At 69.0% G+C, this 89,361-nt stretch carries 90 protein-coding genes, 2 tRNA genes, 1 other RNA gene and 1 riboswitch; of the genes, 33 read left to right on the top strand and 60 right to left on the bottom strand.

Translation table 11 applies throughout. From position 1 onward, the window contains the following. Window positions 1-460 precede the first annotated feature (460 nt). The 4 genes from recR to pta all read right to left on the bottom strand — a co-directional run bounded on the left by recR (window position 461) and on the right by pta (window position 8,063). Complete coding sequence (gene recR / locus ITJ67_RS15920; RefSeq protein ID WP_068476612.1) at window positions 461-1,057, bottom strand: recombination mediator RecR; 597 nt, start codon at window positions 1,055-1,057, stop codon at window positions 461-463. A gap of 42 nt (window positions 1,058-1,099) precedes the next feature. Beyond that, on the bottom strand, window positions 1,100-4,048 hold the full coding sequence (locus ITJ67_RS15915) for a DNA polymerase III subunit gamma and tau (RefSeq protein ID WP_194678283.1): 2,949 nt from the start codon (window positions 4,046-4,048) through the stop codon (window positions 1,100-1,102). Between the two features lie 658 nt (window positions 4,049-4,706). Next, window positions 4,707-5,894 (bottom strand): acetate/propionate family kinase, encoded by a 1,188-nt coding sequence (locus tag ITJ67_RS15910; protein ID WP_194678282.1) that lies wholly within the window; start codon window positions 5,892-5,894, stop codon window positions 4,707-4,709. Window positions 5,895-5,948: 54 nt separating this feature from the next. Continuing rightward, window positions 5,949-8,063, bottom strand: coding sequence for a phosphate acetyltransferase (gene pta / locus ITJ67_RS15905; RefSeq protein WP_104330458.1), 2,115 nt, complete (start codon window positions 8,061-8,063; stop codon window positions 5,949-5,951). Between the two features lie 102 nt (window positions 8,064-8,165). On the opposite strand from pta, the gene ffs reads away from it, so the two are divergent. The 3 genes from ffs (at window position 8,166) to ITJ67_RS15890 (ending at window position 9,237) form a co-directional block, all read left to right on the top strand. After that, window positions 8,166-8,262: signal recognition particle sRNA small type (ffs, locus tag ITJ67_RS15900), an RNA gene on the top strand. A 127-nt stretch (window positions 8,263-8,389) separates the two neighbouring features. After that, a complete protein-coding gene (locus ITJ67_RS15895) occupies window positions 8,390-9,043 on the top strand; it encodes an SDR family oxidoreductase (protein WP_160072957.1) in 654 nt (217 codons plus the stop codon). Between the two features lie 106 nt (window positions 9,044-9,149). Beyond that, window positions 9,150-9,237, top strand: a tRNA-Ser gene (locus ITJ67_RS15890). A 373-nt stretch (window positions 9,238-9,610) separates the two neighbouring features. Here the strand turns inward: ITJ67_RS15890 and ITJ67_RS15885 are convergent. The 5 genes from ITJ67_RS15885 to ITJ67_RS15865 form a co-directional block, all read right to left on the bottom strand. After that, a complete protein-coding gene (locus tag ITJ67_RS15885) occupies window positions 9,611-10,750 on the bottom strand; it encodes a hypothetical protein (protein WP_160072959.1) in 1,140 nt (379 codons plus the stop codon). Between the two features lie 257 nt (window positions 10,751-11,007). Then, on the bottom strand, window positions 11,008-12,372 hold the full coding sequence (locus tag ITJ67_RS15880; RefSeq protein ID WP_194678281.1) for a hypothetical protein: 1,365 nt from the start codon (window positions 12,370-12,372) through the stop codon (window positions 11,008-11,010). 249 nt (window positions 12,373-12,621) lie between these two features. Next, complete coding sequence (gene rplL, locus ITJ67_RS15875) at window positions 12,622-13,005, bottom strand: 50S ribosomal protein L7/L12 (protein ID WP_104243228.1); 384 nt, start codon at window positions 13,003-13,005, stop codon at window positions 12,622-12,624. Between the two features lie 45 nt (window positions 13,006-13,050). Then, window positions 13,051-13,566 (bottom strand): 50S ribosomal protein L10, encoded by a 516-nt coding sequence (rplJ, locus tag ITJ67_RS15870; RefSeq protein WP_104243230.1) that lies wholly within the window; start codon window positions 13,564-13,566, stop codon window positions 13,051-13,053. Between the two features lie 255 nt (window positions 13,567-13,821). Next, a complete protein-coding gene (locus ITJ67_RS15865) occupies window positions 13,822-14,694 on the bottom strand; it encodes a LysR substrate-binding domain-containing protein (protein WP_201297680.1) in 873 nt (290 codons plus the stop codon). Window positions 14,695-14,818: 124 nt separating this feature from the next. On the opposite strand from ITJ67_RS15865, the gene ITJ67_RS15860 reads away from it, so the two are divergent. From ITJ67_RS15860 to ITJ67_RS15845, 4 genes are all read left to right on the top strand, one after another. Beyond that, on the top strand, window positions 14,819-15,970 hold the full coding sequence (locus ITJ67_RS15860; RefSeq protein WP_194678280.1) for an FAD-dependent oxidoreductase: 1,152 nt from the start codon (window positions 14,819-14,821) through the stop codon (window positions 15,968-15,970). Next, a complete protein-coding gene (locus ITJ67_RS15855) occupies window positions 15,967-17,223 on the top strand; it encodes an allantoate amidohydrolase (protein ID WP_194678279.1) in 1,257 nt (418 codons plus the stop codon). Before ITJ67_RS15860 ends, ITJ67_RS15855 begins: the two co-directional genes overlap by 4 nt. Before the next feature lie 185 nt (window positions 17,224-17,408). After that, window positions 17,409-18,452 carry a YqaJ viral recombinase family protein gene (locus ITJ67_RS15850; protein WP_228503099.1) on the top strand — a complete coding sequence of 348 codons (1,044 nt, stop codon included), beginning with the start codon at window positions 17,409-17,411 and terminating at the stop codon, window positions 18,450-18,452. A gap of 84 nt (window positions 18,453-18,536) precedes the next feature. Next, entirely contained in the window at window positions 18,537-19,538 is a 1,002-nt protein-coding gene (locus ITJ67_RS15845; RefSeq protein WP_228503097.1) for an NADP-dependent oxidoreductase, read from the top strand. Window positions 19,539-19,559: 21 nt separating this feature from the next. Here the strand turns inward: ITJ67_RS15845 and ITJ67_RS15840 are convergent, their stop codons facing one another. Beyond that, complete coding sequence (locus ITJ67_RS15840; protein ID WP_160072969.1) at window positions 19,560-20,228, bottom strand: FadR/GntR family transcriptional regulator; 669 nt, start codon at window positions 20,226-20,228, stop codon at window positions 19,560-19,562. Between the two features lie 201 nt (window positions 20,229-20,429). Here ITJ67_RS15840 and ITJ67_RS15835 point away from each other — a divergent pair, with 201 nt between their 5' ends. After that, the gene (locus ITJ67_RS15835) at window positions 20,430-22,211 is read left to right on the top strand and encodes a 2-isopropylmalate synthase (protein ID WP_194678278.1); all 1,782 of its coding nucleotides are present in this window, start codon (window positions 20,430-20,432) and stop codon (window positions 22,209-22,211) included. Window positions 22,212-22,311: 100 nt separating this feature from the next. On the opposite strand, the gene rplA is transcribed toward ITJ67_RS15835, so the two are convergent. The 5 genes from rplA to ITJ67_RS15810 all read right to left on the bottom strand — a co-directional run bounded on the left by rplA (window position 22,312) and on the right by ITJ67_RS15810 (window position 25,119). Beyond that, complete coding sequence (gene rplA / locus ITJ67_RS15830; protein WP_068482355.1) at window positions 22,312-22,998, bottom strand: 50S ribosomal protein L1; 687 nt, start codon at window positions 22,996-22,998, stop codon at window positions 22,312-22,314. A gap of 103 nt (window positions 22,999-23,101) precedes the next feature. Beyond that, window positions 23,102-23,533: a 50S ribosomal protein L11 gene (rplK, locus tag ITJ67_RS15825; RefSeq protein WP_104243242.1), complete on the bottom strand. Its 432-nt coding sequence runs from the start codon at window positions 23,531-23,533 to the stop codon at window positions 23,102-23,104. Between the two features lie 113 nt (window positions 23,534-23,646). After that, complete coding sequence (gene nusG, locus ITJ67_RS15820; RefSeq protein WP_104243244.1) at window positions 23,647-24,576, bottom strand: transcription termination/antitermination protein NusG; 930 nt, start codon at window positions 24,574-24,576, stop codon at window positions 23,647-23,649. Window positions 24,577-24,664: 88 nt separating this feature from the next. Beyond that, window positions 24,665-24,976: a preprotein translocase subunit SecE gene (gene secE / locus ITJ67_RS15815; protein WP_104243246.1), complete on the bottom strand. Its 312-nt coding sequence runs from the start codon at window positions 24,974-24,976 to the stop codon at window positions 24,665-24,667. 70 nt (window positions 24,977-25,046) lie between these two features. Then, window positions 25,047-25,119: transfer RNA gene (locus ITJ67_RS15810), tRNA-Trp, on the bottom strand. 192 nt (window positions 25,120-25,311) lie between these two features. Here ITJ67_RS15810 and ITJ67_RS15805 point away from each other — a divergent pair. Beyond that, the gene (locus ITJ67_RS15805) at window positions 25,312-26,523 is read left to right on the top strand and encodes a pyridoxal phosphate-dependent aminotransferase (RefSeq protein WP_160072973.1); all 1,212 of its coding nucleotides are present in this window, start codon (window positions 25,312-25,314) and stop codon (window positions 26,521-26,523) included. A 272-nt stretch (window positions 26,524-26,795) separates the two neighbouring features. Here the strand turns inward: ITJ67_RS15805 and ITJ67_RS15800 are convergent, their stop codons facing one another. The 4 genes from ITJ67_RS15800 to ITJ67_RS15785 all read right to left on the bottom strand — a co-directional run bounded on the left by ITJ67_RS15800 (window position 26,796) and on the right by ITJ67_RS15785 (window position 30,831). Continuing rightward, on the bottom strand, window positions 26,796-28,028 hold the full coding sequence (locus ITJ67_RS15800; RefSeq protein WP_194678277.1) for a hypothetical protein: 1,233 nt from the start codon (window positions 28,026-28,028) through the stop codon (window positions 26,796-26,798). A gap of 80 nt (window positions 28,029-28,108) precedes the next feature. Continuing rightward, the gene (poxB, locus tag ITJ67_RS15795; RefSeq protein ID WP_194678276.1) at window positions 28,109-29,842 is read right to left on the bottom strand and encodes a ubiquinone-dependent pyruvate dehydrogenase; all 1,734 of its coding nucleotides are present in this window, start codon (window positions 29,840-29,842) and stop codon (window positions 28,109-28,111) included. Window positions 29,843-29,922: 80 nt separating this feature from the next. Continuing rightward, window positions 29,923-30,327 (bottom strand): VOC family protein, encoded by a 405-nt coding sequence (locus ITJ67_RS15790; RefSeq protein WP_160070655.1) that lies wholly within the window; start codon window positions 30,325-30,327, stop codon window positions 29,923-29,925. A gap of 48 nt (window positions 30,328-30,375) precedes the next feature. Beyond that, a complete protein-coding gene (locus ITJ67_RS15785) occupies window positions 30,376-30,831 on the bottom strand; it encodes a helix-turn-helix domain-containing protein (protein ID WP_194678275.1) in 456 nt (151 codons plus the stop codon). Between the two features lie 206 nt (window positions 30,832-31,037). On the opposite strand from ITJ67_RS15785, the gene ITJ67_RS15780 reads away from it, so the two are divergent. The 6 genes from ITJ67_RS15780 to ITJ67_RS15755 all read left to right on the top strand — a co-directional run bounded on the left by ITJ67_RS15780 (window position 31,038) and on the right by ITJ67_RS15755 (window position 36,043). After that, window positions 31,038-31,988, top strand: coding sequence for an ABC transporter ATP-binding protein (locus ITJ67_RS15780; protein ID WP_194678274.1), 951 nt, complete (start codon window positions 31,038-31,040; stop codon window positions 31,986-31,988). Next, window positions 31,985-32,869, top strand: a complete 885-nt coding sequence (locus ITJ67_RS15775) for an ABC transporter permease (RefSeq protein WP_194678273.1) — start codon at window positions 31,985-31,987, stop codon at window positions 32,867-32,869. The genes ITJ67_RS15780 and ITJ67_RS15775 overlap by 4 nt, the downstream gene beginning before the upstream one ends. A gap of 53 nt (window positions 32,870-32,922) precedes the next feature. Further along, the gene (locus ITJ67_RS15770) at window positions 32,923-34,161 is read left to right on the top strand and encodes a sensor histidine kinase (protein ID WP_194678272.1); all 1,239 of its coding nucleotides are present in this window, start codon (window positions 32,923-32,925) and stop codon (window positions 34,159-34,161) included. Continuing rightward, on the top strand, window positions 34,158-34,841 hold the full coding sequence (locus ITJ67_RS15765; RefSeq protein ID WP_194678271.1) for a response regulator transcription factor: 684 nt from the start codon (window positions 34,158-34,160) through the stop codon (window positions 34,839-34,841). The genes ITJ67_RS15770 and ITJ67_RS15765 overlap by 4 nt, the downstream gene beginning before the upstream one ends. Window positions 34,842-34,959: 118 nt before the next feature. After that, entirely contained in the window at window positions 34,960-35,406 is a 447-nt protein-coding gene (locus tag ITJ67_RS15760) for a hypothetical protein (RefSeq protein WP_194678270.1), read from the top strand. Between the two features lie 355 nt (window positions 35,407-35,761). Continuing rightward, complete coding sequence (locus ITJ67_RS15755) at window positions 35,762-36,043, top strand: hypothetical protein (protein WP_194678269.1); 282 nt, start codon at window positions 35,762-35,764, stop codon at window positions 36,041-36,043. Window positions 36,044-36,146: 103 nt separating this feature from the next. On the opposite strand, the gene ITJ67_RS15750 is transcribed toward ITJ67_RS15755, so the two are convergent. The 4 genes from ITJ67_RS15750 to ITJ67_RS15735 all read right to left on the bottom strand — a co-directional run bounded on the left by ITJ67_RS15750 (window position 36,147) and on the right by ITJ67_RS15735 (window position 39,115). Further along, entirely contained in the window at window positions 36,147-37,202 is a 1,056-nt protein-coding gene (locus ITJ67_RS15750) for a UDP-N-acetylmuramate dehydrogenase (protein ID WP_194678268.1), read from the bottom strand. Next, window positions 37,199-37,690, bottom strand: a complete 492-nt coding sequence (locus tag ITJ67_RS15745; protein WP_160070664.1) for a MaoC/PaaZ C-terminal domain-containing protein — start codon at window positions 37,688-37,690, stop codon at window positions 37,199-37,201. Before ITJ67_RS15745 ends, ITJ67_RS15750 begins: the two co-directional genes overlap by 4 nt. Window positions 37,691-37,694: 4 nt before the next feature. Then, on the bottom strand, window positions 37,695-38,153 hold the full coding sequence (locus ITJ67_RS15740; RefSeq protein WP_160070665.1) for an FAS1-like dehydratase domain-containing protein: 459 nt from the start codon (window positions 38,151-38,153) through the stop codon (window positions 37,695-37,697). A gap of 71 nt (window positions 38,154-38,224) precedes the next feature. Then, on the bottom strand, window positions 38,225-39,115 hold the full coding sequence (locus ITJ67_RS15735; RefSeq protein ID WP_160070666.1) for a class II glutamine amidotransferase: 891 nt from the start codon (window positions 39,113-39,115) through the stop codon (window positions 38,225-38,227). Between the two features lie 299 nt (window positions 39,116-39,414). On the opposite strand from ITJ67_RS15735, the gene ITJ67_RS15730 reads away from it, so the two are divergent. Further along, the gene (locus ITJ67_RS15730; RefSeq protein ID WP_194678267.1) at window positions 39,415-40,338 is read left to right on the top strand and encodes an ABC transporter ATP-binding protein; all 924 of its coding nucleotides are present in this window, start codon (window positions 39,415-39,417) and stop codon (window positions 40,336-40,338) included. Then, the gene (locus tag ITJ67_RS15725) at window positions 40,335-41,402 is read left to right on the top strand and encodes an ABC transporter permease (protein ID WP_194678266.1); all 1,068 of its coding nucleotides are present in this window, start codon (window positions 40,335-40,337) and stop codon (window positions 41,400-41,402) included. Before ITJ67_RS15730 ends, ITJ67_RS15725 begins: the two co-directional genes overlap by 4 nt. 24 nt (window positions 41,403-41,426) lie before the next feature. Here ITJ67_RS15725 and ITJ67_RS20310 read toward each other — a convergent pair whose 3' ends face one another. Continuing rightward, a complete protein-coding gene (locus ITJ67_RS20310; RefSeq protein WP_194678265.1) occupies window positions 41,427-43,709 on the bottom strand; it encodes a chorismate-binding protein in 2,283 nt (760 codons plus the stop codon). Continuing rightward, window positions 43,649-44,497, bottom strand: coding sequence for an aminotransferase class IV (locus ITJ67_RS15715; protein WP_194678264.1), 849 nt, complete (start codon window positions 44,495-44,497; stop codon window positions 43,649-43,651). Before ITJ67_RS15715 ends, ITJ67_RS20310 begins: the two co-directional genes overlap by 61 nt. Window positions 44,498-44,605: 108 nt before the next feature. Here ITJ67_RS15715 and ITJ67_RS15710 point away from each other — a divergent pair, with 108 nt between their 5' ends. Continuing rightward, complete coding sequence (locus ITJ67_RS15710; protein WP_160070671.1) at window positions 44,606-45,022, top strand: low molecular weight phosphatase family protein; 417 nt, start codon at window positions 44,606-44,608, stop codon at window positions 45,020-45,022. A gap of 13 nt (window positions 45,023-45,035) precedes the next feature. Here the strand turns inward: ITJ67_RS15710 and ITJ67_RS15705 are convergent, their stop codons facing one another. The 16 genes from ITJ67_RS15705 to ITJ67_RS15630 form a co-directional block, all read right to left on the bottom strand. Then, on the bottom strand, window positions 45,036-45,692 hold the full coding sequence (locus ITJ67_RS15705) for a riboflavin synthase (RefSeq protein ID WP_194678263.1): 657 nt from the start codon (window positions 45,690-45,692) through the stop codon (window positions 45,036-45,038). A 2-nt stretch (window positions 45,693-45,694) separates the two neighbouring features. Beyond that, window positions 45,695-46,204, bottom strand: a complete 510-nt coding sequence (gene ribH / locus ITJ67_RS15700; protein WP_194678262.1) for a 6,7-dimethyl-8-ribityllumazine synthase — start codon at window positions 46,202-46,204, stop codon at window positions 45,695-45,697. Further along, complete coding sequence (gene ribB, locus ITJ67_RS15695; protein WP_194678261.1) at window positions 46,201-46,896, bottom strand: 3,4-dihydroxy-2-butanone-4-phosphate synthase; 696 nt, start codon at window positions 46,894-46,896, stop codon at window positions 46,201-46,203. The genes ribH and ribB overlap by 4 nt, the downstream gene beginning before the upstream one ends. Then, a complete protein-coding gene (ribD, locus tag ITJ67_RS15690) occupies window positions 46,893-47,999 on the bottom strand; it encodes a bifunctional diaminohydroxyphosphoribosylaminopyrimidine deaminase/5-amino-6-(5-phosphoribosylamino)uracil reductase RibD (protein WP_194678260.1) in 1,107 nt (368 codons plus the stop codon). Before ribD ends, ribB begins: the two co-directional genes overlap by 4 nt. 106 nt (window positions 48,000-48,105) lie before the next feature. After that, window positions 48,106-48,230, bottom strand: a riboswitch (FMN riboswitch). Between the two features lie 84 nt (window positions 48,231-48,314). Next, window positions 48,315-49,094 (bottom strand): PIG-L deacetylase family protein, encoded by a 780-nt coding sequence (locus tag ITJ67_RS15685; protein ID WP_194678259.1) that lies wholly within the window; start codon window positions 49,092-49,094, stop codon window positions 48,315-48,317. Beyond that, a complete protein-coding gene (locus ITJ67_RS15680) occupies window positions 49,087-50,349 on the bottom strand; it encodes a glycosyltransferase (protein ID WP_194678258.1) in 1,263 nt (420 codons plus the stop codon). Before ITJ67_RS15680 ends, ITJ67_RS15685 begins: the two co-directional genes overlap by 8 nt. Window positions 50,350-50,444: 95 nt before the next feature. Continuing rightward, window positions 50,445-51,656: an MFS transporter gene (locus tag ITJ67_RS15675; protein ID WP_228503095.1), complete on the bottom strand. Its 1,212-nt coding sequence runs from the start codon at window positions 51,654-51,656 to the stop codon at window positions 50,445-50,447. Window positions 51,657-51,973: 317 nt separating this feature from the next. After that, on the bottom strand, window positions 51,974-53,047 hold the full coding sequence (locus ITJ67_RS15670; protein ID WP_194678257.1) for a hypothetical protein: 1,074 nt from the start codon (window positions 53,045-53,047) through the stop codon (window positions 51,974-51,976). Next, entirely contained in the window at window positions 53,010-53,651 is a 642-nt protein-coding gene (locus tag ITJ67_RS15665; protein ID WP_323741483.1) for a sigma-70 family RNA polymerase sigma factor, read from the bottom strand. The genes ITJ67_RS15670 and ITJ67_RS15665 overlap by 38 nt, the downstream gene beginning before the upstream one ends. A gap of 64 nt (window positions 53,652-53,715) precedes the next feature. Then, complete coding sequence (locus ITJ67_RS15660; protein WP_194678256.1) at window positions 53,716-54,276, bottom strand: recombinase family protein; 561 nt, start codon at window positions 54,274-54,276, stop codon at window positions 53,716-53,718. Window positions 54,277-54,488: 212 nt separating this feature from the next. Beyond that, on the bottom strand, window positions 54,489-54,662 hold the full coding sequence (locus ITJ67_RS15655) for a CsbD family protein (protein WP_194678255.1): 174 nt from the start codon (window positions 54,660-54,662) through the stop codon (window positions 54,489-54,491). A 64-nt stretch (window positions 54,663-54,726) separates the two neighbouring features. Then, the gene (locus tag ITJ67_RS15650) at window positions 54,727-55,332 is read right to left on the bottom strand and encodes a hypothetical protein (RefSeq protein WP_194678254.1); all 606 of its coding nucleotides are present in this window, start codon (window positions 55,330-55,332) and stop codon (window positions 54,727-54,729) included. Next, window positions 55,329-55,910: a DUF6286 domain-containing protein gene (locus ITJ67_RS15645; protein WP_194678253.1), complete on the bottom strand. Its 582-nt coding sequence runs from the start codon at window positions 55,908-55,910 to the stop codon at window positions 55,329-55,331. Before ITJ67_RS15645 ends, ITJ67_RS15650 begins: the two co-directional genes overlap by 4 nt. Then, window positions 55,907-56,287 (bottom strand): hypothetical protein, encoded by a 381-nt coding sequence (locus ITJ67_RS15640; RefSeq protein ID WP_160070682.1) that lies wholly within the window; start codon window positions 56,285-56,287, stop codon window positions 55,907-55,909. The genes ITJ67_RS15645 and ITJ67_RS15640 overlap by 4 nt, the downstream gene beginning before the upstream one ends. Beyond that, the gene (locus ITJ67_RS15635; RefSeq protein WP_194678252.1) at window positions 56,284-56,484 is read right to left on the bottom strand and encodes a DUF2273 domain-containing protein; all 201 of its coding nucleotides are present in this window, start codon (window positions 56,482-56,484) and stop codon (window positions 56,284-56,286) included. Before ITJ67_RS15635 ends, ITJ67_RS15640 begins: the two co-directional genes overlap by 4 nt. Further along, on the bottom strand, window positions 56,481-56,942 hold the full coding sequence (locus tag ITJ67_RS15630; RefSeq protein ID WP_194678251.1) for an Asp23/Gls24 family envelope stress response protein: 462 nt from the start codon (window positions 56,940-56,942) through the stop codon (window positions 56,481-56,483). The genes ITJ67_RS15635 and ITJ67_RS15630 overlap by 4 nt, the downstream gene beginning before the upstream one ends. Window positions 56,943-57,450: 508 nt before the next feature. Here ITJ67_RS15630 and ppk2 point away from each other — a divergent pair. Further along, window positions 57,451-58,356, top strand: a complete 906-nt coding sequence (gene ppk2, locus ITJ67_RS15625; protein ID WP_104243321.1) for a polyphosphate kinase 2 — start codon at window positions 57,451-57,453, stop codon at window positions 58,354-58,356. Between the two features lie 48 nt (window positions 58,357-58,404). Here the strand turns inward: ppk2 and ITJ67_RS15620 are convergent, their stop codons facing one another. The 3 genes from ITJ67_RS15620 to ITJ67_RS15610 form a co-directional block, all read right to left on the bottom strand. Next, window positions 58,405-59,298, bottom strand: coding sequence for a LysR family transcriptional regulator (locus tag ITJ67_RS15620; protein WP_160070684.1), 894 nt, complete (start codon window positions 59,296-59,298; stop codon window positions 58,405-58,407). Between the two features lie 67 nt (window positions 59,299-59,365). Beyond that, window positions 59,366-60,211: an alpha/beta hydrolase gene (locus ITJ67_RS15615; protein ID WP_228503093.1), complete on the bottom strand. Its 846-nt coding sequence runs from the start codon at window positions 60,209-60,211 to the stop codon at window positions 59,366-59,368. After that, window positions 60,208-60,741 (bottom strand): quercetin 2,3-dioxygenase, encoded by a 534-nt coding sequence (locus tag ITJ67_RS15610; protein WP_194678250.1) that lies wholly within the window; start codon window positions 60,739-60,741, stop codon window positions 60,208-60,210. Before ITJ67_RS15610 ends, ITJ67_RS15615 begins: the two co-directional genes overlap by 4 nt. A 183-nt stretch (window positions 60,742-60,924) precedes the next feature. Here ITJ67_RS15610 and ITJ67_RS15605 point away from each other — a divergent pair, with 183 nt between their 5' ends. Next, the gene (locus ITJ67_RS15605; protein WP_194678249.1) at window positions 60,925-61,209 is read left to right on the top strand and encodes a hypothetical protein; all 285 of its coding nucleotides are present in this window, start codon (window positions 60,925-60,927) and stop codon (window positions 61,207-61,209) included. Window positions 61,210-61,255: 46 nt separating this feature from the next. Further along, window positions 61,256-62,020, top strand: coding sequence for a maleylpyruvate isomerase family mycothiol-dependent enzyme (locus ITJ67_RS15600; RefSeq protein ID WP_194678248.1), 765 nt, complete (start codon window positions 61,256-61,258; stop codon window positions 62,018-62,020). Between the two features lie 34 nt (window positions 62,021-62,054). Here ITJ67_RS15600 and ITJ67_RS15595 read toward each other — a convergent pair whose 3' ends face one another. From ITJ67_RS15595 to ITJ67_RS15580, 4 genes are all read right to left on the bottom strand, one after another. Then, window positions 62,055-63,215 (bottom strand): Gfo/Idh/MocA family protein, encoded by a 1,161-nt coding sequence (locus tag ITJ67_RS15595; RefSeq protein WP_160070688.1) that lies wholly within the window; start codon window positions 63,213-63,215, stop codon window positions 62,055-62,057. After that, the gene (locus ITJ67_RS15590; RefSeq protein WP_194678247.1) at window positions 63,212-64,057 is read right to left on the bottom strand and encodes a sugar phosphate isomerase/epimerase family protein; all 846 of its coding nucleotides are present in this window, start codon (window positions 64,055-64,057) and stop codon (window positions 63,212-63,214) included. The genes ITJ67_RS15595 and ITJ67_RS15590 overlap by 4 nt, the downstream gene beginning before the upstream one ends. Before the next feature lie 103 nt (window positions 64,058-64,160). Next, entirely contained in the window at window positions 64,161-64,745 is a 585-nt protein-coding gene (locus ITJ67_RS15585; RefSeq protein ID WP_194678246.1) for a TetR/AcrR family transcriptional regulator, read from the bottom strand. A 54-nt stretch (window positions 64,746-64,799) separates the two neighbouring features. Next, window positions 64,800-65,279: a hypothetical protein gene (locus tag ITJ67_RS15580; protein ID WP_194678245.1), complete on the bottom strand. Its 480-nt coding sequence runs from the start codon at window positions 65,277-65,279 to the stop codon at window positions 64,800-64,802. A 261-nt stretch (window positions 65,280-65,540) separates the two neighbouring features. Between ITJ67_RS15580 and ITJ67_RS15575 the strand changes: the two genes are divergently transcribed. Beyond that, complete coding sequence (locus tag ITJ67_RS15575; RefSeq protein WP_194678244.1) at window positions 65,541-66,386, top strand: PhzF family phenazine biosynthesis protein; 846 nt, start codon at window positions 65,541-65,543, stop codon at window positions 66,384-66,386. A gap of 79 nt (window positions 66,387-66,465) precedes the next feature. On the opposite strand, the gene ITJ67_RS15570 is transcribed toward ITJ67_RS15575, so the two are convergent. Next, window positions 66,466-67,380, bottom strand: a complete 915-nt coding sequence (locus ITJ67_RS15570) for a pentapeptide repeat-containing protein (protein WP_228503089.1) — start codon at window positions 67,378-67,380, stop codon at window positions 66,466-66,468. A 165-nt stretch (window positions 67,381-67,545) separates the two neighbouring features. Between ITJ67_RS15570 and ITJ67_RS15565 the strand changes: the two genes are divergently transcribed. Genes ITJ67_RS15565 through ITJ67_RS15555 form a run of 3 tightly spaced genes read left to right on the top strand, consistent with a single transcriptional unit; the run spans window position 67,546 to window position 70,210 of the window. Further along, window positions 67,546-68,499, top strand: a complete 954-nt coding sequence (locus tag ITJ67_RS15565) for a metal ABC transporter substrate-binding protein (RefSeq protein WP_194678243.1) — start codon at window positions 67,546-67,548, stop codon at window positions 68,497-68,499. Window positions 68,500-68,543: 44 nt separating this feature from the next. Continuing rightward, on the top strand, window positions 68,544-69,284 hold the full coding sequence (locus ITJ67_RS15560; protein WP_194678284.1) for a metal ABC transporter ATP-binding protein: 741 nt from the start codon (window positions 68,544-68,546) through the stop codon (window positions 69,282-69,284). Next, window positions 69,281-70,210 (top strand): metal ABC transporter permease, encoded by a 930-nt coding sequence (locus tag ITJ67_RS15555; RefSeq protein WP_194678242.1) that lies wholly within the window; start codon window positions 69,281-69,283, stop codon window positions 70,208-70,210. The genes ITJ67_RS15560 and ITJ67_RS15555 overlap by 4 nt, the downstream gene beginning before the upstream one ends. Here ITJ67_RS15555 and ITJ67_RS15550 read toward each other — a convergent pair. Then, window positions 70,207-70,995, bottom strand: a complete 789-nt coding sequence (locus tag ITJ67_RS15550; protein ID WP_194678241.1) for a metal-dependent transcriptional regulator — start codon at window positions 70,993-70,995, stop codon at window positions 70,207-70,209. The two genes, ITJ67_RS15555 and ITJ67_RS15550, sit on opposite strands and share 4 nt — an antisense overlap. Window positions 70,996-71,091: 96 nt before the next feature. Further along, window positions 71,092-71,433, bottom strand: coding sequence for a tryptophan synthase subunit alpha (locus tag ITJ67_RS15545; RefSeq protein ID WP_194678240.1), 342 nt, complete (start codon window positions 71,431-71,433; stop codon window positions 71,092-71,094). 150 nt (window positions 71,434-71,583) lie between these two features. On the opposite strand from ITJ67_RS15545, the gene ITJ67_RS15540 reads away from it, so the two are divergent. Together ITJ67_RS15540 and ITJ67_RS15535 are read left to right on the top strand one after the other, a co-directional pair. After that, window positions 71,584-73,173 (top strand): sensor histidine kinase, encoded by a 1,590-nt coding sequence (locus tag ITJ67_RS15540; RefSeq protein ID WP_194678239.1) that lies wholly within the window; start codon window positions 71,584-71,586, stop codon window positions 73,171-73,173. Further along, window positions 73,170-73,826 (top strand): response regulator transcription factor, encoded by a 657-nt coding sequence (locus tag ITJ67_RS15535; RefSeq protein WP_160075009.1) that lies wholly within the window; start codon window positions 73,170-73,172, stop codon window positions 73,824-73,826. Before ITJ67_RS15540 ends, ITJ67_RS15535 begins: the two co-directional genes overlap by 4 nt. 94 nt (window positions 73,827-73,920) lie before the next feature. Here the strand turns inward: ITJ67_RS15535 and ITJ67_RS15530 are convergent, their stop codons facing one another. The 5 genes from ITJ67_RS15530 to ITJ67_RS15510 form a co-directional block, all read right to left on the bottom strand. Then, entirely contained in the window at window positions 73,921-74,304 is a 384-nt protein-coding gene (locus ITJ67_RS15530; RefSeq protein ID WP_160075007.1) for a hypothetical protein, read from the bottom strand. Then, window positions 74,301-75,578, bottom strand: coding sequence for an aminoglycoside phosphotransferase family protein (locus ITJ67_RS15525; RefSeq protein WP_160075005.1), 1,278 nt, complete (start codon window positions 75,576-75,578; stop codon window positions 74,301-74,303). The genes ITJ67_RS15530 and ITJ67_RS15525 overlap by 4 nt, the downstream gene beginning before the upstream one ends. Before the next feature lie 109 nt (window positions 75,579-75,687). Further along, window positions 75,688-76,014, bottom strand: coding sequence for a hypothetical protein (locus tag ITJ67_RS15520; protein ID WP_160075003.1), 327 nt, complete (start codon window positions 76,012-76,014; stop codon window positions 75,688-75,690). 230 nt (window positions 76,015-76,244) lie between these two features. Next, window positions 76,245-76,793 carry a type 1 glutamine amidotransferase domain-containing protein gene (locus ITJ67_RS15515; protein ID WP_160075001.1) on the bottom strand — a complete coding sequence of 183 codons (549 nt, stop codon included), beginning with the start codon at window positions 76,791-76,793 and terminating at the stop codon, window positions 76,245-76,247. Window positions 76,794-76,926: 133 nt separating this feature from the next. Next, window positions 76,927-77,904, bottom strand: coding sequence for a DNA topoisomerase IB (locus ITJ67_RS15510; RefSeq protein ID WP_160074998.1), 978 nt, complete (start codon window positions 77,902-77,904; stop codon window positions 76,927-76,929). Window positions 77,905-78,107: 203 nt separating this feature from the next. On the opposite strand from ITJ67_RS15510, the gene ITJ67_RS15505 reads away from it, so the two are divergent. The 3 genes from ITJ67_RS15505 (at window position 78,108) to ITJ67_RS15495 (ending at window position 80,190) form a co-directional block, all read left to right on the top strand. Then, window positions 78,108-78,338 carry a hypothetical protein gene (locus tag ITJ67_RS15505; RefSeq protein WP_104243362.1) on the top strand — a complete coding sequence of 77 codons (231 nt, stop codon included), beginning with the start codon at window positions 78,108-78,110 and terminating at the stop codon, window positions 78,336-78,338. 3 nt (window positions 78,339-78,341) lie between these two features. After that, window positions 78,342-78,848 (top strand): hypothetical protein, encoded by a 507-nt coding sequence (locus ITJ67_RS15500; protein WP_160074996.1) that lies wholly within the window; start codon window positions 78,342-78,344, stop codon window positions 78,846-78,848. Window positions 78,849-79,635: 787 nt separating this feature from the next. Then, window positions 79,636-80,190 carry a hypothetical protein gene (locus tag ITJ67_RS15495; protein WP_194678238.1) on the top strand — a complete coding sequence of 185 codons (555 nt, stop codon included), beginning with the start codon at window positions 79,636-79,638 and terminating at the stop codon, window positions 80,188-80,190. Between the two features lie 574 nt (window positions 80,191-80,764). Here ITJ67_RS15495 and ITJ67_RS15490 read toward each other — a convergent pair. The 4 genes from ITJ67_RS15490 to ITJ67_RS15475 form a co-directional block, all read right to left on the bottom strand. Beyond that, window positions 80,765-82,480, bottom strand: a complete 1,716-nt coding sequence (locus ITJ67_RS15490; RefSeq protein ID WP_194678237.1) for an SDR family oxidoreductase — start codon at window positions 82,478-82,480, stop codon at window positions 80,765-80,767. A gap of 130 nt (window positions 82,481-82,610) precedes the next feature. After that, a complete protein-coding gene (locus ITJ67_RS15485; protein WP_194678236.1) occupies window positions 82,611-83,603 on the bottom strand; it encodes an anti-sigma factor in 993 nt (330 codons plus the stop codon). Further along, on the bottom strand, window positions 83,600-84,157 hold the full coding sequence (sigK, locus tag ITJ67_RS15480; protein WP_236558643.1) for an ECF RNA polymerase sigma factor SigK: 558 nt from the start codon (window positions 84,155-84,157) through the stop codon (window positions 83,600-83,602). The genes ITJ67_RS15485 and sigK overlap by 4 nt, the downstream gene beginning before the upstream one ends. A gap of 94 nt (window positions 84,158-84,251) precedes the next feature. Continuing rightward, window positions 84,252-86,048, bottom strand: coding sequence for a cytochrome c biogenesis protein DipZ (locus ITJ67_RS15475; RefSeq protein ID WP_160075374.1), 1,797 nt, complete (start codon window positions 86,046-86,048; stop codon window positions 84,252-84,254). A gap of 519 nt (window positions 86,049-86,567) precedes the next feature. Here ITJ67_RS15475 and ITJ67_RS15470 point away from each other — a divergent pair. The 3 genes from ITJ67_RS15470 to ITJ67_RS15460 all read left to right on the top strand — a co-directional run bounded on the left by ITJ67_RS15470 (window position 86,568) and on the right by ITJ67_RS15460 (window position 89,095). After that, window positions 86,568-87,251 carry a fasciclin domain-containing protein gene (locus ITJ67_RS15470; RefSeq protein ID WP_104244973.1) on the top strand — a complete coding sequence of 228 codons (684 nt, stop codon included), beginning with the start codon at window positions 86,568-86,570 and terminating at the stop codon, window positions 87,249-87,251. A gap of 283 nt (window positions 87,252-87,534) precedes the next feature. Beyond that, the gene (locus ITJ67_RS15465) at window positions 87,535-87,807 is read left to right on the top strand and encodes a GlsB/YeaQ/YmgE family stress response membrane protein (protein ID WP_104332906.1); all 273 of its coding nucleotides are present in this window, start codon (window positions 87,535-87,537) and stop codon (window positions 87,805-87,807) included. Window positions 87,808-88,306: 499 nt separating this feature from the next. Continuing rightward, window positions 88,307-89,095: a potassium channel family protein gene (locus ITJ67_RS15460; protein WP_194678235.1), complete on the top strand. Its 789-nt coding sequence runs from the start codon at window positions 88,307-88,309 to the stop codon at window positions 89,093-89,095. Window positions 89,096-89,361 lie beyond the last annotated feature (266 nt).

The following is an 89,361-nucleotide window of genomic DNA, read 5'->3' as shown; positions in this document are numbered from 1 at the left end:
TGTGGGCAGTTGCGCTCGACAACGCCCGCAAGCGCATCTGCCCACAACTCTGCGCCGCGCGGGCGGCGTCGCACCGACCCGCTCAGGGACCCGCAGCCCCACTCACCCACTCACCTGCCCATCCCCTCGACAGAGTTGTGGGTGGATGCACTCGACAACGCCCGCAAGCGCATCTGCCCACAACTCTGCGCCGCGCGGGTTGGGAGGGCGAGGGGCCAGCGGCGGGAGGGGTGAGCGCGGCGCAGCGGAGCCGCGGCTGGACTGTGGGAGGGGGCGAGCGCGGCTCGCCGCGGCGGGGCGGAGCTGGCCGCGGCGAGGCCGAGCTGGCTGGGCGCGGCGAAGCAGGCCGAGCTGGCTGGGCGCGGCGAAGCAGGCCGAGCTGGCTGGGCGCGGCGGAGCTGGCGGAGCTGGCGGAGCTGGCTGGACTGGCGGCGGGCGTTGCCGGTCCGCCGCGTGACGGTCAGTCGATGGCGCGGCGGCCGGAGAAGGCGCGACCGAGGGTGATCTCGTCGGCGTACTCGAGGTCTCCGCCGACGGGGAGGCCGGAGGCGAGCCGGGAGACGGGCACGCCGATGCTCGTGAGGAGCCGGCTCAGGTACGAAGCCGTGGCGTCTCCCTCGAGGTTCGGGTCAGTCGCGACGATGACCTCCTTGACCTCCCCCGACTCGAGCCTGGCCAGGAGCGTGCGGATGTTCAGGTCGTCCGGACCGATGCCTTCCATCGGATTGATGGCGCCGCCCAGCACGTGGAAGAGGCCGCTGAACTCGCGGGTGCGCTCGATGGCGGCCACGTCCTTCGGCTCCTCGACGACGCAGATGACGGTGCGGTCGCGACGCGGGTCGCGGCACACGTTGCACTCGGGCCCCTCGCTGACGTTGCCGCAGACGGTGCAGAACTGCACTCGCTCGCGGACGGTGGCGAGGATCTGCGCGAGCCGCGACACGTCGAAGGACTGCGTCTGCACGATATGGAACGCAATGCGCTGCGCGGACTTGGGACCGACGCCGGGCAGGCGCCCGAGCTCGTCAATGAGGTCCTGGATGATGCCTTCATACATGGCTCAGTTGCTCCGACCTTCGGATGATGATGCACGCACGGCTCAATAGCCCCCGTCTTCAGGTGGTGGTGGTGCGGAGAAGTCGTCCTCAGGCGGCAGCTCGGCGGCCTCCGGCTCGGGCACGATGATGTCCTCGCCGATGAAGCGTGCGCCGAGGCGCTCGCGCACGATGGCCTCACCGTAGCGCTCGACGCCGGGAATCACGGGTGCACTCGCGACGCGCTGCGTGCGCTTCGGGGCTGGCGGTGCCGCGGGAGCTGGCGCCCCGTCGACCGGTGCCGCCTGCACCGCGGGTGCTGCGCTCGAGGTGGCCACCGCACTCGGGGCGGATGCTGCGGGCACGCGAGGCGTCGAGCTCGCGTCCGAGGCAGTGCCGGACCCGGGGATGGCCGCGGTCGCCCATCCAGAACCGGGGCCGTCGTCGGGAGCAGACTCCTGCCCGGGGATCCTCGCGACGGTCCAGTTGAGGCCGCTCGACGAGGACGAAGCCTTCGACGGAGAGGGCGTGGATACGGGCTCGGAGGACGCCGCGGTCGCGGTCGGTGCAGCCGTGGGCTGTTCTCGCGGGGCGCGGGTGGCGCGGGTCTCCGCCGCTCGTGCTTGGGCTGGAGCTGGTGCCGGGTCGGGCTCCGCTGGTGCTGGCGCCGGCTCGTCGGCGCGGCTGGGAGCCTGGCCTCCTCCTGGAGCCCCGGCACCGCCCGCTCCGCCCGGTCGCTGCGGCTGGAATTTGACGGTGATGCCGAACATCTCCTGGATGGCGGTTCGCAGCACGGCGCTCGGCGCGTCAGCGGCACCCCGCTCGCCGCGGAACTGATCGAGCACGGCGCGCGACGGCACCTCGAAGACCAGCAGGTCGCCGATGAGGTCGCGCGGGTGCACCGACTGAGCGACGCTCCAGGCGTGTGTGCCGCCGAGGTCGCGCATACGCTCAAGCAGCGTCGGCCAGGCGTCGCGCAGCTGCGCGAACACGGGGGGCTCAGCGGATGCTCGCGCCGCCGTGGCGTGCGGAACAGGACCAGGCCCGGAAACCTCGCCAGATGCGGGTCCCTGCCCGGCGGTGAGGTCCGGTGTCGAGACGGCAGCCGGCGCGGACTCGGCTTCGAGCTCGGACTCGGCTTCGGGTTCGGGTTCGGGCGCTGACTCCGCGACGGGCGGAGCGGCTGGCTCGTCCTCGGCAGGGGCATCTGCGTCTGCAGGCGCTTGGCCGTCGAGGGGCGCTTCTGCCTCGGCACTCCGACCGGGAGCAGCGTCGGGCTCGGAACCCTGGCTCGCTTCGCTGACGGGAGAAGGCGTGGACTGCTCCTCGACTGGCGCGGAGGGCGACCCCGTTTCCACGGCCGAACGTGGCGTGGGCTCGGCCGGCGGCAGCACCACCGGGGCCGGAGCAGGTGCAGGTGCAGGTGCGGGTGCTTCTGGCGCCGGCGAGGCCGAAGCCGCCGCTGGAGTCGATTCCGAGCCGGAGGCCACCCCAGAGCTCGAGGTGCCCCCAGAGCTCGAGGTGCCCCCAGAACCAGGAGTCGCGGCGGCCCAGGATGCGGCGGCGAGACGCGCCGCGGATGCCGTGTCGGGTTCCCCGGCGGCAGGCTCAGCAGCAGCAGCAGAAACGGCAGAAACGGCAGCGGGTGGCGTCGCGGCCTCGCCCGGCGCATGGTCGGCAGGCTTCGGCTGCTGTGCGTGGGCTGCGGCTGGCTCGGGGCCTGAAGCGGAGCCGGACTTTGAGGCAGGCGAGGCCGCCTGCGGAGCTGCGGCAGGAGCATCCGCGGACGCCGACATGGCGGAACCAGTCGTCGGCGCAGCGGCACCCGAGGCAGCAGGGGCGGCGACACGCATCGGCGACGTGCCCGGCGCGTCCGCCACCGCGAGCAGCGTGCCGCTGTCAATGAAGTCGGCTCGCGATGCGACGAGGATACGTGCGACGAGCAGCTCGAGGTGCAGCTTCGGCGAGGTCACCCCGCTCATGTCGGTGAGGGTCTCGTTGACGAGGTCGGCGATGCCCGTGAGCGCGGCTGGCGAGAATCGACCGGCCTGGACGCGGAGCGCCTCGACCTCATCCGCTCCGAGCCCGCGAAGCACTGCCCCGGCACCTGGACCCGTCGCCTTGGCGACGATGAGGTCACGCAAGCGCTCGAGCAGGTCCTCGACGTAGCGGCGAGGGTCTTGCCCGGATTGGATGACGCGGTCGACCGCCGTGTAGGCGGCGGCAGGGTCGGCGTCGGCGAACGCGTCGATCGACTCGTCGAGCAGCTCCTGGCCGGTGAAGCCGAGGAGGGCAGCGGCGCGCTGGTAGCCGAGGAGACCCGTCTCGGAGCCCGCGATGATCTGGTCGAGCAGCGAGAGCGTGTCGCGGGCAGAACCGCCGCCGGCGCGCACGACGAGGGGCAGCACGCCGGGCTCGGCGGTGACGCCCTCGCTGGTGCAGAGCTCTTCGACGTACTCGAGCATGAGGGCAGGCGGGATGAGCCGGAACGGGTAGTGGTGCGTGCGCGAACGGATCGTGCCGATGACCTTCTCGGGCTCGGTCGTCGCGAACACGAAGCGCACGTGCTCCGGCGGCTCCTCGACGACCTTGAGCAGGGCATTGAAGCCGGCCGAGGTCACCATGTGCGCCTCGTCGATGATGAAGATCTTGTAGCGGTCGCGGCTCGGCGCGAGGATGGCGCGCTCTCGCAGCTCGCGAGCGTCTTCCACGCCACCGTGGCTGGCGGCGTCGATCTCGAACACGTCGAGCGAGCCTCCGCCATCGCGGGCGAGCTCGACGCACGACTGGCAGACACCGCACGGGGTGTCGGTCGGCCCCTCCGCGCAGTTCAGGCAGCGGGCGAGGATGCGCGCGGAGCTCGTCTTCCCGCACCCTCGCGGGCCGGAGAACAGGTAGGCGTGATTGACACGACCGGTGCGCAGCGCGGTCATGAGGGGTTCGGTGACCTGCGACTGCCCGATCATCTCGGCGAAGTTCTCAGGCCGATAGCGGCGGTACAGGGCTGTGGCCATGCGCACCATCGTAGACGGCACCACCGACATCGGGCGCGCCGCGGCCGTTCCCTGTCCGCACAGTCCGACTCCCAGCGCGAGCTGACCCCATCCCTGCCAGCCAGGTGGCCCCGAAGCAGCGCCGCTTCCGAAATCGCTGCCAGCCAAGTACCCCTCCAGCGCCACCCCTAAGGGGTAAATCGGCTGGCAGCGATTACTCCACGACGACGCGGCGGCGCGGGGCGCGGGGCGCGGGATGCGGAAAGCCGTGATCGGAAGGGCAAGGGCAAGCTGGTCCGAGTCAGGCCCCGCCAGGCCGAACCGCGCCGCGCCGGGTCAGGCCGCGTCGCGTAGGGGCCGGCCGAGCCGGGTCGGGTCGGATCGGGTCGGGTCGGGTCGGGTCGGGTCGAGTCGAGTCGAGTCGAGTCGAGTCAGGCCCCGCCAGGTCGGGCCGCGCCAGGCCAGGCCCCGCCAGGCCGAACCGCGCCGCGCCGCGTAGGCCCCGCCAGGTCGGGCCGCGCCGGGTCAGGACGCGCCGCGCCAGACCAGGCCGCGTCGAGTCAGGCCGAGTCGAGCCGCGTCGGGTTGGGCCGCGCCGAGCCGAGTCGGGTCGAGTCGAGTCGAGCCGAGCCGAGCCGAGCCAGGCCAGGCCAGCTCAGCGCCCGGTTCAGGCTCAGGCTCAGGCGATCGCAGCCAGGCTCTGCCGCGCGATCTCGAGCTCCTCGTTGGTCGGCACGACCAGCACCTCGATGCGCGAGTCGTCCGCCGAGATGCGGCGAGCATCCCGCGACGACGACTCGTTGCGCTCGGGCGACAGCTTCACGCCGAGCCATTCGAGGCCCTCGAGCACGTCGGCGCGAAGCTGGGCGTCGTTCTCGCCGATGCCGGCGGTGAAGACGATCGCGTCGGCTCCCCCGAGCAGCAGCATGTAGGCGCCCAGGTAGTGGCGGATGCGGTGCGCGTAGACGGCGAGACCGAGCTGAGCGCGCTCGTCGCCCGAGTTCGCCTTCTGCCGGACATCGCGCATGTCGCCGGAGCCCGTGAGCCCGAGCAGCCCGGACTTGCGGTTCAGGAGGTCGTCGAGCTGGTCGATCGTGTAGCCGCCGCGACGCGACAGGTGCACGAGGACGGCCGGGTCGAGGTCGCCGGTGCGGGTGCCCATGACCAGGCCCTCGAGTGGCGTCATGCCCATGCTCGTCTCGGCGGAACGGCCCCCATCGACGGCGCACATGCTGGCGCCGTTGCCGATGTGCAGCACGATCGTCTTGAGGCCCGCCAGGTCACGCCCGAGGAAGCCTGCGGTCTCCTCCGAGACGAACTTGTGGCTCGTGCCGTGCGCGCCGTACTTGCGCACCCGGTGCTCCTTGGCGACGGCCGCATCCAGTGCGTACAGCGACGAGGCTTCGCTCATCGTCGTATGGAAGGCCGTGTCGAAGACTGCGACGTGCGGCGTCTCCGCGAAGACGTCACGAGCTCCGACGATGCCCTCGAGGTTGGCCGGGTTGTGCAGCGGGGCGAGCGGGATGAGGTCCTCGATGTCCTGCAGCACCTTGCCGTCGATGACGGCCGCGTCGAAGAATCGGCGCCCGCCGTGCACGACGCGGTGCCCCACGACGACCGGCGGGAACTCGGCGAGGCTCGGGCCGTGCTCCTCGAAGCCCTCGAGCATGGCCTCGAACCCGCGCGTGTGGTTCGGGATGTCCGCCTCGCGTGCGAAGGTCTCTCCCCCGGTCTTGTGCGTGACGCTCGCGACGCGCTCGCCGATGCGCTCCACGAGGCCGGACGCGAGCGTCTCCTCGCGGTCCATGTCGATCAGCTGGTACTTGAAGGAGGACGAGCCGGAGTTGACGACCAGGACGATGCTCATGAGCACCCTTTCTCGAGACCCGCGAGGGGCGGGCGGGACGTGAGGCGGATGCTCCTAGGAGCGCTGCGCCTGGATCGCCGTGATGGCGACGGTGTTGATGATGTCGGAGACGAGCGCGCCTCTGGAGAGGTCATTGATGGGCTTGTTCAGACCCTGCAGGATCGGCCCGATCGCGACAGCTCCGGCGGAGCGCTGCACCGCCTTGTACGTGTTGTTGCCCGTGTTGAGGTCGGGGAAGATGAACACCGTCGCTCGGCCGGCGACCTGGCTGCCTGGCATCTTCTTGCTCGCGACCGCCGCATCCGTCGCCGCGTCGTACTGGATCGGCCCCTCGACGGGCAGCTCCGGCATGCGCTCGCGCACGATGCCGGTCGCGGTGCGGACCTTGTCGACGTCGGCGCCGGACCCCGACTCGCCAGTCGAGTAGGAGAGCATCGCGACTCGCACGGCGATGTCGAACTGGGTGGCCGTCTCAGCGGAGGAGATGGCGATGTCGGCGAGCTGCTCTGCCGTCGGGTCGGGGTTGACGGCGCAGTCGCCGTAGACGAGCACGCGGTCGGCGAGGGCCATGAGGAAGACGCTCGAGACGACGGAGACGCCCGGTTTGGTCTTGACGATCTCGAAGCCGGGGCGGATGGTGTGGGCCGTCGTGTGGGCGGCCCCTGAGACCATTCCGTCGGCGAGGCCGAGGTGCACCATGAGCGTGCCGAAGTAGCTGACGTCGCGCACGCGCTCGGTCGCGGCCTCGATCGTGACGCCCTTGTGCGCCCGAAGCCGCGCGTATTCCTCCGCGAAGCGGGCGACATAGTCGGGGTTGCTCGTGCTCAGCACGTGAGCGGCCGAGATGTCGACGCCGAGGGCGGATGCGCGGCCACGCACCTCGGACTCCTCGCCGAGGATCGTGATCTCGGCGACCTCGCGCGCCAGCAGCGAGCCTGCTGCCACGAGGATGCGGTCGTCGCTCCCCTCCGGCAGGACGATGTGCTTGCGGTCGGAGCGGGCCCGGTCGAGGAGCGTGTTCTCGAACATGAGGGGCGTCACGACGAGCGACGGCTTGACGTTGAGGAGCGCGACGACCTCGATGGCCGGGATGTGCTGCTCGAACTTGGCGAGTGCGAGGTCGATCTTGCGGCGCGAGATGCCCGCGGCGGCGAGGCGTCCGCGCGTCTGCATGATGCGCTGAGCCGTGTCGTAGGTGCCGAAGTTGGTGCGGATGATCGGCACCTCGACGTTGAGGCCGTTGATGAGGCGCTCGATCGCCGGTGGGAACTCGAAGGGGCCGTTGACGACGATGCCCGTCAGCGACGGGAAGGTCTCGGCTCGCTGCGCGAGGAGCACGGCGAGGAGCACCTCGGTGCGGTCGGCCGCGATGACGACGACAGCACCCTCCTTGAGGCGCTCGAGGACGTTCTGCATGGACATGCCCGCGAGCACGATGCCGAGGACCTCGCGACCGAGGAGCTCGCGGTCGCCGTAGACGAGCTCGCCGCCGACCGCATCCAGGAGCTGCGACAGCGACGGAGCCATGAGGAGGGGCGTCTCGGGGATCGCCCACACGGGCACCTTGTGACCGAGCTCACGCAGCGCGCGCTCTGCGACGGCGGCACGCACCTCTTCCGTGGCGTGCTCGTCGGCGCGGTTGATGGCGATAGCGAGCAGCGTCGCGTGCGCCGCGTCGAGCTCGGGGAGGGTGACCTCCAGCGCCTGCGCCAGCTGCTCCGGCGTGCGCGGCTGCCCCTTGTCGGCGTCGAGGCCGGTCAGGACGAGCAGGACCGGCGCGCCGAGGTTCGCGGCGACGCGAGCGTTGAAGCCCAACTCGGCCGGGTTGCCGATGTCGGTGAAGTCGCTGCCGACGATGACCACGGTGTCGCAGCGCCGCTCGAGGGCCCGGTAGCGGGTGACGATGCGGGACAGCGCCTCATCAGGGTCGGCGTGCACGTCGTCGTAGGTGACGCCGAAGCCCGACTCGTACTCGAAACCGCGGTTCTGCGGGTCGAGCTGTGAGAGCAGGAGCTCGAGGATGTCGTCTCGCGCCTCAGCGCTCTGCACGATGGGTCGGAACACGCCGACCCGGCCGATCGACCGGCTCAGGGCACTCACCACGCCGAGCGCGATAGCTGACTTGCCAGAGTGACCCTCTGATGACGTGATGTAGATGCTTGTCCCCACGTCAGGCAATGGTAGTCGGGTGCCGAGTCAGCGGGCTGTCGTGATCCTGCCAATTCGAACCGCCCCGGATTCGCGTCTCGCTCCCGTCGCGCTATGATGGTCGACGGCTCCTCGCGTGGCGCCATCCAGGCCAACTCCCCCAGGGCGGAAACGCAGCAAGGGTAACCGGGCTCTGGCGGGTGCGCGGGGGGTCTTTTCTTTTCCCGGGTCTCTCCCCTGCGGCTCCGGCTTCCTCGGCCCCTCGATCACCGGTCGACGCGGTCGCTCGCAGATCGCCCGCCGCGAACGCTGGCCGTGAACTCAGGCTGACCAGCTTGACTGCAGGCATGAGAATTGCAGTCATCGGTGGAAATGGTCAGATCGCACGCCTCCTGACAACCCAGCTCATCGAGCGCGGTCACCGCGTCACGAGCGTCATCCGCAACCCGGACTACGTGGACTCCCTCAAGGAGCTCGGCGCGGACCCGGTGGTCGCCGACCTCGAGCAGAGCACGGCGACCGACCTCGCCAAGCAGCTCGGCCATGTGGATGCAGTCGTCTTCGCCGCAGGCGCTGGCCCTGGCAGCTCCGCGGAGCGCAAGCTCACGCTCGACCGCGACGGCGCGATCCTCTCGGCGGATGCCGCCGAGATCGCGAACGTGCGCAGGTTCGTCGTCGTCTCCGCCATCGGCACGGATACGTTCGACCGCGACTCCGACGACGTCTACCAGGTGTACCTGCGGGCGAAGAGCGAGGCCGACGCCGACATCCGCGCCCGCAGCGCGAAGCTCGACTGGACGATCGTGCGACCCGGCGGCCTCACCGACGACGAGCCGACTGGCCACGTCAAGGTGGGCGAGCAGGTCGAGCGCGGCAGCATTCCTCGTGCGGACGTGGCGGCGGTGATCGCGGCCCTGCTGGTTCGCCGCGTGGGCATCCACAAGCAGTTCGAGGTCGTGTCGGGTGACGACGAGGTGGGCGAGGCAGTCAAGAACCTGTAGCCCGGGTGCGCCTCGCGGGCTCGCCGCGGGTCGATTTGGCGCTCGCGTTCACGAACGGTCGCCAGACCCGCTATGCTCTTTCGAGGTGAGCGCCTGGCGCTCCCGTGGAGGATTCGCCTAGTGGCCTATGGCGCACGCTTGGAAAGCGTGTTGGGTGAAAGCCCTCAGGGGTTCGAATCCCCTATCCTCCGCCATGTGCACGAAAGCCCCGACCAGGGATTCCAGGTCGGGGCTTTCGTCTTTGCCGCTGTCGTGATGCCGCAGTCTCCCCGGGCTTTCCTCGCCGTCTGCCTTCTCACCGACCGCTTTCGCGCCGCCGACGCACATCCCCCTCACCCGCCTCCCGAAGCTGCGAGCCGGGCACATCCGGTCGACAGAAGCACCTTCCAGACGGAGCGATGCTGCATCTTCCCCACTTCTGCGAAGGATGTGGGCGCGTCTGGCGCGATCCGCGACGGATGCGGTGGGGCGGCCGGGCAGAGCAGGACGAGCAGGCGAGCCGTTCGGGGACGCGAAGAGGGCGCCACCCGAAGGTGGCGCCCTCTTCACGAAGAGCTCAGTGAGCTACTAGGCCTTCTTGGTCGCCAGGCGGCGGGCGACGAGCACGCCAGCGCCCGTGGCGAGCGCGAGGAGACCGATGCCAGCTGCGCCGAATGCGTCTTCCGCACCCGTCGTGGCGAGCTCAGGCGACTTGTGGCCCGTGCTGGTGCCTCCGCCATTGCCGACGGGGACCGTGGTGACCGTGGGTGCCGTGGTCGGCGCGGTCGTGGTGCCCGGCGTCGCCTCGGCGATGAGGAACGTGAACGTCGCGGAGAGACCGCTCGACTGCGAGAGCGTCACGGTGTACTCACCGAGGGGCAGCGGGGTGCCCGACTGGTTGATGAGGACGCCCGGGTAGCTGCCGTCTTCACCGACGACGGAGTCATCGGTGGGGTCGACCTGGACCGAGGAACCGTCCGGGGAGGTGACCGTGAGGTCGAGCGCGAGACCCGGCGTGAAGTTCTGCGCCGTGTACGTGATGTCGTCCGTGGGGAGGAAGCTGTCTGCGTTCGCGTAGGCGAGCGGAGCCTCGACCGTGGGGGTCGGCGTGGCGGTCGGCGTGCTGGTCGCCGTCGGGGTCGCCGTGGGCGTTGCCGTCTCAGTGGGCGTTGCCGTCTCGGTCGGCGTTGCCGTCTCGGTCGGCGTCGCGGTCTCGGTCGGCGTCGCGGTCTCGGTCGGCTCTGGGCTCGACTCTTCAGCCACGGTGAAGCCGAACGTCACGACGTTCTGCGCGGGCCCGGACGCGTCGGTGTAGTCCTGCGTGATCTCAACGCTGTAGTCGCCCACAGGGAAGTCCTGGGTCGAGATGAGCTCGCCGCTGTAGTTGCCGTCGCCATCGACGTCCCATGCGGAGTCGCCGCTCGGCGGGACGGAGACCGTCGAGCCGTCGGGCAGCGTGAGCGTGATGCTCGCGAGGGCGACATCAGGAGCGAGCCCCGTGAGGACGTACGTGATGTTCTCGTCGGGCGTGAAGCTCGACTTCGTTGCCTGCCCCGTCGCCTCGGACGCGGCGGACGTCTCCGCGGGAGTCGTGGTCTCGACGGGAGGGGTGGTCGTTGCTGCGAACGCAGGGGCGGCGGTCAGCACGGCACCGCCGGCGAACACGCCGAAGGCGATCGCGAACGCGGACGCGCGCTTGCGCGACGGAGAGAAGAATGAGGAAGCCATAACCAAATCTTGGCCTGACTCACAGGTCATGTCCAGAAGGTTGCGAAGGAACCTGGCGAAATCGAGCTTGATTCGGTTCAGCCTTCGACACCAAAAGTGCTGATCAGAGACCCCTTAGTCGTCCAAGTTTGGACCGGTTTCCTGATCGGGGACTTCTCCCCAACTACGTGAGAAAACATAGATATCAGCGGCGATACACAGAAAGCGGGGCTGGAGCCCATCGGCCCCAGCCCCGCTCATCGCAGGTTTCGCTGCTGTCAGCTCTCGCGTCGGCGACTCAGGAAGCGCGCGCCAGTGACCGCCGCAGCACCGAGGCCGAGGACAAGCAGGCCGATGCCAGCCGCACCGAAGGCGTCTTCCGCACCGGTGGTCGCGAGCGACTTGCTCTGCGCCTTGCCCTTGGTGTCGGCGCTTCCACCGCCACCGTTGCCAGTACCGTTACCACCATTCCCAGCCGGGGCCGAGGTCGAGCTCGGCGACGTGCCGCCCGTGGCGGGAGTCTCGCCGGTGACAGCGAAGGACGCCGCAGCAGTCTGCTCTTCGGCAGCCGCGACCGCATCCTGCTCGAGCTCGACAGCTGCTGGAGACTCCGTGGACGCCGTCAGCTCGGACTCGTCCTGGACGATGAGCGGCACCGCGCGGGCGGAGTCGGCGGCGGGAGCGCCGGTCTCCTCCCCAGCCGCGGGACTGATGGTCGTGAGCGTGATGCCGTAGTCGCCAACAGCCCAGGCCGCGTCGTACGTGATGATGCCTGCGTAGTTCCCGTCTGCATCCGGCGTGATCGGCTCGGCCGATTCGAACTCAGCGGAAGTGCCATCTGGGAGCAGGAGCGTGAGGCCAAGCTCGACGCCTGGCGTGAAGCCGGTTGCGACGTAGGTGATGCCTTCTGCGGCCTCTTCCTGCGTGTAGCTGGCCTGCTCGGTCGCCACAGCGGGAGCCGCGACCGGGGCTTCAGTCTCGGTCGGGGAGGGCGTCGCCGTCTCGGTCGCAGTCGGGGCGACGCTGGCGGTCTCCGTCGGCTCGAGCGTGGGCTCCTCGGTGAGCGTCGGCTCAGGCGCCTCCGTGGCCGTCTCGGTCGGCTCAGGAGTTGCCGTCTCGGTCTCCGTGGGCTCGGGAGTTGCCGTCTCGGTCTCGGTCGGCTCAGGCGTAGCCGTCTCGGTCGGAGCAGGCGTCTCCGTAGCTGCAGGCGCGACCGCAGCGAAGGCCGTCGACGCCTGGACACCCTCGGACTCGTAGAGCACGACGGAGTAGTCACCCTCGGCCCAGGCCTCGTCGCTCGTCAGCTCTGCACTGACGGCGCCGGAGGCGTCGACCTCGTGCGACGCGGTGCCCCATGACCAGTTGGTCTGGCCCTCAGGTCCGACGACGCGCACGTAGACGAGGTTGCCCGGCGTGAAGCCCGAGCCGGTGACCGTGACGCCGGACGCGTCTGCGGCGATGGATTCCTCGGAGACAGAGGCGGAAGCCGTGCTCGTGTCGCCGTCGACACTCGCATCGACCTGGTCGCCGTTCGCAGCGAACGAAGGCGCGGCCGTGACTGCGACTCCACCGGCGACGACGCCGAAGGCGATGACGAGGGCCGTGGTGCGAGCGCGAGCGCTCTTGAAGGTGTCGGAAAGCATGAGGGGACGCTAACACGGCGGATTATTGTGCGTCGAGGCCGAAATCGGGTCAAGCGACACGCGGAAAGTTCCTGATTCTCGTCAACACACCAGTCACATTGGTCACACTGACCTCAGGAATCGCACCTTCAACAGGGGTTTTCTCACAAACAGGAACGAGGCACCGCATCCAGGAACTGGATGCGATGCCTCGTGAAAAAAGTTCCTTCGGCGTGTCGGAACACACCGCGCAGAACCGCTGCGGGATGACTACTTGACGGTCACCGAAGCGCCGGCAGCCTCGAGGGCGTCCTTTGCCTTGTCAGCAGCTTCCTTGTTGACGCCCTCAAGAACGGCCTTCGGAGCACCGTCGACGAGTGCCTTCGCCTCACCGAGGCCGAGGCTCGTGAGTGCGCGCACCTCCTTGATGACCTGGATCTTCTTGTCGCCAGCGCCCTCGAGGATGACGTCGAACTCCGTCTTCTCCTCCTCTTCGGGTGCGTCTGCTGCTGCAGCAGCAACGCCTGCAACTGCAACGGGAGCAGCAGCGGTGACCTCGAAGGTCTCCTCGAACGCCTTGACGAACTCGCTGAGCTCGATGAGCGTGAGCTCCTTGAATGCTGCGATGAGCTCTTCAGTCGTGAGCTTTGCCATGTTTTTTCTCCTTGTGTGTTGTTCTAGCCGCGAGATCCCGTAGGACTAGTTCGCGGACTCCTGCTTTTCGCGCAATGCCTCGACCGTGCGAACAGCCTTGGCTGCAGGCGCGGTGAACAGGTATGCGGCACCGAACAGCGAGGCCTTGAAGGCGCCGGCAAGCTTGCCGAGCAGAACTTCGCGGGACTCGAGGTCGGCGAGCTTGTTGACCTCTTCTGCACTGAGGGGGTTTCCGTCGAAGAAACCGCCCTTCAGGACAAGCTGAGGGTTGTCCTTGGCGAAGGTACGAAGACTCTTCGCGACTGCGACGGGGTCGCCATGCACAAACGCGATTGCGCTCGGGCCGGCCAGCTCGTCGTCGAACGCGGTGATTCCGGCGTTGTTCGCCGCAATCTTCGTCAGCGTGTTCTTCACCACGGCGTAGCTTGCGTGCTCACTGATCGAGCGACGCAGCGTCTTGAGCTGCGCAACAGTGAGACCGCGGTACTCAGTCAGCAGGACGGCGGTCGAGTTCTGGAACAAGTCCTGAAGCTCGGCAACAGTTGCTTCCTTGGTCGCCATGGCACTCCTCTCTCTCTTGCACGTGCATGACGTTTGTCATTCACGCACCGCAGGCGCATCTTCGATGCACAACACACAAAAAAGCTCCGGTCGCAGGTGGACCGGAGCTGAGAGGATGCGCTTGCGCGCAGAGCAGATCTGCTTCGTTCACCTGCGCGGGACGTTCTTGCGAACCTTCGTTCGTGTGCGTTCTCACGCACAACGAAGACCTGCGGTCTTGGGCTTCCGAAAGAGTACATGCTCGCGCGGCGATCGTCAACGCGAGTCGCGGAGACTCTTGATGAGGAGGCTGGCGCTGGGGTGAGAACGCTGACCCTCGACGGCATACAGCTCGGTGCGGGGCGAGCCGAGCAGCGGGCGCACGACCACCCCCGGCATGTGAAATCGGGCCACCGACGCTGGCAGGATCGAGGCTCCGACGCCCGCCGCGACCAGGCCGAGAACCGTCTCCTGGTGCACGACGCTCTGCACGATGCGCGGCACAGCCTGGGCTCCCCCGAGCCAGGACATGACGGCCGAGACGAAGCCGGGCATGAGCTCGAACGGGAAGAGCACCACCGCCTTCTCGTGAAAGCTCCCGGGTGCAACGACCGCCTCGTCGGCAAGTGGGTCACCCGCCGGGAGCACCGCCACCAGGTCCTCCCCCTCGAGCAGGATGGCGCGGAGGCCGGGAACGGCGAGTGGGTCGCGGAGGATTCCGACGTCCAGCTCGCCTTCCAGCAGGAGCGTCACCTGCTCGGCGCTCGTGAGGGACCGCGGCTCGAGCTGGATGCGCGGCCTGAGCAGCTGGAACGCCCGCAGCCCCCTGGGCAGCACGCTGTAACTAGCCGAGCTCACGAAGCCGATGCGGAGCCTTCCGGCCGCCCCCGCTGCGACGTCCCCGAGGTCAGAGACGGCCCCGTCCAGATCGTCGAGAACTGCTCCGACTCGCTGTCGGAACATCCGGCCGGCCGCAGTGAGCGAGACGCTCCGCGTCGTCCGCTCGAACAATGCCACGCCGAGCTCCTCCTCGAGCTTGCGGACGGCGACGGTCAACGGGGGCTGCGTCATGTGGAGACGTGCCGCAGCACGACCGAAGTGCAGCTCGTCGGCGACGGCGACGAAGTACCTGAGCTGGCGCAGTTCCATGACTTCCATTCGTGACGCATATCAAATGCTCTGCAAATGATATTGGACACAGACGAACCGCGGTGGCCTACTGGAGGTCGAGCACCATTCGAGCACCACTCGATCAACCTCGCAGGGAGCGGATATGACCGACACGATCGTCATCGGCGCGGGACTCGCCGGCGCAGCAGCCGCCTGGCATCTCGCCCAACGCGGACACCATGTGACCGTTCTCGAGCGGACGACCCCGGCGAACGAGCACGGCAGCTCCCACGGCTCCGCTCGGATCTTCCGGTATGCGTACCCCGAGCAGACCTACACAGACCTCGTCGTGCGGTCGAAGGCGGGCTGGGACGAGCTGCAGCGTGTCAGCGGCACGCAGCTCATCCGCCCGACCGGCGCACTCGACCACGGGAACATCCGCGACCCCGCGGGCCTCGCGGCCGTGCTGGAAGCCGCAGGCGTCGAGCACGAGCTCCTCAGCGCCGAAGCGGCCAAGCAGCGCTGGCCGCAGTTCCGGTTCGAGACCGACGTGCTCTGGCATCCGGGGGCCGGAGTTCTCGACGCTGGCGGGACCGTCGACGCACTCCTGGCCGCCGCATCCGCAACCGGGATGCTCGAGCTGCGCACCTCGTGGCCCGTCGCCCGCGTCGAACGCACCGGCAGCGGCTACCGCGTGCATTCGGCCGACGGATCGACGCTCGACGCGGACAGCATCGTCGTCGCCGCCGGCGGCTGGCTCCCGTCGCTCCTCGGAGAGCTGTCGCTGCCGACCGCGTTCCTCGACCAGTTCCCGAAACTCGAGGTGCGCCAGGAGCAGGCGTACCACTTCCCCTACCTGGATGATGCGGACTCTGGCCGCGATGCCGCCCCCTGGCCGACCTTCATCAGCAAGTCGCGTCAGCTGCAGACCTACGGGCTACCCGGCGGACGCGACGCCGACTGGCGAGGGCAGAAGGTCGCGCAGTTCAACGGCGGCAAGATAATCGACTCCGCACTCGCACAAGACGGCATCGTGGATGCGGCCAACCGCCGCGCGCTCATCGCGTATGCCGAGAAGTTCCTCCCAGGCGTGCGGCCGGAGCCGTTCGCCGAGACGACCTGCCTGTTCACGACGACACCGAGCGAGGACTTCGTGATCGACCGGGTCGACAACCTCGTGGTACTTTCGGCCTGCTCTGGCCACGGCGGGAAGTTCGCTCCGCTGCTCGGGGAGCTCGCCGCCGACCTGCTCACCGGAGCGGGCACCGTTCCCGATGAATTCCGCATCGCCGCGACGACAGGAGCCGCAGCATGACCACGACCACGACCACGTCGAACGCCGCTCACCCGAGCTCCGTGTCCGCGCTCATGCGCGAGATCGAGCACCTCGGGCGCGACCGGACGCGGGGCGGCTACAGCAGGCCCGTGTACTCGCATCCCGAGTTCGAGCTCCGCGAATGGTTCCTCGCCGCAGCCTCGGCCCGCGGGCTCGACGTCGAGATCGATGCCAACGGCATCATCTGGGCCTGGTGGGACCGCCCAGACGGCAACCGCTCCGGCGCCCTCATCACGGGCAGCCACCTCGATTCTGTTCCAGGGGGCGGCGCCTTCGACGGACCCCTCGGGGTGACGGCGGCCCTCGCCGCCGTCGACCTCCTCCGCAGCGAGGGCCGCCAGCCCACCGTCGCCATCGCCATCGCTGTATTCCCGGAGGAGGAGGGCTCTCGCTTCGGCGTGGCCTGCCTCGGCTCCAGGCTCCTCACGGGCGCCATCGACCCGGACCGGGCCCGGTCACTGCGGGATGCGGACGGCACGACCTTCGCGGAAGCGTCGGCCTCGGCCGGCTTCGACCCCAGGTATCTCGGCCCAGACCCCGCGAGAGTCGCGCAGTTCAGCGCCTTCATCGAGCTGCACGTCGAGCAGGGCCGCGGCCTCATCGACCTCGCCGGCCCCGTAGCGATCGGCTCATCGATCCTCGGCCACGGCCGCTGGCGAGTGAGCTTCACTGGCCAGGGCAACCACGCCGGAACAACGCTCATGGCCGACCGGCGCGACCCCATGGTCGCCGCAGCACGGCTGATCGTCGGCATCGAGGAGATCGCCCGCACCGTGCCGGGCGCCCGCGCAACCGTGGGTCGACTCGAGCCTGTCCCGGGCGGGACCAACGTCATCGCGTCCCGGGTCGACGCGTGGCTCGACGTGCGCCACCCGGACGACGACCTGACCGCTGCACTCGTCGAGCGCATCCGCACTCGAGCAAGCGAGGTGGCAGCCGAGCAGGGCTGCGAAGCAGTGCTCGTCGAGGAGTCGCTCTCGCCGACCGTGTCGTTCGACGCGAACCTCCGCGACACGCTCCAGCGCGCACTCCCCGAGGCGCCGGTGCTCGACACTGGAGCCGGCCACGATGCCGGAGTGCTCGCGGCGCACCTACCCACCGCCATGCTCTTCATCCGCAACCCGAGCGGCATCTCGCACTCCCCGGAGGAATACGTCGAAGACGCGGACGCCGACCACGGCGCGCGGGCGCTCGCGACGGCGATCATGGCAACCTCGGCAGTCTCGCACTGACGTGCCGTGGCTGCACGACCTCGACTGACGTGCGTGGCCGACGGGGGCGACGCGCCGGGAACTTCCGCGGCAACGGCGCCTGGTACCAAATTTGTCGGTGGTGTGGGGAGAAGTAGCAGCCCCTTTTCTTCCGACAGACGGCACTCCCTGCCGAATCTGTCGGTGGTGTGCGAAAGAATAGCCAGATGGTCATGTTCCGCCCGAGCCACGACGTCGACGAGACGTCCTGGTTCGGCGAACCCAGGATCGAAACCAAGACAGCGCCGAAGTCGCGGCGGCGAGACCGCGAGCTCTACGGCCCCGCCGCGCTCGTCGACTACGTGGCGCCGCCCGCGCCGATCCTGCAGGAGCAGCCGCGCACGAGTGGTGGACTCACGGAGGTCACCGCTGAGCCGCTGCCGCGCTTCTACACCTCAGAGACCCGGCCCGCATCAGAAGCATCACCCCTCTCGGCAAGCGAGGTAGGCGTCTGGCGCGCCCACGTACCGGCCTCCGCCGAGACCGCCGCCATCGAGCTCCCGGCAACCCGCGAGGTCGAGGCGATGAGCGCCCACCTCCTTCGAGTGCTCGCCGACTCCAACGACCGCGCGGCCTGGCTCAAAGCCCGCTCCGACGGCGTCACCGCAACCGACGCGGCGCGACTCGCGACCCCCTCCTCGGTCAAACAGGTCGTCAAGGACAAGGTCATGGGCACCTCCTTCAACGGCAACGCGTACACCGACTTCGGCCGGCAGCGCGAGCCGGAGATCGCCAGGTGGGTCATGGAGCGCCACGGCATTCCCGCGAGCGGCCTCCTCTTCCACGCCGAGGCGTCGAAGAGCCACCTCGCGACCCCCGACGGACTGCACTGCGACGAGGAAGGACGCATCCTCCTCGCCGAGATCAAGACCACCAACAAGGTCTGGAAGCGCATCCCCCGCTCGTACATGCGGCAGATCTGGTGGCAGCAGTACGTGCTCGGCGCCGAACGGACCCTCATGGTCTGGGAGCGGCACCAGGACTTCATCGTCGTCGACCGCGAGCCGAAGTTCGTGTGGATCGACCGCGACGAGGCCGAGATCGCGAAACTCGTGACGCTCGCCAACGAAGTCCTCAAGGACGTCGAGAAGTACCGGGGCGAGTTCGCGCAGTACTCCTCGGGCAACGCTCCGCCGTTCCAGGGATATGGCAACACGCACAGCAGCAGCGACTACACGCAGTCGTTCTACGACGCCGAGACCTACGCGTAGCCAGCAGCCGCATAAGTGGGGCTCACATCCCCCGAGAGTCTCGCCTTCTGGGAGAGTCTCCCCTTCCGCGAGAGAATGGCGCGTATGACTGACGCCTCCGACCTCCAGCCCACCTCCGACACGATGCGCGCCGCCCTCCTCACAGGGATCGGCGGGCCCGAGATGATGCAGCTCGGCGAGACGCCCGTCCCGCTCACGCTCAACTCGGACACGCTCGTGCGCGTCAAGGCGGCGGGCGTCAACCCCATCGACGGCAAGACCCGTTCAGGCGCCGGCGCGTCCAAGGCGATCTCGAGCTTCCCCTCGACCCTCGGCGGCGAGTTCTCCGGGGTCGTCGTCCGCGCCCCCTACGAGCTCGCGCCTTTCCAGCCCGGCGATGAGGTCTACGGGATGCTCCTCTTCCCGCGCTACTCCGGCGCGTACGCCGAGTACGTCTCCATCCCGTTCATGAGCCTCGCGAAGAAGCCCGAGAACCTGTCGTTCATCGAGGCCGGCGGCGTTCCGCTCGCGGTACTCACCGCCTGGGCCGCAGTGGTGGAGGCCGGGGGCGTCTACACCGGACAGCGGGTCCTCATCCACGCCGGCGCGGGCGGCGTCGGCCACTTCGCCGTGCAGCTGGCGAAGTACTACGGAGCCCACGTCATCACCACGGCGTCCGAGCGCAACCACGACTGGCTGCGGGAGCTCGGCGCAGACCAGGTCATCGACTACCGCTCAGAGCGCTTCGAGGACGCCATCGCCGAGCCAGTCGACGTCGTCATCGACCTCATCGGCAACGTGAGGGATCAGACGGGGACCCGCTCGCTGCGGGTGCTGCGCGACGGCGGAACACTCATCAACGTGCCAACGGGCAGCTACCCGGAGCTCTTCGAAGAGGCCGCGGCCGAGAACCGCGGCATCGTCGCGTCGACCCTCAAGCTCTCGCCAGAAGGGCGCATCCTGCAGACCATCACGCAGCTCTTCGAGCAGGGCGCCCTGCAGACGCACGTCGACCGCGTCTTCCCCCTCGCCGAGGCCGGAGCTGCACAGGAGCTCATCGCAGAGGGCCACGTGCGCGGCAAGGTCGTCCTCGACATCGACGCCTAGTCCGGCAGGCACCGGCCGCCGTCAGGCCACGCTCTCCGCGAGTTCCAGCAGGTGGGCGCGCGTGAGCGCGGCCGCCGCTGGTGCGTCCTGCGCAGCGATCGCGTCGACGATACGGGTGTGGACGAGGTGGTCGGCGTCGCTGCCGAACTCGCTGCGAAGGCGCAGCATGCCGATCATCGCCTGCCTGCTGCGAGGCGCGAAGCCCTCGAAGAGCTCCGAGAGGATCTCATTGTGCGCCGCGGCGACGATGCTGCGGTGCAGAGCGGTATCCGCATCCACATGCGCCTCGATGCTCGATCGCTGCGCGTCGCGAGCATCGGCGGCCCGCCTCATCGCGAGCAACTCCTCGCTCGTGCGGCGCTCCGCGGCGAGCGAGGAGGCCTCGACCTCGACCGCGATGCGCGCTTCGATCACCGTCTGGATATCTGCACGCAGCAGCACAGCGTCCAGTGCCTCCGGGGCATCCAACGCAGTCACGAAGACGCCAGCGCCCTGCCTGGTGGTGAGCACGCCGCTCCCCGCGAGTTGGCGGATAGCCTCGCGAATGGTCGACCGTCCGACTCCGAGTTGGGGTGCAAGCGTCGTCTCCCCGGGGAGCTTCTGGCCGAGTTCCCACTCGCCTGCCCGAATGCGCTCGAGCAGCAGCTTGGCCGCCTGCGCGGCGAGTGGTTCACGGTGGAGGGTGCTCATGCTCCCATCATCTCGCACTCCCGCAACTCGCCTACTTGCCTGCTTATCTACTTGTCTGAGGAGTTGTGGTAGCTTCTCTCGCATGCCGCGCACTCCACTCACGCTTCTCTGCCACGGCGGGACCTCGCCTGACCGGTCCCCCGCCGTGGAGCTGAGACGCGCGCCGGTCGTCACGCTCGCACGACAACCAAGGACACGACCATGCACAGCAGCGCATCCCGGATCTCTGCCCCAACCGGCCCGATCCCGAACAACGCACCGCACTGGAACCGCCAGCGCCACTCGCAGATGCCATCGCACCGATACCGCGACGTGTACTCGCGAGTGGAGGTGCCCCTGACGGAACGCGACTGGCCCTCACGCCGACTCACGGCAGCGCCCCTCTGGGTGCCAGTCGATCTCCGCGACGGCAATCAGGCCCTGTCGGAACCGATGGACCCAGACCGCAAGCGGGTCTTCTTCGAGCTCATGATCCGCATGGGCTACAAGGAGATCGAAGTCGGCTACCCCTCCGCCTCGCAGACGGACTACGACTTCGTGCGTCGAATCGCGACAACCGAAATCGCACCGGAAGACGTCACGATCGTCGTGTTCACGCCAGCGCGTCGCGACCTCATCCAGCGCACAGTGGACTCGATCCAGGGAATCAGGAACCCCGTCGTCATCCACCTCTACACCGCCACGGCGCCGGCCTGGCGCGATGTTGTCCTCGGGAAGAGCAAGCAGCAGCTGAAAGAACTGATCCTGGCCGGGGGAAGAGATGTCCTCGAGCTCGCCGGCCACCTGCCCAACGTCCGATTCGAATTCTCGCCAGAGGTGTTCAACCTCACAGAACCCGACTACGTGATCGACATCTGCGACGCCATGACAGAGCTCTGGACGGCAACCCCGGAGCGGCCGGTCATCCTGAACCTCCCCGCCACGGTGGAGGTCGCGACCCCGAACGTCTACGCGGATCAGATCGAGTACATGCACAAGCGCCTCGCGAGGCGCGACTCCGTGATCCTCTCCGTGCACCCCCACAACGACCGTGGGACGGGAATCGCCTGTGCCGAGCTCGCGATGCTCGCCGGTGCGCAGCGAGTGGAAGGCTGCATCTTCGGCAACGGTGAGCGCACCGGCAACGTCGACATCGCAGTCCTCGCATTGAACCTGCACGCGCAAGGCATCGACCCGATGATCGACTTCTCGGACATCGACGAGGTTCGGCGAACCGTGGAGTACAGCAACCGCCTCGAGATCCACCCGAGGCACCCCTACGCAGGAGACCTCGTCCACACCGCCTTCAGTGGGACGCACCAGGACGCCATCAAGAAGGGACTCGCCGAGCATCGCTCCCGCGCCGCCCTCGACCTGCGGCCAGAACGCGAAACCGAGTGGCGCGTGCCCTACCTGCCGATCGACCCCGCCGACATCGGGCGCAGCTACGACGCCGTCATCAGAGTCAACTCGCAGTCAGGCAAGGGCGGCATCGCCTACCTGCTGGAGGCCGACTACGGCATCGAACTCCCCCGACGCCTGCAGATCGACTTCGCCAGACGCGTCCAGGAGCACACCGATACCAATGGCCTGGAAGTCGGGGCGGCACAGCTGCTCGAGCTCTTCGATCGCAGCTACCTGCGCGTCGAGACGTCGGGCCTGGAATTGCTCGACTTCAGCGTCGAAACCCGTGACGATGTCGCGCGCACGCGCATTCGCGTGAGTGTCGACGACATCGAGCACACCGGCATGTACGACGAGCTCGGGCCCGCAGAGGCCGTCACCCAGCTCCTCGCCGGCGCGGGAATCTCCGTCGACATTCGCTCGCTCCACCAGACAGCGCTCGGTGCGGGCAACAGCAGCGATGCCCTGACGCTCCTGGAGTACAACGACTCGTCAGGCGCACACTGGGTCGCCGGCCGAGACCGGTCGGTGCTGTCGGCAACCGTGCAGGCGATCCTGAGCGCGGCACGACGCCAGCTCGCAGCGCTCGAACGCGCGTAGCCTCCGCCGCGGGAAGCCAAGAACGGCCCAGTCCGAAGACTGGGCCGTTCTCGCGTGGCGGATGCGGGGCATCCACCTGAGCTGTGCAGCTCGCGGCAGACTAGATCGCGTTGACGTCCAGCGGGATGCCGGGGCCGAAGGTGGTCGAGACGACAGCCTTCTGGATGTAGCGGCCCTTCGAGCTCGACGGCTTGAGGCGAACGACCTCGTCGAGAGCTGCGCGGAGGTTCTCGCCGAGCTGCTCCGACGTGAACGCCGACTTGCCGACGATGAAGTGCACGTTGGAGTGCTTGTCGACGCGGAACTCGATCTTTCCGCCCTTGATCTCGGTGACTGCCTTGGCCGGGTCGGTCGTGACCGTTCCGGTCTTCGGGTTCGGCATGAGGCCACGGGGTCCGAGGACCTTTCCGAGGCGTCCGACCTTGCCCATGAGGTCAGGGGTGGCGACCGCGGAGTCGAAGTCGGTCCAGCCGTCTGCAACGCGAGCGATGAGCTCGTCGCCGCCGACCTCGTCAGCACCAGCAGCGATAGCCGCCTCTGCCTTGTCACCCGTCGCGAAGACGATGACCTTGGCCGTCTTGCCGGTGCCGTTCGGCAGGCTGACGGTTCCACGAACCATCTGGTCAGCCTTGCGAGGGTCTACACCCAGGCGAAGAGCGACCTCGACGGTGCTGTTGAACTTGGACGAGCCGGTCTCGCGTGCGAGCTCGACGGCCTCGGCGAGACCGTAGAACTTGTCCTCGCCGATCTTCTCTGCCGCGGCACGGTATGCCTTGGACTTAGCCATGTTGTTCTCCTTCAAGAGTTGCGGTTGCGAGCCTGGCCGGCTCTCCCGCGATGTTCAGTACCGCGCCCGAAGCGCGACGTGTGGTGTTGGGAGCGGGAAGGCCTTAGCCCTCGACCGTGATTCCCATGGAGCGAGCCGTACCGGCGATGATGCGCGACGCCATGTCGATGTCGTTCGCGTTCAGGTCGGACTGCTTCTGCTCGGCGATCTCGCGGACCTGGGCGGCGGTGAGCTTGCCGACCTTGGCCGTGTGAGGCGTCGGGGAGCCCTTCTTGACGCCGGCAGCCTTCTTGATGAGCTCGGCAGCAGGAGGGGTCTTCAGGATGAAGGTGAACGAACGGTCTTCGTACACGGTGATCTCGACGGGGATCACGTTGCCACGCTGCGACTCGGTAGCCGCGTTGTAGGCCTTGCAGAACTCCATGATGTTGACGCCGTGCTGACCGAGCGCGGGGCCGATAGGAGGAGCCGGGTTAGCGGCGCCAGCCTGGATCTGCAGCTTGATCAGACCCGAGACCTTCTTCTTGGGTGCCATGTCTTTTCCTTCTTTCGATTCGAACTCCGCGCTGATGCGCGGCGCTCTCCCGGTGGCCCGGCGGTTCCGGACTCCGGTGGTTTCTGAGGGCAGCAGCCCTATTGGAGCGAGATCTAGAGCTTCGTGACCTGGTCGAAGCTGAGCTCGACCGGCGTCTCGCGCTCGAAGAGCGACACGAGCACGGTGAGCTTGCCGCTCTCGGGCTTGATCTCGCTGATCGAACCGGTGAGCCCCTCGAAGGAGCCCTCCTTGATCGTGATGGTCTCGCCGATCTCGAAGTCGATCTCTGCGATGGGCTGGCGCTTCTGGAGGCCAGCCTGACCGGAAGCGTTCGCCTTCGCGGGTGCTTCAGCGACTTCGACCAGACTCTTCAGCATCTCAAATGCTTCGTTGAAGCGCAACGGGGTCGGGTTGTGGGCGTTGCCCACGAAGCCGGTCACACCCGGGGTGTGACGGACAACCGACCAGCTGTCCTCGTTGAGCATGAGGCGAACGAGCACGTATCCGGGGATGCGGACGCGCGTGACCATCTTGCGCTGGCCGTTCTTGATCTCGACCACGTCTTCCATGGGGACTTCCACCTGGTAGATGAAGTCGCTCATGTTCATGGACTCAGTGCGCTGGTGAAGGTTCTGCTTCACGCGACGCTCGAAGCCGGCGTAGGTGTGGATGACGTACCACTTGCCCGGCTTGAGGCGCAGTTCGCGCTTGAAGGTCTCGTACGGGTCGACGTCCGGGTCTTCCTCGAGAGCCTCGACCTCTTCGTCCTCGGTCGCGGCAGCCGCGGCGGCCTCTTCCTCGCTCGTGTCGATCTCGAGGACATCGTTGACGATCGCGTCGACCTCGGGGTCGACGACGTCAGCGCCTTCTCCGTCGTCGAGGTCTTCCTCGGTCACGACTTCGTCGGACTCTTCGATCTCGTGGGCCGCGTCGAACTCTGCGTCGATGTCGCGGTCACCCTCCTGGGCCTCTACGACTTCGGAGTCCTGCTCCAGGGCGGTCTCGTAAAGACCGTTCGGGTCGGCGACGTTCGGGTCTGACACGATTCCTCATCTCGATTCTGTGATGCTGGGCTGCTCGCCCGTTGTCGGTGGAGGCCTGTGAGCCGGTGGAGAGCTTGGCGCGCTCCGGCTACTCCGTCGGGACCGGCGTCGCGGCCGGCTCGCTCGGGAAGAACGAGCTTCCCTGACCGAAGACCCACGAAGCGCCCCACCCGAAGAGCAGGTCGAGCACCGTGACGAGCGCCATCATGAAGATGACGAAGACGAGCACGACGCCCGTGAACTTGAAGAGCTCGGCCCGGGTCGGCGTGACGACCTTCTTGAGCTCGCCCATGACCTGACGGAAGAAGAGAGCGATACGGCCGATGATGCCGCGCTTCGGCTCGGAGCCTCGCTTTGACTCGGCGACGTCTGTCGCCTCATCTGACTTGCTTGGACTCACGCGCTCTCCCTTTCGATGGTTGAGACCTTCGATGGTGGGCCCCGTAGTGGGTGCGTTCAGCACCGAAATGCAGGGCGGACAGGACTCGAACCTGCAACCTGCGGTTTTGGAGACCGCTGCTCTACCAATTGAGCCACCGCCCTTTGCGTGAACACCGGATGCGTGCATCCGTTCACCCTGATACCGTCTGCAGCCGTTCCATAGGGAACAGTTTCAGGCGCGGTTCAGTATGTCGCTTTCGGCAACCAGGAAAGCATACGACAGGTGCCACACGGAAGTCCAACGCGGGCGCAACTCGCTGACGAGGCGTGGCCGCCGGACCTAGACTCAGGGCCATGGTTTCCGACTCACGTCTCTCCCCTCGCATCGCCGCGATCGCCGAATCCGCAACCCTCAAGGTCGACGCGAAGGCCAAGGCCCTCAAGGCCGCTGGCCGGCCCGTCATCAGCTACGCAGCGGGCGAGCCCGACTTCCCAACTCCGCAGCACGTGGTCGACGCCGCCCTCGTCGCCGTGAGCGACCCCAAGAACCACCGGTACACGCCGGCACCTGGCCTGCCGGAACTCCGCGAGGCCATCGCCGAGAAGACGAAGCGCGACTCGGGGTGGGATGTCCCCGCCTCGCAGGTCATCGTCACGAACGGCGGCAAGCAGGCCGTCTACCAGGCCATCAACACCGTGGTCGGCGCGGGCGACGAGGTCATCCTCCCCGCCCCGTACTGGACCACGTACCCCGAGGTCATCCAGCTCGCGGGAGGCACCACCGTTCCCGTGTTCGCCGGTGCCGACCAGGAGTACAAGGTCACCGTCGACCAGCTCGAAGCCGCACGCACCCCCGCCACGAAGGCGATGCTCTTCGTCTCGCCGTCGAACCCGACCGGTGCCGTCTACTCCGAGGCCGAGACGCGCGCCATCGGCGAGTGGGCCGCTGAGCACAGCATCTGGGTCATCGCCGACGAGATCTACCAGAACCTCACGTACGACGGCGTCCGCGCAGTGTCCATCGTCGAAGCGGCCCCAGCGGTCGCCGACCGCACGATCCTGGTCAACGGCGTCGCGAAGTCGTTCGCGATGACCGGGTGGCGCGTCGGATGGATGGTCGGCCCCATCGACGCCATCAAGGGGGCAGGCAACCTGCAGTCGCACCTCACGAGCAACGTCAACAACATCGCGCAGCGAGCCGCACTCGCCGCGCTCACCGGGCCGACCGAGCCCGTCGAGCAGATGCGCCTCGCCTTCGACCGCCGCCGCACGACGATGGTCGAGGAGCTGAGCAAGGTCAACGGCTTCCGCGTGCCGACGCCAGAAGGTGCCTTCTACGTATACGCCGACGTGCAGCAGCTCATCGGGAAGGAGATCGAGGGGCGCCAGATCAATTCCTCGCTCGACCTCGCCGACCTCATCCTCGACGTGGCCGAGGTCGCGGTCGTGCCAGGTGAGGCGTTCGGCCCATCCGGCTACCTGCGCCTCAGCTACGCGCTCGGCGACGACGCGCTCCTCGAGGGCGTGCAGCGCCTGCAGAAGCTCTTCGCGGGCGTCGAGCTCTAGCGAGCCCGCGCCCGAAGCCGGCGCCAGCAGCCGCGCGTCCCCGAACCCGCGCATCCGCTTCGCCGAATAGGCCAGTTTCACCCCATCCTGACGCTCAGGATGGGGCGAAACTGGCCTATTCGGGCTTCGCGGGCCGGCCTGCGAGCGGGCGAGCGAGCGAGCGCGGGCGGGCGGGCGGGCGAGCGGGCGAGCGCGCGCGGGCGAGCGAGGGGCGAGGGGCGAGCGCGAGCGGGCGAGCGGGCGGGCATGAGCAGGCTCGCGAGTGGGCGTGGCTACGGCGTCGTAAAGGAGATCTCCGCGACCTTCTGCGAGATGCGGGAGGTCGGGTCGTCCAGCTCCCCACTCCACGCGTTCGCCAGGATCGTGATCTTGGTACCGGTCGAAGGCATGTAGCGGGACGCCATCATGCCCTCGGAGCCGTCCGACCAGCGCAAGCGCTGCGCGAGGAGCTCAAGTTCGTAGCCGCCTGCACCCTTCAGGACAAGCGGAACGGGGTCGCCGACCGCCTCCGGCTTGGCGGTGAACTGCAGCGACGCCGAGTTCAACTCCGACCTCGTCATGTCCTCGTCCCGATATTCGCTCTTGTGCAGGTTCTCCTGCGCGATCGAGAAGTAGGCACCGGATGCTGGGTCGCTCAGGATGTAGAGGTTCGGCTGCCGTTCGGAGATGTCCTGCTCCCATCCGCCGAGGGGCGGGTTCACGACGGTGATGCCGTTCGGGAACACGACGTCGGTCGTGATCGGGATGAACCCGGGAACAGCATCCTGAGGCGCGGCAGGCATGAGCGTGCTCGTTGGCACGGGGGTCGACGTCGCCGCGTTCGGGTCGGCGCCGCCGACGGGGATGGTGGGGTCGTTCGGCGAACTGAACGCCATGAAGAGGCCCACGACCAGGGCGACGATCGCGACGCCGCTGATGCCGACGCCGAGGAGCAAGCCGACAGGGCGCCTGCGCTGCTTCTGCACCTCAGGGTCTTCGCCGAGCTCCCGACGCCGTGGTTGGGGTGTCGCCTGCTGCTGCGGGGCGTAGCGAGGCGGCGGGGCGCCAGCCGGCAGATGCGACGGTGGCGCCTGAACGAACGGCGCCTGCCCAGGGATGCCGGTCTGCGGCTGGCCCGGGAACTGCCCGGGATGCTGTGGCTGGCCGTGCGCGGGAGGTCGCCCGGGAGCGGGAAACTGGCCCGGCGCGCCGAAGCCGCCAGGAGCCTGGCCAGGTCCGGCGCCGGGGTGCGGGGACTGCCCGGGAACCGGCGGCTGCCCGTTCGGCGGCGCGCCCCATGGGAGCTGCTGACCAGAGCCCTGCCGACCGGGACCTTGCTGACCGGGCTGCTGCCGCGGCCGCTGCTGATCAGAGCCCTGCTGACCGGGCCCCTGCTGACCAGAGCCCTGGGCTGGCGGTCCGCCCCACTCGCCCTGACCACCCTGAGGAGCGGCACCCGGCTGCTGCCGGCGGGGGTCGAACCCGCCGTTCTGACCCGGCGGTGGCGTGAGGGGCGGTTGCGTCATGCCTGCGAGAGTACCGCCCGCGCCAGGCAGCTGTCTTGAGAGCAGCCTTGGTGCGGGCGGTACCTGTGTCGGCGCGGCGGTCAGTCGAAGATGCGTCGCAGCAGGTTCGTATCGGCGAGGTCGACGAGTTCGTCTCCGCGCCCGGAGAGCACTGTTCGCAGCGCGTAGAGGGTGAAGCCCTTGACCTGCTCGGCAGTGATGGTCGGCGGGATGGACAGCTCCTGCCGTGCGGTCACGACGTCGATGAGCGCGGGCCCGTCGTGGGCGAAGGCTTCGCGGAGGGCGGCCTCGAGGTCGTTCGGGTTCTCGACGCGCTGCCCGTGGATGCCGACCGCCTTGGCTACCTCGGAGAAGTCGGGGTTGTCGAGGTCGGTGCCGTAGTTCACGAATCCGGCGGCCTTCATCTCGACCTCGACGAAGTTCAGCGACGAGTTGTTGAAGACAATGATCTTCACGGGCAGCTTGCTCTGCTTGAGCGTGAGCAGCTCCCCCAGAAGCATCGCAAGTCCGCCGTCTCCCGCGAGCGCCACCACCTGGCGCCCCGGGAAGGCTGTCTGGGCGCCGACCGCCTGCGAGAGGGCGTTGGCCATGGAGCCGTGGCTGAACGAGCCGATGAGCCTCCTCTGGCCGTTCATCTCGAGGTAGCGGGCCGCCCAGACCACCGGGGAACCGACATCCGGGATGAAGACGGCGTCGTGGCTCGCGAGCTCGCTCACGAGCCGCGCAACGTACTGCGGGTGGATGGGGGCTCGACCCCGGTCGTTGTCGGCGAGCGCGTCGAGCTCTTTCCGAGCCTTCCGGTAGTGCTTCACGGAGGCTTCGAGGTGCTTGCCGCTCTTGTTGGCCTCGAGGAGCGGGATGAGGGCTTCGAGGGTGTCGCCGACGTCGCCGACGAGTCCGAGATCGAGGGGCGTTCGCTTGCCGAGCTGCTCGCCGCGGATGTCGACCTGGATGATCTTCGCCTTCGACGGGTAGAACTGCTGGTACGGGAAGTCGGTGCCGAGCATGAGGAGTGCATCGCAGTCTTCGATGGCACGGTAGCCGGAGGAGAAGCCGAGCAGCCCCGTCATGCCGACGTCGTAGGGGTTGTCGTACTCGATGAACTCCTTCCCGCGGAGCGCGTGCACGATGGGTGCCTGCAGGGCCTCTGCGGCGGCCAGCAGCTGCGCGTGTGCGCCCTGTGTGCCAGCGCCACCGAGAATGGTGACCTTCTTCGCCGAGTTGAGGATGTCGGCGGCCCGCGACAGCTCGGCGTCGGCCGGTCGCACGACCGGCTTTGCGGGGAGGATGGGTGCCGACTTGCGGCGTCCTGCGCTCTCCTGCAGGAAGATCTCCCCGGGAATCACGACGACGGCCACGCCTCGCTTCTCGACCGCGGCGCGCATGGCGATCTCCAGGATCCGAGGCAGCTGCTCGGGCACCCCCACCATCTCGCAGTACACGCTGCTCTCACGGAAGAGCTCCTGCGGGTGCGTCTCCTGGAAGTAGCCGCTGCCGATCTCCGCGGACGGGATGTGGGCGGCGATCGCAAGCACGGGAACGCGGCTTCGGTTGGCGTCGTGCAGCCCGTTGATGAGGTGCAGGTTGCCCGGGCCGCAGCTGCCGGCGCACACAGCGAGCTCGCCCGTGAGCGCAGCGTCTGCGGAGGCGGCGAAGGCGGCGGCCTCCTCGTGTCGCACGTGAGACCAGGCGACCGTGTCGTTTCGTCGGATGGCGTCAGTGAACCCGTTGAGCGAGTCTCCGGGTAGCCCGTAGACGCGCTCGACTCCGGCATCGTGGAGGATATCGACGATCGTGTCAGCGACTGTAGTCATGGCGTGATCCTCTGCCTTGAAACGGGGAGCCAGCCGAGCGCTGGACTGGCGACGAACCGATGTGGGTGATATGTCGTCGGCTACGCCTGACTGACACGCACCATGTTGCCGGAGGGGTCACGGAATGCGGCATCTCTGACGCCCCAGAACTGGTCGGTGGGCTCCTGCAGCACCTCGACTCCGCCCGTCGCCAGTACCCTCTCGAACAGCGAGTCGAGGTCGCTCGTTCGGAAGAGGAGGCCGGGCAGCTCCCCCTTCGCCAGCAGCGCTGCGAGCGTGTCGCCGTCTTCCTCCGAACGCCCCGCCTTCGGGTGCGAGAGCACGATCTCGAGCTCCGGCTGCCCCGGGGCGGAGAGCGTGACCCAGCGGAACCCCTCATTCGGAACCTCGCTGCGCACCTCCAGGCCGAGGGCGTCTCGGTAGAACACGAGCGCCGCATCAGGGTCGTCGGTGAACACGTGCACATGGCTGAGTGAGAGCGTCATGTGTCCGATGCTAGGACCGGCCACCGACATTCACTTCTTCGAAACTGCTCAGAGACGCGCCTGCCCGTCGCCGGCCCCGCGTTCCGACATTCCTGGTCGGTCGCGCACTCGGCGCGGCCGCCCCCAGATCTGCGAGGTGCAGCTCGGGATGACGACGCTGCCGCTGTGATCGCGCGCCCGGTAGGCGCTCGGCGACTCTCCGACGATCTCCGCGAAGCGGCTGCTGAACGAGCCGAGACTCGTGGCCCCGACCGCCGTGCACGCGTCCGTCACGCTCACCTCGCCGCTGCGCAGCAGCGCCTTCGCGCGCTCGATGCGCCGTGTCATGAGATGGGCATACGGAGTCTCGCCGTACGCCTCTCGGAAGCGTCGACTGAAGTGAGCCGTCGACATGTGGGCCGCCTTCGCCATGGCCGGCACGTCGAGCGGGCTCGCGAACTCCCGGTCGATGAAGTCTCGCGCACGACGAAGACGGCGCAGCTCATCGAGATCGGTTGAGGCCATGGCACCAGTATGTGCGAGTGTGTCCGCCCAGGCCCGAGCAGCTTGAGTGCAAGAACTCGCGAACAGGCCCCACCGCGGCCCGGTGCAGCGGACAGTGCATGCAAGTTGGTCAGCGGCGGCGCGCGGCCGCGCCTCCCCCGATCGGTGGATGCGCATCCGCCGGTCGGACCCTGTCGCGCACGCCCAGCAACGCGTTTGATTGCACCATGAGCACACAAGCAGCCATCGAGGTCGCCGACCTCGTCAAACGCTACGGCGACCGCGATGTCGTCGACCGTCTCTCCTTCGAGGTCCGACACGGCGAGGCCTTTGCCTTCCTCGGCCCCAACGGCGCTGGCAAGAGCACCACGATCGAGATCCTCGAGGGCTTCCGCACGGCGACCTCGGGTACCGCGCGCGTCCTCGAGCAGGACCCGGCCCGCGGCAACGCCGAGTGGCGAGACCGAATCGGCGTCGTCAGCCAGTCGAGCGCCGACATCGAGCGCTACTCGGCCCGGGAGGTGCTGCGCCACTTCGCAAGCCTCTACCGAAACCCTCGCGCCGTGGACGACACCATCGAGCGGTGCGGCATCGCCCCATTCGCGTCGCAGCGAGTCGGTCGCCTCTCCGGTGGCCAGAAACGGCGAGTGGATGTCGCGCTCGGCATCATCGGCAACCCGGAGGTGCTGTTCCTCGACGAGCCGACAACCGGGTTCGATCCCAACGCGCGCCGCGAGTTCTGGGGCCTCATCCAGCAGCTCAAAGGCGAGGGCATGACCATGGTGCTCACGACGCACTATCTCGACGAGGCGGAGCAGCTCAGCGACCGTGCCGGGATCATCGCCGCCGGGAAGCTCGTCGAGATCGGCGACATCGCGACGATCGGCGGGCCGAAATCGCGCACGCCGCGGGTTCGCTGGCAGGAGCAGGACGGCAGGTGGCGCGAGGAGACGACGGACGCGCCCGCACAGCTCGTCGGCGCGCTCGTCGAGCGCCTCGGCCCGGAACCCGCCGGGCTCACCGTGACCCGCCCGTCCCTGGAAGACGTCTACCTGGAGATCATCGGCGAGCAGCCAGCTGCCTCCCCCGGAACGCCCGCGACCGCCTCACCCGCCGCGGGACTCGCGACGACCGACGATGCAGCCCGCGCTGCAGCACCTGCAGGAGGAACGCGATGACCCGGACCGCAGTCTCGGGCGACGCGAAGTCGCCGCCGAGCATCCAGTCGCCCTCACGCACGCCGTCGAAGCCCAGGTCGACGATCGGCAACGGTCTTCGGCGCATCGCCTTCGAGCTGCGCGGCTACTTCAGGCAGACCGACCAGGTGTTCTTCGTCTTCCTGTTCCCGCTCGTCATGTTCGCGCTCTTCGCCTCGATCTTCAGCGGCGAGACGGTCGTCGACGACCCACGCTTCGCCGACGTGACGATGTCGCAGTACTACCTGACCGGAATGCTCGCGATGGCGATCCTCCTCTCCGGCATGCAGTTCCTCGGCATCGACATCGCCACCGAGAAGCACGAGGGCGGCCTCGCCCGACTCGGCGCGACACCGCTCAGCCCGGTGTCGTTCTTCATCGGGAAGATCGGGCTGGTCCTCATCACGTGCACGCTGCAGCTGGCGATGCTGATGGGGCTCGCGGTCCTCGCCTTCGACATCTCGCTGCCGGAAGATGGCGAGCTGTGGGCTCGCTTCGCCTGGCTCGCTGCCCTCGGCATCCTCTGCTTCGCCTCCCTCGGAATCGCGATCTCAGCGCTCCCTCGCTCAGCACGGTCCGCCTCCGCCATCGTGCTGCCGCTTGTGCTCGTGCCGCAGTTCCTCTCGGGCATCTACGTGCAGTTCTCGGTCCTGCCCGAGTGGATGCAGCAGGTGTCGAACCTCTTCCCCCTCGCCGGTCTCGTGCGCGGGATGCGCAGCGTGTTCCTACCAGATGCCTTCGCGGCCGCCGAGGTCGGAGGCACGTGGGGGCTGGGGGCCGCGGCGATCACGCTCGGCGTCTGGACCGTCATCGGGCTCGTCGCGAGCCTGCTCACCTTCCGCTGGAGTCGAGGGCGCAGTTGACGCTCCTGACCCGATCGTGCAGCACTGTCGGTGGGGTGCGGGAGGATGAGCGCATGGTCGACTTCTGGTTTCGGGATGGGCGCTGGTGGCACCTGCTGATCGTGGGCACGGCGCTCGCGAACACCTTCGTCGCGGGCTCGGTGGCGGCCTTCGCGGCCACCCAGTCCGAACGCTCCGAGGCGCTCGTGGCGACGGGGGCGCTCCTGCTCATCCCCATCGTGTGGCTCGCCTTTGGCGTCAGGTCGCTCACCGACCCGCGCCGCGGCGCGGTGCTGATCCTGCTGGTCACCCTGCTCGTGACGGTCTCGATGGTGCTCGTGCCCTGGACAGGCTTCGTGCAGACCCTCATCTATCCGCTCGTCTGGCTGGTGTGCGTGAGCGCGAGGCGGAGCATCCTCGTCTCGATCGGCATCGCGTTCGGCATCGGCGCGGTCTCCGCGCTGTACAACGGGGTCGAGGAGATCCCGGACATCCTTCCCGGCCAGCTCTTCAGCGTCGCGGCGACCTGCGGCATCGGGCTGTCGATCAGCTACGCCTGGCGTGTGGCTGACGAGCGACGCGAGCTGCTCGAGCGGCTCACTGCCTCCCAGGAGCACGTGCAGGAGCTCTCGCGGCTGAGCGGCGCCTCCGTCGAGCGGGAGCGCATCTCCAGGGACCTGCACGACACGCTGGCTCAGACGTTGGCCGGCCTCGCAATGCTGGCTGACCGCAGCGCGAAGGAGATCGGGCGGATGCGCGACGACGAGACCTCCGCGGGGGCTCACCTGCGGGAGGCGCTCTCGGCTCAGGAGGAACGGGCCGACCTCATCGCGTCGCTCGCCCGCGACGCCCTCGCCGAGGCGCGGGGCCTCATCGCCGAGAACGCGCCGGTGCGGTCGACCGACCCCGCGGAAGCGACCTTCGCAGATGCCTTGAGACGCCTCGTCGATCGGTTCCGGCGCGAGACGGGCGTGCTCGCCGAGGCCCGAATCGATTTGGAAGCCGGGGTGCTGGAGCGGGAGAGCGAAGTGGTCCTGCTGCGATGCGCGCAGGAGGCCCTGTCGAATGCGAGGAGGCACGCACATGCCACGAACGTGCAGCTCTCAGTGGAGCTCGGGGCCGCGAACGTGGTGCTGAACGTCGCCGACGACGGCCAAGGATTCGAGCCAGAGGCGGAGCCCACCGGATTCGGGTTGGACAGCCTCCGCGACCGCGCCAACGCGATCGGGGGCGGCGTTGACATCTCCAGCGCGCCAGGGCGTGGCACGATCGTGACCGTGACGATTCCTGCGAGAGCGAGCGCCGAGCGATGATCCGCATCCTGGTCGCCGACGACCACCCCATCGTGCGCGCCGGACTCGTGGGCATCTTCGAGGACGAGCCAGACATCGAGGTCGTCGCTGAAGCCGCCAACGGGGCCGACGCGGTTGCTCGCGCGACCGCGACGACGCCCGCCGTCGTCGTCATGGACCTGCGCATGCCAGGCACCGACGGTGTGAGCGCGACGAGGCAGATCCTGGCGGCGCTCCCCGAGACGCGCATCCTCGTCGTCACGACCTACGACAGCGACGACGCGATCATCGGTGCCATCGAGGCCGGCGCAAGCGGCTACCTGCTCAAGACAGCCAGCGGGGCAGTGCTCGTGGAGGCCGTTCGCCGTGTGGCCGCGGGAGAGCTGGCCCTCGCACCGTCGGTGACCGCGAAGCTCGTGGCTCAGACCCGAGCTGCCGGAGCAGCGGCAACCGACGGGCCGGGCACCGCGCTTCCGCCTGCCGGTTCGCTCGGTTCAGCCCCCGCGCTCAGCGAACGCGAGCTGCAGGTGCTGCAGCTCGTCGCCGACGGCCTGTCCAACCCTGAGATCGCGGTGCGACTCCGTATCGGTGAGGCGACCGTGAAGACGCACCTAGGCAAGGTCTTCGCGAAGCTGGAGGTCAACTCCAGGGTGCGCGCCGTGACGACGGGCCTCGACCTCGGCCTGCTCCGCCGGAGCTAGGCCGTCGGCGGCCACAGAAGGGCCCCTCATAGATTCAGGGCGCACGCGCGCGAAAGCGCGCCTCCCTGCTGCAGGGTCAGGCCTGAATGCTCTCCGCCCGAAGTCGTAGGCTTGCCGCATGAAGTCTGCCCGCGTCGCCCTGCTTGCACTCCCGACGATCGCACTCGCCGCGCTCGGGTTGAGCGGATGCGCCCCCGCGTCCACGCCGACCAGCGTCGCGAGCGACAACTACGGCGGCCTGCCGACAGGATTCGGCGAAGATGTCGGAGCCGGTGACATAGAGGGGCCGCTTGTCATGTGGCTCGACGAGGGCTCCTCGATCTCCGTCACGACGTGGGGCAGCTCAGGATGCCCGGCGATCCTCACCGAAGTCAACGCAGTGGACGCGCAGACCCTCGACCTGCAGTACCTCGAGGCCACCGCATACCCCGACCAGGCGTGCACGGCGGACTACGCCCCGCACACGAGCGAGATCGACCTCCCCGACGACGCCTCGGGCACGCCGTTGACGGTCACGGTCAGCTTCGACGGCGAGGAGCCCCGCGCCTCCGTCGTCCTCGACTGACCCGAGCATCCGGGTGCTCCGTGCATCCACCACCCTGCCCTGCCCTGCCAAGAGGTTGACGGGTATTCGCAGAGTCGATAGGGTCTCAGCACGCGCCTAGACAGAGAGGAGTCCCGATAATGCGTACGTTCACATTCAGCATTCAGCAGTCGGCGACTCGTTCCCTGGGCGCCCACATCTCCTAAGCTCCGTGTCGTGGGTGAAGTCTGCCCCCACACCCGACGGATACGCCGCGGCACAGCAGCCGCCGCCTTCGTCGACTGCACGGCAGTCACGTCTCTCGCGCTGCGTTAACGCGGCCCCGCTCGAGTGAGCGCCTTCTTCTTGCATGCCTTCTGTCGGAGAGACCACTCTCATGAATCACGTCCTGACCACCGTCCACACCTCCAACCCGAGCACCGTGCACGTCACGATCACGCCCACGTCCGCGTCCACGCCCATCTCCGCGGTGCACCCTTCGCTGCTCCACCGCATCGAGTTGCGCGTCGCGCTGTGGCTGCTCATGCGCAGCGCGCGGCGTCAAGAACCCGAACTGGACCACGCCGAGCAGCATCGTCGGCGCCGCAACATCTCGGAGCGCGCCCGCCGCGAGCAGGATGCACTCCGCGCCTGGTGCGCACAGTGCATGCACCACTGACACGCGTCCCGACAGGACGCTGGGTGCACCGAGAGGGAAGCCCCGAAGCGCGCACAGCGCTTCGGGGCTTCCGGCTCACCCTGCTGGTTTCGCCGGACTGTCCCTAGATCGTCAGGTCGACGAGGACCGGCTCGTTGACGAGCCGCACGCCATATTCCGCTTCGACGCGCGCGCGAACGAAGCGAGCGAGTTCAACGATCTGCTCGGCAGTCGCACCGCCGCGGTTCGTGATCGCGAGCGTGTGCTTCGACGAGATGGCGGCGTTCGATCCCGGCAGCGAGAAGCCCTTCCTCACACCGGCGTGGTCGATAAGCCACGCAGCGCTGAGCTTCACGAGCGGGGAGCCGTCTTCGTCCTTGCCCGCGTCGAACTTTGGCATCTCCGGCAGCTCGCTCGCGAACGAGGAGCGCACGATCGGGTTCATGAAGAAGGAACCGGACGAGACCGAGTCGCGGTCGTGCGCATCCAGCACCATGCCCTTCGAGGCGCGCAGGCGGATGACGGCGTCGCGCACGACGTGCACGGGCATCCGCTCGCCGAGCGGCACGCCGAGGGCGCGCGCGAGCTGGTCGTACCGGACGGGTTCGCTCTGGCCTTCCGGCATCTCCACGAGGTCGAGTTCAACGCGAGTCACGACGCCTCGCAGCTCGCCGCGCTTGATCGCGGAGGTGCGGTAGCCGAGACCGAGGTCGGCGGCGTTGATCCAGCGCACCGTATCGGCGTCGGCGTCGTAGAACTCGATGCGGGCGAGCACATCGGAGAGCTCCTGCCCGTACGCCCCGATGTTCTGCACTGGGGTCGCGCCGACGGAGCCGGGAATGCCGGCGAGCGCCTCGATGCCACTCCAGTTGCGAGCGACGGCGTAGTCGACGAGGGCGCTCCACGACTCACCGGCATCGATGCGCACGCGAGCCTGGCCCACCTTGTCGACGGGTCCGTCGAGCTGGTGGATGCCCTTCGTCACGACGTGCAGCACGGGCTCGTCGATGCGGTCATCGGTGGCGATGGTGTTGGAACCACCGCCGAGGATCAGCGGCTGCTCGTGGTTCGCGAACAGCTCCTCGGCCGCGGCGATCAGCTCAGGGCGCGTCGCCGGGGCGACGAGCTGCGTCGCCTCTCCACCGACCTGCGTGGTCGTGAGCTCGGAGAGCCTCGTCACGCGGTGGCCTCCGCGGGCAGCACGGCGGGAACCTCGCCGCGGAAGTCGGCGCGCACCTGCGACTTCGCGAGCACCGTCTGCCCGCCGAAGGACACGACGAGGTCGATGCGACCCACGCCATCCTCGCCGGCGAGCTGACCGATCTTCGCGACGATCGACACCTCCGCGCCGGCTTGCGGGTCGACGACGACGGGCCTCGTGAAGCGCACCTGGTAGTCGACGACGCGGCCAGGGTCGCCGAGGGCGTCGACGACGGGCTGCACTGCGACACCCATCGTGAGCATCCCGTGCGCGAGAACGCCGGGCAGGCCGACCGCTTCGGCGACGTCGTCGCGGTAGTGGATGGGGTTGAAGTCGCCAGATGCGCCGGCGTAGCGCACGAGAGTGTCGCGGGTGAGGGTGACGGTGCGCTCAGCGATGACGGTTCCGGCTTCGAGGCTCGTGAAGTCGGGGCGCGGAAGCTGCGCGACGGAGATCGTGTCAGTCATGCGGTCACTCGCTCTCGGTGGGCGTTGCGCGGACGACGAGGGTTGCCGATGCGGTGACGACCTGCTCGCCCGCCGCATCCGTCAGCACCGTCTGAGCGGTGATCATGGAGTTTCCGCCGAGCGACTTGACGCTCTTCACCTCGAGAGCGGCGCGCAGCTCGTCACCCGCGACGATCGGGCGCTCGTAGGTGAAGCGCTCGTCGCCGTGCACGATGTGCGACAGCTCGATCTGCGCTTCGGGGTCGGAGAGCAGGAGCTGCAGCCCCGCGTCCTGCAGCACGGCAGGGAACGTGGCGGGTGCGACGAGGTCGGCGTACCCGGCAGCGCGGGCTGCGTCGACGTCGAAGTGCGTCGGGTGCGAGGCCAGCACGGCCTTCGCGAACGAGCGGATGTGCTCTCGGCCCACGAGGTACGGCTCGGGGAGCTCGTACCGGCGACCGGCAAGTTCAGGGTTCACAGACACGCCAGCCAGTCTACGCGCGGGGAGACCCACGCCCCAGAGAGGCGGTCGGCGCCGGGCGATGCGTCGCGGGTCTAGACGGCGACGAGACGCGGGGGTGTTGGAACGGCGACGCCCTTTGCACGGCCAGCGGCTCCGCGCGCTTCCGCGGCGCTCGAGAAGAGCGCGCGCTGCGTGAAGTCGAGCGACGCGAGGTCGATGCGGGAGATCGTGTCCTCGGGCACCGACGTCCAGCCGGCCGTGTCGATGCCGGTCGACGAGAAGACGGTGGTTCCGTCGGCGGCGCGGAGCATGCTCAACCGGTAGTACTCGTCGGTGTGCCCGTTGGGGAGGGTAGATGCGTCGATGCCGTACCGCGCGAACGTCGCTTCCGTGACGTGTGCCGTGCTCGAGGCGTGGACGACCACGAGCTCGTCGGCGGAGAGGATGGTCGCGTTGAGGCTCGACTCGGGGAACTCGTCGCGCAGCACGCGGACGGCGGCGGTGGCCGCCTCCTCGAGGGAGAGGCCGTCGCGCACGTTCTGCCGGACGAGGCCGAAGTACAGCTCGCTGTCGGTGTCGCCGGCCACCGTGGCGCGGATCTCGGGGCGGAGCAGGTCGTCGAAGCGCCAGGTGGGGACGATCGAGCCGTTGTGCGCGAAGGCGAGGCCCTCGGCGACGAACGGGTGCGTGTTCACCTTGGTCCGCTTGAAGTCGTCGGTCGCGAGGCGCAGGTGCACAATGCGGGCGTTGGAGGGGGCATCCGAGAGCAGCGTCGACAGCAGCGGGTCGTTCTGGCCGGGCGTGGAGATGCGCAGCGATTCGATCTCGCGCTGCGTCTCGCCGAAGCCGGCGGCGAGCCAGGCGGTGCCCCAGCCGTCGTTGTGCACGCTGGTCATGCGCTGGAAGGCGTCGCTGTTCATGTCTCCGATCACCTTCGTGACGGTGGTGTCACGTGGGGCTGCGTAAGCGAGCAGACGGCACATGTGCGAACTCCTTCCAGGTTGTCGAGCTTGCTGTCGGGTGTTGTTCGGAGCCGAGCGGCTCACGAGCATCTGACTATCCTGTGACAGCCCTCTCGTGCGGTCCACCTTCGCGACGCTGTGTGACGGACGGTTGCGCTGCCCGACGCGGGTCTGCCGGCGGCGTCTGTCCGAAATGAGTGCGATCTGGGGCCAGATCGGGCTCGCGAGGCCGAAGCAGGCTGATCCTGCACTGATGCTGGTCAGACCGACGCGCGCCGCCTCTCAGCGTGGCGTCGCATCCGCTCGCTACGTTGGGGCGCATGTCAGAACGCGGAATCCTCGTCGAGAACGTCAGGCGCTCCTTCGGCGCAGCGCACGCGGTCCGCGATGTGAGCTTCACGGCCCGCGCTGGGGCGGTCACGGGGCTCGTCGGCCCGAATGGCTCCGGCAAGACGACGCTGCTGCTGATGCTGGCTTCCCTGCTGCGCCCGGATGCGGGGACGATCCGCATCAACGGCCTCGACCCATCGACAGCGACCGCCGAGGTACGGGCGCAGCTGGGCTGGATGCCGGACGCGCTCGGCGCCTGGCCGTCGCTGTCGGTGCACGACACGCTCGTGACGACGGCCCGCCTCTACGACCTGCCGCGCGCCGCGGCGGACGCCCGCGCCACCGAGCTCCTCACCCGGGTCGGCCTCAGCGACCTCGCGAAGGTGCAGGCTCGCGTGCTGTCCCGCGGGCAGAAGCAGCTCCTCGGGCTTGCGCGCTCGCTGGTGCACGCCCCGAGCGTGCTGCTCCTCGACGAGCCGGCTTCCGGCCTTGATGCGCGAGCCAGGGTCGGCCTGCGTGAGCACCTGCGGGAGCTTGCTGCGGCCGGTTCCACGATCCTCATCTCGAGCCATGTGCTGTCCGAACTCGACGAGATCGTCGACGATGCCGTCTTCATCGAGGCGGGCGTGACGGTGCGGGCCGACCGGCTCGCGCAGGCGTCGGCGCGGGAGCGACAGTGGCGGGTGAGAGTGCTGACGGAGGGGGTCGGGCCTGACCAATTGGCGTCGGCGTTCGGGGCCGAGGCCCCGAGCATCCGTGCGGAACGGACCGGTTTTCTCATCCCGTTCCCCTCTGACTCCGCGGCCGCGGCTGGCCTGCGCGCGATCCTCAACGCCGGCATGGACGTCGCAGAATTCGCCCCGGCATTGGGCGACATCGAGCACACCTACCTCGACCTCGGAGACCAGTCATGAGCCCCGCCCGCGTCACGACGCTTGTCACCCTCGAACTGCGCCAGCGCCTCCGCAACGTCGCCTGGTACGTGCTGCTGGGCATCTTCGCCGTGCTGCTCCTCGGCATGACCGCGCTCTCGGTGGTGGTCTTCGGCGACCTGCAGGAGTCGGGGTCGTGGATGTACTCGATCGTCGTCTACTTCGTGCTGCTGCTCGCTCTGCTGGTCTCGCCGACCCTCAGCGGCAACGCCATCAACGGCGATCGGGACGCGGCGACGCTCGCGCCCATCCAGGTGACGCTCGCGACGACGACCGAGATCGTGGCGGCGAAGTTCCTGGCCGCCTGGGTGACCGGGCTCGCGTTCCTGGTGGTCGCGGCGCCGTTCCTGATCTTCGCCGGGATCGTGGGGGCCGTCGCTCCGGTGCAGGTGGTCGTCTCGCTGCTGGTGCTGCTCGTCGAGGTGGGCGTCGTGGCCGCTATCGGCGTCGGCTTCAGCGGCATCCTGGCCAGGCCGCTGTTCTCCGTGGCGGCGAGCTATCTGACGATCGCCGCGCTCACGGTGGGCACGGGCATCGCGTTCGGCCTGGGCGGTGCTGCGGTGACGGCCGAGGTGACGAACACCTCCCGGTACCCCGTCTATGCGGAGTTCGGCGAGGAGCAACCCTACGACGAGAACAGCTTCACGTGCGGCGACTGGGAGACGTACACCTACGAGGTTCCGCGCTACGACCTCGTCTGGGGCGTGCTGGCCGCGAATCCGTTCGCGGTGCTGACGGACGCGACGCCCGCCTCCTTCGGCGCGAGCGATCAGCCAGACGATTTCTTCTCCGGTGCGAAGCTGCTGCTGCGTCAGTCGCAGATTCCCCCGGAAATGGGCGAACAGCGGTACGACGGCTGCGCTGACCCGACTGGCATGAACTTCGAGCCCGGCCCGACGTCGCAGGAGGTGCTCGATTCGACCGTCCCCACCTGGTTCGTCGGTCTGGCGCTCCAGCTGGTGCTCGCCGGCGGCCTGCTCTTCGGCGCCTGGGCGCGCACACGGACGCCCGCGAAGCGACTGCCGCCGGGCACCCGCGTCGCCTGATCGCGCCCGATCCGCCCGTGCGCGTCAGCGCGAGACGGCGCGCGTGAACGCGCGACGCAGGGCGCTCGCCTTGAGCTCGACCTCGAGGGTCTCGGATTCCGGGTCGCTCGCGAGCACGATCGCGCCTCCCGCGCCGATCGACCAGCCGCGCGCATCCCGGACGGCGGTGCGGATGACGATGCTCAGCTCGGTCGAGCCGTCGGCGCCCAGCACGCCGAGCGCACCGGAGTAGACGCCGCGGTCTCGATCTTCGATGTCGCGCAGCAGCTCGACGCTGCGCAGCTTCGGCGCCCCGGTCATGGACCCGCCCGGGAACAGGGCCCGCACGACGTCGAGCGGCGGCACGCCTGGGGCCGAACCGCGCACGGTCGTGACCAGCTGGTGCACGGTCGTATACGACTCGACGGCCATGAGGCTCGGCACGTGCACCGAGCCGGGGGTGCAGACGCGGCCCAGATCGTTGCGCAGTAGGTCGACGATCATGAGGTTCTCGGCGAAGACCTTCGGATCGTTGGCCAGGTCTCTGGCTGCGGCGGCGTCGGCGAGGGGATCGGCGGCGCGAGCCGCGGTGCCCTTGATGGGCTTCGTCTCGTACTCCCCGTCCGGGGTGCCGCGCACGAGCCGCTCGGGGGACGCGCTCACGACCGCGCCGCCGTCGAACTCGAGCAGCGCGGCGTAGGGCGCCGGGTCGGCGGCGCGCACCTCCAGGAACAGGCTGAGCGGGTCGGGGTCGGCGTGCGGCCGGAACTCGTTGGTCAGGCACAGTTCGTACGAGTCCCCCGCGAGGAGATGCTCGCGGCAGCGTTCGATGTCGGCGGCGTACCGCTCTCTCGACGTGTGCCAGGAACCGTCGGCGAGGACGTCGGGGCCCTGGGACATCGCCGGGGCGCGTCCCGCGTCGGGGAGAGCGTGCCGGCGCTCGTCGCCCGATGTCTCGAGCGCCCCGCTGATTTCCGTGCTGAAGCGCTCGGCGCCGGCCTCCGCGAGCGCGCCGCTCGACGCGGTCGCGACGACGGTGACTGCGCCAGTTGCGCGGTCGACGAGCACCGCGCGCCGCGGGTCGAGCCACCACGCGTCGGGGAGGGTGGCTGCCCTCTCCTCCGCCTCCCGGGGCAGCACGCCGAGCATCCGTGTTCCGAGCTCGTATCCGAAGTAGCCGAGCAGCCCGCCGCGAAACGCGAGCCCTTCGCCCCCGACGGCGCGCATGCCCTCGAGCTCCCGCTGCACGGTCTCGAAGCTCCCGTCGCCGTCCAGTCGCAGCACCCGCGCGGGCTCGCAGGTCTCGCAGCCGGGCTCGGTCTCGTGCGCTGCCTCATCTGAGCCGTCGACGCGAGCGTCGTACGCGGCGCGGCTCCCGGCAAAGATCGGGGCACAGGTCCCGGTACCGATCGGGGCGTCGTCGGCGAGGATGCTGAACCGCGCCTGCCTGCCGGTGTCGTCGGGAACATCCACCCAGGCGCTGGCGGAGCCTCGCCGAAGCACCTCGCGGTAGATGACCGCGGCGGCGGCCTCGGCTGCGGCCGTACCCTCCTGTTGCGGACCGCGCACGACGCGGCTCGCGACGAACAGATCGCGGGCCGCGGGGCGACGGCTCGCCTCACGCTGGACGCGGGCGTGCCGAGTACGACGAGCGGGTGCGCCGAGCCCCGCCGCATCCACGGCGTCGACGAAGTTCGCGACCATCTGCTGGCCATGCTCGCTCGCGATCGACTCCGGGTGGAACTGCACGCCCCAGATCGGCCGCCCCTCGACCTCGAGGCCCTGCACGACGCCGTCCTCGCTGCGCGCCGTGACGCGCAGCCCGGAGGGCAGGGGCTCGCTGACGACCAGGGAGTGGTACCTCGTGACGAGGGAGTCCTGGGGCACTCCGGCGAACGGGCCTGACCCGTCGTGAGAGAGGGGGCTGCGCCACCCGTGCTTCGCCTCGGGGGCCGGCACGACCTCGCCGCCGTACCGCAGGGCAATGCCCTCGTGTCCGAGACACACACCGAAGACCGGCAGGCGCTCCTCGGCGAGTGCGGCGTCGAGCACGATGGCTGAGCCCTCGAAGTCGGCGGGTTCGGCAGGATGCCCTGGGCCGGGCGAGATGACGACCCCGGCGACGAGCCCGTCGGAGACCCAGCCGAGGCACGCATCCACCGCCTGCATGTCACCGGCGTCGACCACCCGCACGTCGTGATCGCTGAGCTCCAGGAGCAGCTGGACGAGGTTGTAGGTGTATGAGTCGCGGTTGTCGACGACGACGATCACGCCGAGCGCCCATCCGGCCGGGGCACGGCGCTCGTCTCCTGCAGGCGAGGCCGCCACCTGCGCACCCTGGCGACGTCGAGGCCGAGGCGTGTGCCGTCGAGCATGGAGACGGGGCTGATGCCGTGGAGCGTGTTGAGGTACCAGAGCTCATCCCAGCCGCGCTCGGCGGACGCGGCGAGCGGGTCGGCGAGCAGCTCGCCCTCGACGCGCGTGACGCCCGCTGTGGCGAGTAGTTTCTCGAGCACGCCCAGGGTCGTCCCTGCCACGCGGCGGCTCGCGGCGGGGATCACGAGGGTCTCGCCGAGCCAGCCGACGACCGTGCCGTAGGCCGCCTCGGTGATCGCGCCGCGTTCGTCGACGAGCAGGGCGTCGGCTGCACCTTCCTCGTGCACGCTCGCCCTGAGCTCCGCGAGGGAGGGGAAGTCGGGGCCCTTGAGCGTCGGCCAGCGCCGCTCGTCGAGGCGGGTGCTGAGCTTCGTGAGGGGCCGCGCGTCCGGCGCTGGCCGCAGGGCGAGCTCGACGAGCAGGCGCCCGTCGTCGAGGCGGGCGGAGAGGCGCGGGAACCACGCGTCGGTGAGGGGTGTGCTCTCGAACACGTCGCCCCAGATTCGAGGCCAGTCAGCCTCGACCGGGGTGGTTCCGGCGGTGCTGCCAGCCCAGAGCGGCGGCCGCTCTGCTGCCGCTTGCCCGAAGAGCTCGGAGACGGAGCGTTCGAAGCGCTGCCGGTGCGCGGCGGCGGCGATGACGCGCCCCGACTCGACGCGCCACGACTCGACGACACTCACCGCCGCGCTCGTGTCGCCCGCGCTGCCTGCGTCGCGTGCCGCTGCACCGTGATCCTGCATCGCCCCATTCTGCCCCAAGGGGTGAGCGGGGCGCCCGTGGCCCTCGGACGACGTTCATCCGTATCGTCGACGATGAGCTGCATGGCCACCCTCGACGAACGGATCAGCATGAGTCCCACCCCCACGAGCGTCGTCTTCGTCTGCAAGAAGAACGGCGGCAAGTCGCAGCTGGCGGCTGCCCTCCTGCGGGCGATCGCCGACGAGACGGTCGAGGTCTCCTCGGCAGGCACCTCCCCCGGCGGGGCGCTCAACGCCGAGTCGGTCGAGTCGCTTGCCGAACTCGGGATCGACGTCGGCGACGAGCATCCGAAGCCGCTCACACCGGCGATGCTCGCCGGTGCCGACCTCGTCGTGATCCTCGGCGACGAGGCGCAGCTGCCCGAGGACACGAGCGTGCCGGTCGAGCGGTGGATCACCGACGAGCCTTCCACGCGCGGCATCGTCGGCATGGAGCGGATGCGCCTCGTGCGAGACGACATCCGCGCCCGCGTCGCGGAGCTGCACAAACGGCTCCGCGACGCCTGACCGGTCTCGTCCTTCAGCCCGCGAAGCTCGCGAGCCGCGCCACGTGGCGCGCGAGGATGTCGGTCTCGACGTTCACCCGGTCCCCGGCGTCAAGGTCGCCGAGGGTCGTCGCGGCGAGCGTCTCGGGGATGAGCGACACCTCGAACCAGGGCGAGCCATCTGCGCCGGCGCTCCCGCCTGAGCCGACCGCGTCGACGCCGTTGCTGGGATTGACGGCACTGACGGCACTGACCGTCAGCGAGACACCCGACACGGCGACTGACCCCTTGTCGACGAGCAGCCTCGCGTGTGCTGGGTCGATGGCGAAGCGGATGCGCCGCCACGCGTCGAAGCGCTCCACCTCCAGCACCTGGCTGGTCGTGTCGATGTGCCCCTGCACGATGTGTCCACCGAGACGATCTCCGAGGCGCATGGCGCGTTCAAGGTTCACCGCGTCCCCCTCGGCCCGGTCGCCGAGCGCGGAGGCGCGCAGCGTCTCCCCCATGACGTCCGCGGTGAAGCCATCGTCGACCAGCTCGGCGACGGTGAGGCAGACGCCGTCGACCGAGATGGAGTCGCCGATCCTCGCGTCGCTGACGCTGAGCGGGGCCCGCACCGTGAGGCGCGCGTCCGTGTCATGCCGTTCGATGCCCGAGATGCGCCCGAGCTCTTCGATGATGCCTGTGAACACGGTCAGGCCTGTCCGCTCACGGGCAGGGTTGCCGGCTGGATCGCGGGCCATTCTCGGAGCGCGCTCGCAGTGGCGATGGCGGCGAGTGCCGCATCCGCCCCCTTGTCCTCGAAGCTGCCCGGCAGACCGATGCGGGCCTGCACCTGGGCTTCGTCGTCGCACGTGAGGACCCCGAAGCCGACCGGGATGCCCGTGCGCACGGCCACGTCGGTGAGGCCGTTGGTCGCGGCCGTGCACACGTAATCGAAGTGCGGGGTGCCGCCACGGATGACCACGCCGAGCGCGACGATCGCGTCCGGCCTGCTCACGGCGATGCGGCTCGCCGCGACGGGCAGCTCGAACGAGCCGGGAACCCGCACGACCTGGACGTCGGTGACGCCCGCATCTGCAAGTGCGCGTTGGGCGCCGTCGAGCAGCGCGTCCATCGCCGTCTCATGCCACTCGGCCGCGACGACGACGACTCGCATGCCGCGCCCGTCTGCCTGCACTGTCGGTGCTCCGTGTCCGCTCATCGTCGTGCTCCTCTCACGTGCGCCTTGGCGGCGCGCTGCTGGCTGTGGTCCTGCGGTTCTTCCTGCGTGGGCGTTGCGGGGAAGCCCGGGTGCTCCCTGCGGTGGCGCACGATGTCGTCGACGTGCAGCAGCACCAGGTCGGTGGCTGCCGCGAGCTCAAGCGCCTCGCCGAACGACAGCATCTCGCCGTCGTCCCGCACGAGCTCGGCGATGACGCCCACCTCGCCGGTGCCAGCGAGGCGCACAAGATCGACGGCCGCCTCGGTGTGCCCCGGACGCTCGAGCACGCCGCCATCCACGGCGCGCAGCGGCAGCACGTGGCCCGGGCGGATGAGATCGCTCGGTCGCGCATCCGCTGCGGCGAGTGCGCGGACGGTCGTTGCCCGGTCGGTTGCCGAGATCCCCGTCGTCACCCCCTCGGCCGCGTCGACCGTGACGGTGTAGGCGGTGCCGCGCGCATCCTCGCTGCGTTCCACCATGATGGGCAGACTGAGCCGGTCGGCGAGCGTCGCCGGGAGGGGCGCGCAGAGGAGCCCGGAGGAATGGCGGATGATCCAGCCCATCCACTCGGGGGTGGCGGTGTTCGCCGCGAGGATCGCGTCGACCTCGTTCTCGCGTGAGGAGGCGTCGGCGACGAGCACGGGGCGTCCCGCCCGCAGCGCCTCGAGCGCCCGGCGCAGTTCAGCGTTCATGCTGCGACTCCCACGGGTGCAGCGCCGGGGACGCGAACGGCGGGTGATTCGGGGCCCCGGACGAGCCGGATGAGCGTGTCGACGCCCAGCGGATGCACGGAGTCGGTCGTCCACCTGTTCGCGTCCCGGAGGCTCCCTATGTCGAGCGACGCGACGGAGCTCGCCCCATCGCCCAGCAGGATGGGCGCGACGTAGGCGTCGATCTCGTCGACGAGTCCGGCGCGCAGGAAGGCCGCCGCGATGGTGGGGCCGCCTTCGACGATGACGTGGCGGACGCCCCTTGCGTGCAGGATCTCGAGGGCGTCGACCGGGTCGTGGGTCCTGAGGTGCACGAACAGCTCCGGCTCCGCGCGCACGGCGGCGCCCTCGTCGACCTCGCGCAGCCCCATCACGACACGCAGGGGCTGTGATGCGTCGGTCGCCGCGACTCCCCGCACCGACAACGAGGGGTCGTCGGCACGCTGCGTTCCGGTGCCGACGAGGACCGCGCAGGCGTCGGCCCGACGCTGGTGCGCATGCGCCCTGGCGGCCTCGGAGGTGATCCACTGGCTCGACCCGTCGGCGGCGGCGACCCTCCCGTCGAGCGTGGATGCGAGCTTGAGCGTCACGAAGGGCCGACGCTCGGTGACGCCTGTGAGCCAGACGCGCAGGAGCGATTCGGCCTCGACCTGACGGGTGCCCATGGACACGCTCACCCCGTGCGTGCGAAGGCGCGCCGCTCCCCCGGATGCGATCGGGTTCGGGTCCGCCACCGCGTACACGACCTCCGCGACACCTGCGTTCAGGAGGGCGTCGGCGCACGACGGCGTCCTGCCGCTGTGGGCGCAGGGCTCGAGGGTCACGATGGCAGTCGCGCCCCGTAGCTCCGCCCCGGCTGCGCGCGCGGCGTCGAGCGCGGCGGCCTCCGCGTGCGGGGTGCCCGCTCCGCGGTGGTGGCCGCTCCCCAGGATGCGGCGCGGGCCGCCGGCACCGGAGGGCGGCGCGAGCAGGACGCACCCGACCTGTGGGTTCGGATCTCTGGCTGGCCCTCGGGCCGCCAGGGAGAGCGCCAATTGCATGGCGGCGTCGACAGTGTCGACGCGTGTGAGTTCTTGGATCGGCATGGCCGGACCTCCGCGTTTCGCGTACCACGGGGCCATATCCCGGTGCCGGCGCAGCCGGAGAGTCCGGCAGCCGACGCCTCGGAGGCCCTCGCCGAAACGAGCGCCTCCCATGCACCTACCATCCGGACTTTAACCGTCGGTCCCGGAATTCCACCAGGTCAACCGCTCGCGGACGAGCGGGTCGCGGACTCTCACCGCCGGTTCGGACTTTCACCGACCCCGGAGCATGTTGCACGGCGAGCATAAGCCTGCAAGCTTGGCGTGTGACGTCGTGGGACAGCTCGCGCCCAGGTAGTGCCCGCGCGGACGGCCGCGCTACGCCACCACTTCGCGCAGACCGATCGCGAGGTGCACGTCCTGCCGCTGCCCGCCCGAGTGCACGAGCGACGCTCCGTCGTCGTCGACCGTGAGCTGGGTACGGTGGCTGCGGAGGGCGGCGACGACCGCAGCCCGGTGCTGCTCGAGGTCGAACCATTCGAGGTCGCCGATCTCGGCGGCGAGGGCACGCTCGCTCTGCTCGACGAGCTCCGCGAAGCGCACACCGGCTGCCGCCGATGCGGCGAGGCTCGCTTCCCGCGCCCGAACATGGTCGGGGTGCCCGTACCCGCCGGTCGCGTCGTAGCTGATGACGAGGTCCGGCCCGTCATGGGCGATCGCGGCGGCCAGATCAGCGGTGACCTCCTCGAGCGGGGCGACGCTCAGCGACCGCAGGTCGGTCTCGTCGGCGGGGCCTGCGAGGCCCGGCCGCAGCCAGCGCATCCCCGAATCACGGTAGTCGCGGGGTGCGAGGCCCTCGGCGCGTGCGGGGACGGTGCCGAGCCAGCGGTGCTCGTCGATGCCGAGGGCGTCGAGCGAGCCGCGCAGCTCCCGTTCGCGCACGGCCGCGAGCTCGCCTATGGAGGCGGCGTCTGGCAGCGCGCCGTCGACGATCTCGCCGAGTTCGCCGCGCGTGCACGTCACGAGCGTGACGCGTGCGCCGCGTTCGTGGAGTTCGCGGAGCAGAGCGCCGCCGGCAAGCACCTCGTCGTCGGGATGCGCGTGCACGACCAGCGCGTGGCGCACCGAATCGAGCAGACTGCGGCCGGTCTCAGGCACGCGCGGAACCCAGCCGGGCCTGTGCGACGAGGTCGCGGAATACCGAGAGGAGGCCTTCCGCGCTGAGGTCCCACGAGTGGGTGAGCGCGTGCTCGCGGGCGGCGCGGCTCATGCGCTCGGCGACCTCGGACTGCCGGAGGATGCCCGCGATGGCGGCCGCCCAGTCGGCGGGGTCTCGCGTCTCGAGCAGGATGCCGGTGACGCCGTCGACGACGGCCTCGCGGAGTCCGCCGGCCGCGGAGGCGACGACGGGCACGCCGGATGCCGCAGCTTCGAGCGCGACGAGACCGTACGTCTCGGAGTGGGAGGGGATCAGCACGAGGTCCACGAGGCGCAGTTGGGCTGCGAGCGCGTGCCTGCTGAGCGAGCCGATGTACTGCACGTGGTCGGCGAGCCCGTGCTGCTCGACGGCGTCATGCAGGCGAGCCTCGTACTCGCGGCCGTCGGCATCCGGCGGTGCGGCTCCCACGAGCACGTAGTCGGGGCGGACGTCGGCGTCGACCTCGGCGATCGCGTCGAGGGCCAGGTCGAATCCCTTGAGCGGATGCAGCCGCCCGGCAGACAGGGCACGCCTGGGTCGCTGCTCGTGGGCGGCCGGCTCGGCCCGCGCATCCCACGCGGGGAAGAACAGGTCGGCGTCGACGCCCGGCGGCACGATGTGCGTGATCGCGGGGTCGCCGCCGAGCCTCGAGAGGACCGTGTCGCGTTCGGCCCTGCTGACGACGACGATCGCGTCGACGGACTTCGCGAGCATCGCCTCGCCGGCGAGCCGTCCAGGGGATTCGGCGCGTTCCCCGTCGGCGAGCGGCGTGGAGCTGTCCGCGGCGATGGAGTGGAAGCTCTGCGCGATCGGTATCCCGAGCTCGCGGGCGACGGGCAGGGCGGCGACGCCCGAGAACCAGTGCTGGGCGTGCAGCACATCGACGGGGAGTTCGCCGAGGAGCGTGGCGAGCGCATCCTGGAATTCGCGGATGACGTGCTCGTGCTCACCCTTCGCGATGAGGCGGGCCGGCCCGGCGTCGAGGTTGTGGAGGCGCAGGTTCTCGCGCAGCTGCACGGTGGATGCGGAGTCTGGATCGCTGCGTCGCGTGACGAGCTCGACCTGGTGGCCGCGGGCGGCGAGCGCCTCGGCCTGAGCGAGCACGACGACGTTCATGCCGCCTGCATCCTTGGTGCCCGGCTCGTCGAGCGGGGAGGTGTGGAGCACGACAAACGCGATACGGAGGGGGCGCTCATCGGAGAGGACGTCAGGCATGCCTCCGACCGTAGGCCCCGCGGCCCCACTTTTCCATTCGGGATGCCCTCGGTTACGCGCCGGGCTGGCGTCCGGCCGTTCCCGTAGGGCCGCCGTCACCCGTGAGCCCACCGCCCCGATCGGCGGTCGTTCAGGGCCAGCGGTCCGCAGATGAGGATCAGCGTGCCGATTGCGGAGATCGTGAGGGCGGGGCCCGGGCCGACAATGTCGGTGAGCGCCCCGAATGCTGCCGCGCCGAGCGCTGCGCCGAGGTTGACGGCGGTGTTGATCCAGCTGCTCGCCTCGGTTCGCGCTCGCGAGTCGGTGCGAGCGTCCGCGGCGAGGTAGCCGACGATGAGGGTCGGCGCCAGGAAGATGCCGCTGAGGGCGAAGCCGAGGATCGCGACGCCGACACCCCCGAGGAGCCCGGTCGCCGTGAGGATCGCGAGAAGAGCCAGGGTGAGCACGAGCAGCTGACGCTCCGGCCTCGCGCGGAGGTCCCATCGGCCGTAGAGCAAGCCGCCGATCGCGCTGGCGGCCGCGAACACAGCGAGCAGTGCGCCTGCCAGCACCGTGCTGGATGCGGCGGCGGCCACTGCGGGGGCTGCGACTTCGACGCAGCCGAGCATCACTCCCGGGGCCGTCATCGCCAGCACGATGGGCAGGAAGCCCTTGGAGCGCAGCGGACGCAGCGCCGGTCGGGCGTCTGGGACCTCCACCTGACGTGAACCGCGCTGCGCTCGTGACCGTGGGCTCGTCACGAAGAGTGCCGTCCCAAGAGCGACGCAGCCTGCCGAGACGACCAGCGATGAGAGCGGATCCGCGACGACGGCGAGGACGGCGGCCGCCAGTGGGCCGACGGCGAAGGTCACCTCTTCCGCGACGGCGTCGAGACTGAATCCGCGAGTGCGCTGGGGGCCAGCCGGGAGTGCTGCCGCCCAGAGCACGCGCATGACCGCGCCGAATGGCGGGGCGCTCACCCCCGCGAGCGCGCTGAGGAGCAGCAGTGTCGGCAGGCCTGCACTCGACGACAGCCCGACGCCGAGAAGGGATGCGGCGTGGACGAGCCCGAGGGCCGTCACCACGAGGCGCTGTCCGTGTCGATCGATGAGTCGCGCTCGCCATGGTGTGGCGACGACGTTGGCGACGCCGAGCGTCGCCGTTGCGATGCCGGCCACTGCGAATGAGCCCGTCGACTGTTCCAGGAGGAGGATCAGCGCGAGCCCGGAGGTTGCCAGCGAGAGGCGCCCGATGATGCTGGCGAGGAATGAGCGTGAGAGGTGCGGCGTGCGCAGCACTGAAGCGTATGAGGGTCGTTCAGGGGACAACGGAGACTCCGATGAGATCTCGCTTCGCACTCATCCCCAGAGATGAGCGAAGCGGCCTGCGTCAGGAAAGCACGCGGAAGAAGGCGCGCTGAAACCCACCCGGGTCGGTGCTGGGAACTGCGAGGGGCGGGTCGCAGGACCGTCAGGCGAAGGCGACGATGAAGCCGATCATCCATGCAGACTACCCACCCTGTCGACGCGACGCGGAGGTCGCTCGTCGGCGTCGCAACCGCGGTACCGGCCCCACCACTCGAAACGCCCACGGAGTCCCCGCCTCGCTCGGCGAGGGGCGGGGCGGGGCGGGGGATCCGGTTGGTTCAGTCCCGAGGGGCTGTGGAGACGACCTCGGATGTGTAGGTCTTGCTGGTCGAACCCCAGCCGAAGCTACTGTGCGCGTCCGAGATCACCTGGCGCCCGATGGGAAGTCCAGTCCTCGGGTCGAAGATGAGCTGCCGGTCGACGGCACCGTACCGGAGCGTCACTGCGATGCCTGACTTTCCGTGGATCTCAACGGGGGTGACAGCGGTACTGACGCCTGGAATGATAGCGGCGGCTTCCAAGAGCAACGCCCGGTCTTCAGCGGCAAGGTAGCCCGGATCGATGAGTTCGCTTATTCTCGCAAATGCCTGCGATTCAGGCTCGACGTTGTATTTGTCGATCTCATAGAGCTGGTCGAGGACGCCGTCAGGTTCGCCAGCCCAGTCGAATGTCAGCATCTCGTACGCGACACGCACGCGACTGACGAACTCGCCGCGCGCTGCTCGCTCGTATTGAGGAGTCGAGTCCGATTGCCCCGCCTGGTCCTCGAGCGCCTCTCGGAGGTCTTGGACCTCAGCAGCACCCGCCTCCGTATGGGCCTCAATGCTCTCTTCGGACTCGGTGGCGACCCACTCATCGTTCTTGTCCGCAGGAATGTAGAGGGCCCGAGAGTAGTCCACCGTCCAAGACGGCCCTTGCGGGTCACCGACTACGTGGTGGCTCTCGGTGTCCCGGCTCTCGACTCTGAGGTATTGCCCCGGAAGCACCTGCTCGTCGCCAGCGGCGCGAACATTCGCCGCAGCAGCCCTGAGTAGGTCAGGGCCGGTGAGATTCAACAGTGACGTGGATGCGGGCGACGCTGAGGAGCCGACGACCGGGACAGGCGGGCCCGGTTGGAGTGCTGCGGCGAAGATCATGGCGGCTGCTGCCGCTCCGGTCACCGCGACTGCGCCGACGCCCCACATGAAGCGCGAACCTCGCCGAGCGTGACGCTTCTTGCTTGCAGACTTCGACAGCTCGGCTTGGGCCTGCGCCGAGCGACGCAAGATGGCCTCTCTGCCAGCCCCGACGGCGGCCTGACTCGGCTCCGGCTGGTCAGCGCGCACGCGGCGCAGAAGTTCGATCTCGTCCATCAGCTGTCTCCAATCCTGGGGTCTCACGGGGTGATGCGGGCTGCGTCCGCACTTCGGCTTCGAGTCTCGATCTCGTGCGCTGTAGCTTCTTTCTCGCTCTATTGAGGCGTGAGCGCACAGTCCCGACGGGAATACCCAGGGCTGACGCCACGCCTTCGTAGTCGAGGTCACCCCAGGCGTAGAGAAGCAGCGCATCCCGGTCGCCCTTGTTGAGGGAGTTGACGGCGTTGCGCAGTCCGCGCATCTGCGCGTAGGCATCCAGCCGTGATTCGACGTCGACAGTGAAGTCGTTGTCTTCGGTGCTCGACGCAGCGTCAGCGGCGGTGAAGCTGCGCCATTCGCGGTCCTCGACTCTCCTGTGCTTCTTCAGGAGGGTGGTCGCTATCCCAAGCAACCACGCTTGCGCTTCTCCTCTGGAAGGGTCGAAGCGCGCACGCTGTTCGAACGCGACCAGGAATGTCTCGGAGAGGAGGTCGTCTGCGACCTCTTGGTTCGTTCTTCGGGCAGCGTAGCGGTGCACGAGGCGGTGATGCCGGTCGTACAGCTCTGCGAAGATCGCGGGGTCGGCCCGAGATCTCTCGATGATCTGTCTATCAGTGCTCACACTAGGTATTGCAGGATCTGGCCAGGAGAGTTCACGGCAGTTGACCACCGAGGTGGCTGTGCGGTCAGAGTCGCTTGATCGGAACGGTGAGGCCGTGCAGGGCAGGCGGGTGCGTTCCGCCCGCGACCTCTGGCAGTTCTTGTCCGCTTGGCTGGGCGGGGCCGTCGGTGCGCTTCCGAGAGCTGCCGCCGTCGTCGACTCGAGACGCTCGTCGTCGGCTGACCGAGTCCAGGACTCGCTCACGAGTGAGCTCCGACTCCATCCGCTCGAGCGCCGCCATGACCGCGAACATCATCGACCCCGTGGGCGTCGACGTGTCCACCTCTGCCCCGTCGAGGTCGAGCACCCGCAGAGCGACGCCCTCCGCACGCAGCTCGGCGGCCAGCCGCAGCAGGTCGCCGGTGGACCGCCCGAGCCGGTCGAGCGTCGGCACGACCAAGGTGTCTCCGCCGCTCAGCGCGCGCAGGGCGGCGTCGAGGGCCGAGGAGGAGTCGCGAGCGGTGGCCTCTGCACGGTCGACGTAGACGTCGTCCGCTCGGACGCCAGCAGCTCGAAGGTCCGCCTCCTGCCGATCGGCGCCCTGTTGTCGGATCGAGACTCGGGCGTAGCCGATGAGTTTGGGCACGCTTCTCCTGTCGCCGAACCAACGTCGAAAACGCGACTTTACCGATCGACCCGAGACGCCGAGGCATGACGGCGGCGAGCCACGAACTTCCGCCGTTCTGGGGACTCGCCTGCGGCTCCACTCCCGAGCCTGTGACCGTCGTCTGCAGCCGCGGAAGCGAGAAGCGGCAGCCACCCCGAGGGGATGACTGCCGCTTCTCGCGCTCGTGAGCCCTACTTCTTGAAGGCGTCCTTGACGTCTTCGCCCGCCTGCTTCACGTTGGCGCTGGCCTGGTCGGCCTTGCCCTCTGCGACGAGCTTGTCGTTGTCGGTGGCCTTGCCGAGGGCTTCCTTGGCCTTGCCGCCGAACTCTTCTGCTGCGTTCTTGATCTTGTCTCCTGCGCTCATGGCAGTTCCTTTCTGTTGGGGGTGCGGTTCCTCGGAATCGGGGTGCCGCGGTGGGGAGTCGTGGTTACTGGAGGCGCGTCGACTGCTGTACCTTGGCGCGGAATCCGCCGCTCAGCTGCAGCAGGACCGGCACCTCCTGGCCGAGGAGCGCGTCCAGCGCCTCGAGGTTCTGCTCGACGATCGCCGTCGCGTCCCTGGGCGAGACGCCGCGTCGACAGGTCGCCGACACCTTGAGCGTCGGGGTGCGTTTCACGTCGTATGCGGAGACGCTGGTCGAGAGGAACTCGGCCCGCGTGCCGAGTGCGTCAGCGAGAGCATCGCGTGCGACGGACACGTCGACGACGGTGCGTCCCGTGTCCGAGCTGCGGTCGTGGATGAGGGTTCCCGTCCGGCCTTGCCCCTGTCGGAGGGTGAAGGCGAGGAGCAGGATGATGCCCACCACGAGGACGGCGACGACGGCGATCATCAGCCAGCTGAAGTCGGTGCCCGGGAAGGGTGTCTGCTGGAGCCAGCTCCCGACCTGCGTGTTGACGGTTTCGGAGATGGGGGTCCAGGTGTCCTTCGCGCCGGGCAGCCAGGCGCCGAGTGCCGCGGCTGCTCCGATCGCGAGCAGGACGAGGCCGACGGCGACGATGAGGAGGCGGTTCAGTCCTCGGTTCGTGCTGTTCATGCGCCGACCTTCCCGTTCTCTGCGACGCGCACCTTGGCGGTGACGCGCGGGGTGAGCTCGTACTGCTCGAGCTGCTGCGTGACGGCCGCTTCGATGGAGGCCTTGTCGACTGGCACGCCGGAGGCGGGCACGAGGTGGACGTCGGCGCGACGGTGCGACACCGAGACGGTGACGTTGTCGGGGCTGACGTGGCCGGCGAGGGCCGCGTGCCGGGCGAGGGCGGAGGCGATGACCGCGTTGTCCGCGACGGTGGCGGTCCTCGACGAGCGCAGGACGTGACGGGAACGGCGACCGGGGGCGAGTCCTGCGATGAGCAGGATCAGCCCGATGATGGCCACGACGACGCCGGCGGGGCCGACGTACTGGGCGGGCTGCTCGAGCACACCAAGTGTCGAGGCGAACATGTCGACCGGCGCGACGAGCAGCGCGGGGAGCGCCAGGAGCGCGAGGACGATCTCCGTGCCGACCCAGGCAGCCACGATGATCAGCAGCACGGCGAGGACGATCGCGAGCGCCGAACGTGGCGAATGCGTCTCGCGTCGAGTGACGCGGGAGTAGGGCGACGTGTGGCTGCTCATCTGACTCGCTCCTCTGGTTTGATCTCGAGTCCGGTCAGTCGGATGGTGACCGCGCTGATACTGGAACCGCTGAGGGTCTGCACGCGGTCACGGATGGTGGTCTTCGCAGTCTCGACTCGCTCGAGGAGCGGGCCTCCGCTGCGGGAGATGGAGCTCGGCTGTTCGCGGATGCGAGCCAGCGAGGGCACTCGAATGGGGGTGCTGAGTCGCAGTGCGAGCTTGCCGTTGTGGTCGTCGAGGTCGACGCTGACGCTGCCAGCGTCGACCCCGAGCGCGTCACCGGCGACAGCTGACACGAGTCTGTTCAGCGCCTTCGCGGTGAGCCGTGTCGTGCCTCGCTGCGCCGCGCCGCCCGGAGCCGTCGCGGCGATGCTCATGAGGACGTGTTCCGTCCGCGGAGGACGTCAACAAGTGCACTGGCGTTGAGCTTGCCGTCGAGGATCCGACCGATCAGTCCGCCGATCAGCATCGCGATGACGACGAAGAAGAACGCCCAGAAGCCCAGGATGACCCAGGTCAGCGCGAGGACCGCGCCGATGAGGATGCCGGTTCGGGTGAGGGATGCGGTGCTCACTGGACTCGCGCCTCTTCCTTCTCGTCCTTCTCCTCGTTCTTGTCGTCGGAGGGGAGGTGCACGTCGTTGACGGTCACGTTGACCTCGGTGACCTCGAGACCGACGATCGTCTCGATCGCGCGGATCACGTCGGCGCGGACACCATCGGCGACGTCCTGCAGCGCCACGGGGTAGTCGGCGACGATGGTCACGTCGACGGCGACCTGCTTCTCGCCGACCTCGACGCTGATGCCCTGGCCCTGGTCGGTGGCGTTCAGGGCGTTGCGGATGGCACCGAGTGCACGGGCGGCGCCGCCACCGAGGTCGTAGACGCCGTGTGCTTCACGAGCGGCGATACCGGCGACCTTCGCGACGACGCCGTCATCGATCGTGGTCTTGCCGTGTCCGTCGACCTGTGCGGACTGGAGGTCCTTGCGGCTGGTGGCCGGGGCTCCGGTGGCGGGGGTGGTGTTCGACATGAGGTTCTCCTTGTGATCTCTGGCCGGTGCTGGTGCATCGGCCGGGGGTGTATGGGTATGACGCATCAGGTCCGTGATTCGTCACGAAATTGTTCGAACTCGTCTTGGCAGGAAGTGAAGCGGTCGACGCGAGCAGGATCTTAGGAAGCCCCGCTGGGCCCGCAACTGAACAAGGCACCAGCACCGCGACGCGAACCACGCGTGAAAAAAGAACTTGATCAGGCATTTTCGTTCGATTGAGGTCGCGCACCACCGCGTGTGACCAGTTTGATTCCGACTGTCGACGGAAATGTCTCTGAAGCCGCGAATCCGATATTCAGAACCGTGATTCCCCGGTTCTTGGCGCACATCACCCGGGCAATTTTCGAGCGGCCCGCGCCCAGAGGTCAACCGCGGACTGCAGTCAGCAGCCCCGTACACGTGCCGTTCGCATTCGCGGCGCATCATGGCGCCGCATCCGCTCCCCCGCACGCCGGCGGACGCGCCGCACCTGACCCCGGAGGAACGCATGGCTATCGACCAACCCCAGGACCTGCGCGAATACATCGAACACCTGCGCTCGCTCGGCTACTCGGTGCGCGACGGCCACACCAACGACCCCGACCTCATCGACCCGCAGGGCAACCCCGTCTACACGTGGCAGGAGGGGTACCCCTACGAGGAGCGCCTCAGCCGCGACGAGTACGAGAGCGAGAAGTACCGCCTCCAGGTGGAGCTGCTGAAGTGCCAGTACTGGATGGAGGACAACGACAAGCGCGCCGTGATCCTCTTCGAGGGGCGCGACGCGGCCGGCAAGGGCGGCACCATCAAGCGCTTCACGGAGCACCTCAACCCGCGCAAGGCGCGCGTCGTCGCCCTCGCGAAGCCCAGCGACCGCGAGCGCGGGCAGTGGTTCTTCCAGCGCTACATCCAGCACCTCCCCACGGACGGCGAGCTCGTCATGTTCGACCGCTCCTGGTACAACCGCTCCGGCGTGGAGCGGGTCATGGGGTTCTGCAGCGATGACGAGCACACGCAGTTCATGCAGCAGGCACCGGCGTTCGAGAAGATGCTCGTCGACTCGGGCATCCACGTGACGAAGTTCTGGTTCTCGGTGTCGCGCACCGAGCAGCGCACGCGCTTCGCGATCCGCCAGCTCGACCCTGTGCGGCGGTGGAAGCTCTCCCCCATGGACCTCGCCTCGCTCGACCGCTGGGAGGACTACACGGCGGCGAAGGAGGAGACGTTCCGCCTCACCGACAAGAAGCACGCGCCGTGGACGATCATCCGCTCCAACGACAAGAAGCGGGCGCGCCTGAACGCGATGCGATTCTGGCTCGGTCAGTTCGACTACGAGGGCAAGGACCACGATGTGGTCACGAAGCCGGACCCGCTGCTCGTGATGCGGGGTAAGCAGGAGACGGCCGACGAGTAGGGCCGGCGCCGCGCGGGGCTCCGCGTCGCGTGGCCTGGCGAGGCCGGGTCAGCTCGAGAGCTGGGCCCGCATGAGGTCGCGGAACACGGGCACGAGCGGGTTGTCGGTCGAGCGCAGCGTGCACATCATCACGGTGACGGGCTCGATGTCATCGATCGGCACGAACACGACGTCGTCGCGCTGGTAGTGGCGGGCGGCGGAGCTCCCGGCGATATTCACGCCAGCCCCCGCGGCGACGAGCTCGAGCAGGCCCTCCATGCTGTCGGCGGATGCGCCTGGCACGATCCTCGTCCCATCGGCCCGCGGGCTCACTACCCACCAGTCGAGGATCTCCTGCGGTCCGGCGGAGGCCGCGACGAACACCTCGTCGTTCGTCTCCAGGATCGAGACCGACGAGCGGGCAGCCAGACGGTGTCCCGCCGGGACCACGAGCATCCGCCCCTCCGACCAGAGGGGCTCGCAGGTCACCTCGTCGGACGCGCTCACGGGCGAGGGCGCCAGCACGACGTCGACCCGGTCGCTGACGAGGTCGTCGACGACCTCGAAGAAGCCGGTGCGGCGCATCTCGAGCCGCGCATCCGGAACTTGCTGCAGCATCGAGCCGATCGCCGACGCAGCGAGGGAGCCTGTGGCGGAGGCCACGACGCCGAGCCGAAGCTGCGGCGCCGCCTGCTCGCTCGCGAGGCGCTGGGCCCACTCGAGGATCTCCCGGTGGTCGTCGCGGAGCCGCCTGGCGAGCGGCAGGAACTCGATTCCGAACGAGGTGAGCGTCAGCGGGCGCGATTCACGGTCGAACAGCTTGACCCCCAGCTGCCGCTCGAGGCGGCCGATCTGCTGGCTCAAGGAGGGGGTGGCGATGCGGATCCGCTCGGCGGCTCGACCGAAGTGCAGCTCCTCGGCGAGCACGCAGAAGTACTGCACGGCGTGGATCGGGATGTCCATGTTCAGAGACTAGACGGGCGCGCGCCACCGGAAGCGGCGGCGGTCGCGAGCTCCCCGGGATGCCCTGTCAACGTGCGCTCTCCGGCGGTCCCGCGTGCAGGGCCAGGAACCGCAGGGCCGGAGCCACGACGGTCTCGAGGTCGTCGAGTCCACGCCACATGTGGTCGGCTCCTGCCACGAGCTGCAGTTCGACGTGCGCGCCGACCGAGTGGAGCGCATCCCGCAGCAGCAGGCTCTGCTCGCTCGGCACCATGCTGTCGTCGGTTCCGTGCGCCAGGAGGAAGGGTGGTACCCCTGCGTGCACGGCGCGCACCGGGCTCGCCGCCTCAGTGAGCTCGCGGTGCTCCGCGAGGGGCCCGCCGATGAGCAGCTCCTCGCGACTCGGCTGGACTGACGCGCCGGGCGCGCCGACAGGCTTCGGGATCGCCGCGAGGTCGCTCGGCCCGTACCAGTCGACAACCGCCCGCACGGGCGTGCCAGGCACAGCGGCCGCGAGCGCTGCGAGGTGCCCGCCGGCGGATTCGCCCCAGAGCGCGACGCGCGTGGCATCCAGGCCGAACATCGCGGCGCCCTCGTCGAGCACCCAGCCGATCGCGGCTTCGACATCGGCGAGCTGCGCCGGGAACCTCGCCTCCCCGCTCAACCGGTAGTCGACAGACGCGACGGCCCACCCCGCACGGGTCAGGCGCCCGAACGTCTCCGCCTCGGTGCGCCCCGGGCAGAACACGCGGCGACTCCCCCGGAACCACCCGCCGCCATGCACGAACACGATGACGGGTGGGCGTTCCGCTTCCGGCAGGTGCAGGTCGAGGGTGAGCGGCCGGAATCCGGCAGGCGCAGAGAAGATGATGTCGCGCACGACGCGAGCGTGCGCCGGTGTCCGCTGCTCGCCGGACTCTGGCGTCGTGATCAATCGAACAGCTCGTATCCCTGCACGAAGTGCACGTCGTGCTTCGCGCCCTGCGCGCCGAACACGGCGGGCTCCGGGATGTGGAACTCAGCTTCCTCCGGAATGCCGAGCTTCGACGTGGGCCGCGCCACGGCCCGGAAGAAGTCCGTGAATCCCGCGCTCGTGACGCCGAAGATCTTCCCAGTCCGCTCGATACGGTACGAATGGATGGTGTCCTTCGGCACGAATCCGAAGCCCCCGGCCTCGAGGACGCGCGTCTCGCGGTTGCCCTGCCGATCGTCGATCCACAGCCGGATGGCCCCCTCGAGCACGAAGAACGTCTCGTGCGTCTCAGCGTGGAAGTGCGGCGGGACAGGCCTGCCCGGGCGCCCCTCCGTGATGAACGCGTCGAACTGGCCCGCGGTCTGCGGCGAGGTCGTGAGCAGCGTGAAGAGCTGGTCGAAGAGCACGAGCTTGTCGCCTTCTGCGGCGTCCAACAGGTACGGCAGCGGAGCCGCGGGGAGCTGGCTCTCGATCGGGGCGAATGCTGACATCGGCAACCTCCTTGTTGCGGGCCGGTCGGCCCTCGTCGTCAACCCTCGCAAGTCCTTGCGCCCCGCGCGACGGGGTCCTGCCTAAGGGACGTGAGCCACCTCCTAACGGGCAGATGCCCTCTGGGGCGGAACGCGCCGCCTTCGGCAACTACCATCGGCTTCCATGAGTCGCGAAAGAGCAGCATGACGGGCCCGACCGCACCTGCCCCAGGAATCGGCGGGCCTGACGGGCAGGGACCGAGCGGATCCCCTGCCGCGCCGCCGCCCTCCATTCACGTGCGCGCCGTGCTCACGTGGTTGGCGATCTTCCCGCTCGTCGCCATCACGTCGATGCTCGCGGACCCCCTCGTCGGGTCATGGCACCCCATCGCCCGGGCCTGCGTCGTGACGCTCGTCGTCGTCCCGCTGGCGGTGTACCTCGTCGTGCCGTCCTTCGTGAAGCTCTACGGGCGCGTCCGCCGCCGGTGACCGGTCGAGCCACCAGCGCGAGAGGTCGACTCTCTAGGATCTGAGCATGCACCACGCACAGTTCATCGAGGTGACCGCGGATGCGGCAAGCGCGTTCGCGACGCTCCTCGGCTCGGCAGACCTCGCGACGCCCGTCCCCTCCTGCCCTGGCTGGTCGCTCGCCGAGCTGGCCGAGCACCTCGGTGGCGTGCACCGGTGGGCGCGCGCGCAGTTGCTCGGCAGCGGCCAGCAGGTCGAGCGGCTGGCTCCGGAGGCACCCCTCGACGACCGGGACGCGCTGCTCGCCTGGTTCCGCGAGGGCGCCGCGGAGCTCGTGGCGACCCTGCGCGAGCTGCCGGAGGCCGCGCCCTGCTGGGCCCTCTACCCGCCGGCCCGCGCATCCACCTGGGCGAAGCGGCAGGCTCTCGAGACGACCCTGCACCTCTGGGACGCGACCGACAGCCTCGGCATCGCGGTGCCCATTCCGGCCACGATCGCGGCGGTCGGAGTCGCCGAGGTCGCGCACGACATGTACCCGAGACAGGTGTCGCTCGGGCGAATGCCGTCGCTCGACGAACGCGTCGACCTCGAGTTGCGGGGCCTCGACGCGAGCACACCTTCGCCGGTGCGGCTCGGCCCGATCGGCGAGGTGGCGGCCGGTGGGTCCTGGGCCACCGAGACCACCACCCCAGCCGATGCGACGCTCGAGCTCACCGCCGAGGACGCGCTGCTGCTGCTCTGGAAGCGACGCGAGCTCACGACGGTGGACGCCCGGCTCACGGGCTCGGCCGCGGCACTCGAGCGGGTGCTCGCGCACCCACTCGCCCCGTGAGACCCGTGAGCGCCGCGACAGCGTCAGACGCTCGTTAGCTGCTGAGCGTCGCCGCGAACGGGTCTCGCTGGTGATCCACGAGCGGAACCCGCTCGAGCGTGCTCTCGACGACGACGACCTCGCCGGCCGCCGCCGACTCCTCGATGGCGAGCATGATGTCGAGCACGTGCAGGGCGAGCTCGCCGGTCGCGACGTGCGGGAGCCCCTCGCGGATACCGCGGGCCATGTCGAGCGTGCCGTATCCGCGCCCCGTGACCGTTCCCTCCTCCGGGTAGTCCTCCCAGCTCGGCTCGAGCGTCTCCGAGTACTCCTGGGGATGGCGCGCCACTCGCGTGCCCCCGTCGGCGTGGTTCGGGTCGGGGGTGATGAGCATGCCGCCCGGGCCGATGATCTCGACGGTGCCCATCTCGGCGAGCGGGGAGTCGTTGCTGAAGGTGAGCTGCGCGCTGGCCCCGCTTTCGAAGGTGACGAGCGCATCCACGTGCGTGAGCACCTCGACTGGGAACGACTGGCCCGCGTTCGGGCCGAGCTTCACGGTGCGGGCTTCCTTGGCCGTCGAGCCCGTCGCGTAGACCTTCCTGACGGGGCCGAACGCGCTCACGAGAGTCGTCACGTAGTACGGCCCCATGTCGAGCAGTGGGCCGCCGCCGCGGGCGAAGAGGAACGCCGGGTTGGGGTGGAACAGGTCGGGCCCCGAGTAGCGCATCATGGTGCGGGCCGTGAGCGGGGTGCCGATGACGCCGCTCGCGAGGTGACGGAGGGCGGTCTGGATGCCCGGGTTCAGCACCGTGTCGGGTGCAACCCCCACGCGCAGGCCAGCCGCGTCGGCCGCCTCGAGCAGGGTCTTGGCCTCCTGTCGGTCGATGCCGATGGGCTTCTCGATCCACACGTGCTTGCCCGCCGCGATGGCGTCGAGCGCGACCGGGACGTGGGCGGCCGGGATAGTCAGGTTGATGACGATCTCGACGTCATCGTTCGCCAGCACCGAGGCGGGCGAGCCGGAGAACGGAACACCGTAGCTCGCGGCCTTCTCTGCGGCGAGGGCCTCGTTGAGGTCGCCAAGCGCCACGACTCGCACGTCGGGGAAGCGCGTCAGGTTGTCGAGGTAGGCGTTGCTGATCATGCCGGTGCCGATGATGCCGACGCCGACGGGGCCTCTCCTGGCCGTCTGGCGGCGCACCTGCTCGCTGCTCATGCGCGGTTCTCCAGGTAGTCGAAACTGGCGGCGATCGCGGCGAAGATGTCGCCGTCGAAGTGGTCGAACTCGATGACGGCGAATTCCGCCGACGGGGTAGCCGCAAGGGCAGCCTCGAGCGGGATGGCACCGTGACCGGCCGGGACCTGGCCCAGCCCCGACGGGTCGAAGGGAGCATCCGCGACAAACGGGTTCTCGACCTGCGGACCGTCCTTGATGTGGAGGGCCCTCACGCGGTCGCCAAGACGCCTGAGCAGGGCCGGCGCATCCACTCCCCCGATGTGCGCCCAGTACACGTCGATCTCGAGGACCACCTCGTCGTCGAGGAGCCCCGCGAAGTACTCGAGGGCGGGGACGCCCTCGATGAGGGTGCTGAGCTCCCACGCGTGATTGTGGTAGCCGACGCGGAGGCCGTGCTCGGCGGCTGACCTGGCTGCCTCGTTGAGGGCGGACGCCGTCGCCTCGACGGCTTCGCCGGTCGACCAGTCGAAGACCGCAGGGTCGATGACGACCTCCATGCCGAGCTTCTTCGCTGCCTCGAAGGTGGCGGCGTGGCTCGGCACCGGCGTCGTCACGCCCTCGCGCGTGACCTCCTTGGCGACGAGCATCGCGTGACCCGTCGGGGCCGCGATGCCGTGCCTGGCGAAGGCCGCCGCGAGCTCGTCGGCGCGGTCGACGAAGGCGAAGGCTTCGACGTTGCGCAGGCCGATCTCGCTGAGGCGCGCGAGCGTGCCGTCAAGGTCGGCTTCGAGGTGCGAGTTGACGCTGTACAGCTGCAGCGAGGTCGCTGGCCGCTGCGCTCCCGTTCGAGTGGAGGGCGCTTCTGGTCGAGTGGTGGGCACGGTGACTCCTGTGTCGGTGGGCGTCCGCCCCGTCGCGGTTCGCTCTCCTGGAGACGCTACTAGAAAATTGCCAGTTGGCAACTTTGAGTGTGCCGAGCCCGGCTCAGCGGTCCTGACCGAGACGCTCGAGCAGCCCGAGCGTGGCCGCGACGTCGACGTCGGGATCGAGGAGCCACCGCACCTGGAGCCCGTCCGAGGCCGCCATGATCAGGTCGACCAGCATGGATGCCTCGGCGCGTCGCCCCTCGGGAAGGGCCGCGAGCTGCCCGTCGATCTCGACCGCCAAGCGGGTCCTCGCCCGCGCGAACCGCTCCGTGAAGAACACCCTCGCGGGCCCATCCCCCGGCTCGACCGACTTCGCCAGCATCTCCGTGAAGAGCGAGACCATTCCCGGGAACTGCACATTGAATTCGGCGCTGAGCCGCATCCGCTGCACGAGCGATACCGAGTCTGGCATGCGCCCTTCGTTGACGCGGTCGTGCTCGCGGATCACCGCGACGAGCAGCCCCTCGCGAGAACCGAAGTAGTGGGTCAGCATGCCGTGGGAGACACCGATGGACTCGCCGATCGCGCGCAGGGAAGCGCCGCTCGCTCCGGTCACGCGGAGGGTCTCGTAGGCCTGCGCCAGGATCTCGCGCTTCCGCTCGACACCCTTCGCGTACTGCCCCCGCGCTCTATCCGCTGCCACGCCAAGCATCGTATCCGGGGCCGGGCCGTCGCGGCCCCCTTGCGGACCCTTCCGCTAGGCCCCGCCGCTTGGCCTCGCCTCGTGGTGGCGAGCCCCGTGCGTCCGACGGTCCTCCTTCATCGCCGCCTCGGCCAGGTGCCGCTTCCCAGCCACGAGCTGCTCACGGGTGGCCCGCTCGGCCGCCCGGAACGGCTCCCAGTAGGTGTCGTCGTAGTCCTCGACGATCTGGAACGTCCACCTCCCCTCGATCACGTTCCGCCCGACCAGCTCGGCGTCGAGCCGATCTGCGACCTCCGGGTGTCCGGCGTCGCGCAGTGCATCGGATGCCTCGCCGAGGGCGAGGTCGGCGGCGCCGGTCAGCCTGTGGAACCCGTAGAGGAGCCCACGCGCCTGGTCGACCATCTCGAGGGCCTCGGTGAGCTTCCCGACGGCCGCGATCGTGGCTTCGTCGACACCCTCGGGCGGAAGGTGCTCAGCACCTCGACGCCCCCTCGGGTCGTCATCGGTTCCTGGAACGCTCTGGTCATCGCTCATACCGTGATTGTGTCGACCGCGCCTGGACGGCGCGTGGGTTCCGCGCCGGCCGCTCGCATCCGCTGAGCCCCAACCTCAGCCCACTCCGACTCCAGTCCAGTGCAGTCCAGTCCAGTCCAGTGGGAGTGGATCGCAAGTCCAGCGACGCTGGATTGGCACGGGCGCTCGGAGTGGACCCGTCGTACGGTTGCGACACACGCACCCCGCTCACCCCGTTGTGGCGCCCCACCCGTGCCACCTCCTCTCCGAAAGGCCCACCCCGTGACCACCTCGCGCCCCTTCGCCCAAGTCGACGTCTTCTCGGAGGCCCCATATCTCGGCAACCCGGTCGCCGTCATCCTCGATGGCGCGGGCCTCACGGACGACGAGATGCGACACATCGCACGGTGGACGAACCTCTCGGAGACAACGTTCGTACTGCCGACAACCGACCCCGGTGCCGACTACCGGCTGCGCATCTTCACCCCTGGCGGGGAGCTCCCCTTCGCCGGCCATCCGACCCTCGGCTCGGCGCATGCATGGCTCGAGCGCGGCGGCACTCCGAAGAACACGGGGCGTGTGGTGCAGGAGTGCGGCGCCGGCCTCGTCGAGGTGCGCATCGACGAGGGACGCCTGGCGTTCGCCGCTCCGCCCACGCTGCGGAGCGGCCCGCTGGAGCCCGAGTTCCTGGCGCGCATCGTCTCGGCATACGGCATCAGCGCCGACCAGGTCACCGCCCACCAGTGGATCGACAACGGGCCGGGGTGGGCCGTCGTTCAGCTCGCATCCGCTCAGGAGGTGCTCGACCTCGACCCCGATCTCTCCCTGCTGCCTGAAGCCATGGTCGGAGCCGTCGGGGCCTACCCTCCGGGGGCACCGCACGCCTTCGAGCTGCGCAGCTTCGCGCCCGCCATCGGCGTGGACGAGGATCCGGTCTGCGGCAGCATGAACGCGTCGACGGCCCAGTGGATGCACCGTACGGGCACCGCCCCGGGTTCGAGCTGGCGAGTCTCCCAGGGCACACGCCTCGGCCGTGCCGGTGACATCACCGTGACCGTCGACGACTCCGGGGCCGTCTGGGTCGGTGGTGCCACGACGACGCTCTTCTCGGGCACGGCACTCGCCTAGCCGCGGCTCGCGCCGCCCCCGCCAGCGCGATCCCAGCACTCCCCCTGCCCCGTCGACAGCCCCAACCCCAGCGGCGAAGCTACCCCCAGTGGCGGGGTCGCGTGAGCGACTCGGGCAGCTGCGTGGCATCGTCGCCGAAGGCGGCCGCGAGCTGTGGCTGCGTCAGGTGCAGCACGTGGCGCAGGTCGGCGCCGTGCAGCTCGGCGTCCCTCAGGTCGGCGCCGAGGAGATCAGCCCAGCGGAGGTCGGCACCCCGGAGCTTCGCCGCGATGAGCAGGGCACCCCGCAGCTCGACCGCCCGCAGGTCGCTGCCCGAGAGGTCAGTGCCGAGGTACACGCCGCGGGGTTCGATCCGTGACCAGGCGCCGGATGCACGGCGCCGCGGGACGTGCATCCGTCGCACCTCGTGGCTCACCGCCCCGAGCAGCTCGCCGGCGGCCGGCCGGCTCGTCTCGACGGCGGCGCGCAGCGAGGCCAGGTCGGGCGAGGCGGCCTGCACGTCGACCTGATCGAAGAGCGTGTCGATGCGTCGAAGCAGCGAGCGATCGGCGGTGCGACGCCTCGCTTCGGCCAGCAGCCACAGCACTTCGTGCAGCTGGCGCACGAGAGGGAACACGGCGAACATGGCTTCCCGCAGGTCGTCGCCTTCCCGCCAGTCACCACCGCCGAAGGTCTCCTGCGTGACGCGCTGCCCGGCGCCGTGGCACTCGAAGACGGTGCAGCCGCGGTATCCGCGCTCGAGGAGCGCAGAGTGGATGCCGCAGCCGAGGTTCTCGTCGAGGTTCCGGCACGGCTTTCCGGCGGGCTTCTCGTGCGCGAAGTCGTCACCGCGCGAGAACGCGAGCGCCGAGCAGCAGAGGGCGACGCAGTTGGCGCAGTCGCTCCGGAATCGCGCGGTATCGGCGCTCGCGCCGCGTCCGCTGCGCGCGGTTCCGCCGGGCATCGGCACTGTGGGCCGGTGCCGCAGCGGTTCGCTGAGTTCGCCTGGAGACATCGTGCCGTCAGCCTACGTTTCCGCGCACGCGTGCCAGCTGTGCACGGCCGGGGCGTGATTCCCCGACCGTCGCTGGCCCGCGCAGCGCATCGCCCGCGCGCAGCTCTCAAATGTTCGGCGCACCGAACATTGATCTTCTGACCACCGTAGCGCTATGCTCTGGTCATGCTGACCCCCGCGCTGCGCGCAGCCCGAAGGAAGGCCAGCCGCATCGTCGCGGCGGGCCTCGCCCTCGTCACGCTCGCGTCCCTCACCGCCTGCGCCCCCTCCTCCGAGGGCGAGGACAACCGGCCCGTCGTCCTCACGACCTTCACGGTGCTCGCCGACATCGCGAGGCAGGTCGCCGGCGATGAGCTTCGCGTCGAGTCGATCACGAAGGTCGGTGCCGAGATCCACGGCTACGAGCCGACCCCGCTCGACATCGCGAAGGCGTCGGAAGCCGACCTGATCCTCGACAACGGCATGAACCTCGAGGCATGGTTCGAGCAGTTCGTCTCCGGCATGGATGTCCCCCACGTCGTGGTCAGCGACGGCGTCGAGGAAGTGCCCATCGCGGGCGACGCCTACGCGGGCCTCCCCAATCCGCACGCGTGGATGTCGCCCCTCAACGTGCAGCTGTACGTCGACAACATGGTCACCGCCTTCTCCGACCTCGTCCCCGCGAGCGCGACCGTCTTCGAGGAGAACGCCGCCGCCTACAAGGCAGAGCTGCAGGCCGTGCACGACGAGCTCGTCGCGGCCATCGAGCCTCTCCCCGCATCCCAGCGGGCACTCGTCACCTGCGAGGGGGCCTTCTCGTACCTGACGAGAGACGCCGGGCTCGACGAGGTCTACATCTGGCCCGTCAACGCCGAGCAGCAGGCCACCCCGCAGCAGATCGCCGGGGTCATCGATCATGTGCGCGACAACGATGTTCCGGCCGTGTTCTGCGAGTCGACCGTGTCGGATGCGCCGATGCGGCAGGTCGTCGACGCCACGGATGCGGAGTTCGGCGGCACTCTCTACGTCGACTCGCTGAGCGAGGAAGACGGCCCCGTGCCGAGCTATCTCGACCTCATCCGGCACGACGTCGACACCATCGTGGCCGGACTGACCGGCAAGACGGGAAGCGAATCGTGAGCGCAGCCTCCACTCCTCGGGCCAGCACTGGGCCATCGGCGGGCGTGGCCGCGCCGGCCATCGAGGTCGAGAACCTCACCGTGCACTACGGGGAGGTGCTCGCCCTCGACCGGGCGAGCCTTGCCATCGCCCCCGGCCGGGTCTGCGGGCTCATCGGCATGAACGGCTCTGGCAAGTCCACGCTCTTCAAGTCGATCATGGGCGTCGTCCGCCCCGACGCGGGCACCGTCCGCATCCTCGGGGGCTCTTCGGCGGATGCGCGCAAGCGGGGCAGCGTCAGCTACGTTCCCCAGAGCGAACAGGTCGACTGGGATTTCCCTCTCTCGGTGCGCGATGTGGTGATGACCGGACGCTACGGACACCTCGGCATCACCCGGAGGCCCCGGGCGCGCGACCACGCGGCTGTCGACGCCGCCCTCGAGCGCGTCGAGCTCTCCGAGCTGGCAGGTCGGCAGATCGGCCAGCTCTCGGGCGGTCAGCGCAAGCGCGCCTTCGTGGCCCGCGGTATCGCCCAGGAGGCCGAGGTGCTACTCCTCGACGAGCCCTTCGCGGGCGTCGACGCCCGCTCTCAGGCCACCATGACGAGGCTCCTCCGGGAGCTGGCCGAGCAGGGGGTGTGCATCCTCATCGCCACCCACGACCTGGGCTCCCTCCCAGAGCTGGCCGACGAGGCCGTCCTCTTCAACCGGCGGGTGCTGCTGCACGCGAGCCCCGAGGAGATCATCCGGCCCGAGAACCTCGCACTCGCCTTCGGCATCGAGACCGGAACGGGGGCGGCAGCATGAACCTCGTCGATCTCCTCCTCGAACCCCTCGGCTACGAGTTCATGGTGCGGGCGCTCATCACGACCGTCATCACGGCCGTCGTCTGCGCCCTCCTCAGCTGCTGGCTCGTGCTCATCGGGTGGTCCCTCATGGGAGACGCCGTCTCGCACGCCGTCCTCCCCGGGGTGGTGCTCGCCTACATCGTCGGGGCTCCCTTCGCGCTCGGGGCGCTCGCCTTCGGGCTGCTCGCCGTCGGCCTCATCGGCGTGATCCGCGACACCAGCAGGGTGAAAGAGGACGCGGCGATCGGCATCGTCTTCACGACCCTCTTCGCGTTCGGCCTCGTGCTCATCTCAGTGACGCCGAGTCAGACCGACCTCAGCCACATCCTCTTCGGCAACCTCCTCGGCGTCAGCCCCACCGACCTCGTGCAGATCGGCATACTCGCGGCGATCGTCGCCGTCGTGCTCCTCGTGAAGCGGCGAGACTTCACCCTCGTCGCGTTCGACGCCACCCACGCCCACGCGATCGGCCTCAACCCGCGCGTCCTCCGCGGCGCCCTCCTCGGGCTGCTCGCCCTCACCGCCGTCGTCGCCCTGCAGACAGTCGGCGTGATCCTCGTCGTGGCGATGCTCATCATCCCCGGAGCGACCGCGACGGTGCTCACGCGCAGCTTCGCGCGGATGCTCGTCATCGCCCCCGTCGTCTCCGTCGTCTGCTCGGCGGCGGGCCTCTACGCCAGCTACTACCTCGACGCCGCATCCGGTGGGATGATCGTGCTCGCGCAGGGCCTCGCCTTCCTGCTCGCCTACCTGCTCTCCCCAACACAGGGCCTCGTCACGTCGCGGATCCTCGCGAGGCGTCGCTCGAGGGGCAAGAGCGCTGGAGGGCCCGGCGCCACAGGGATGGCTACCGAAGGGGCGGCTGCCGAGGCGAAGACCGCCTAGCTTCCCGACGCTCTCGATTCCCGACGCTCTCGATTCCCGAAGCTCTCGGCTTCCGTCACCCAGACGGCTCGAGCCGCGACGGGCCCGAGGGCAAACGGAGCCGCGACGGGCCCCGCCGAGCCTGCGGTGCCCGCAGTGGCGTCGGCTTGCCCGCGATCAGTGTTCGCGTCCGAGTCCACCACGGTGAGCAGCATCGACTCGGAGTACGGGTCGCTCTCGCCGATCTCGAGCCGCGCCCCAACCGTGAGGCCCTTCGCCGCGAAGTACTTGAGGAGCTCGGCGTCCGAGTCCGAGATGCGCTCGACGACAACGCGCTTCCCCGCTTCGAGGCTGCTGAGCAGAACAGCCTGCGGGATGCTCACCTCGCCAGCTGCAGAGGGGATCGGGTCGCCGTGCGGGTCGCGTTCGGGGTGCCCGAGCATCGCGTCGATGCGCTCCACCATGAGGTCGGACACGGAGTGCTCGAGGTTCTCTGCCTCATCGTGCACCTCATCCCAGCCGTACTGGAGCACCTCCACGAGGAACGTCTCGAGGAGCCGGTGCCTGCGGATCATGGTCAGCGCGTGGGAGCGCCCCTCCGTGGTGAGGGAGATGCTGCCGTAGCGCGCGTGCTCGAGAAGCCCCTGGTCGGCGAGCTTGCGGATGCCCTCCGACACCGTCGAGAGCCGCAGCTGCAGGCGCTCGGCGACGATCGTCGCCGTGACGGGCGCATCCGACCACTCCTGGAGGCTCCAGACCACCTTGAGGTAGTTCTGCGCGCTCACCGAGAGTTCTGACACCGACATGCCCACAAGCCTACGGGCAGGGGATGCGACGGGGCCGCCGTCCGCGCCTGCCATCGCCGGCGGAGCCTCGGGGCACGACGCCCGGGCTCAGGCACCTCAGGCGGTTCTGGCGTCCCAGCGGTCGCCGAATCGGCTCTTTCCGGCGAGCATGGTCCACACGGTGGGCCCGAGCGGCGGGTACTCGGTCGCGATGCGCCGCATGAGCTGCGCATCGTGTTCGCCACTGGAGGGGGCTTCGTCTCCGCCCCGTTCGAGAGCTTCGGCGCGCATGAGCAGCACCACGAGCTCGTCGACCGTCGGCAGCTCCTGCATGAAGCGCCACGGGTCTTCACCGCGGCGAGCCCGCCCGTAGATCATAGTCTCTCGCTCGTCCTGCGCTTCGGCGCGCAGGACTTCGAGGCTTGCTCGCCTGGTCAGTTCGTAGCGCTCGGTTTCCACTCGACGAGCCTACGCGCCATGCCACCTTCCCGCTGGGGCTTGTGGAGCGGGACCGGGCGGACGCCTGGAGAGGTGCCGCTTGCAGCACGGCTGCGTGAGAGTCTTCTCACCTGCCAGGATCTGGACTCGTGCGCCCCAGATAATCAGTGGATGCAGGTGACCACGGTGGGGCAGGGGCGGCAGGAGGTGCGGCCCCGCGCTTCGGTGCGAGTGCGCATCCTCGCGTCGATCCTGCTCGTCACGATGCTCGGCATGATCGTCGCCGGCGCGACGAGCTACTTCGCGGCCCGCGAGCGCGACCTGAGCGGAGTTGATGAGCGCCTCGTGGCCCTCGCGGAGAACGTCAGCGGCCTCGTGAGCGGCACGGACGCCGCCGCGCCCACGACGTCGGACCCGGCAGCCCCTGCGGCCCCTGCCCCCGACCCGGCCCGCACCTTCGCGAGCAGCACCGAAGCCCTCGAGCTGGTCATGCAGCGCTTCGTCCCGGAACGCAACGAGGGAGCCCTCGGGCTGGTCGACGGCGTGCCGACGTTCATCCCGGCGACACCGACCCCGTTCTCCCTCGCCGAGGTGCCCGGCCTCGTCGAACGAGCCGTCGCGGAGACCGCCGACGACTCGGTGCGAATGGGCACCTTCGTCGACGGCGCCCTCGCCCTCCGCTACATCGCCGTCCCCTTCACGGTGGGCGACGGCTCGAGCGACGCGCTGTACCTCGCGGCGTACGACCTCCGGGCCGAGCTCGCCGACACCACCAGCACCTTCCAGACGTATGCGATGGTCGCCGTCGCCGCCCTCGCCGCCGTCGGCCTCGTGGGCTGGTTCGTCGCCGGCCGCCTCCTCAGACCACTCCGGGAGTTGCGGGAGACGGCGGCGTCGATCACGGGCAGCAACAGGTCTGCGCGCATCCCGGTCGTCGGCAACGACGACGTCTCCGCTCTGACCGCGACGATCAACGGCATGCTCGACCGCCTCGACGGCTCCCTCACCTCCCAGCGGCAGCTGCTCGACGACGTGCGTCACGAGCTGAAGACCCCCATCACGATCGTGCGTGGGCACTTCGAGCTGCTCGACCCGAACGACCCTGCCGACACCAGGGAGACGGTCGCCCTGGCCCTCGACGAGCTCGACCGCATGAGCGAGCTCATCGACGACATCGAAGCGCTTGCCGTCAGCGAGCAGCAGGGACTCCTGAGCATCGCGCCCTGCGACGTGCTCGAGCTGACGGAGCAGGTCCAGGCGAAGGCGAGCGCCCTCTCGAACCACGGCTGGGTGCTCGGTCAGACGGCGCCGGTGGTCGTCGATGTCGACGCGCGCCGCATCACGCAGGCCTGGCTGCAGCTCGCCGACAACGCCGCCAAGTACTCGCCGGCAGGCTCCCGGATCGAGCTCGGCAGCCTCGTGGATGCGCGCGGCGAGCTCCGGCTCTGGGTCCGGGACGAGGGGGTCGGCATCCCCGCCTCCGCGCAGGAGCGCATCTTCGATCGCTTCGGGCGTGCCGAGACGGGCCGCAGCCAGACCGGGTCAGGCCTCGGGCTCGCCATCGTGCAGTCGATCGCTCGCGGCCACGGTGGAAGAGTCGAGCTCTCGAGCCAGCCGGGGCTCGGGTCCACCTTCACGATCGTCGTGCCTGCGCACGGATCTCCCGGCTCCGACAGCTCCGACAGCTCCGGGGCCAGCGCCTCCGCCGCGTCAGGCGGCGACGCGCGGCCCCATCATCCCGAGGAAGAGGACACCGCATGAGCAGAATCCTGGTCGTCGAGGACGAGGCGCGCATCGCCTCGTTCGTCGAGAAGGGTCTGAAGTCGGCAGGGTACGCGGTCGCGGTGGCAGGCTCTGGCACCGATGGGTTCGAGCTTGCCCGCGGCGGCGACTTCGACCTCGTGCTCCTCGACGTCGGCCTCCCGGGAATGGACGGCTTCGAGGTGCTCGACCGGCTGCGAGCCGAGGGGCACACGATCCCGGTCATCATGCTCACGGCGCGCACCTCGGTCGAGGCCACCGTGCGGGGTCTCGACGGGGGCGCCAACGACTACCTCGCGAAGCCGTTCAAGTTCGACGAGCTCCTCGCACGCATCCGGCTTCGACTCCGGGATGCTGGGCAGGCCGCCACCACGGAGCTCACCCACGAAGACCTGCTGCTCGACCTCCGCACGCGCCGCGTGCGAGTCGCCGGCGCCGACATCGACCTGTCGGCACGCGAGTTCGGGCTCGCCGAGCAGTTCTTCGCCAACCCCGGGCAGGTCTTGAGCCGCGAGCAGCTGCTCAGCAGGGTCTGGGGGTTCGACTTCGACCCAGGCTCGAACGTCGTCGACGTATACGTCCGCTACCTGCGCGGCAAGATCGGCTCCGAGCGCATCGAGACGGTGCGGGGCATGGGATACCGCCTGCGCTGAAGCCGACCCCGGCGACCCCGGCGAGCGTCAGACCTCGCCGCCTTCAGCCTGCCCCACAGCAAGGCCCTGCCGCCGCCGGTCCTTGACGTCGCCGTCAGTCCTCACCGTCGTCATCATCATCATCATCGTCGTCGTCGTCATCGTCGTCATCGACTTGGGACGGGCCCACCGGTGCCACGGGCACGGGAGCCTGGATGCCACCCGTCGGGAGCGACGGCTGGACCGGGTCCGGCGGGAGGCTCGGTGACGGCGCCCCGGTCGAGACCGGGGCCGTGGAGGCGGTCGCTGATGGGGTCACGCTGATCGTCGTCGCCGGCGACTGCTCGCCGACGATCGGCCCGAGGTTGACGGCTTCCCCGGGCGAGGAGCGCAGCGACGTGGCCTGCGCGAACGTGACCCCGGCGAGCACGATGGCGAGCGCGCCGGCCCCGGCGAGGGCCACGACGAGCCAGCGAGGCCGGGGCTTCTCGGCGCTCATCGTCTCGGTTCCTTGGAGAGGGCGCTGGCGAAGTCGAGGATGCGATCGGGCAGCGCATCGAGCCCGACCCCTCCTCGCACGGCAGCCCCGAACGCGTGCGAGAGCAGATGTGTGAGGGCGACTGCGCTGGATCGGATGCTCAGGTCGGGGTCGTCCGTGACGAGCCCGGATCCACCCGGCTCGGCCCAGGTACGCGCGAACTCGCCCCAGGCGAGCCTGACGAGTTCGGCGAGCTCGAACGTGGCCGTGCGCAGCTCCGCTCTCCCGCCCAGATCGTGGGTGAGGGCCGTCACGATGGCGTGCGCGTAGAGCCCACCGAGGTCGTCGGCGAGGTCGCCGACGCCAGCCGTGTCGATGTCGACGACCCCCGTGATCGAGGTGCCGCCCCCGGGCCGGGCGCTCGGCTCGACGAAGATCTGTCCAAGGTGCAGGTCGCCGTGCACCGTGCGCGCTGGCCCCGGCCGCGCTTCGGCGAGCGCTCGGCGGATGCTCACCGCGATCCCATCGATGTCGGCCCGTCGCGCAGGGAGCAGGTCGTGGAGCCGCAGCAGGTACCAGTCGAGCCCCGTCGTGAGGCTCGCGCGGGCTCCTCGAGAGACGGGTGCCGCCCCGATCGACGCGACGAGCGACTGCAGTTCGCCCAGGAACTCGAGCCGAGCCTCAGGAGTGTGGGGCACGTGTGCGTCGGCAGGCAGGCCAGGCATCCGCTCGAGGGCGACGAGGCCCGCCTCGCTCCACCCGCGACTGCGCGGAACGGCGACGCCGCCGCCGCCGAGCTCCTCGTGGATGCGGTGCAGCGGCTCGGCGTGCCCGGGCCGGACGACCTTGAAGAACAGCGTGCCGTCCGGGCCGGCAAGACGCAGGACTGCTCGGCGCCCGGGCCGGTAGGCGAGCATCTCGAGCTGGCCTTCTCCGACGGCTCCGAAGCGGGCCGCGGTCTCCCGCGCTGAGTCGGGGAACGCCGTCGCGGGAAGGGCAGGCAGAGCTGGGTCGTGCGGGTACCGCCACACCCTCACCTGCTCGCGGGTCACGGGGTTCTGCACCGTGGTCCAGTTCTGCGCCTCACCCACCTCAGATGCAGCGGCCGGGTTGGTGGCCGTGTCGATGAAGAGGCGGATGCGCTCGTCTGGCCCCTGCTGCGAGGCGAGTTCCACGTCGTAGCCGGCGAGGACGCCGTCGCCGCTCGGCTCAGCGCAGGCGAGCGTCACCGACGCCACCTCGCGGCCGGTGCCAGTGGCCACGGCCTCGATCACCTGCCTGGCTGCTGCGAACATGCGCTCCCCCTTGCGGGCTCTGTCGTCGGTCCTCCTGCTGAACTTACCGGGGCCAGTTCTCCGCAGCCCGGGAGCTCGCCAGACTGTGGACATCGTCGGGCGTCGGGTGTCAGGCGCTTGGCACCGACGGCGGCGTCTGCGCCGACACCGGGCTCTGCGCGCTCACGGGGCTCTGCACGGTCGGCGCGCTGAGCGGCGTCTGGGCCGAGACGGGGCTCGGGGAGCTGAAGACAGGTGTCGCGGTGGGTGACGCGCTGCTGTCCGTCGTGGGCGAGGCCGAAGCAGTCGGGGGTGCCGACGGCGTCGTGAGGGTGAGCTGCTCGCCCGGCACGTCGCGAACCTCGAGGGCGTTGGCGACACCGGCGCCGCCGACCGCGAGGATGCCGAGCCCGAGGGCGCTTGCCGATCCGACGATGATCCAGGTGTTCTTCTTCATAGTGCTGCCTCCTGCTGACTGCCGAGCCGCGAGTTCGCCTCGGTAGACCCAAGCTTCGTGAGCATTCATGAGACGCACCGTGCCCAGTTGATGAGAGCACCCTCATGATCGGAGCCTCTGGCCCCGGAACCCGGCGCGCGCCCGCTGTCCAGCGGTGGGCCGCGCACGGGCGAGGGGTGGGCGGACGCGCCTGCATCCGCCCACCCCTCGCGACGGGCACCCTCAGTGGGTCATGCCGTCTGCCCGCGGTGCTTGCCCTCCGCGATCTCCTCGACGAGCTTCGCGTTGAACGCTGGCAGGTCGTCTGGAGTGCGGCTCGAGACGAGCCCCTGGTCGACGTGGACCTCCTCGTCGACCCAGGTCGCCCCGGCATTGACGAGGTCGGTCTTGAGGCTCGGGAAGCTCGTGAGCGTGCGCCCGTCGAGCACCTTCGCGTCGGTGAGGATCCACGCGCCGTGGCAGATCGCCGCAACTGGCTTGTGGGCCTCGAAGAAGTCGCGTGCGAACGAGACCGACGCCTCGTCGAGACGCAGGAGGTCGGCGTTGCCGACCCCTCCCGGGAGCACGAGCGCGTCGAAGTCCGCTGCCTTCGCGTCAGCCGAAGCGAGGTCGACGGCCTGTTCATGCCCGTTCTTGCCCGTCACGGTGCCGGACTCGGGCGCGACGAGGGACGCGTCTGCGCCCGCCTCGGTCACGGCGCCCCATGGGCTGGTCAGCTCGCTGTCCTCGAAGTCGTTCGTGAGGAGGAAGGCCACGCGCTTGGTGTCGAGAGTCGTCATTGCTGAGTGTCCTTTCGTCGGGGGAAGTATGCAGCTCGGGCGGGACCGGGTTCCGACCCACAACCGAGCAGGCGTCAACGCTCTCGCACCGACCTCACCGAACCTTGGATGTCTCGTGTGCGCGCCCTGGCCGTCAGCTGGACGAGCCCAGCAGCAGCTCCCGCAGCGCCGCCTCGCCGGAGCCCCTGCCCGCAACGACGACCCGTCCCTCGTCGTAGGCCTCGATGACGCGCGGATCGATGTAGCTCGACCTCGCGACCGCTGGCGTGTTCCCGAGCAGCTCGGCGGTGTCCCGCACGGCCTGCGCCACCAGCGACTTCCGCTCCCGCACGGTGCCCCCGACCCCCAGTTCGGCGAGCCGACCAGCAGCGAAGACCGTGCCGTGGAGCGTGCGGAAGTCCTTCGCCGTGAATTCGCCCTTCGTGCGCATCCTGATGTCGTCGTTCACCTCTCTGGCCGCGAGTCGCCGCCAGGCTCGCCCGTCCTTCCACGCCAGGATGCGACGCCCAGGCGAGCCGGTGCCCTTGCGCTCCCCCAGGAACGACACGAGCTCGCCGTCCTCGATGAGGGCGCTCCACGGCACCCCACTCTTGCCCTTGAACTCGAGCAGCACCTGCTCCTCCTGCAGCAGGATGTGCCGGTTCAGGAGCGTCGTGAGCCCCCGGTGCCCGAACTGCTTCGCCGACCTCTCGCTGCCCACCCGCAGGAATGCCGTGTCGAGGAGCTTGAAGCTCGCGGCGAGCGAAGCATCCCTGCCGGAGCTCGCTGTGCGGAGGGCACTCGTCGCCGAACGCCGCGCCGCGGGGAGCACCCGGGACAGCTCGAGGGCCCGGTCGAAGGTCACGATCTGCCGCTTCGCCGTCCAGTCGGGATGGTAGATGTACTGGGTTCGACCGAGCGCATCCACGCCGAGGGCGAGGACATGGGCGTTCTCGTGCGGCGCGATGCGCACGTCCTGCCAGGCCGGTGGGATGGCGAGCGACGCGAGGCGTTCGCGGAGTCGTGCGTCGACGATGCGCTCACCGCGCTCGTCGCGGTAGCTGAAGCCGCTCCCGGCAACGTGCCGCGTCCACGCGCCAGCCGCGGGAGTCCACCTTCGCAGTCGAACCATCCCTTCTGACTAGCACCCGCCACCCCGTTGTGGCAAGGCTTCAACGCTGAGGAACATATTGGCGTATCTCTAAGAGGTATCAGCTTCCCTGAGATGTCGTGAGAACTCTCCACATATCTCAGGGAATAGCCCTCCGCGCACATGTCAGTGCGCGAAGATGCGACTATCCGTCTGAGACGGTCGCCAACGACGGCAGGAGCCTCATGCCATTCCCCGTTCCACCTCTCACCGCGACGACGCCCGCCGAGGGCCGCGTCGACCGCCTCTCCGAGAACTCGTACCGGGTCGTCAAAGACGGACGTGTCCTCGGCTTCATCAACAAGATCGATGAACTCTGCGTCGTCTCGGCAGGGTCCGACCCGGGTGCGGCCTTCGAAGTGCTGCAGACCCGCGACTTCGCCCGTGCCGTCAAGGAGCTCCAAGACCGAGCCTGACTCGTGGATTCCCAGCAGCGCGGCTCAAGGTTCCGCTGGAAGGCAGCGGGCCTCGGGGCCGCGTGCGCCGTTGCCGTCGTGCTGAGCGGATGCTCGCCGACCGGCCAGGCGCCGAGCTCAGAATCCAGCACTGGCACGTTCTCGCCGGCCGCTGCACCCCAGGCCGCGGAAAGCTCAGATGCCTCGGAGTCCTCAGCGGCCCCGGACGGTGGGGAACTCGTGTTCGCCGCCACGGCGGACGACCGCCATTCGTGGATCACCGCGGAGGCCCGGGTGACCGGCGTGACCCGGACGGGCACGTGCGAGTACACCGCGAGCGCCGAGGGCGTTGACACGATCACTCGAACGGCCAAGGCGCTCAGCAGCAATTACGACACGGTGTGCGGTGATATCTCCTTCGAGCTCGGGACGCCCGGCACCTACACGGTGACCGTCACCATCACGGGAGTCACCGCGGAGCCGGTGACCGGCAGCACCGAGGTCGAGTTCCTGGGCTCCTCCGCCGACTGACGAGTCCGGACGGCCCCCGCCCGCACCGCCCGAGGCGGCGCGCCCTCGCCGCTGCCCAGCTCTCCTCCTCCGCGCTCCGCCCGCGCGACCACTCGCGCCCGCTATCCCCCGTCGCGCCCCCGCTACGTGCCCCCGCTCGCAGACCTGGGGCCAGCGCACCGCGTACGCGCCAAACGGATGCATAAACCCCGGGTCTGTCCGCGCCAGGGGCCGCGCTCCACTGTGATGTCACAGGTGCGCCGCTCTTGGAGTTCTCCACAGCGGTTCGCGGGATCCCGCGCGGGCGACGCCGCGCACGTAGCGTCGCCGTGTGGCTCCTCCAGACAGACCTCCGCGTTTTCGCGACCAGCTTCCACCCGAGCTCCGGGGCAAGAGCTTCACGGTGGCGGACGCGCAAGACCTGGGTGTGGGCCGGGGCCGGCTGAGGAACCCGGGGCTGGCGAGACCCTTTCGTGGCGTTCGCGTCGATAGCGACGCAGCAGAGCCGGCTGACGGGCAGGAGTCGACATCGGCGGCTGTTCGCCTACAGCTCCGAGCCCGCGATCTGCAGTACGCGCCGCTCCTCAAGGAAGCGCACGCCTACGGCGCAGTGTCCGCGGCACGGATCCTTGGCCTGCCCCTCCCGTTGCAACTCCTCAGGGATCCGCGCGTCCATCTCGTCGTCCCTGACGGCACGAACGTCCCTCGGCGCCCAGGAGTCACCACCAGAATCGTCCCAGCACGGCTCTGGCGCACGTTCACGTTCGATGGTGTCCCGCTGCCTCATCCAGCGCTCCTCTACGGCCTGATGAGTCGCGACCTCCTGCGCTCGAGCGCCTCCTCGGCGCGGCCAGACCTCCTCGGCTTCGGTGACGCGCTTGTCAGCGGGGCCGAAAACTACCCGAACCGTCGCTGGCGCGAAAATCTCGCGGCGCCCGATGCCCTGCAACGGTACGTGGCCGAGTGGTCGCCCGGGTTCGGTGCTGCCCTGCTCCGCGAGATGACGCCGCAGATTCGCGAGAAGGTTGAGTCGCCGTATGAAAGCCTCCTGCGCTTCGTGCTCCACGACTCCGGATATCCGGAACTCACCGTTCAGCACTCTCTGCGTGTCCGAGGGAAGGAAGTCGCGCGCCCTGACTGCGCTGATCTCGAGGCGAAGATCGCCTACGACTTCGAGGGGCTCGGGCATCTGGTGAGTCCGAAGCAGTGGAGACGCGACATCCAGCGCGTTCGCCAGGTCACCAATCTGGGCTGGCATTCCGAGCGGCTCACCATCTCAGACCTCTGGCCGGATCCCAGCGCATTCGTTGCGCACGCGCACGCCCTGCGAGAGCGGCGTCTACGTCTGCTCGGCAAGCTGTGACGCCGAGCACCCCCTGCTGACTTGCGTGCTGAGTCCCGCGGCCCGAAGCCCGCAGCACAGACCTGGGGCTCGCGCACGCTCCCAGCCCAGCGGAGGTACCTATCCCCCAGGTCTGCCCGCGCCAGCCACAGACCAGGGGCTCGCGCATGCACGACGCATGTGGCGCATGCAGAACCCCCAGGTCTGCCCGCGCCAGCCACAGACCTCGGGGCTCACGCACACTCCCAGCCCAGCGGACGTGCAGATCCCCCAGGTCTGCACCCGCGCCAGCCACAGACCTCGGGCTCACGCATGCGTGACGCGAGCGGCGCATGCAAAACCCCCAGGTCTACGCCCACGCCAGCCACAGACCTCGGGCTCACGCACCCACAACGCGTGCGGCGCATGCAAAACCCCCAGGTCTGCCCACGCCAGCCACAGACCTCGGGCTCACGCACCCACAACGCGCGCGGCGCATGCAAAACCCCCAGATCTGCACCCGCGCCAGCCACAGACCTGGGGCTCACGCACGCTCCCGGCCCAGCGGAGGTGCAGATCCCCCAGGTCTGCGCGCGGGGAAGGGCAGTGGCGGGGCTCAGTCGTCCGCTTGCGCGGTAGCCGTCGCCACAATGCGGGACGCCATGGTCGCGAAGATGAACCCGTGGAAGGGGAACACGGCTGCCCAGTACAGGCGGCCGAGCAGACCCTGCGGGAAGTACACGGCGCGCTGCTCGTAGCGGGAGCGGATGCGCTCCCCGTCCTTCACCTCATCGCCGCGCGCATCCGACTCGCCGTCTCCGTCGCCGACCGGCAAGGCCCGCATCTCGAGCCACGCGAGCCCGGGCACGCGCATCTCCGCCCGCAGCCTCAGGAGCGAGCCATGCTCGCCGCCGCGCTCGATGGTCTCGACGCGCCAGAAGTCGAGTGCGTCGCCGACTGCGAGCCGGTCCGGGTTGGTGCGGCCGCGACGCAGCCCCACCCCGCCGACGAGCTTGTCCATGACGCCGCGGGCCCCCCAGAGCAGCTTCGACGAGTACCAGCCGTTGTCGCCGCCGATGCCCTCGATGACGCGGAACAGCTGCTCGGGTGAGACCGTGCTCTCCTTCGACTGCTCATCGGTGAAGACGGTCTGCCCCGCCCAGTCCGGGTCGGCGGGCAGGGGGTCGCTTGGCGCGCTGTGCACGTTCGCGTCGCGCCAGCTCGTCTCCGTGGCTCGCTGCTTCTCCCGACCCAGGGCCAGCTCAACGGCCCGCAGGTAGGTCGTGAGGCCGCCCTCGGGCGGCGGGATGAGCGCATCCACGTCGCGGTTCTTGACGACGCACTCGTTCTGCAGCGACTCGACGAGGGGCCGGGCGATGGACTTTGGGATCGGGGTCACGAGGTTCACCCAGCGAGACGCGAGGCCGGGCGTGAAGACGGGCAGCGAGGCGATGGCCCGCTGGCGCAGACCGGCCTTCACGGCGTACCCGTTCATCATCTGCCCGTACCTGAGCACGTCGGGGCCGCCGATGTCGAGCGCCCGGTTCTCGTCTCCCTCGATGCGGGCGGCGCCCAGCAGGTAGTGGAGGACATCACGGACGGCGATGGGCTGGATGTGGTTGCGCACCCACTGCGGGGCAGGCATGTACGGCAGCACCTCCGTGAGGTGCCGCACCATCTCGAAGGATGCGGAGCCGGAGCCGATGACGATGCCGGCCTGCAGGACGATGGTCGGGACGGGCGACCTCAGGAAGACCTCGCCGACCTCCTTGCGGGAGCGGAGGTGCTTCGAGAGCTTCGCGTCGTCGGGGTGCAGGCCGCCCAGGTAGACGATGCGGGAGACGCCGGCCTTCGCGGCTTGCTCCGCCACGTTCTCGGCGAGCTGCAGGTCGGTGCGTTCGAAGTCGGACCCGGATCCCATGGCGTGGACCAGGTAGTAGACGACGTCAATGTCCTGCATGGCTTCGCCGACGGCCTTCGGGTCGTCCGCGTCGCCCACGACCACGTCGACCTCGTCTCCCCAGTCGTACGCGGAGACGCGGCCGGCGTTGCGGGCCAGCACCCGCACCCGGTAGCCGGCGGTGAGGAGCCTCGGCACGAGGCGGCCTCCCAGGTAGCCCGTCGATCCGAAGACGAGCACTCTCGGCGCTGAGCCGTCCCCTCGAGGAACGGCCTTGAGCGCTGGCTCGTTGCCCGTCGGGGCTGGCGTCGCGGGCGTGCTGCTGTTGGCCGGAGTGACTCCGGCAGCGAAGTCGCTGTCAGCAGAAGACGGCGCACTGTCCTTCGCGGACTCGCTGGCCTGGGCGTTTGGGGGCGTGCCTGGTGATGCCATGCTCGCGAGGCTATTGCCCCTGTCTGATCGCAAGATGATGGGTTGACAAAGCGGCACGACAGAGCCCCCGAGGGATTTGCCGCTCGGGGGCTCTGAGGTCAATCTTCGTCGTTCTTCTCGGCGGTGCGCTCTAGCTCTGCACGACCGCGACCGGGTCGGTCGTCGGCAGGCCCGTTGCGGAGCCGCCCTTCGACTCCACCGTGAGGCCGACGGCCATGCCTGGCGCGAATGTTCCGTCGAGCACCTTCACGGCTGGGGCACCGTCGGCCATGGTCAGGACTCCGGCAGGTGCGGGTCCTTCCCCGTCGATGTACCAGAGCTCGTAGTCGTTCTCCTCGGGCAGCTGGGCCATGCCATCCGCGATGACCGCGGATTTGCCGAGCTCCTGCGACCAGTAGACCGTGACGGTTCCGCCGCCGGCTGCCTCGGTGCGAGCACTGTCGACGTCGGGGGCGGCGAGGATGAGCGCCACGTCGCCGTCGGCGAGGGGCTGCTCCTGCGAGTCCTGCCCGAACCCGCCGAAGGCAAGGCCTCCGCCGAGGAACAGGCCGACGGCGAGAACAACCGCGGCAGTCGCGGCGAACATGGCCTGGGCGCTGCTGCGGAACCAGCGTCCGCGGGCTCGTGTCTCCACGGGCCCGAAGTCGTCGTCTCCGGTCGAGGTGGTCGAGGCTCCACCGCCGACGGCGACAGGACGTCGTTCGTCGTCGGAGTCGCGCTCGCCGGCATCGGTCTCGGGCTCCGGTGCGAGAGACAGCCTGGGCCGCCCCTCCGCCTCGGCGTCCCGCGGGGCCGCGCCAGCAGGTGCAGGCGGCGTGCCGGCGTCGGAAGCTCCCGCGGGTGCCGCGGACTCCTTCTCTCCGCCGACCGGGTTCTGCTGCGGGAAGCTGTCGAGCTTCGCGAACAGCGAGCCCTTCATGGATGCAGGAGGAGTCACCGGGGAGACTGCGAGCGCAAGCTGCGCTGCGGCTTCCTGGTAGCTCTCGAACTCCTCCGAGAGCTCGCCGTCTTCCAGCAGCTTGTTCAACAGCGCACGGTCTGCGGCATCGTCGAAGTCGTTGGCAGAGAGCGCCTCTGCAGCAAGCAGCTGCTCGAGCTCCTCACGTTCCTGTTCGTAACTCATGACACCACCCCCAACTCGCGACGCAACCGATTCATTCCGTCTCTGATCCTTGTCTTCACCGTGCCGAGAGGCACCTCGAGCCGTTCCGCGATCTCACTCTGGGTGAGACCCCCGTAGTAGGCCAGGGTGACCGCCTCTCGCTGCTGATCGCTGAGCGCGCTGAGTGCCTTCTGGGCCCTCTTGTGCTCGATGCTGATCTCAGCCGACTCGGCGACGTCGTCGCGTTCCCCTTCGAAGTCCCGCGCCCCGATCTTCAGGTCACGGTCCTTCGATGCCTGGGATGCGCGCACCCGGTCGATGGCTCTGCGGTGCGCGACAGTCAGCATCCACGTGGTCGCCTTGCCCTTGCTCGGCGAATACGATGCGGCGGTCTGCCAGATCTCGAGCAGCACCTCTTGGGCGACCTCTTCGGACTGCGCCTGGTCGACAAGCACTCGCCTGATGAGTCCGAGCACACGCGGTGCCATGAGGTCGTAGAGGGTCGAGAAGGCTTCCTTGCTTCCTGTAGCGGTGCGCACGAGAAGGTCCTCTATCTCTCCGATGGCTTCGCTCACAAGCTCAGCTTGCCATCTCGCGAAGGTTTCGCGAAGTCGGTTGACTTCGTGTTGGGTTCCTGGGAAGTGCGATGCTGGGACGTTCGGCCTGGCCTCAACCGAAGGTGAATGAGTAAGCATCCACGCCACCCCCCAGCGTCACGGTCAGTTCTCCCTGCTTGCTCTGGTCCCCTTCGAAGAGGAGGTAGGAGCCCGGGTTGCCCTCGACTTGGATCTCTCGGGGGCCGGTGCCGTCGTCGACGGTCACGGTTCCGGAGCCGCCGAGCACCATTCGGATGGTCGAGGCGGTGTAGGAGAGCTTGATCTTTCCTTCGTCGTCGCTTCGGATGCCCTGCGAGTCGAGGTTGAAGTCACCCTCGAGCGCGAAGGTGTCCTGTTGCTGCTGCGCGGGGAACGTGAAGCTGCGGTCACCCTGGCCGTACTCGCCTTCACCTGCGTAGTTGACGACCTTCGTCGGCATCAGGTAGGTCTCTGGCGTCGTGCTTCCGAGTTCCGGCGTGGTGTCCGAGGTGTCGGTCTCGCCGGGGAGCTGCACGTCCGGGTTCGCTTCCTTGAGGAGGTCGCGGATCTGGGCCTCGGTCTCGGCGTATCCGCCTTCACCGAAGTGGATGGCGCGGACGGTTCCCGTTGCGTCGATCAGGTAGTGGGCTGGCCAGTACCGGTTGCGGTAGTTGGTCCAGGTGCCCAGGTTGTTGTCGAGGGCGACGGGGTACTCGATGCCGAACTCGTCGATCGCGTTCGCGACGTTCGAGGCTTCCTTCTCGAAGGCGTACTCGGGAGAGTGGACGCCGATCACCTGGAGGCCGGAGTCCTTGTAGGCCTGATCCCATGCGGTGACGTGCGGGATGGAGCGGATGCAGTTGATGCAGGAGTATGCCCAGAAGTCGATGAGGACGACCTTGCCCTCAGCGGCCTGTGCAGCGAGCTGCACCTCTTCGCCGTCAGGGGTGTTCATCCACTCCTGAATGTCCAGGATGTCTGGGGCCGGGCCGCAGTCTCCGAGCTCCGGGTCGCCGGGGGTGCAGTTGGTGAGCTGCTCGTTCTGGTCGTTGACCAGGCCACCGAAGGCGAGTGCCTCCTCGACCTGCTCGTTCGAGTTGAACTGCTCCTGGAGGCCGGCCGTGTAGTCCGGCACAAGGCGCTGGAGCAGCTGCGGGAGGTTGAAGACGAGTCCGATCGCGAGGGCGATCATGACAACACCGGCGGTGATGCGGATGCCACGCTGGTGCTTGCGGAACGACTTGACTCGCTCGCCGACGCGACGTCCGGCGAGGGCGAAGATGAGAAGCGGGATCGCGGCGCCGATGCCGAACGTCACCGTGAGGATGACGGTCTCGATTCCGATCTGACCAGTCGAGCCGGCAACCGTGATGGCTGCGAGCACGGGGCCGGCGCACGGCACGTAGACGGCGCCGAGCGCGATGCCGAGGAGGAAGCCGCCGCGGTCGGTGTTGACCTGCTTCTGCGGGATCCAGGAGAACGGCTTCTCGAGGAGGTGCTCGAACTTCGGCACGATGAGGCCGACGCCGATGAGGACAAGCACGATGATGCCTGCCCAACGCAGCACGTCCTGGGGGAGCCCGAGGAGGCTGAGGAGCAGCGAGCCGAGCAGCGTGAAGACGCTGAAGCTCGTAACGAGGCCCAGGATGACGAGGTACGGCCGGGCGGATGCGCGCCGCTTCGTCGTGCGCTCGCTCTTGACTTTCGTCTTGAGCGCGCCCTCGTCAGGCCCTTCGGCCCCGGGATCCTGGGCCTCGGCCTGCATCTCCTCGTCGCTGCGTGCACCCTGCACGCCGCCCGAGAAGAAGATGACGGGTAACACGGGAAGGATGCACGGGGAGATTCCCGTGATGAGGCCTCCGAGGAAGCCTATGAGTCCTAGCGAGATCATGTTGCGCTCCCTGAAGCATGGTTGTCAGGCGGACGTTCATGCCTGTGCACTGCATTCGGAGCCGTGTGCCTATCGGTTTGTCGTTTCCGCGTATTCGATGGGCTCGGTTCGTGCTCTCCGCCGGAACACGGCGCGAGAGCACTGTGGGGAAGGAACCGGATGACGCTCCTTCCCGGCCAGGTGTTCGTCGAGTAGGCGGGGACACACGCCTATATTCGTCGAGTGGGCGGGGACACACGCCTATATAGGTTCGCCGCGCTCAGGTCTCCGGGGCGGTGCCGCGCTCAGCGCCAGCCCCGCCAGCCCCGCAGCCGGGCGGCTCCACGGCCGCCATGAGCGCTGCCAGCTGAAACCGCGCACCGAGTTGGGGTGCGAGATCGGCGGAATGACGGGCATGTGGGGGCCGCCGAAGTTTTATTCCGAACTTTTCCAATCCGCTTCAGGAGGGCCTCCGAATGCCTTTGTGAACCGCAACGGATGCGGCTCCGGCCCCCCGGCCGAGAAATGAGGAGTGAAGTTATGCGCACTATCACCAGGAAGGGCTCACTCGCCCTCCTCTCGCTGGCGGCCATCTCGACCTTCGGCCTGGCAGCCTGCTCGAACTCGGCCCCCATGGCTGAGACCGACGCCTCCACGGAAGCCTCCCCCATGGAGACTGCAATGGAGACGCCTATGGAAACCACCATGGAGACGATGGACCCAGCAGCCAACCTCGTCGGATCCGGCTGCGCCGACTACGCAGCTCAGGTTCCGGACGGTGCAGGCTCCGTCCAGGGCATGTCCCAGGACCCGGTCGCGGTTGCGGCTTCCAACAACCCGCTGCTCACGCAGCTCACGGCAGCTGTCTCCGGCCAGCTCAACCCCGATGTTGACCTCGTCTCGACGCTGAACGGCGGAGAGTTCACGGTCTTCGCACCGGTCGATGAGGCCTTCGGCAAGATCGATGCGGGAACGATCGACACGCTCAAGACCGACGCCGACCTCCTCTCGGGGATCCTCACCTACCACGTGGTTGAGGGACAGATCCTTCCTGACGAGATCGCTGGCGACCACAAGACCGTCCAGGGCGAGAACGTCACCGTCACCGGTGAGGGCGACAACCTCATGGTCGGCGACGCCAAGGTCATCTGCGGTGGAGTCCAGACCGCCAACGCAACCGTCTACCTGATCGACTCGGTGCTCATGCCGCCGTCGATGATGTAAGACAAACGCATCTAGCACGACAAACAGATATGGCCCCGGATCTTGCATCCGGGGCCTTTATCTGATTCCTTTTCGCTCAATCATCGCGTAATGCGCGAATATCACAGCGAGGGCACGGATTTCCGTGGATTCCCACACAGGATTTCGTTATATGGATATCCGGGGGTCACAATGGGTTGTCCGGTTAAAGACGCGGCTGTGCCAACTGAGTGCCACAAGCGCCACAGGGGAAGCCATCGTCCGACACCGGCGACTACAGTCAACATCGAACTCTGGAGCTCTCATGGGATTCCTCGCATTCCTTCTTCTCGGACTCATCGCCGGGGCCATCGCGAAGCTCATCCTGCCCGGCAAGCAGGCTGGCGGCTGGATCGCTACCCTCATCCTCGGCGTCGTCGGCGCACTGCTCGGCGGCTGGATCGGCGGCATGCTCTTCGGTGAGGGCGTTGACGCGTTCTTCTCGCTGAGCAGCTGGCTCCTGGCCATCGGTGGCTCGCTCATCGTCCTCGTCATCTGGGGATTCATCACGAGCCGCAGCAGCAGGAACAAGGCGTAAGACGCGCACGCACGATCAAGACCTCGGGCCCCGGCATCTTTGCCGGGGCCCGTTGTCGTCTCCGAGACGGTTCGCGGAGCGAATGTCCCTCCCACCTCCCAGTACCGGGGGATCTCGACCAAGACCCGTGACCATCTGGGGACTCCGGAGGGACGTTCGGCTGAGCTCGCGGCCGAGTTCGTAGTGCTCATCTCACGCGCGGGGTCCATCGCGAGCAGGCAGGGGCGCGCTCGACGACCCTCAATCCGCTCGACGCGACCTTCGTGCTGAACTCGGCGGCCGCATCCTCACTGCCCTACTGCGATTCGCTGCTCGCCGGCTCAGACGCCCACCCACGGGACGAGGCGACACTCGTGCGCCTCGCAGCTGTGCTGATCCTCGGAGACCACCGCGGCGACCTGGACCAGGACCTGGACCACGAGCAGGGACCAGGGTTGCGCTTCCTCCCGCTTGAGCTTCCCGCTCGCGGCGCGGGCCCTTCGTGTGGTTCGCTCGAGGCATGACCTCCAGTGCGAGCAGCAGCAGTGACCAGCGGCCGAGTCACGACGACCAAGCACCTGCTGACCAGCGACGCTCGGCACGCGCCGAAGCTCGCTGGCGGATGCTGACACGCTGGGAGCACTACACGTCACTGCCGATGTTCGTGGTCGCGGTCGCGTTCTTCACGGCGTCGTCGCTCTTGCTCATCGACGTGCAGCTAAGCGCGAATGAGCAGAGCCAGCTCGCGAGCGTCGTCTCGATCAGTTGGACCCTCTTCATCGTCGAGTTCCTGATCCGCCTCGTGATCAGTCCGGTGAAGGTCACGTTCGTGCGCTCGCGATGGTTCGACCTGCTCTCGCTGTTCGTTGTCGTGTTGCGGCCATTCCTCATCGTCACGTACCTGTGGCGCCTGCCGTTCTTCCGCCGCGGTGGCGCTCGCGCGAAGCGCACCCGCAATGTTCTCGCGGTGTCGATCGCGTCGCTCCTGTACGTATACACGGCGTCGCTCGGCGTGTACCTCGTCGAGCACAAGACGCCAGGCGCGTCGATCGTGAGCATGGGGGATGCGCTGTGGTGGGGGTTCACGACAATCACGACGGTCGGCTACGGCGACTTCACGCCTGTGACGCTCGCCGGCCGCGCCCTGGCGGTCTCGCTCATGGTGTCCGGTGTGCTCATCGTCGGGTTCGTGAGCGCGACGATCATGTCGGCGATCCGTGAGGACGCGCAGACCATCGCGGCGAAGCTCACGACGAAGGCGCCCGGCGTCGAGGCCGGCGGCTCCCACCCTGAGCAGGCTGCGCGCTGACCAGTCGCTGCGCGCTCCCGTCCATGCGGGCGTGCGTCCGTGCGGGCGTGCGGGCGTGCGGGCGTGCGGGCGTGCGGGCGTGCGGGCGTGGGGGCGTGGGGGCGTGGGGGCGTGGGGGCGTGGGGGCGTGGGGGCGATCGTCTCTCATAGGGCCGTCGGGCGTCGGGGCATCGGGTGTTTTTGGGCAACAAAAAAGCCGGGGTTGATCATCGAGGAGCATCTCTGCTCACTCAACAACCAACCCCGGCTTATGAAGAAGTCCGGCG

Source organism: Pseudoclavibacter sp. VKM Ac-2867, assembly GCF_015351275.1.
Lineage (GTDB): Bacteria > Actinomycetota > Actinomycetes > Actinomycetales > Microbacteriaceae > Pseudoclavibacter.
Note: the sequence above shows the minus strand (reverse complement) of the source record. Positions and strands in the feature narration are given on the sequence as shown.

Bases quoted from the DNA above. Each gene is read 5' to 3' on its own strand.
- ITJ67_RS15860 (WP_194678280.1), top strand. From the start codon at position 14,819: ATGACCGACACGATCGTCATCGGCGCGGGACTCGCCGGCGCAGCAGCC.
- ITJ67_RS15595 (WP_160070688.1), bottom strand. From the start codon at position 63,215: ATGAGCAGCGAGCAGGTGCGCCGCCAGACGGCCAGGAGAGGCCCCGTC.
- ITJ67_RS15650 (WP_194678254.1), bottom strand. From the start codon at position 55,332: ATGAACAGCACGAACCGAGGACTGAACCGCCTCCTCATCGTCGCCGTC.
- ITJ67_RS15515 (WP_160075001.1), bottom strand. From the start codon at position 76,793: ATGACGACTCTCGACACCAAGCGCGTGGCCTTCCTCCTCACGAACGAC.
- ITJ67_RS15465 (WP_104332906.1), top strand. From the start codon at position 87,535: ATGGGATTCCTCGCATTCCTTCTTCTCGGACTCATCGCCGGGGCCATC.
- poxB (WP_194678276.1), bottom strand. From the start codon at position 29,842: ATGACTACAGTCGCTGACACGATCGTCGATATCCTCCACGATGCCGGA.
- ITJ67_RS15715 (WP_194678264.1), bottom strand. From the start codon at position 44,497: ATGCAGGATCACGGTGCAGCGGCACGCGACGCAGGCAGCGCGGGCGAC.
- ITJ67_RS15485 (WP_194678236.1), bottom strand. From the start codon at position 83,603: ATGAGTTACGAACAGGAACGTGAGGAGCTCGAGCAGCTGCTTGCTGCA.
- ITJ67_RS15885 (WP_160072959.1), bottom strand. From the start codon at position 10,750: ATGGCTTCCTCATTCTTCTCTCCGTCGCGCAAGCGCGCGTCCGCGTTC.
- ITJ67_RS15845 (WP_228503097.1), top strand. From the start codon at position 18,537: ATGACTGACGCCTCCGACCTCCAGCCCACCTCCGACACGATGCGCGCC.
- ppk2 (WP_104243321.1), top strand. From the start codon at position 57,451: ATGGCTATCGACCAACCCCAGGACCTGCGCGAATACATCGAACACCTG.
- ITJ67_RS15520 (WP_160075003.1), bottom strand. From the start codon at position 76,014: ATGAAGAAGAACACCTGGATCATCGTCGGATCGGCAAGCGCCCTCGGG.
- ITJ67_RS15765 (WP_194678271.1), top strand. From the start codon at position 34,158: ATGATCCGCATCCTGGTCGCCGACGACCACCCCATCGTGCGCGCCGGA.
- ITJ67_RS15620 (WP_160070684.1), bottom strand. From the start codon at position 59,298: ATGGACATCCCGATCCACGCCGTGCAGTACTTCTGCGTGCTCGCCGAG.
- ITJ67_RS15730 (WP_194678267.1), top strand. From the start codon at position 39,415: ATGTCAGAACGCGGAATCCTCGTCGAGAACGTCAGGCGCTCCTTCGGC.
- ITJ67_RS15495 (WP_194678238.1), top strand. From the start codon at position 79,636: ATGAGTCGCGACCTCCTGCGCTCGAGCGCCTCCTCGGCGCGGCCAGAC.
- rplA (WP_068482355.1), bottom strand. From the start codon at position 22,998: ATGGCTAAGTCCAAGGCATACCGTGCCGCGGCAGAGAAGATCGGCGAG.
- ITJ67_RS15710 (WP_160070671.1), top strand. From the start codon at position 44,606: ATGAGTCCCACCCCCACGAGCGTCGTCTTCGTCTGCAAGAAGAACGGC.
- ITJ67_RS15525 (WP_160075005.1), bottom strand. From the start codon at position 75,578: ATGTTCGCAGCAGCCAGGCAGGTGATCGAGGCCGTGGCCACTGGCACC.
- ITJ67_RS15645 (WP_194678253.1), bottom strand. From the start codon at position 55,910: ATGAGCAGCCACACGTCGCCCTACTCCCGCGTCACTCGACGCGAGACG.
- ITJ67_RS15725 (WP_194678266.1), top strand. From the start codon at position 40,335: ATGAGCCCCGCCCGCGTCACGACGCTTGTCACCCTCGAACTGCGCCAG.
- ITJ67_RS15610 (WP_194678250.1), bottom strand. From the start codon at position 60,741: ATGTCAGCATTCGCCCCGATCGAGAGCCAGCTCCCCGCGGCTCCGCTG.
- ITJ67_RS15760 (WP_194678270.1), top strand. From the start codon at position 34,960: ATGAAGTCTGCCCGCGTCGCCCTGCTTGCACTCCCGACGATCGCACTC.
- ITJ67_RS15850 (WP_228503099.1), top strand. From the start codon at position 17,409: ATGGTCATGTTCCGCCCGAGCCACGACGTCGACGAGACGTCCTGGTTC.
- ITJ67_RS15580 (WP_194678245.1), bottom strand. From the start codon at position 65,279: ATGAGCGATGACCAGAGCGTTCCAGGAACCGATGACGACCCGAGGGGG.
- ITJ67_RS15805 (WP_160072973.1), top strand. From the start codon at position 25,312: ATGGTTTCCGACTCACGTCTCTCCCCTCGCATCGCCGCGATCGCCGAA.
- ITJ67_RS15745 (WP_160070664.1), bottom strand. From the start codon at position 37,690: ATGACTGACACGATCTCCGTCGCGCAGCTTCCGCGCCCCGACTTCACG.
- ITJ67_RS15490 (WP_194678237.1), bottom strand. From the start codon at position 82,480: ATGGCATCACCAGGCACGCCCCCAAACGCCCAGGCCAGCGAGTCCGCG.
- ITJ67_RS15895 (WP_160072957.1), top strand. From the start codon at position 8,390: ATGAGAATTGCAGTCATCGGTGGAAATGGTCAGATCGCACGCCTCCTG.
- ITJ67_RS15470 (WP_104244973.1), top strand. From the start codon at position 86,568: ATGCGCACTATCACCAGGAAGGGCTCACTCGCCCTCCTCTCGCTGGCG.
- ITJ67_RS15755 (WP_194678269.1), top strand. From the start codon at position 35,762: ATGAATCACGTCCTGACCACCGTCCACACCTCCAACCCGAGCACCGTG.
- ITJ67_RS15565 (WP_194678243.1), top strand. From the start codon at position 67,546: ATGCTGACCCCCGCGCTGCGCGCAGCCCGAAGGAAGGCCAGCCGCATC.
- ITJ67_RS15770 (WP_194678272.1), top strand. From the start codon at position 32,923: ATGGTCGACTTCTGGTTTCGGGATGGGCGCTGGTGGCACCTGCTGATC.
- ITJ67_RS15880 (WP_194678281.1), bottom strand. From the start codon at position 12,372: ATGCTTTCCGACACCTTCAAGAGCGCTCGCGCTCGCACCACGGCCCTC.
- ITJ67_RS15630 (WP_194678251.1), bottom strand. From the start codon at position 56,942: ATGTCGAACACCACCCCCGCCACCGGAGCCCCGGCCACCAGCCGCAAG.
- ITJ67_RS15640 (WP_160070682.1), bottom strand. From the start codon at position 56,287: ATGAGCATCGCCGCGACGGCTCCGGGCGGCGCGGCGCAGCGAGGCACG.
- ITJ67_RS15540 (WP_194678239.1), top strand. From the start codon at position 71,584: ATGCAGGTGACCACGGTGGGGCAGGGGCGGCAGGAGGTGCGGCCCCGC.
- ITJ67_RS15835 (WP_194678278.1), top strand. From the start codon at position 20,430: ATGCACAGCAGCGCATCCCGGATCTCTGCCCCAACCGGCCCGATCCCG.
- ITJ67_RS15510 (WP_160074998.1), bottom strand. From the start codon at position 77,904: ATGGTTCGACTGCGAAGGTGGACTCCCGCGGCTGGCGCGTGGACGCGG.
- ribH (WP_194678262.1), bottom strand. From the start codon at position 46,204: ATGAGCGGACACGGAGCACCGACAGTGCAGGCAGACGGGCGCGGCATG.
- recR (WP_068476612.1), bottom strand. From the start codon at position 1,057: ATGTATGAAGGCATCATCCAGGACCTCATTGACGAGCTCGGGCGCCTG.
- ITJ67_RS15600 (WP_194678248.1), top strand. From the start codon at position 61,256: ATGCACCACGCACAGTTCATCGAGGTGACCGCGGATGCGGCAAGCGCG.
- ITJ67_RS15785 (WP_194678275.1), bottom strand. From the start codon at position 30,831: ATGGCCTCAACCGATCTCGATGAGCTGCGCCGTCTTCGTCGTGCGCGA.
- ITJ67_RS15840 (WP_160072969.1), bottom strand. From the start codon at position 20,228: ATGAGCACCCTCCACCGTGAACCACTCGCCGCGCAGGCGGCCAAGCTG.
- ITJ67_RS15790 (WP_160070655.1), bottom strand. From the start codon at position 30,327: ATGACGCTCTCACTCAGCCATGTGCACGTGTTCACCGACGACCCTGAT.
- ITJ67_RS15910 (WP_194678282.1), bottom strand. From the start codon at position 5,894: ATGAGCATCGTCCTGGTCGTCAACTCCGGCTCGTCCTCCTTCAAGTAC.
- ITJ67_RS15670 (WP_194678257.1), bottom strand. From the start codon at position 53,047: ATGGACGAGATCGAACTTCTGCGCCGCGTGCGCGCTGACCAGCCGGAG.
- ITJ67_RS15460 (WP_194678235.1), top strand. From the start codon at position 88,307: ATGACCTCCAGTGCGAGCAGCAGCAGTGACCAGCGGCCGAGTCACGAC.
- ITJ67_RS15855 (WP_194678279.1), top strand. From the start codon at position 15,967: ATGACCACGACCACGACCACGTCGAACGCCGCTCACCCGAGCTCCGTG.
- ITJ67_RS15605 (WP_194678249.1), top strand. From the start codon at position 60,925: ATGACGGGCCCGACCGCACCTGCCCCAGGAATCGGCGGGCCTGACGGG.
- rplK (WP_104243242.1), bottom strand. From the start codon at position 23,533: ATGGCACCCAAGAAGAAGGTCTCGGGTCTGATCAAGCTGCAGATCCAG.
- ITJ67_RS15800 (WP_194678277.1), bottom strand. From the start codon at position 28,028: ATGACGCAACCGCCCCTCACGCCACCGCCGGGTCAGAACGGCGGGTTC.
- ITJ67_RS15655 (WP_194678255.1), bottom strand. From the start codon at position 54,662: ATGAGCGCAGGAGACAAGATCAAGAACGCAGCAGAAGAGTTCGGCGGC.
- ribB (WP_194678261.1), bottom strand. From the start codon at position 46,896: ATGAACGCTGAACTGCGCCGGGCGCTCGAGGCGCTGCGGGCGGGACGC.
- rplL (WP_104243228.1), bottom strand. From the start codon at position 13,005: ATGGCAAAGCTCACGACTGAAGAGCTCATCGCAGCATTCAAGGAGCTC.
- ITJ67_RS15915 (WP_194678283.1), bottom strand. From the start codon at position 4,048: ATGGCCACAGCCCTGTACCGCCGCTATCGGCCTGAGAACTTCGCCGAG.
- ITJ67_RS15505 (WP_104243362.1), top strand. From the start codon at position 78,108: ATGCCATTCCCCGTTCCACCTCTCACCGCGACGACGCCCGCCGAGGGC.
- ITJ67_RS15570 (WP_228503089.1), bottom strand. From the start codon at position 67,380: ATGTCTCCAGGCGAACTCAGCGAACCGCTGCGGCACCGGCCCACAGTG.
- ITJ67_RS15775 (WP_194678273.1), top strand. From the start codon at position 31,985: ATGACCCGGACCGCAGTCTCGGGCGACGCGAAGTCGCCGCCGAGCATC.
- ITJ67_RS15780 (WP_194678274.1), top strand. From the start codon at position 31,038: ATGAGCACACAAGCAGCCATCGAGGTCGCCGACCTCGTCAAACGCTAC.
- ITJ67_RS15680 (WP_194678258.1), bottom strand. From the start codon at position 50,349: ATGCCTGACGTCCTCTCCGATGAGCGCCCCCTCCGTATCGCGTTTGTC.
- ITJ67_RS15735 (WP_160070666.1), bottom strand. From the start codon at position 39,115: ATGTGCCGTCTGCTCGCTTACGCAGCCCCACGTGACACCACCGTCACG.
- ribD (WP_194678260.1), bottom strand. From the start codon at position 47,999: ATGCCGATCCAAGAACTCACACGCGTCGACACTGTCGACGCCGCCATG.
- ITJ67_RS15550 (WP_194678241.1), bottom strand. From the start codon at position 70,995: ATGTCGGTGTCAGAACTCTCGGTGAGCGCGCAGAACTACCTCAAGGTG.
- ITJ67_RS15555 (WP_194678242.1), top strand. From the start codon at position 69,281: ATGAACCTCGTCGATCTCCTCCTCGAACCCCTCGGCTACGAGTTCATG.
- ITJ67_RS15865 (WP_201297680.1), bottom strand. From the start codon at position 14,694: ATGGAACTGCGCCAGCTCAGGTACTTCGTCGCCGTCGCCGACGAGCTG.
- ITJ67_RS15535 (WP_160075009.1), top strand. From the start codon at position 73,170: ATGAGCAGAATCCTGGTCGTCGAGGACGAGGCGCGCATCGCCTCGTTC.
- ITJ67_RS15530 (WP_160075007.1), bottom strand. From the start codon at position 74,304: ATGAGCGCCGAGAAGCCCCGGCCTCGCTGGCTCGTCGTGGCCCTCGCC.
- ITJ67_RS15475 (WP_160075374.1), bottom strand. From the start codon at position 86,048: ATGATCTCGCTAGGACTCATAGGCTTCCTCGGAGGCCTCATCACGGGA.
- rplJ (WP_104243230.1), bottom strand. From the start codon at position 13,566: ATGGCGACCAAGGAAGCAACTGTTGCCGAGCTTCAGGACTTGTTCCAG.